Annotated in this window: 103 protein-coding genes, 1 tRNA gene, 1 other RNA gene and 1 pseudogene (2 of these 106 only partly in view); 48 read left to right on the forward strand and 58 right to left on the reverse strand. The window is 63.6% G+C overall.

All coding sequences use genetic code 11. The features are described 5' to 3' along the window. From BMI90_RS07240 to BMI90_RS18510, 5 genes are all read right to left on the reverse strand, one after another. Positions 1-1,545, reverse strand: partial view of a strawberry notch-like NTP hydrolase domain-containing protein gene (locus BMI90_RS07240; protein ID WP_078527678.1) — the start only. It extends 2,772 nt beyond the left edge of the window; only the first 1,545 of its 4,317 coding nucleotides appear in the window; its start codon is at positions 1,543-1,545; its stop codon lies beyond the left edge, outside the window. 157 nt (positions 1,546-1,702) lie between these two features. Beyond that, positions 1,703-2,347 carry an antitoxin of toxin-antitoxin stability system gene (locus tag BMI90_RS07245; protein ID WP_078527680.1) on the reverse strand — a complete coding sequence of 215 codons (645 nt, stop codon included), beginning with the start codon at positions 2,345-2,347 and terminating at the stop codon, positions 1,703-1,705. Then, complete coding sequence (locus tag BMI90_RS07250) at positions 2,340-2,756, reverse strand: hypothetical protein (RefSeq protein ID WP_078527682.1); 417 nt, start codon at positions 2,754-2,756, stop codon at positions 2,340-2,342. Before BMI90_RS07250 ends, BMI90_RS07245 begins: the two co-directional genes overlap by 8 nt. Positions 2,757-2,821: 65 nt before the next feature. Further along, positions 2,822-3,370, reverse strand: coding sequence for a hypothetical protein (locus BMI90_RS07255; RefSeq protein WP_078527684.1), 549 nt, complete (start codon positions 3,368-3,370; stop codon positions 2,822-2,824). Positions 3,371-3,567: 197 nt separating this feature from the next. After that, positions 3,568-3,732: a hypothetical protein gene (locus BMI90_RS18510; RefSeq protein WP_156876264.1), complete on the reverse strand. Its 165-nt coding sequence runs from the start codon at positions 3,730-3,732 to the stop codon at positions 3,568-3,570. A 564-nt stretch (positions 3,733-4,296) separates the two neighbouring features. Between BMI90_RS18510 and BMI90_RS07260 the strand changes: the two genes are divergently transcribed. Next, positions 4,297-5,394, forward strand: a complete 1,098-nt coding sequence (locus BMI90_RS07260; RefSeq protein WP_078527686.1) for an ATP-binding protein — start codon at positions 4,297-4,299, stop codon at positions 5,392-5,394. After that, a complete protein-coding gene (locus BMI90_RS07265) occupies positions 5,387-7,888 on the forward strand; it encodes a S8 family peptidase (protein ID WP_078527688.1) in 2,502 nt (833 codons plus the stop codon). Before BMI90_RS07260 ends, BMI90_RS07265 begins: the two co-directional genes overlap by 8 nt. Positions 7,889-8,158: 270 nt before the next feature. Here the strand turns inward: BMI90_RS07265 and BMI90_RS07270 are convergent, their stop codons facing one another. From BMI90_RS07270 to BMI90_RS07295, 6 genes and pseudogenes are all read right to left on the reverse strand, one after another. Then, entirely contained in the window at positions 8,159-9,133 is a 975-nt protein-coding gene (locus tag BMI90_RS07270; RefSeq protein WP_078527690.1) for a calcium/sodium antiporter, read from the reverse strand. Positions 9,134-9,276: 143 nt separating this feature from the next. Continuing rightward, positions 9,277-9,600 carry a YnfA family protein gene (locus BMI90_RS07275; RefSeq protein ID WP_078527693.1) on the reverse strand — a complete coding sequence of 108 codons (324 nt, stop codon included), beginning with the start codon at positions 9,598-9,600 and terminating at the stop codon, positions 9,277-9,279. Between the two features lie 196 nt (positions 9,601-9,796). Further along, on the reverse strand, positions 9,797-10,102 hold the full coding sequence (locus BMI90_RS07280) for a hypothetical protein (RefSeq protein WP_078527695.1): 306 nt from the start codon (positions 10,100-10,102) through the stop codon (positions 9,797-9,799). Between the two features lie 97 nt (positions 10,103-10,199). Next, positions 10,200-12,326 carry a ParB/RepB/Spo0J family partition protein gene (locus BMI90_RS07285; protein ID WP_078527697.1) on the reverse strand — a complete coding sequence of 709 codons (2,127 nt, stop codon included), beginning with the start codon at positions 12,324-12,326 and terminating at the stop codon, positions 10,200-10,202. Between the two features lie 126 nt (positions 12,327-12,452). Then, positions 12,453-12,846, reverse strand: a pseudogene (locus BMI90_RS07290) (DUF2958 domain-containing protein). After that, complete coding sequence (locus tag BMI90_RS07295) at positions 12,843-13,805, reverse strand: zincin-like metallopeptidase domain-containing protein (RefSeq protein WP_078527701.1); 963 nt, start codon at positions 13,803-13,805, stop codon at positions 12,843-12,845. The pseudogene BMI90_RS07290 and the gene BMI90_RS07295 overlap by 4 nt, the downstream one beginning before the upstream one ends. A 410-nt stretch (positions 13,806-14,215) precedes the next feature. On the opposite strand from BMI90_RS07295, the gene BMI90_RS07300 reads away from it, so the two are divergent. The 3 genes from BMI90_RS07300 to BMI90_RS07315 all read left to right on the forward strand — a co-directional run bounded on the left by BMI90_RS07300 (position 14,216) and on the right by BMI90_RS07315 (position 16,644). Beyond that, positions 14,216-15,475 carry a hypothetical protein gene (locus tag BMI90_RS07300; RefSeq protein ID WP_210401929.1) on the forward strand — a complete coding sequence of 420 codons (1,260 nt, stop codon included), beginning with the start codon at positions 14,216-14,218 and terminating at the stop codon, positions 15,473-15,475. Positions 15,476-15,712: 237 nt separating this feature from the next. After that, entirely contained in the window at positions 15,713-15,976 is a 264-nt protein-coding gene (locus tag BMI90_RS07305; protein WP_020043354.1) for a pyocin activator PrtN family protein, read from the forward strand. 419 nt (positions 15,977-16,395) lie between these two features. After that, the gene (locus BMI90_RS07315) at positions 16,396-16,644 is read left to right on the forward strand and encodes a hypothetical protein (protein WP_078527705.1); all 249 of its coding nucleotides are present in this window, start codon (positions 16,396-16,398) and stop codon (positions 16,642-16,644) included. Between the two features lie 142 nt (positions 16,645-16,786). Here the strand turns inward: BMI90_RS07315 and BMI90_RS07320 are convergent, their stop codons facing one another. Next, complete coding sequence (locus BMI90_RS07320) at positions 16,787-17,569, reverse strand: hypothetical protein (protein ID WP_078527707.1); 783 nt, start codon at positions 17,567-17,569, stop codon at positions 16,787-16,789. A gap of 504 nt (positions 17,570-18,073) precedes the next feature. On the opposite strand from BMI90_RS07320, the gene BMI90_RS07325 reads away from it, so the two are divergent. Further along, a complete protein-coding gene (locus BMI90_RS07325) occupies positions 18,074-18,607 on the forward strand; it encodes a helix-turn-helix domain-containing protein (protein WP_078527709.1) in 534 nt (177 codons plus the stop codon). 676 nt (positions 18,608-19,283) lie between these two features. On the opposite strand, the gene BMI90_RS07335 is transcribed toward BMI90_RS07325, so the two are convergent. The 4 genes from BMI90_RS07335 to BMI90_RS07350 all read right to left on the reverse strand — a co-directional run bounded on the left by BMI90_RS07335 (position 19,284) and on the right by BMI90_RS07350 (position 22,491). Then, positions 19,284-20,660, reverse strand: coding sequence for a hypothetical protein (locus tag BMI90_RS07335; RefSeq protein ID WP_210401930.1), 1,377 nt, complete (start codon positions 20,658-20,660; stop codon positions 19,284-19,286). 265 nt (positions 20,661-20,925) lie between these two features. Beyond that, positions 20,926-21,354, reverse strand: a complete 429-nt coding sequence (locus BMI90_RS07340; protein WP_078527715.1) for a hypothetical protein — start codon at positions 21,352-21,354, stop codon at positions 20,926-20,928. Positions 21,355-21,407: 53 nt separating this feature from the next. After that, positions 21,408-21,899 carry a cytochrome b/b6 domain-containing protein gene (locus tag BMI90_RS07345; protein WP_078528121.1) on the reverse strand — a complete coding sequence of 164 codons (492 nt, stop codon included), beginning with the start codon at positions 21,897-21,899 and terminating at the stop codon, positions 21,408-21,410. Between the two features lie 52 nt (positions 21,900-21,951). Then, positions 21,952-22,491: an EF-hand domain-containing protein gene (locus BMI90_RS07350; protein WP_078527717.1), complete on the reverse strand. Its 540-nt coding sequence runs from the start codon at positions 22,489-22,491 to the stop codon at positions 21,952-21,954. Between the two features lie 173 nt (positions 22,492-22,664). Between BMI90_RS07350 and BMI90_RS07355 the strand changes: the two genes are divergently transcribed. Together BMI90_RS07355 and BMI90_RS07360 are read left to right on the forward strand one after the other, a co-directional pair. After that, the gene (locus BMI90_RS07355; protein ID WP_078528123.1) at positions 22,665-23,390 is read left to right on the forward strand and encodes a response regulator; all 726 of its coding nucleotides are present in this window, start codon (positions 22,665-22,667) and stop codon (positions 23,388-23,390) included. Beyond that, positions 23,387-24,757 (forward strand): ATP-binding protein, encoded by a 1,371-nt coding sequence (locus tag BMI90_RS07360; RefSeq protein WP_078527719.1) that lies wholly within the window; start codon positions 23,387-23,389, stop codon positions 24,755-24,757. Before BMI90_RS07355 ends, BMI90_RS07360 begins: the two co-directional genes overlap by 4 nt. On the opposite strand, the gene BMI90_RS07365 is transcribed toward BMI90_RS07360, so the two are convergent. Both BMI90_RS07365 and BMI90_RS07370 read right to left on the reverse strand, forming a co-directional pair. Further along, entirely contained in the window at positions 24,754-26,064 is a 1,311-nt protein-coding gene (locus BMI90_RS07365) for an MFS transporter (protein ID WP_078527721.1), read from the reverse strand. The genes BMI90_RS07360 and BMI90_RS07365 overlap by 4 nt on opposite strands. Positions 26,065-26,072: 8 nt before the next feature. Then, positions 26,073-26,330 (reverse strand): metal-sensing transcriptional repressor, encoded by a 258-nt coding sequence (locus BMI90_RS07370; protein ID WP_078527723.1) that lies wholly within the window; start codon positions 26,328-26,330, stop codon positions 26,073-26,075. Positions 26,331-26,384: 54 nt separating this feature from the next. Between BMI90_RS07370 and BMI90_RS07375 the strand changes: the two genes are divergently transcribed. The 3 genes from BMI90_RS07375 to BMI90_RS07385 all read left to right on the forward strand — a co-directional run bounded on the left by BMI90_RS07375 (position 26,385) and on the right by BMI90_RS07385 (position 28,319). Further along, positions 26,385-26,726, forward strand: coding sequence for a hypothetical protein (locus BMI90_RS07375; protein WP_078527725.1), 342 nt, complete (start codon positions 26,385-26,387; stop codon positions 26,724-26,726). A gap of 114 nt (positions 26,727-26,840) precedes the next feature. Then, entirely contained in the window at positions 26,841-27,509 is a 669-nt protein-coding gene (locus BMI90_RS07380; RefSeq protein WP_246831520.1) for a HupE/UreJ family protein, read from the forward strand. 15 nt (positions 27,510-27,524) lie between these two features. Then, complete coding sequence (locus BMI90_RS07385; RefSeq protein ID WP_078527729.1) at positions 27,525-28,319, forward strand: hypothetical protein; 795 nt, start codon at positions 27,525-27,527, stop codon at positions 28,317-28,319. Positions 28,320-28,363: 44 nt separating this feature from the next. Here BMI90_RS07385 and chrA read toward each other — a convergent pair whose 3' ends face one another. From chrA to BMI90_RS07410, 5 genes are all read right to left on the reverse strand, one after another. Beyond that, positions 28,364-29,743 carry a chromate efflux transporter gene (chrA, locus tag BMI90_RS07390; protein WP_078527731.1) on the reverse strand — a complete coding sequence of 460 codons (1,380 nt, stop codon included), beginning with the start codon at positions 29,741-29,743 and terminating at the stop codon, positions 28,364-28,366. Next, the gene (locus tag BMI90_RS07395) at positions 29,740-30,576 is read right to left on the reverse strand and encodes a sulfurtransferase/chromate resistance protein (RefSeq protein WP_078527733.1); all 837 of its coding nucleotides are present in this window, start codon (positions 30,574-30,576) and stop codon (positions 29,740-29,742) included. Before BMI90_RS07395 ends, chrA begins: the two co-directional genes overlap by 4 nt. A 583-nt stretch (positions 30,577-31,159) precedes the next feature. Further along, a tRNA-Arg gene (locus BMI90_RS07400) sits at positions 31,160-31,236 on the reverse strand. A gap of 48 nt (positions 31,237-31,284) precedes the next feature. Beyond that, positions 31,285-32,394, reverse strand: coding sequence for a 3-dehydroquinate synthase (aroB, locus tag BMI90_RS07405; RefSeq protein ID WP_078527735.1), 1,110 nt, complete (start codon positions 32,392-32,394; stop codon positions 31,285-31,287). Further along, positions 32,387-32,998 (reverse strand): shikimate kinase, encoded by a 612-nt coding sequence (locus BMI90_RS07410; protein ID WP_078528125.1) that lies wholly within the window; start codon positions 32,996-32,998, stop codon positions 32,387-32,389. The genes aroB and BMI90_RS07410 overlap by 8 nt, the downstream gene beginning before the upstream one ends. Before the next feature lie 156 nt (positions 32,999-33,154). Between BMI90_RS07410 and BMI90_RS18715 the strand changes: the two genes are divergently transcribed. The 6 genes from BMI90_RS18715 (at position 33,155) to BMI90_RS07435 (ending at position 40,240) form a co-directional block, all read left to right on the forward strand. Continuing rightward, positions 33,155-33,322: a hypothetical protein gene (locus BMI90_RS18715; protein WP_096349013.1), complete on the forward strand. Its 168-nt coding sequence runs from the start codon at positions 33,155-33,157 to the stop codon at positions 33,320-33,322. Beyond that, complete coding sequence (locus BMI90_RS07415) at positions 33,291-34,874, forward strand: hypothetical protein (protein WP_146671239.1); 1,584 nt, start codon at positions 33,291-33,293, stop codon at positions 34,872-34,874. Before BMI90_RS18715 ends, BMI90_RS07415 begins: the two co-directional genes overlap by 32 nt. Beyond that, positions 34,871-35,836, forward strand: a complete 966-nt coding sequence (locus BMI90_RS07420; RefSeq protein ID WP_078527739.1) for a site-specific tyrosine recombinase XerD — start codon at positions 34,871-34,873, stop codon at positions 35,834-35,836. The genes BMI90_RS07415 and BMI90_RS07420 overlap by 4 nt, the downstream gene beginning before the upstream one ends. Before the next feature lie 33 nt (positions 35,837-35,869). Next, the gene (locus tag BMI90_RS07425) at positions 35,870-37,180 is read left to right on the forward strand and encodes an HlyC/CorC family transporter (RefSeq protein ID WP_078527741.1); all 1,311 of its coding nucleotides are present in this window, start codon (positions 35,870-35,872) and stop codon (positions 37,178-37,180) included. Between the two features lie 418 nt (positions 37,181-37,598). Further along, entirely contained in the window at positions 37,599-39,164 is a 1,566-nt protein-coding gene (gene guaA / locus BMI90_RS07430; RefSeq protein ID WP_078527743.1) for a glutamine-hydrolyzing GMP synthase, read from the forward strand. 800 nt (positions 39,165-39,964) lie between these two features. Further along, on the forward strand, positions 39,965-40,240 hold the full coding sequence (locus BMI90_RS07435; RefSeq protein ID WP_078527745.1) for an antibiotic biosynthesis monooxygenase: 276 nt from the start codon (positions 39,965-39,967) through the stop codon (positions 40,238-40,240). Here BMI90_RS07435 and aroQ read toward each other — a convergent pair whose 3' ends face one another. The 7 genes from aroQ to BMI90_RS07470 all read right to left on the reverse strand — a co-directional run bounded on the left by aroQ (position 40,241) and on the right by BMI90_RS07470 (position 48,704). Beyond that, positions 40,241-40,678, reverse strand: a complete 438-nt coding sequence (gene aroQ / locus BMI90_RS07440; RefSeq protein ID WP_078527747.1) for a type II 3-dehydroquinate dehydratase — start codon at positions 40,676-40,678, stop codon at positions 40,241-40,243. It lies immediately after the preceding gene. A gap of 96 nt (positions 40,679-40,774) precedes the next feature. Beyond that, entirely contained in the window at positions 40,775-42,331 is a 1,557-nt protein-coding gene (locus BMI90_RS07445; RefSeq protein ID WP_078527749.1) for a trimethylamine methyltransferase family protein, read from the reverse strand. A 71-nt stretch (positions 42,332-42,402) separates the two neighbouring features. Next, entirely contained in the window at positions 42,403-43,488 is a 1,086-nt protein-coding gene (gene ugpC, locus BMI90_RS07450; RefSeq protein WP_078527751.1) for a sn-glycerol-3-phosphate ABC transporter ATP-binding protein UgpC, read from the reverse strand. Between the two features lie 9 nt (positions 43,489-43,497). Continuing rightward, positions 43,498-45,138, reverse strand: a complete 1,641-nt coding sequence (locus tag BMI90_RS07455; RefSeq protein WP_078527753.1) for an alpha-glucosidase — start codon at positions 45,136-45,138, stop codon at positions 43,498-43,500. Next, on the reverse strand, positions 45,138-46,292 hold the full coding sequence (locus BMI90_RS07460) for a carbohydrate ABC transporter permease (protein WP_078527755.1): 1,155 nt from the start codon (positions 46,290-46,292) through the stop codon (positions 45,138-45,140). The genes BMI90_RS07455 and BMI90_RS07460 overlap by 1 nt, the downstream gene beginning before the upstream one ends. Continuing rightward, on the reverse strand, positions 46,292-47,269 hold the full coding sequence (locus tag BMI90_RS07465; RefSeq protein ID WP_078527758.1) for a sugar ABC transporter permease: 978 nt from the start codon (positions 47,267-47,269) through the stop codon (positions 46,292-46,294). The genes BMI90_RS07460 and BMI90_RS07465 overlap by 1 nt, the downstream gene beginning before the upstream one ends. 70 nt (positions 47,270-47,339) lie before the next feature. Continuing rightward, positions 47,340-48,704 (reverse strand): ABC transporter substrate-binding protein, encoded by a 1,365-nt coding sequence (locus tag BMI90_RS07470; RefSeq protein WP_078527760.1) that lies wholly within the window; start codon positions 48,702-48,704, stop codon positions 47,340-47,342. A gap of 257 nt (positions 48,705-48,961) precedes the next feature. On the opposite strand from BMI90_RS07470, the gene BMI90_RS07475 reads away from it, so the two are divergent. The 10 genes from BMI90_RS07475 (at position 48,962) to BMI90_RS07520 (ending at position 57,368) form a co-directional block, all read left to right on the forward strand. Beyond that, a complete protein-coding gene (locus tag BMI90_RS07475; RefSeq protein ID WP_078527762.1) occupies positions 48,962-49,993 on the forward strand; it encodes a substrate-binding domain-containing protein in 1,032 nt (343 codons plus the stop codon). A gap of 14 nt (positions 49,994-50,007) precedes the next feature. After that, positions 50,008-51,333 carry a GH1 family beta-glucosidase gene (locus BMI90_RS07480; protein ID WP_078527764.1) on the forward strand — a complete coding sequence of 442 codons (1,326 nt, stop codon included), beginning with the start codon at positions 50,008-50,010 and terminating at the stop codon, positions 51,331-51,333. Next, positions 51,333-52,292 carry a glucokinase gene (locus BMI90_RS07485; RefSeq protein ID WP_078527766.1) on the forward strand — a complete coding sequence of 320 codons (960 nt, stop codon included), beginning with the start codon at positions 51,333-51,335 and terminating at the stop codon, positions 52,290-52,292. Before BMI90_RS07480 ends, BMI90_RS07485 begins: the two co-directional genes overlap by 1 nt. 114 nt (positions 52,293-52,406) lie before the next feature. Then, positions 52,407-52,682: an STAS domain-containing protein gene (locus tag BMI90_RS07490; RefSeq protein WP_078527768.1), complete on the forward strand. Its 276-nt coding sequence runs from the start codon at positions 52,407-52,409 to the stop codon at positions 52,680-52,682. Beyond that, the gene (locus BMI90_RS07495; RefSeq protein ID WP_078527770.1) at positions 52,679-53,044 is read left to right on the forward strand and encodes a response regulator; all 366 of its coding nucleotides are present in this window, start codon (positions 52,679-52,681) and stop codon (positions 53,042-53,044) included. Before BMI90_RS07490 ends, BMI90_RS07495 begins: the two co-directional genes overlap by 4 nt. A 10-nt stretch (positions 53,045-53,054) precedes the next feature. After that, on the forward strand, positions 53,055-55,259 hold the full coding sequence (locus tag BMI90_RS07500; protein WP_078527772.1) for a chemotaxis protein CheA: 2,205 nt from the start codon (positions 53,055-53,057) through the stop codon (positions 55,257-55,259). 3 nt (positions 55,260-55,262) lie between these two features. Next, positions 55,263-55,733, forward strand: coding sequence for a chemotaxis protein CheW (locus BMI90_RS07505; protein ID WP_078527774.1), 471 nt, complete (start codon positions 55,263-55,265; stop codon positions 55,731-55,733). Next, positions 55,730-56,608, forward strand: coding sequence for a protein-glutamate O-methyltransferase (locus tag BMI90_RS07510; RefSeq protein ID WP_078527776.1), 879 nt, complete (start codon positions 55,730-55,732; stop codon positions 56,606-56,608). The genes BMI90_RS07505 and BMI90_RS07510 overlap by 4 nt, the downstream gene beginning before the upstream one ends. After that, a complete protein-coding gene (locus BMI90_RS07515; RefSeq protein ID WP_078527778.1) occupies positions 56,599-56,985 on the forward strand; it encodes a response regulator in 387 nt (128 codons plus the stop codon). The genes BMI90_RS07510 and BMI90_RS07515 overlap by 10 nt, the downstream gene beginning before the upstream one ends. After that, positions 56,982-57,368, forward strand: a complete 387-nt coding sequence (locus BMI90_RS07520) for a hypothetical protein (protein ID WP_078527780.1) — start codon at positions 56,982-56,984, stop codon at positions 57,366-57,368. The genes BMI90_RS07515 and BMI90_RS07520 overlap by 4 nt, the downstream gene beginning before the upstream one ends. A 210-nt stretch (positions 57,369-57,578) precedes the next feature. Here the strand turns inward: BMI90_RS07520 and BMI90_RS07525 are convergent, their stop codons facing one another. From BMI90_RS07525 to BMI90_RS18945, 11 genes are all read right to left on the reverse strand, one after another. After that, complete coding sequence (locus BMI90_RS07525; protein WP_078527782.1) at positions 57,579-58,103, reverse strand: chemotaxis protein CheD; 525 nt, start codon at positions 58,101-58,103, stop codon at positions 57,579-57,581. Then, on the reverse strand, positions 58,100-59,149 hold the full coding sequence (locus tag BMI90_RS07530) for a chemotaxis response regulator protein-glutamate methylesterase (protein ID WP_078527784.1): 1,050 nt from the start codon (positions 59,147-59,149) through the stop codon (positions 58,100-58,102). The genes BMI90_RS07525 and BMI90_RS07530 overlap by 4 nt, the downstream gene beginning before the upstream one ends. 43 nt (positions 59,150-59,192) lie before the next feature. Then, positions 59,193-62,294 (reverse strand): methyl-accepting chemotaxis protein, encoded by a 3,102-nt coding sequence (locus BMI90_RS07535; protein WP_078527786.1) that lies wholly within the window; start codon positions 62,292-62,294, stop codon positions 59,193-59,195. Between the two features lie 144 nt (positions 62,295-62,438). Next, positions 62,439-63,203, reverse strand: a complete 765-nt coding sequence (locus tag BMI90_RS07540; protein ID WP_246831506.1) for a squalene/phytoene synthase family protein — start codon at positions 63,201-63,203, stop codon at positions 62,439-62,441. Beyond that, positions 63,200-64,822, reverse strand: coding sequence for a citramalate synthase (gene cimA, locus BMI90_RS07545; protein ID WP_078527788.1), 1,623 nt, complete (start codon positions 64,820-64,822; stop codon positions 63,200-63,202). The genes BMI90_RS07540 and cimA overlap by 4 nt, the downstream gene beginning before the upstream one ends. Positions 64,823-64,985: 163 nt before the next feature. After that, positions 64,986-66,494, reverse strand: a complete 1,509-nt coding sequence (gene cysS, locus BMI90_RS07550) for a cysteine--tRNA ligase (protein WP_078527790.1) — start codon at positions 66,492-66,494, stop codon at positions 64,986-64,988. Positions 66,495-66,635: 141 nt separating this feature from the next. Beyond that, positions 66,636-67,466 carry a class II glutamine amidotransferase gene (locus BMI90_RS07555; protein ID WP_078527792.1) on the reverse strand — a complete coding sequence of 277 codons (831 nt, stop codon included), beginning with the start codon at positions 67,464-67,466 and terminating at the stop codon, positions 66,636-66,638. Between the two features lie 28 nt (positions 67,467-67,494). Beyond that, a complete protein-coding gene (locus tag BMI90_RS07560; RefSeq protein WP_078527794.1) occupies positions 67,495-67,800 on the reverse strand; it encodes a DUF1330 domain-containing protein in 306 nt (101 codons plus the stop codon). Next, positions 67,800-70,454, reverse strand: a complete 2,655-nt coding sequence (alaS, locus tag BMI90_RS07565) for an alanine--tRNA ligase (RefSeq protein WP_078527797.1) — start codon at positions 70,452-70,454, stop codon at positions 67,800-67,802. The genes BMI90_RS07560 and alaS overlap by 1 nt, the downstream gene beginning before the upstream one ends. Before the next feature lie 124 nt (positions 70,455-70,578). Next, positions 70,579-71,646 carry a recombinase RecA gene (gene recA / locus BMI90_RS07570; protein ID WP_078527799.1) on the reverse strand — a complete coding sequence of 356 codons (1,068 nt, stop codon included), beginning with the start codon at positions 71,644-71,646 and terminating at the stop codon, positions 70,579-70,581. A gap of 111 nt (positions 71,647-71,757) precedes the next feature. Beyond that, on the reverse strand, positions 71,758-72,015 hold the full coding sequence (locus tag BMI90_RS18945) for a hypothetical protein (protein ID WP_245794923.1): 258 nt from the start codon (positions 72,013-72,015) through the stop codon (positions 71,758-71,760). Between the two features lie 54 nt (positions 72,016-72,069). Between BMI90_RS18945 and BMI90_RS07575 the strand changes: the two genes are divergently transcribed. Beyond that, entirely contained in the window at positions 72,070-72,459 is a 390-nt protein-coding gene (locus tag BMI90_RS07575) for a hypothetical protein (protein ID WP_245794924.1), read from the forward strand. Between the two features lie 6 nt (positions 72,460-72,465). Here the strand turns inward: BMI90_RS07575 and BMI90_RS07580 are convergent, their stop codons facing one another. Both BMI90_RS07580 and BMI90_RS07585 read right to left on the reverse strand, forming a co-directional pair. Continuing rightward, positions 72,466-74,691 carry an ATP-binding protein gene (locus tag BMI90_RS07580; protein ID WP_210401932.1) on the reverse strand — a complete coding sequence of 742 codons (2,226 nt, stop codon included), beginning with the start codon at positions 74,689-74,691 and terminating at the stop codon, positions 72,466-72,468. Positions 74,692-74,982: 291 nt separating this feature from the next. Next, the gene (locus BMI90_RS07585; protein ID WP_078527803.1) at positions 74,983-76,149 is read right to left on the reverse strand and encodes an RsmB/NOP family class I SAM-dependent RNA methyltransferase; all 1,167 of its coding nucleotides are present in this window, start codon (positions 76,147-76,149) and stop codon (positions 74,983-74,985) included. A 197-nt stretch (positions 76,150-76,346) separates the two neighbouring features. Between BMI90_RS07585 and BMI90_RS07590 the strand changes: the two genes are divergently transcribed. The 5 genes from BMI90_RS07590 to BMI90_RS07610 all read left to right on the forward strand — a co-directional run bounded on the left by BMI90_RS07590 (position 76,347) and on the right by BMI90_RS07610 (position 80,551). Continuing rightward, the gene (locus BMI90_RS07590; protein WP_078527805.1) at positions 76,347-76,736 is read left to right on the forward strand and encodes a hypothetical protein; all 390 of its coding nucleotides are present in this window, start codon (positions 76,347-76,349) and stop codon (positions 76,734-76,736) included. Position 76,737: 1 nt separating this feature from the next. Continuing rightward, the gene (locus BMI90_RS07595; RefSeq protein WP_146642527.1) at positions 76,738-78,054 is read left to right on the forward strand and encodes a TadE/TadG family type IV pilus assembly protein; all 1,317 of its coding nucleotides are present in this window, start codon (positions 76,738-76,740) and stop codon (positions 78,052-78,054) included. A gap of 143 nt (positions 78,055-78,197) precedes the next feature. After that, positions 78,198-78,899, forward strand: a complete 702-nt coding sequence (locus BMI90_RS07600; RefSeq protein ID WP_078527808.1) for a sulfotransferase — start codon at positions 78,198-78,200, stop codon at positions 78,897-78,899. A 9-nt stretch (positions 78,900-78,908) separates the two neighbouring features. Continuing rightward, positions 78,909-79,673, forward strand: coding sequence for a sulfotransferase family 2 domain-containing protein (locus tag BMI90_RS07605; RefSeq protein WP_078527810.1), 765 nt, complete (start codon positions 78,909-78,911; stop codon positions 79,671-79,673). 65 nt (positions 79,674-79,738) lie between these two features. Then, positions 79,739-80,551: a glycosyl transferase gene (locus BMI90_RS07610; protein WP_078527812.1), complete on the forward strand. Its 813-nt coding sequence runs from the start codon at positions 79,739-79,741 to the stop codon at positions 80,549-80,551. Here the strand turns inward: BMI90_RS07610 and BMI90_RS07615 are convergent. The 3 genes from BMI90_RS07615 to BMI90_RS07625 form a co-directional block, all read right to left on the reverse strand. After that, positions 80,548-81,453 (reverse strand): glycosyltransferase family 92 protein, encoded by a 906-nt coding sequence (locus BMI90_RS07615; protein WP_078527814.1) that lies wholly within the window; start codon positions 81,451-81,453, stop codon positions 80,548-80,550. The genes BMI90_RS07610 and BMI90_RS07615 overlap by 4 nt on opposite strands. A gap of 108 nt (positions 81,454-81,561) precedes the next feature. Further along, positions 81,562-82,980 (reverse strand): mannose-1-phosphate guanylyltransferase/mannose-6-phosphate isomerase, encoded by a 1,419-nt coding sequence (locus BMI90_RS07620; protein ID WP_078527816.1) that lies wholly within the window; start codon positions 82,978-82,980, stop codon positions 81,562-81,564. 154 nt (positions 82,981-83,134) lie between these two features. Further along, the gene (locus BMI90_RS07625) at positions 83,135-84,547 is read right to left on the reverse strand and encodes a deoxyribodipyrimidine photo-lyase (RefSeq protein ID WP_078527818.1); all 1,413 of its coding nucleotides are present in this window, start codon (positions 84,545-84,547) and stop codon (positions 83,135-83,137) included. Positions 84,548-84,756: 209 nt separating this feature from the next. On the opposite strand from BMI90_RS07625, the gene BMI90_RS07630 reads away from it, so the two are divergent. Then, positions 84,757-85,809 (forward strand): ABC transporter substrate-binding protein, encoded by a 1,053-nt coding sequence (locus tag BMI90_RS07630; protein WP_093469857.1) that lies wholly within the window; start codon positions 84,757-84,759, stop codon positions 85,807-85,809. A 106-nt stretch (positions 85,810-85,915) separates the two neighbouring features. Further along, positions 85,916-87,097, forward strand: a complete 1,182-nt coding sequence (locus tag BMI90_RS07635; protein WP_078527822.1) for a hypothetical protein — start codon at positions 85,916-85,918, stop codon at positions 87,095-87,097. Here BMI90_RS07635 and BMI90_RS07640 read toward each other — a convergent pair. Genes BMI90_RS07640 through BMI90_RS07650 form a run of 3 tightly spaced genes read right to left on the reverse strand, consistent with a single transcriptional unit; the run spans position 87,094 to position 90,772 of the window. Then, positions 87,094-88,107 carry a sulfotransferase family 2 domain-containing protein gene (locus BMI90_RS07640; protein WP_078527824.1) on the reverse strand — a complete coding sequence of 338 codons (1,014 nt, stop codon included), beginning with the start codon at positions 88,105-88,107 and terminating at the stop codon, positions 87,094-87,096. The two genes, BMI90_RS07635 and BMI90_RS07640, sit on opposite strands and share 4 nt — an antisense overlap. Next, on the reverse strand, positions 88,104-89,255 hold the full coding sequence (locus BMI90_RS07645) for a glycosyltransferase (protein WP_078527826.1): 1,152 nt from the start codon (positions 89,253-89,255) through the stop codon (positions 88,104-88,106). Before BMI90_RS07645 ends, BMI90_RS07640 begins: the two co-directional genes overlap by 4 nt. Further along, positions 89,252-90,772 (reverse strand): glycosyltransferase, encoded by a 1,521-nt coding sequence (locus BMI90_RS07650; RefSeq protein ID WP_168172736.1) that lies wholly within the window; start codon positions 90,770-90,772, stop codon positions 89,252-89,254. The genes BMI90_RS07645 and BMI90_RS07650 overlap by 4 nt, the downstream gene beginning before the upstream one ends. Positions 90,773-90,852: 80 nt before the next feature. Between BMI90_RS07650 and ssrA the strand changes: the two genes are divergently transcribed. The 5 genes from ssrA to gyrA all read left to right on the forward strand — a co-directional run bounded on the left by ssrA (position 90,853) and on the right by gyrA (position 97,087). Next, positions 90,853-91,207: a transfer-messenger RNA gene (gene ssrA / locus BMI90_RS07655) on the forward strand. Between the two features lie 106 nt (positions 91,208-91,313). Further along, entirely contained in the window at positions 91,314-91,739 is a 426-nt protein-coding gene (locus tag BMI90_RS07660; protein ID WP_078527830.1) for a nuclear transport factor 2 family protein, read from the forward strand. Positions 91,740-92,005: 266 nt separating this feature from the next. Continuing rightward, on the forward strand, positions 92,006-92,467 hold the full coding sequence (locus tag BMI90_RS07665) for a ClpXP protease specificity-enhancing factor SspB (RefSeq protein WP_078527832.1): 462 nt from the start codon (positions 92,006-92,008) through the stop codon (positions 92,465-92,467). Between the two features lie 249 nt (positions 92,468-92,716). After that, a complete protein-coding gene (gene fumC, locus BMI90_RS07670; RefSeq protein WP_078527834.1) occupies positions 92,717-94,111 on the forward strand; it encodes a class II fumarate hydratase in 1,395 nt (464 codons plus the stop codon). A gap of 189 nt (positions 94,112-94,300) precedes the next feature. Further along, positions 94,301-97,087: a DNA gyrase subunit A gene (gyrA, locus tag BMI90_RS07675; protein WP_078527836.1), complete on the forward strand. Its 2,787-nt coding sequence runs from the start codon at positions 94,301-94,303 to the stop codon at positions 97,085-97,087. A 157-nt stretch (positions 97,088-97,244) separates the two neighbouring features. Here the strand turns inward: gyrA and BMI90_RS18515 are convergent, their stop codons facing one another. Further along, positions 97,245-97,598, reverse strand: coding sequence for a hypothetical protein (locus BMI90_RS18515; protein ID WP_146671240.1), 354 nt, complete (start codon positions 97,596-97,598; stop codon positions 97,245-97,247). A 408-nt stretch (positions 97,599-98,006) separates the two neighbouring features. On the opposite strand from BMI90_RS18515, the gene BMI90_RS07680 reads away from it, so the two are divergent. The 4 genes from BMI90_RS07680 (at position 98,007) to gluQRS (ending at position 101,512) form a co-directional block, all read left to right on the forward strand. Further along, positions 98,007-98,765 carry a hypothetical protein gene (locus BMI90_RS07680; protein WP_078527838.1) on the forward strand — a complete coding sequence of 253 codons (759 nt, stop codon included), beginning with the start codon at positions 98,007-98,009 and terminating at the stop codon, positions 98,763-98,765. A gap of 109 nt (positions 98,766-98,874) precedes the next feature. Continuing rightward, positions 98,875-99,279 carry a DoxX family protein gene (locus BMI90_RS07685; RefSeq protein ID WP_078527840.1) on the forward strand — a complete coding sequence of 135 codons (405 nt, stop codon included), beginning with the start codon at positions 98,875-98,877 and terminating at the stop codon, positions 99,277-99,279. Between the two features lie 39 nt (positions 99,280-99,318). Then, positions 99,319-100,659: a methylenetetrahydrofolate--tRNA-(uracil(54)-C(5))-methyltransferase (FADH(2)-oxidizing) TrmFO gene (trmFO, locus tag BMI90_RS07690; protein ID WP_078527842.1), complete on the forward strand. Its 1,341-nt coding sequence runs from the start codon at positions 99,319-99,321 to the stop codon at positions 100,657-100,659. Position 100,660: 1 nt separating this feature from the next. Further along, a complete protein-coding gene (gene gluQRS / locus BMI90_RS07695) occupies positions 100,661-101,512 on the forward strand; it encodes a tRNA glutamyl-Q(34) synthetase GluQRS (RefSeq protein WP_078528131.1) in 852 nt (283 codons plus the stop codon). Positions 101,513-101,538: 26 nt separating this feature from the next. On the opposite strand, the gene hisI is transcribed toward gluQRS, so the two are convergent. Beyond that, entirely contained in the window at positions 101,539-101,901 is a 363-nt protein-coding gene (gene hisI / locus BMI90_RS07700; protein ID WP_078527844.1) for a phosphoribosyl-AMP cyclohydrolase, read from the reverse strand. A 61-nt stretch (positions 101,902-101,962) separates the two neighbouring features. Here hisI and BMI90_RS07705 point away from each other — a divergent pair, with 61 nt between their 5' ends. Beyond that, on the forward strand, positions 101,963-102,391 hold the full coding sequence (locus tag BMI90_RS07705) for an iron-sulfur cluster assembly scaffold protein (protein ID WP_078527846.1): 429 nt from the start codon (positions 101,963-101,965) through the stop codon (positions 102,389-102,391). Between the two features lie 163 nt (positions 102,392-102,554). Here BMI90_RS07705 and BMI90_RS19065 read toward each other — a convergent pair whose 3' ends face one another. The 5 genes from BMI90_RS19065 to BMI90_RS07725 form a co-directional block, all read right to left on the reverse strand. Further along, positions 102,555-102,677, reverse strand: coding sequence for a hypothetical protein (locus BMI90_RS19065; protein WP_273067671.1), 123 nt, complete (start codon positions 102,675-102,677; stop codon positions 102,555-102,557). A gap of 112 nt (positions 102,678-102,789) precedes the next feature. Beyond that, positions 102,790-104,880, reverse strand: a complete 2,091-nt coding sequence (recG, locus tag BMI90_RS07710; protein WP_078527848.1) for an ATP-dependent DNA helicase RecG — start codon at positions 104,878-104,880, stop codon at positions 102,790-102,792. Then, on the reverse strand, positions 104,877-107,000 hold the full coding sequence (gene ligA / locus BMI90_RS07715; RefSeq protein WP_078527850.1) for an NAD-dependent DNA ligase LigA: 2,124 nt from the start codon (positions 106,998-107,000) through the stop codon (positions 104,877-104,879). Before ligA ends, recG begins: the two co-directional genes overlap by 4 nt. 92 nt (positions 107,001-107,092) lie before the next feature. Next, complete coding sequence (locus BMI90_RS07720) at positions 107,093-107,806, reverse strand: response regulator transcription factor CtrA (protein ID WP_078527852.1); 714 nt, start codon at positions 107,804-107,806, stop codon at positions 107,093-107,095. Between the two features lie 95 nt (positions 107,807-107,901). Next, positions 107,902-108,180, reverse strand: a complete 279-nt coding sequence (locus BMI90_RS07725) for a DUF1153 domain-containing protein (RefSeq protein WP_078527854.1) — start codon at positions 108,178-108,180, stop codon at positions 107,902-107,904. A gap of 130 nt (positions 108,181-108,310) precedes the next feature. On the opposite strand from BMI90_RS07725, the gene mnmA reads away from it, so the two are divergent. Further along, entirely contained in the window at positions 108,311-109,447 is a 1,137-nt protein-coding gene (gene mnmA / locus BMI90_RS07730) for a tRNA 2-thiouridine(34) synthase MnmA (RefSeq protein WP_078527856.1), read from the forward strand. Between the two features lie 504 nt (positions 109,448-109,951). Here the strand turns inward: mnmA and BMI90_RS07735 are convergent. Then, entirely contained in the window at positions 109,952-110,323 is a 372-nt protein-coding gene (locus BMI90_RS07735; RefSeq protein ID WP_146671241.1) for a hypothetical protein, read from the reverse strand. Positions 110,324-110,491: 168 nt separating this feature from the next. Here BMI90_RS07735 and BMI90_RS07740 point away from each other — a divergent pair, with 168 nt between their 5' ends. Further along, positions 110,492-111,493, forward strand: a complete 1,002-nt coding sequence (locus tag BMI90_RS07740) for a ligase-associated DNA damage response exonuclease (protein ID WP_078527860.1) — start codon at positions 110,492-110,494, stop codon at positions 111,491-111,493. Further along, a complete protein-coding gene (locus BMI90_RS07745; protein WP_078527862.1) occupies positions 111,490-113,058 on the forward strand; it encodes a cisplatin damage response ATP-dependent DNA ligase in 1,569 nt (522 codons plus the stop codon). The genes BMI90_RS07740 and BMI90_RS07745 overlap by 4 nt, the downstream gene beginning before the upstream one ends. Positions 113,059-113,168: 110 nt before the next feature. Here the strand turns inward: BMI90_RS07745 and BMI90_RS07750 are convergent, their stop codons facing one another. Continuing rightward, positions 113,169-113,662, reverse strand: the 3' end of a protein-coding gene (locus tag BMI90_RS07750) for an alpha/beta fold hydrolase (protein ID WP_246831507.1). Its footprint extends 1,294 nt past the window's final position; the window shows 494 of its 1,788 coding nt (coding positions 1,295-1,788); the start codon falls outside the window, past its right edge — the gene reads right to left on this strand; it ends in the stop codon at positions 113,169-113,171.

Raw genomic sequence — 113,662 nt, forward strand, 5'->3', positions numbered from 1 at the left:
CCGCAGCCAGTTGTCGAGGATGATCCCGGCCGACTGACGGCCCTTGCCGGCGCCGGTGCCGTCACCGAGCATGAAGCCGCGACGGAACCGGACAGCGCCGGCAGCATCCTCGGGCGCGGCGCTCACATTGTCGAAATGCTCGTCCACGGCCCAGGCACCGGCGAGGTGATCGGCATGGGCGTCCCCGGCATAGATCACCGTTTCAAGCTGGGCGTCCGACAGACGGGTGCGGATGTCGGACGGCAGCATGGGCCGGTAGGACGGTTTTGGCGGCGCAACCGAGGCCATAGCGGCGGATTGCACCAGCTTGGTCGGGTGCGGCGCGGCGCCGGGAATGCGCAGCGATTGCAGCGCATATTCCTCATAGATCGCGTCCGACAAGCGCGCGCCCTCGGGCGGCGCCCAGTCCACGGTCTCATACTCGAGCTCCACCCCCTCGGGATCAGACGCTGGTGCGGCGGCGGGTCGGGACGCTGTGGCGCGAGCGAGATAACCGCGCACGGTCTTCGGCGCAGCTGCCGGCACGGGAGAAGCGACCTTCGGCAGCGACACCGGCAAGCGCAGCGGAATCTGGCTTTCGATCCAGCCGAGCAGCGTGACAACGTCGGGTGCGGTTCCTGCCGAGGCCGGGAAGACTGACGGATCGTCGGCGGGCAGTTTGTCGATCACCGTCAGCCGCGTGTCGATGCGGGTGCCATGTCTGGCGAAGACCGCGCCATCGATCGCCGCGGTGAAGACCACGCGGCCGCGGTCCTGCAGGCGCACGAAGGCGTCGCGCCAGGCTGGTGCTTCCGGTCCGAAGTTCGCGCCGGAGATCGTGACCAGCCGTCCGCCAGGAGCCAGCCGGGCCAGCGCCGAGGCAACATGGCGAAGGGAAGCATCCGCCATCCGTCCCTCGACATTGGCCATGACCGAGAACGGCGGGTTCATCAGCACCACGGACGGCACAGCCGCCGGGGTCAGATGATCGTCGATCTGGGCGGCGTCGAACCGGGTGACGGGAAAGGCCGGAAAGAGGGACGAGAGAAGATCGGCGCGGGTCTCGGCAAGTTCGTTGAGGATCAGCGAACCGCCGGCAGCCTGCGCCAGGATCGCCATCAGGCCGGTGCCCGCCGAAGGTTCCAGCACCACATCGTCCGGCGTGATCGCGGCCGCCGCCAGCGCGGCAAGGCCGAGAGGCAGAGGCGTGCTGAACTGCTGGAAGCTCTGGCTTTCTTCGGAGCGGCGGGTCTGCGTCGGCAGCAACCCGGCGATCTTCGCCAGCGGATCGAGCCGGGAAAGCGGAGGACCGGCTTTGCGGAAAAGCGCCTTTCCGTATTTGCGCAGGAACAGCACCGTGGCGACCTCACCGGCCTCATAGGCGAGTTTCCAGTCCCAGGCACCACTGGTGTCGGACGCACCGAAAGCAGTTTCCATGGCACTGCGGAGGTCCGCAGTATCGACGCGTTGACCGCGTTCGAGATGGGGAAGAATGAGATGGGCGGCGGCCAGGATCACGGGGGCCGGCTGGGTAGCCGGACCGGTCACGGGAGATGAGATATTCATGTCGGGGAACCTCGGAGAGCAGGAACGGGAAGACCCGGACGGCTCTCTCTCACCCACCCGGACCTGCCCCTTTTCGGCCCACCTCTCACTCTCAAAGCACAGCATAAAAAAAGCGCCCCGACCGGACGGCGGGGCGCTTGTCGGTGTCTTCTCGGGATCATCCGAAGCGGCAACCGGCTTCAGTGAAGGTGTAACCGTTGGCGATGATGGTCTCATCGACGACGTCATCCGACGACAGATAATCGTATTCGCGTTCAAGCTGGCAGTAGAGCCATCGAGCCAGATCACGCAGCGCCTCGATGATCGTCTCCTCGGCATCGGCGGTCATGTCCTGCCCGGTCGGGCTGTCTCGCTCCACCGAGATCGCCATGCAGTATTCGTGATAATAATGGCCGCGATGGGTGGTTTCGGCGCGAAGCTGGTAGAAATTACGCCGCTGGATCGCCTGAAGGGCGTCGGCGATGCGGTGAAGCGCGGTGTCCTGGGGGGCGTATTCCCTGATCCGGCGCGGAGCGTGTTTCTGGTAGGAATACCACGATTCAAAGCAGGCACCGTCCCCCTGAGAGGAAAAGCCCCGGAACCAGATGCAGGGTTCCTGCCGTGTGCCACCGCCCATCAACCGGACGGTGCGGGTCTTGAGGTTCAGCCCGAGGATTTCGGCGACGCGCTGGAAATCCTCATAGACGGCATCGTACCAGTCATCGTCGAAGCCACCTTCGCGATACCAGGCGCGGGCTTTGTCCCTGGCTGCATCGGAAAGTTCTTCGAGGTGATAGACAGTGATCTCGATAACCTCACTCATAGGGATTGCCTCCCTCCAGAACGATGGAAAGCCAACCATCGGTATTGATCCAGTCCACCGTCTCGCCGGTAGCGAGATCAAGGACGTGCGCCCCGCCGCCGAACCCGTCCACACGCGGCTTCGAGCAGGTATTGGCGTATTGCATCCCCCAAAGGCCGGTCAGCCCGAACTCCTTCGCGCAGCGTTTGACGAATTGGATGACATGCTCAGGATCGCCGGTGCCATCATCGCGCATCCAGAGCTGGGTTCCGCCATGCTCGGGTTGAATGGAGAGCAGGAAGCCGTCCGAAGGCGGATCCCCAGCGGCATTCTCATCCGAGAGCGCATTGTAGAGATCGAGCGCGCGGGCGGCCTGCTCGGGGGTGCCCACATCGAGCAGGCAGGAGAAATGGGTGAAATAGTCGGCCATGATGGTCTCCGGGCATGACATGGCCCGGCGTGGAACCGAGCCAAATGGGATGGAAAGGGTGAAACTCAGGCGGCCTGCGGCAGGCGGAGCAGATCGGCCGCGATCTCGCGCCAGAAGGGATCGACCAACCGTGCCTCCAGCGCAGCGGCGCGGTAACGCAGCCGTCTCGCATCACCTGGCTCGGAGGCTCGGAATGCCATGCCGCGCAGTCGGCTGGCCTTGGTCACGATCCTGCGTGCCTCGGCATCGGATGCGACCGGCTGTTGCCAGAGGATAATGCCGCCGCGGATTGTGCCGGCGAGGACCAGGCGCTGATCGCGGTCCTGAATGAGCATGATGCGCGGCTGGAAATACGGAAAGCTATTCGGCCCCGTGCAAATATCACCGCGCGACACGCGCAAGGCTGCGGCCTCGATGGCCTCCTCCGGTGACGGGCATTCCCCAAGCGGGATCACGCGATCAAAGCTATTCGCCGCGTCACTGGCGTCATAGCTGGCGACGCCGAGGCAAGAGATGCGCAGCGGCAGCTTTTGCGACCGAAAAAGCGCGGGCAGAACATCGGCCGCCAGACTCTGGCCGATGGAGCGGAAGGTTTCGGAACGGGCAAAGGTCATCGGGATCACTCCATGACGGGCGCCGGTGAGCCTCTCTCTCCGGCCCTCAACCCGTCACGGCCGAAAGGCCCGCACTCTTCCTCTCTGACCGGGCTTGTTCCCGGTTCCGCTGCCGACGATGGGGATCATCGCAAGGCTGAAGGCCCGAAGCGCGGGCCACCGCGCTCGGGCCGTCGGGGATGAGGCGCTTTCGCGCCTCAGGCCCATGGATCCAGTTCCAGCTTCACCATGTCCTCATCGCCGTCAAACTCGTCGGCGGGCATGGCGCCGTGGGTTCCGTCCCCGGCCTGGAACACGACGATCACGACCATCAGAGTGGTGGCGAGGCTGGCGGCGAAAGCGGTGGCATCTGCATAGGACATCGGGATTGGCTCCTGTCTCTGGAGGCGGGGGACCATCCCCCGCGCGACAGGCGCCCGACGTGTCTGACCGGACCTGCACTCACCCTCGGGCGTTCGGACTGGCTCCGAATCCCCGAGGGCGGCACGCGCGCGTAAGCCGACCCTTCATGGGTTGATTGTCAAAGAGACGGATCAGACCAAGGTTAGCGAATGGAAGCGGGGGTGGTGTCTTGCATCCGACAGGCACCGGATACCCTTTGCAGATGTTTCGCCCGGCCAACCATTGCCGCCGCATCAACAGAGGAACCGCGTTACAAGCCCGAGACGGAACCGAACCCATGGCACGTGCCTTGATGGGATGATGGGGACATGATGAAGTTGAAACTGGAGCCGCCGCGTGACCCGCCGCCCCCTGTACACGGCCCCTTTACACGGCATGACGGCCATGCGACCTGACCGCTTGATGGGCGCGTGGTGCGACAGTGGTTCTGAAGGCCAGGTCACAGCGCTCGAATGATGTGAATACAGGGCGATCCGCCGGGCAAAGCCCTGCAACGCGCACCTCCTGGCAGAACAAATATGCCCATGTGCGACTTGTTTCGATCACGCCGATCTTTCCAAAACCGCGAGAGTCAATTAGGATTCGACGAAAAGACAGACGACTGGGGCGACGCGGTGTCAAATGCAAAACAGATACTGGCGATGCTCAGAAGCCAGGCGGAAGGCGATGAAGAACAGTTCTTCTCCATCGCGCTTCAGGTTGCGGCTGGTGAAGCCCGCCAGGGACACCGTGCGACCGCAGAGGATATCCGTGCGGCAGTAGATGCCGCACGTTCACAGCGCGGGACGCGGGCGTCTGTCCCGATCGCCTTTTCTCGGCCACGTGGAGACCTCGACAGCCTTCTCGATCTGCGGGACCCGCAGATCCATCTTGGCGATGTGGTGCTGAATGCAGACGTGAAAGGTCATCTCGAAGCGGTTGTGCTTCAGCAACAGCGTCGGGATTGGCTCCGGGAACATGGGAAGACACCGAACCGCCGGCTCCTCTTTGCCGGACCTCCAGGATCGGGGAAGACGATGACCGCCGAGGCACTCGCGGGCGAACTCCATCTTCCTCTGTTCGTGATCCGCCTCGAAACCCTGATCACGCGCTTTATGGGGGAAACGGCCGCCAAACTGCGTCTGGTTTTCGACGAAGCGCAGAAGCGCAGAGGTGTTTATCTCTTTGATGAATTCGATGCCGTAGGCAGCAACAGGTTGGCGACGAATGATGTCGCAGAAATGCGGCGGGTACTGAACAGCTTCCTGCAGTTCATGGAAGAGCCTTCTGCGACCGACAGTGTTCTGGTGGCTGCCACGAACCATCCCTCTCTTCTCGACCGCGCGCTATTACGGCGCTTCGATGAAGTTCTGCAGTTCGAGATGCCATCAGCAGATGAAGTGCGCGCCATTATCAAGGCCCATCTGTCACCGATGAAATATCCCAAGATCAATTGGAAAACCATTGTTGCCGCGGCCACCTGCCTCAGTCAGGCGGAGATTGTCCATGCGGCAGAAGAGGCTGTGAAAGCGGCAATCCTTTCAGAACGAAATCAGATTTCCACCGCCGATCTGACGCGCGAACTTCGCAAACGCCAGGCCATGAGAACGGTGTTCTCTGAAGAACAGGGACACATTGGCTGAGTACGAGCACCGACATATCGACCTGAGCGGTCTTTCGACTATCCGCGACTACAAGTCCCCAGGCAGTAACGCCCGCCAACGGCCGCTTCAGCGCATCCGCGAGGAACATGGCCAGCGCATTGTCGGCGAACTGGAAGCCGCCTTCGAGGCGTCTGATCTCGGACGAGAGGATTTGGGGGCACCCGAGGGAACTCCAGCATCCGACGGCGTCTACCTTGAGGTGGAACTCGCACCCTCTGTGGGGCCAACCACGCTGGAGAAGAAACGCGAGGGGACACGCCAGGGCGCCGTCACACTTTCCGAAACAGGCGCCCGTCGCATCGCCCTCTTCGTCCCTGACGAAACCAGAGATGTCTTTGAGGCGGTTTTCAGGGATTACGCCTTTACGGAAGTTGAAGAAGGTGCCGAGGCCCCGAAGAAGTCCCGCGTCGAGCCTGTCGAGCATATCCGCGCCGCGCGCTTGCGAACGTTCTGGCGCGACGATCCCCTGGCTCTGCCCGATGATCCGCAGGCGGAAATGTGGTGGGCCTTGTGGTGTTTTGCCGACCGCCTCGAACGTGTTGAGACCAGCGCTCAGCGGCTCGGCCTGACCGTCGGGGGAGAAGACAGCTGGCTGCACTTCCCCGAAGTCGTGGTTCTTCCGGTGCATGGGCGCAGAGCAGCGATCGAGATGCTGCTATTTTCAACGGGAGGCATTTCCGAAATCCGGCGGGCGAGCGATACGCCGACAGTATTCACGGATGAACTCGAGGAGATGGCGAACGCGTTCGTGGATGATCTGGCCGAAAGGATCACCTGGCCAGGCCGCGACGTGCCCGCGGTGTGCCTCCTTGATACGGGTGTGAACCGCGGCCATCCGCTGATTGAACCTGCCCTGGCTTCCGGTGACATGCACGCTGTGCATTCTGATTGGGGGGTGGATGATGATAGTCCCAGCGGGCATGGATCCGGAATGGCCGGGCTGGCACTCCACGGCGACCTGACAATGCCGTTGGGAGATGCGTCGCGTCCAGTTCTTGCGCATCGCCTCGAGTCCGTCAAAATCCTTCCGCCGGACGGCTTCGAGCAGAATGATCCCGGCTCCTATGGTGCGATTACAACCTCCGCCAGCTCGCTTCCGGAGATATCGGCTGCCGAGCGGCCGAGGGTCTTTTGCATGGCCGTGACGAATGAAAACCGGTCGGGAGCGGAGCCGACGGCCTGGAGCTCTGCTCTCGACCAGATCTCGGCGGGCGTGGACGCAATCGAGGAAGGCCCGGACCATATTCGGCGCCTCTTCGTCCAGGCGATCGGCAACATCGCGGACAGCTCGCGCGCCCAGGACATCGCCGATGGCGATGCGTTTCCGGGAGAAGATCCCGCACAGGCATGGAATGTCCTGACAGTCGGCGGCACAACTCTGAAATCAGAAATCGCAGAGGCCGGTTACCGAGACTGGCGCGGATGGTCACCTCCCGGGGACCGCAGCCCCTACAGTCGGACGAGCGCGCTATGGCGCGCGGGGCAGTCGCCGATCAAGCCGGAGATCGTCTTTGAAGCTGGAAACCGCGCGCTGAGCAGATCGGGACTCGAAGCACTGTCGGGCCTCCCTTCCCTCTCGGTGCTCACCACGGCGAAATCGGTCGCTCCGCATCCGGTGACACCGTTCTGGGCAACCAGCGCAGCGACAGCGCAAGCGGCACGGCTTACGACGCGGATCATGGCTGAGCACCCGGAGTATTGGCCTGAAACCATCCGCGCCCTGACCGTGCACAGCGCCCGGTGGACGCCGCATATGCTTGCGGAATTCAACGCGACCGCGTCAAAGTCGGACAGAAAGGCGCTCGCGAGAAAATACGGATACGGGGTACCGGATCTTCGGCGCGCCCTTGCTTCGGCCCGCGATGATCTTGCGTTGGTCGCCGAGCAATATATCCAACCGTTCCGGGTCGAGAATGGCAGCGTGCGCTTCTCGGATGCTCATGTCTACCGCCTGCCCTGGCCCCGACAAGTCCTTGAGGATTTGGGCGACCAGCCTGTGCGCCTCAAGGTGACGCTCTCATATTTTGTCGAGCCGAACCCAAGCTTTGCAAGCGCGATCGATCCTGCCCGATATCAGTCTTTTGGGTTGCGCTTCGACCTCAAGCGGGCACGCGAAACCGACGGGAATTTCCTGCGCCGGGTGAACAAGGATGACCGTGGCGAAAACGACCCTCGCCCGATCAACGAAGACAACGACGGCTGGTTCTTCGGGCCGAAGTCGATCTCTGCCGGCTCCATTCACATGGATATCTGGGAGGGCAGCGCCGTCGAGCTCGTGGAGCGCGATCTCCTCTATGTCTACCCGATCTCGGGCTGGTGGCGCGAAAGGCGAGCCCTGGGGCGAGCGAACAGCAAGGCCCGCTATGCGCTCGTTGTCGGCATCGCGACCCCGGAGGTCGACGTCGATCTGATGACGCCCATCGAGGCCGAAGTCGCGGCCTTGCTTCGGACCGGTATCGATATCGAAGTTTGATTCCTGTCCCGACTGAGACGACACACTGCCCGCTTCGTGCGGGAGTGAGTTTTGGCCGGCATTGGGAAGACCAAATTTTGTCTCCGTTTCCGGCTTCTGACCGCGTGCGACAAGGGGATGCCACCCTTCCTGCTTGAAGACGCGCATGAGGGCGCCGACCCCTCTTCGGAACTTCAGGTTTGCTCTAAGGCAGCCCCCAGCTTGAGCTGACGGAACTGCCATGCCATTGCTGAAACTCAGCCGAAATCTGACGGCGGAGCGGTACCTACGTCACGGCCAGAGCATCCAGAGGTAGGCGACATATCCGGCTACAAGAATCGCACCCTCACGCCGACCGATCCTCAGGCCGGTAGCTGCAAACAGCACCAACAGCAGTGACACCGCGACCATCACGGGCGCGTCGAACCCTGCGATTTCGGATGGGACCTGTGACGGGGCGATAAGGGCCGTCGTTCCCCCGATCCCGAGAATGTTGTAAATGTTCGACCCGACCACGTTGCCGAACGCCACATCCCCATGGCGTTTCAAGGCGGCGATGACCGACGTGACCAGCTCCGGCATGGAGGTACCGACCGCCACGATGGTCAATCCAATCACCGTCTCGGAGACCCCAAACCCGCGCGCCAGCGCCACAGCTCCGCTGACAAGGAAAGATCCGCCGGCGACCACAAGTATCAAGCCGGCAAGGGCAATAAGAATGGGGACGGCGAGACGCTTCACCGCATGAGGCGGGGCGAGTCCCGGGTCGGCCCCTGCCAACGCCAGGCTCTTGTCGTGCAGGGCTCCTCCATCAGCCGCGCCCCTTTCCTGATGGATCACGAACCAGATGTAACCGATCAGCATGACCACGAGCCCAGCACCCGCCATCCGCCCCATGGGCACGACCCAGGCGAGCACCGCAAAGCCTGCTGCGACCGCCAGCATCACGATGGCATCCCTGCGAAGTGCGGAGCGCGCAACAACGATCGGACAGATGAGGGCAGACACGCCTGCGATCAGAAGGATGTTCGCAATATTCGAGCCCACAATGTTGCCGTAAGCGATGCCCGGAGACCCATTCAACCCCGCCTGAACCGATGTCACCAGCTCTGGCATTGAGGTTCCGAAACCCACGAGCGTCAGGCCGATCACCAGTGGCGAGATCCCGATGCGCTCGGCCGCCTGTACGGCCCCGCGCACCAGAAGCTCTCCCCCGGCAACCAGCAAAATCAGACCGCCCAGCAGCGGCACCCAGGTTTCAATCATGATTGCCACTCCGCGGGGCTGACGTCGACACGATCCCGATTATCTGGAAGGTCGCCCCCATCGCCGCAAGGTGCTGCGCAACATATATTTTTCCCGACCGCCGACCTCGGTGTGGCGCAGCAGGACAGGACAGGCTCAGGGCATCATACTGCGCGGGGACCAAGCAGGATGACGAAGGCGCCAAGGAGGCACAGACTGCCCCCGGTCAGGTCCCACAGGGTCGGTCGCTGCCCCTCCATGCTCCACATCCAGAGCAGCGACGCGATGATGTAAACCCCACCATAAGCAGCAAAGGCGCGGCCCGCGGCCTCGGTATCGATCAAAGCGAGCAGCCCGCCGAAGAGGACCAAGCTCGTCACGCCCGGCACGAGCCACCAGGAAGAAGCGCCGCGCCACCACGACCAGAGCGCGAAACAGCCTGCGATCTCGGCCAAGGCAGCCAGCGGGTAGATAAGAAAGGTCGTCATGCGTCATTCCTCCGATGGAAAGCACGTCTTGTTGAGAGCGGAGAAGGCCCAGCTTGGGCAACAGTCCAAGTTGCCCTTAAGCGCGGATCGTCCGCAGCTCTGGAAAGAAATGCCGACGATCGGGCCGAGATTGCCAAACCCACCGCGCCGATAAGCCCCGGGAAACTCCTTGCAGGTTTTCAACGCGACGCAAGGCTCAATCCCAAAGACCATCAGCGATCTCGCGCGCAATCATCGCCCGCGCTCTCATCATCACCTCATCGCCGCTCGTGTCGATATGACCGTAGAACCGGGCATTACCGCCATTCGCGGCCCAATCGGTGTAGCGGCAGTATTCTCGCTTTTCGAGGCGAAAGACACGCATATCTTCGGCCCAATGCGGTTTAGGCTCCACAACCACGGTGATGCCGTCGCAGGTTTCCTCCCAGGGCAGCGTGCGCTCCGAAGGCGGGTTGGCGCTGTCCTCGCGGAAGATCTGATCAATATCGATATCTGCGGACATCGGATTTCTCCAAAGAAAAAGCCCGATCACGAAGACCGGGCGAGTTGCGGAAACGGAAGGGATGTGGCGGGGCAGCGAACGCCGCCCCACCTGAGGATCATTCGGCAGCGACCATTGGCTGCTCCTCGTCCTCCGTGGCGTCTTCATCCTCGCCATTGCCGGCAAGGAATTCAGGCAGATCATCCGCCTCCGTGTCGCCCCCGGCATCCATCGCGATATCGGCATCGCGATCCACCATGCGCAGCGGCTCCGGCAGCCAGCCGGTTTCGGCCAGCAGGCGCTCGGCCTCCGTGGCCATATCGCCTTTCTTCAGATGGTCGATGAGTTGCGCCGCCCGCTCGCCAGCGCCCTCGCGCACCGCCTCGATGATCCGCGGCTTGGTCACGCGGCCGAGATAGTTGCCGACGGTCGGGCGCCAGCCCACCGCCACCATGTCGAGGCCCGTCGCCCGCGCCAGCCGGTCGGCCTGGGTCAGGCGCACGTCGAGCCCGTGCTGGCTGACGCCCATGCCACCATAGGGGTTGGGCTTCTCGTGCAAGGCGTTGACGCCGAAGCTGACGCAATGGGCGAGCAACTCCATCCGGGTGTCGTCGTCCTGATCGACCAGCCAGTCCCAGAGCGCCGCATCGTCGGCCGGGATGTGATCGCCCCAGCGTTCGTGCCGCTCGGCGATGGCGCGCGCCGAGACGCTCTCCCCCAGGTCATCGGCCTGCGCCGGGAAATGAACCTCCCGGACATAGGCCTCGAGGCACCCCCTGGTGGAGTGCGGCAGGAAGCAATCGGTGACCAGGCGGTGCAGTAGCACCGTCATGGCAACATGCGGGTTGGACGCCACGGCATCCCGGAGTGCCAGGGTGCGATGTGCGGTCAACTCGCTGACGAGGCGATCGGGCAGCGGCCGGATGGTGTCGACCTCTTCGTCCTCCTCGGGTTCCGTCGCCGTGCCACCCGCCATGATGACCGCGCGCTGCACACCACCGGACTCGCCGCCCTCGGGAGAACACCCATCGGCCCCCTGCCCTTCCTGACCTTCCACCGTCTCGTCGTCGGCACGGACATAGCCGCGCTCGACGGCGAGCTGGCCGTCATGGCGGATGCTGACGAAGACACCGGCGCGAGCCATCTGGTCGGCGTCATAGCGCATCGGCCGGGCCTCGAAGGCCTCCAGCGCCTCTTCGATCTCGCCGAGGCGGGCATCAACCTCGTCGGGGAACTCGTCGGCCTGGGCATATTCCGCCTCCAGCGCGTCGAACTCGTCCCGCAGCTTTTCACGCTCGGCACGTTCCTCGTCGGTCAGGTCGATGGTGGTGCCGGCAAGACGGCGCAAGCCGCTGGTGTGGCCATAAGGGAAATCCACCGCGACCTCGATCCACTTCCAGCCCTCGGCGGCGATGGTTTCTGCCTCGGCCTTCAGCTTCTCGCCGACCAGCCGGTCGAGCAGCACCGGGTCCTGAAGCCAGCCGCCATCGTCCTGCTGGAAGAGATCGCGCAGCACATAGCCGCCCGCCGCCTCATAGGCCTCAATGCCGACGAAGAGAGCCCGCTTGTCGGAGGCCCGCACCGTGGTCTCGGTCAGCATGCGACGAATGGTATAGGGCTCCTTCTGCCAGCTATCCTTGATCGCCGCCCAGACCTGTTCCTGCCGCGCGTGATCCTCGGAGACGGTGAAGGCCATAAGCTGCTCCAGCGACATGCCGTCCTCGGCATAGGTCTCGAGCAGCGACGGCGAGACCGAGACCAGGCGCAGGCGCTGCTTCACCACCTTGGCGTCGACGAAAAAGGCGGCAGCGATTTCCTCTTCGCTCATGCCCTTCTCGCGAAGGATCTGGAAGGCGCGGAACTGGTCGAGCGGATGCAGCGGCGCGCGCTCGATATTCTCCGCCAGCGACACCTCGTCGATCAGGATGTCGTCCGCGGCTTCCGAGACGATGCAGGGCACCGGCGTGGTCTTGTTGAGGCGCTTCTGCTTGACCAGCAGTTCTAGCGCTCGGTAACGGCGCCCGCCAGCCGGCACCTCGAAGAGGCCGGTTTCCTGCCCTTCGGCGTCGAGTTCGGGCCGGACATGCAAGGACTGGATCAGCCCGCGGCGGGCGATGGACTCGGCCAGTTCTTCGACCGAGATGCCGGCCTTCACCCGCCGGACGTTGGATTGGCTGAGCACCAGCTTGTTGAAGGGGATGTCGCGCGAGGACGACAGGGTGATCTTTTGAGTGGCAGTGGCCATGTCAGGGTCTCCATGACGGACGCCGGGGAGCCTCTCTCTCCGGCTACAGGCCCGTCACGAAGCGAAGCGCCGCCCTCTTCCTCTGAAGAGAGCGACGCCGGATCCGTAAAGCCGCAAACCCGGAAATCAGGAATGCCGGATCTGCGTATCGGAGGTATCCCGGTCAACCGAGGCCAGAGCGATAAAGCACACGCTCGGCCTCCCGAATGCTGCCGGTTTCGCGGGCGGCCTCTCCCCAGACCGAGATCGGGAAGTCCCCCGTGAACAGCAGATCCCGCTCGATGCCAATGCCGAAGGGCAGCCGAATGGAGCGCAGTTCGTTGAGGCTCCAGGAGCCAAGCTCGGGGTAGCCAATGTCGGCCAGGCCGAACATGATGTCGCCGTCCTCGTCGAGCTCGGTCGCAAGCCAGACACCGGCGCCGAAGGGATTGAAGAACCTCACGACCGGAATGTGATCCTGATCGCGATCGCGGCCATTCGCCAGCAAACGGTCACGCTGTGTGTCGGTCAGGAGGATCATGCCGCAGCCCTCCCTTCCGTCGGGGTCTGCCGCTCAACATCGGTGCTGTCGTCGGGCAGATGGGCCAGCAGCCAGTCGGCCGCCTTGCTGGCCTGCGAGGCTGCACGGACGATCGCGCGGGCATCCTCGCGCATCACCTCCAGCCAGGAGCCGATGTAATCGGCGTGGCGCACAGTCGGGACGATCCCGAGCGAGGCGCAACAGAACGCACTCGAAATCTCGGCGATCAGTTCCTCGAAGGCGTATGTCTTCGTGCCGAAATCGCCCGAGAAGTCCCGCCCCAACCGTGAGGCATGTCCTGTCGCGTGCCCCATCTCGTGCAGGGCGGTCCGGTGCCAGTTGATCGGCTCGAAATAGGCCTGCGGAGGTGGCACCTGCACATAATCGAGCGCGGGGACATAGAAGGCGCGGTTGCCACCGATCCGGAAGTCGATACCAGTCGCGGCGATCAGTGCCTCGACCTGCGGCTCGATCAGCCCGGGCGGCGGTGGTGGTGCCTCGACGGCGATGTCGTCTGGCAGAGCCTCGCATTGCGCCGCGTTGAACACGGTAAAGCGCTTCAGGAACGGGATGCTGCTTGCGTCTTCCCCTGTCTCCCGGGCGCGGCGCTTCTCGTCTTCCGGCGTGAAACGGTCGGCATAGACGACGGTCGTGCCGCGCTCACCCTTGCGGACATTGCCACCAAGTGAAAGCGCCTGGCGGAACGTCAGCCAGTGCTGGGTCGGATAGCCCTGCTGGATGACCGCGCCCCAGAGTATCAGGACATTGATCCCGGAGTATTGCCGACCCGTGCTGGCGTTGCGCGGCATGGCGAGCGACGCCTGCGCCGCCGCCGTCCCCCAGGGCTGAACCCAGGGCAGTCGGCCCTCCTCCAGCTCTGCGATGATCTTGTCGGTGATGTCGTCATAAAGGTTCGTGCGCGGGCCGCCCTTGCGGGCCGCGCGATGCGCTCTGGTCATCGGGATGATCTCCGCGACGGGCGCCGGAGGCCTCTCCTCCAGCCCTCAACCCGTCACGGAAAACCCGCCCGCACTTTCACTCTCAGGGGGCGTTGCGGGGTCTCCCCGCTGATGGGGGTGCGTCGGCAACGCCAGTGCCGACCAGGGGGAAGGCTTTCCCCTCACGGCTATTCACCAGGGGTTTTGAAGACTAGAACTGGATATCTCTGGACGTCGTGGGAGCAGACTTGAAACGCTCGATCGGCGCCCCCCAATTGAATTGACGGAACGAAGTTTTGAGAGCGCTAGCGCAATGGGAATTCAGCATCTATACGCTGTCCCTCCCCAGGGGGCATGGGTTCGGAAATCGGCCCCCTGTCGGCGCCTGGCTCAGCGAAGACAGTCTTTCATGTGGCATCCTCAGGCACGATTTGAATGATCGATCCTATGGTTTTCTGGTCATGAGGCGGCGAACCGATCGCGTCTGGACGGTGACGACCGAGCGTGAAGGCTATGCCTCTGAAGAGGAAGCCCGGGCCCGCTTGCTGCCTCTCCTGAAGGACGGAGAACCTCCTGAGCCTGTTCCCCCGGGCGTCATGCAACGGCCCGCGCTCTATGATCTGGAAGGAAGGACAGCGAGCGAAGTGTTCGCAATGTTGAGGCTGCCCTCCCATGAACCCGCGGCATGGACGCTCAACCAGCTCTATCTCGCGCTTCCAAAGCCAGATCGAAACTGGGCAGGAGATTGCCAGACGAACAACTTTCACACGCGGTTGTGGGAGGCGCAGCTGCTGGCGACGTTTCGCGAGCAGGGATTGCTCGTAACCCAACCATATGAGTCCCCGGATTTCCGCATCGAGAACAGGCTTGGCGGTTCGGCATGGGTGGAAGCCGTGACGGCCAACCCGGCAGATCCTTACAACCATGTGAACGCGCCGCCGAGCGCCCTACCAGCCGACCGGGAAGAGGCGTTTTTCGGCGCCGGAGCTTTGCGCTTTGCCAAAACGATCGGCAACAAGCTTGCTCGCAATTACGATCAGTTGCCGCATGTAAAGGGTCAGCCCTTCGCCCTGGCGATTGCGGACTTTCAGGCACCGGCATCGATGATCTGGAGCCGGGAAGGACTGATCGGATATCTCTATGGCGAGGGCGCGGAAGAGGTTGAAATCGACGGGCGCATGTTTGCGCATCCGACGAAAGCATCCCACCTCAAGGGCAAGGCCAGATTTCCCGCCGGCCTGTTTGCCGATGCGGGCCATGCCGAGCTCTCCGCAGTTATCTTTTCGAATGCGTGTTCGATGGCCAAGCTCAACCGCGTTGCGGTATCGGGTCAGGGCGCACCGCGTGGACTGCGATACATGCGGATTGGCAACTTTTTTGACAGGACGCCGGGCGCTCTCAGGGGCATCCCTTTCTGCCTGGATGTGACCAGCGATGAATATCGCAACCTCTGGCCGATAGGGAGTGAGCCGTGGTCGGCTGAAATCGAGGTCTTTCACAATCCGTTCGCGCACCACCCCTTGCCATTTGAGCTTCTGCCGGAGGCAACACACTGGTTCGACCAGGACGGTGAGACCGTGTGTCGGAGTTTCTACGAGACCTCGATCCTTTGGTCCCAGACACTGATCCAAAACGACACGGATCCACCGCCGACCTTGGAGCAACTGATGTCGAAGGGTCCAAAGGCGTGAAAGGCATCATGCCGAATGCACCGAAGGTGCTCGCATTCGATCTCCCGAGGATGCTTGCGACCCGAGGTACGCCTTATGCATGACCACCCAGGCACGGGTTCCCTACCCCTTCAGACGCTTCAGATAGTCTCTCCGACCCAACGTACCCGTCCGATTTGCGCTCCATGCTATCCGCTTCCCCGCCAACCCGCTGCGGGCCCTTCTCCCAACCATGCCATCGTGCTTCACTCCGGGATCATGAACACGGCGTTTCTCTTGATAGCAATGTATTCCGGGCGACCGATCATTCCCGCTGAGGATGTCGCCAGGGATTTTTTCGGCCTGAGTACCGACAAGTTCATCCGCAAAGTCTCGGCCGGTTCCATCGCCCTCCCCCTCGTCCGCATGGAAGCGTCGCAGAAATGCGCCAAAGGCGTCCACATCGATGATCTGGCCGAGTACCTGGACAAGAGGCGGGCTGCAGCCGTCAAGGAATGCCTGCAACTGCAGGGACTGCGATAAGCCTGCCCCACAAGGAGCATCGCCAGAGGCCAGACTGATATTTGACCTCGGGCAGTAGCAGCACGCTCTCATTGGGCAAACAACTCGAGGAGCTGCTCCCCCCGCGGGCGGCTCGCTGTTGGGAAGCGTCCGGCAAGTAATGCAGTTCACGCCCCGGCGTGGTCCGGGCCGGAACAGTTAGAATCTGCGCGCTGATCGCTGAAGCAGAAACTGCTTGCAGCAGCCTTCGACGAATGAGTAACCGCTGCACCGCAGGTCCCGACCTGGCTTGCACGCGGTGTCGGAAAGGCGGCACATGAGCGGCGAAGCTTGTGCCCGAGTACGTCGGCAAAAATTTGTAGGGTGGACTTGCAGTTGCAGGAACTCAACCCCAGATATGGCATGTTGAAACCAATCGCATACCACATAGGGAGGACCTCATGGCGATTAATCGTAAAGGCACTTCGAGTAAGGTTGCCTCTCTGGCAGCCGACACACTGTTCAAACCAGGTTCTTCTCAGGTTGCCCGAAAGCTTGCCGGCTCGGCGCTGTCACAGTCCCGCACCGGTCGTCAAACGGGTGCCGAAATGGAAGATCTGGCTTCCAAGGTCCTTCGTAGCGATCGCTACTCCGACAAGACGAAAGCACTCGCAGGTTCGGTGCTGTCCCAATCGAACAAGAAGCGCTGACCTCTGGGTCGGCAGGCAGGGCGCGGCCGCTGGCATAGCCGATGTCCACAATTTGGTTGGTGAGCGCTTCGCGCTCACCAACGACTATTGCAGGCGCGGATCAGGGTAGTCACTCTCTCCCGGCTCGGGGGGCAGAGACGGTTTAGGCGGCGTCTTTGTCGCGGACGGAGTGTGGCTTCATCGCGACGACCGATTTCATTGAGTAATTGAACCGTGGGTTGAGCCTTTCGACCATCCGGTGCCGGCCATTCATCTGGAAGCCAAGATGCAACATGGCAATGATCATATCCGTATTCGATACGTAATTGTGTCCGATCACCACGTTTCCGAAGAGCCGGAAGGGCGTTTCTTCGGCTCGGTGCTTCAGGAAGTAGGCCCCTTTTTCTTGCGTCGTCTTGATCTTCTCGAGGCAGGACGCATAGGCCAGCGCATGAAGGAGGCTATCACGTTTCGCGATGTCCGTTACCTTGGCACGAGACTCGCTGATCCGCCTGCGCCAGATTTCTGACCGGACATTGCCCTGCATGTGGACAGGCACACCAGCCAGCTCGTCGCGGATGTGGCGGTTTTCCGGCCAGAGAAATCTGTTGCCGTACCCCATGTCGTTGATTTCCGGATCCCGTGAGGCTTCCTTCACCATAACGGTCGTCGCGAGGATATCGTAGATGTTCCGGGCCGACACGACGAGCGCGCGAGAGCGGGCGAAGTCTGCTGCCGCCTGGAAAGAGAGCTTGATTTCATGCTCGCCATCAGGCGCGGCCTGGAGCGTCCGCCTGAAGCCCGTGGCGGTGTGAAAGCCTAAGGCGCGCGCAACGAGCTCCGGGCGGAGGCTGGGTGCGATACTCGGCAGATGCAGTGCCTCGGCCTTTTTCAAGTTAGGCAAGTCGGTTGCAGACAGGTGAAACGGAATGGTTGCGTCGATCATGCTCATCTCCAAGGCCGTGATCGCCGGTTAGACACGACCATCGAGTGAGAGATCGAGGTCAAGTGCAGTATCAGGAGACGAAGGTTTCAGCCGGCGACAGCTACGGGATTCACCCTTAAAACTTAACGTAGTGGTGAGTCGTGCGTGTTGCAACACCATCTTTGATGAGGCCGCGGGTTCGGGCATTCGACGAACGCGCGCGGGCCACGGGTGTAGCGCTTGCCAAGAAGACGCGCTATCCTGGTGAGAGAAACCGGAAGTCTTCGGGGGTTGACGGGCATTTCGCGATGGCAAGTATTTGCCCCCACGGGTAGGTGTAGATCTCGGCCCACCTGCCCCAAGAACCTGAACAGCTAAGTACCGTGATCCAGTCACCGGGAAGCAGCAGCCATCGGGATACCGGAATACAGGTGGGCGTAGAAACTGCACACCGCCGACCCTTTGGAGCGCCTTGTTCCAAGGAAACGTGGCTCGTAGATCCAATGTCGAAAGGAGGCACGAGCCATGCCCCAGAAAAAGACCCCGCCACAAAAGGCAGCACCTGCCCCGGCAAAACGCCAGAAGTCTTCGACCGAAAGGATCTTCGGTCCTGCTGTTATGAGCCACGGATTTACCGGGGTTCCGAACATTCTCGTTCGGGGCCAGAAGCGTCTTGGGTTGAACACGGCCCAGTTCAATATTCTGGTTCAACTGCTGAGCTATTGGATGGACCCGGCGAAGCCCCCCTTCCCGTCGAAACGGAAGCTGCTTGAGCGTCTGGATATGTCTGAGACGACCTTGCAGAAGCATATTCGCGACCTGGAGGCACAGGGGTTTCTGAGGCGCGAGCAGCAAACGACAGCGGCAGGGGATTTCGGATCCAACATCTATCATCTCGACGGGTTGGTTCGGAAGTTGAAGAAGCTTGCCCCGGATTTTGACGACGAACGGGCCGAACGTGAAGCCGCGCGCCAGAAGACCGAGCGCCCGAATGCACGCGCAAACGCTCGGGCAGCGGCTGCCAGGCAGCGACCGACAGCGACAAAGACCGAGGACTGAGACCGATGTCGATGACCCCGATCCGGCATCCTTCGGGGGCCCTCGCCTTCGGACGGCTGCTTGAGATGCGCGCGCCTGGCATTATACTGCCGGCCGGTGAGATCCGCCTTTTTCGTGGTCGGCACACTGGTCCCAATCGCGGCTTTGGCGCCGAACACATCTGGGCTGAACACGAGCGCGAGATGATCGCGGCCGGTTTTCCCGATTTTGGGTCCGTGGCCGGGTATGTCGCGACGATTGTCCGAGAGGGCACTCCCGTATTCTTCGGGGATCACAGTTGGCGGTCTCTCAGGGCTATGGCTGTTCGCTCGCGGACCGGGACCGCGATTGTTGAACACCGTACGCCACGTGGAGAGGATGCGCATTGGTCGGTGATCACGGCCTACTCTGGAACGAAAACGCACGGCACCCGTGTGGGAACCGTGCGTTGATCGATGTGCTCGCAGTAGCAGCGCGTCCTTAGCTCAAGGGGTCGGACGCCACCCTTACGTGTCCTGCAAATGGCTCTCTTGGCAGAACCATCATCCAAGTGGGCGGAGCGATATCCAAGATAACCCGGCCCAAGATGCTCTTTATGGCACATCGCAAAGATAATGATTGAGCGCAGAGAGTCAAGGATTGTGCTGCGTACGCAGACCTAAGGGGACGCTTACAGTTGTTGCACCGGACCACTCCCCTACTCAGGTTTCCAGGCGCAATCCGTCCAGTGCTGCTCATGGCGCCGCACGAACTCGGTCATCGATGTGATGTTTGCCTCAGGGCTCCGGCACGCGCGAGCACAAGTGGCGACGACCTCCTGATAGAAGGATCGGTCGACCGAGAGAGGGCCAGCGAAGTTGAGGATCAGGTCGTCGAGCCGATCAGCGATCCGATCGCCACGGGGAACCATGACGAAGCTGGGTGGCGACCCGTAGGTATTGATCAGGATATATCGCCAGCTTGGATCGGCCGCACCGGTACTGGGAAGCAGTTCCCAAGGGTTTGCGTCTCCACCGCCAGAAATCTCGGTGTAGACGTCCTCCAGCGCCTGTGGTTTGCGCGCGATCAGCACATATGGGCCGAATGCGGTGAAGTAACCTGAGCGCTCATCCACGCCTATGCCAAGAAGCCTCTCGAGGCGGTGGCGGACGTTTTGGTCAAGATCCGCACGGCCGGAGATGAACCACTGGAGCTCTCGAAGTGAGATCCCGACTGCGGTCGCGATTTCGGCGGGAGGGTTTGGCCAGCACTCAACGAGGTTGCGGGCCAGAGCTGGGACTTCCTCACGACCGTTGTAGGGTGGATCATCGTCGACCTCATTTCGACCTGAGCCCCGCTCTTGCCCCGTGAGCAGCCAGATCCTTCCGTCAAGTTCGTCCTTATGGAAGTATCGAGGTTGCGTTGGTGGTATTGCGGTCTCTTGGGGGTAGAGCCAGGGTCCCGGTGTCCAATCCATCCCGTTGGCGGAGAACCGTTTGGTCTCACGAACTGGGAGCGCGAGCCATTGTTCAACTCGGTCGCGTGTCTCCCGGCTTTCGCTCGCACGAGCTCCGCGACTGCTTTCGTAACCATGGCTGTCCACAGCACTTTGACACAAGGCCAAAACCGAGTTTCCCTGCCCGGGACGTTCAGTGCGGCACCACCCCAACCAGCGCGCAGCATCCTGGGCTGATCGCAACGCTGCTGGATGGGTCCTATCGCCGGCCTCGGCAATCGTGAGGCGCACACCGATTTTTGCCAGGTCTGAAGCCAGACTCGGGCATGCGCTGGCCACGTGACGATTGACGCGCAGCGTGTCCGGCATCCCACGCAGGCCCTCGCCTTGCGACCATGCCTCCTGCAGAACGCTCAGAATGGGCTTCGGTTCAGCAACTGTTGAAAACGTCATCCAGCGTATGGGCAATCTTGCTACGCTGAGACCATAGATCAGCAGTGGGGAAAGATCGTGTCGTTCCGCGTCGGCTAGCTTGATGGGATCCCGTACGGAAACAACACCATGTTTCGGGTGCAGGAAAACGAAACGCGCCACCGCAACATAGAAGAAGTGCTCACGCGCCATTTTCTCTTCAGACACCGGGTATGCTCCAAAAGTTTCTTGTCGGACGCTTCAAGCCTAATGCCCGAAGCTGCAACGATGAAGATGAAATTGCGCTTCCCCGCCATCGAACGGTTCTGCACGTTTCTGCGGCGGCGTTTCTTGTGGGGACTATTCCGGGAACGAGCTGCGAAGGCATCGACACCAGGCTTGAACTTCAAGGGTTCCTACCTTGCCGGATCCATGAGCCTGTTTGCGGGGCGGTCGGTCAAGATGACCGACGTCCGAACCGCCCCCGCGCTTTTCACTTCGCCCCGAAATCCTCCAGGGTAACCCCGCCATCGGCGTTCTTGTCGAGGGCGGTGAACCACGGCTCCACGCCTTTCAGAAACTCCTCGCGGCTGACGCGGCCATCAGCGTCCAGATCGCTGGCAGCAAGGCTCATGCCATCGGCGACCTTCTGCATCTGCGCGCGCTGATCGTCCTGGTAATTCGCCACGTCGGCGGCGCGGGCCTCGTCGAACAGGACGTATTCTTCAGCATCGAGGACGCCATCGTCATTCGCGTCAAAGCTGGCGAAGACATTGCCGCGCATTTCCTGCAACTCGGCCAGTGTGGCGATGCCGTCGCCGTTCAGATCCCAGGCCTGCATGAACTGGTCGCCCGGCGTGGTCTGTGCCAGTGCGGCGCTGGCGGTCAGAACGAAAGCCGTGGCTGTGATCGAGAGTTTCATCGGTTATCCTCATGTTCGGGGAGGGACCCGCGCACGGGGCGCGGGCCGGGCGGTCATGCCTCGGGGCGGATCATCCGCACCATCACATTGTTCTTCAGCACCAGCCGGTGGAACGGCACGGCCAGAACATGCAGCGCGATCAACGCCAGAAGCGCGACCTTCAGCACGTTGTGGACCTGCGCGGCCAGCACGACATCGCCGAACCACGCCATCAGGCCCGTGACCGACATCGCCGCGATCAGCGCATAGAAGGCCCAGTGCGCCACATGCGAAAGCGTCTTGAGCGGCCCGGGTTCGTTTTCGGGCGGCGGCGGGGCGCCACGCTTGAGCCGCAGCACCAGCCGCCAGACAATCAGCGCCAGGATCAGCGCGCCGCCCGCGACATGGGCGAGGATCAACGGATCGAATGCATAGCTCTCGCCCGCGCGGATCGCGCGCCACGCGCCTGCGATGGCATCCTTGAAGATATATTGGCCGGCGATCAGCGCGGCCACGCCCCAATGGAGCGCGATCTGGGTGGCGGAATAGCCCTTGGGGGTGGTCATCATCTGTCCCTCAATAGTGGCGGGGCGGGCCAATTGACCCGCCCGGTCGGTTTCAGTTCGAGCTGGTCGGCGTGGGCGCCACAACTGCGTGCATCGCCCCCATCCGGGCCATCATCTGCGCCGGAAAGGTCAGCTCATCATTGCTGATCTGGCCGTTGCCATCGGCGTCGAGCATCGCGAAGGGCCGGTCGGCAAAACCGCGGGTCGCCTCGGCGAAGAGCGCCTGAAACTCGTCCTTCGACAGCGAGCCATCCGTGTTGGCATCGTATTTCGCCTGCAGCGCGGTGATGCCCGCCTTGGCCTCCTCAGCGCTGACCGCGCCATTGGCGTCAGTGTCGAAGGATTTGTAGAGCGCGCTGTCGGTCATCGGGTTGGCGCCCATCGGGCCATGGCCGCCGAACGGGCCACGCTGCATCATCATCGCCGGGCCGGGCATCGCACTGCCCTGGGCGCCATGCATCATCTGCATCATCTGCTGCGGGCCACAATTGCCGCCCGGTCCCCAGCCGCCAGCAATGGCGGGAATGGCCAGTGCGCCGATCACCGCGGCGGTAGCGGCGGCGCCAAGGGTCAGGATCGTCTTGCGTTTCATATCATCACCTCTTCGGGTTCATGTCTCGATGAGGTCAAGATGGCGCCGCTCTGTCGCAGAGATGTGCCAGCGCGCAGGGAGTTTTGTATCGGTTTGTCGCAAGGCCCCGCGGCTGCGACGATCTGCGACGCGAATTCTTCCCGGGGCGCCCCACGATGGGTTATGAACGGGCCATGAGCGATGCCCCCCATATCCTTGTCGTCGACGATCACCGCGAGATCCGTGATGCCGTCACGCGCTATCTCGAGAAGAACGGGATGCGCGCCCAATCCGCCAAGAACGCCGCCGAGATGGATGCCGCGCTGAAGCTCGGGCGCTTCGATCTGGTCATTCTCGATGTGATGATGCCGGGCGAGGACGGGCTTTCGGCGGCGCGGCGGCTGTCGGCCGCAGGTGGGCCGCCGATCCTGATGCTGAGCGCGCTGAGCGAGGAAACCGACCGGATCATCGGGCTCGAGATCGGGGCCGATGACTACCTGCCCAAGCCCTTCAACCCGCGTGAGCTCTTGGCGCGGGTCAAGGCCATCCTGCGGCGGGCCGAGCGGGCGCAGCCGCTGGCAGGCGCGCTTGGCGGGCGCAAGCTGGCCTTCGCGGGCTGGGTGCTTGATACCGACACGCGCGACCTGCTGCGCGAGGCAGATGGCGAGGCGGTCTCGCTGACCACGGCCGAGTTCAGGCTGTTGACGGCCTTTCTGGAGCGGCCGCGGTTCGTGCTGTCGCGCGAGCAGTTGCTCGATATCACCAGCGGGCGCACGGCGGATGTCTTTGATCGCACGATCGACAATCAGGTCAGCCGGTTGCGCCGCAAGATCGAGGCCGACCCCGCGCATCCGCAGATCATCATCACTGTGCGCGCGGGGGGCTACAGCCTCGCCGCCGATGTGCGCGAGGTGTCATGAAGCGGTTCATGCCTCACAGCCTGATGGGGCAGCTTGCGGCTCTGGTGCTGGTGGCTTTCGTGGCCGCGCAGGCGGTCAGTGCCTGGCTTTTGACGGATGAGCGCAGCACCGCCTTGCGGACCGCACAGGAGCAGGAGACCATCGCGCGCAGTGCCGCCGTGGTGCGCGCGATCGAGGGCGCGCGCCCCGAGACCCGCGCTAGCATCCTTGCGGCGGCGAATTCGCGGCTGGTGCATTTCGCGGTGGCCCCCGCGCCCGGCGTTGAGGCCGCCGCGCCCGAGGCGTTGGACACCCAGTTCGCCGAGATGCTGGGGGGCGCTCGCCCTCTGCGCGCCGAAGAATTTGTCGTGTCACCGCGCGATGGTCACCGCGCCGATCCGCCCGGGTTCCTGGCCTGGCTGCCCGAACGGATGAAGGCGGCGGGCATGGCGCCGGTGGAGTGGCGCCTTGCGGTGCCGCTCAGCGACGGGCAATGGCTCAACGTCAGTTCGTCCTTCGAGCGGCCCGGGTTCCGGCTGCCGCCAGCGATCCTGGGGCCAAGCCTGCTGTCGCTGGCGCTGGTGCTTGGCGCACTCTGGCTTGGGTTGCGGCGCATTACCGACCCGCTGCGCAGGCTTGCGCGCGCCGCCGACAGCTTTGGCCTGGATGCACCGCCGCCCGCGATGCCAGGCACTGGCCCGCGCGAGGTGCAGGCGCTGGCCGAGGCGCTGACCCGGATGCAGGCGCGTCTGTCGGGGATGCTCGCCGAGCGCACGCATATGCTGGCCGCCCTCGGGCATGATCTGCGCTCGCCGATCACCGCGCTGCGGCTGCGCGCCGAGATGGTCGATGACGACGAGACGCGCGAGCGGATGGTGGCCTCGCTCGACGAGATGCAGGAGATGGTGGAAACCACGCTGGCCTTCGCGCGCGGGGTCTCGCCCGATCAGCCGCTGGAACCGGTCGATCTGGGGGCAATGCTGTCCGAACTGGCGGCCGAGCTGTCGCGCAGCGGGGCGGCGGTTGCGGTTGTGGATGCGGAGCCTGCGGTCCTTGCGCTCAAACGCGTGCCGATCCGCCGGGCTTTGCGCAACCTTATGGAAAACGCGCAGCGCTATGGTGGCGGCGCGCGGGTCAGCCTGCGGCGCGGGCCCGAGGCGGTGGAGATCGTGGTCGAGGATGACGGCCCCGGCATCCCCGAGGCCGATCTGGAGCGGGTCTTCGCACCCTTCACGCGGCTGGAAACCTCGCGCTCGCGCGAGACGGGTGGAACCGGGCTGGGCCTGTCGATCGCCCGGGCGATCCTGCGCGCGCAGGGTGGCGAGGTGCGCCTGTCGAACCGGCCCGGCGGCGGGTTGCGGGCAACGGTCCGACTGCCCGCCGCTTAGGCGCGGAACCAGTGTGGGTGCAGGTCGTCGATGATGAACGGGTGGCTGTGGCCCGCGCCCTCGGCATGGGCGCGCAGGTGCGGGTGATCGGCGGGCAGGTCAGGGTGCTGATGCGGCACCTCCACCTCTTCTTTCTTGGGCCACAGGCGTAGCGCCGCGACCACGCCCACCAGCCCCACGACCGACATCAGCACGAAGGTCGCGGGCAGACCGAAGCCCGCGCCGAACCGCCCCGCCAGCGGATAACAGATCAGCCACATCGCATGTGACAATGCGAATTGCGCGGCGAAGAGCGCCGGCCGGTCCTCAGGGTGCGCGGACCGCCGCAGCAGCCGCCCCGAGGGCGTTTGCGCCGCGCTATAGCCAAAGCCGATCAGCGCCCAGAGTGCCATGAGCCAGCTAAAGGACGGCACCAGCGCCCCCACCGCCGTGCCGATCACCAACCCCGCTGCGCCACCGATCATCACCGGGCGGTCGGCCAACTTGTCGAGCAGACGCGGCAGCGCGAAGGCTGCGATCATCGAACCGCCCCCAAAGGCCGCGAGCGCCCAGGCAACCTCGGCCTGACCCAAACCAAAGCGCGCCTTCACGATAACCACGGTGTTGACGATCACCATCGCGCCCGCCGCCGCCACGGCGAGGTTGATCGCCAAGAGCCCGCGCAGCCGCGGCGTGGCCAGATAAAGCCGAACCCCGCGCGTGGTGCGGTCCCAGATGCCGCGCCGCGGGCCGGGGGTGGGCGTGGGCAGGCGCGTGCTGATCACCAGCGCGGCCGAGGCCAGAAACCCGACGACGGTGCCCGCGAAGAGGTTGTGGAAGTCGATCACCGTCAGCAGCGCCGCAGCCAGCATCGGCGAGAGCAGGCTTTCCAGATCATAGGCCAGACGCGAGAGCGACAGCGCGCGGGTATAGTCCTCTTCCTCGGGCAGGATGTCGGGGATCGTCGCCTGAAAGGTCGGCGTGAACCCGGCCGAGGCCGCCTGAAGCACGAAGATCAAGAGATAGATCTGCCAGATCTCGGTGACGAAGGGCAAAAACAGCGCCACGCTTGCGCGCACCAGATCCAGCGCCACCAGAACTGCCCGCCGCGGCAGCCGGTCGGAGAGCGCCTGCGCCACCGGGGCAAGGCCGACATAGGCGATCATCTTGATCGCCAGAGCCGTGCCCAGCACCGCGCCCGCATCGGCGCCCGCCAGATCATAGGCCAGCAAGCCAAGCGCCACGGTCATCAACCCGGTGCCCACAAGCGCGATCACCTGCGCGGAAAACAGATGCCGATAGGTGCGGTTCTTCAGAATGGCAAGCATTTGGCCCCTCAGAGCAATTTGGTCAGCGCCTTCATCTCGGCCAGCACCTCGCCCGCGTCATGATCGAGGCAGTGGTCGATATGATCATGGATCAGCACCCGCTTGGCCGAGGTGATCGCGCTTTCGACCGCCGTCAGCTGGCGCGCTATGTCGAGGCAGCCCTGTTCGGCCTCGATCATGCCGATGACATGGCGCAAATGCCCCTCGGCGCGTTTCAGCCGCTTGATCAGGTCGGGGTGGGTTGCATGGCGATGCGGTTCTGACATATGAACCACATATCCCCCCAGGGGGGATAAGGCAAGACAACCGGAGCAGGCAGAGTGCGGGCAGACCATCGGCATTATGCGAGGCGCATCACCCATGCGCTGTGCCTTTGGCTGGGCCTTGTCGCGCTGATCCTTGCGCCCCTTGTGCTCACCCAGACCCATGCCCCGGCCTCGGCGCTCGCGCTCGAAGTGACCGTGCAGCACGGACATTCGCACGCTGGGCAGACGGCTGCGCCCGCGCATGACACCGCCGACCACGAGCATCAGACGATCGCGATTCTGCCCGAGGCCGCGGGCATCGCCACGCCCGTGCAGATCAGCCTTGCGACGAATGTCGGGCTGGTCCGGCCCTCGCTGCCGCCGCAGGCTTTGCGCCGACCGCCACGCCAGATTTGAACGCTCCCGGATCCCGGGGGCCGCTCCCCCACCCGCGTTCAAACAAGGACCAAGACCATGATTTTCCGCAAGGCTTCCGGCACAAGCCGGAGCATCCCACTCCAATTCGCCCTGATGTCGGCGATCGTTCTTGCCCTGATCGGCACCGCCGATGCGGCGCTTGCCCATGCCGTCACGCTGGGCGACAAGGGCTATATCAAAGAGGTTTCGGGGGTGAACATCATTCCCTTCCTCTATCTCGGCGCCAAGCACATGGTAACCGGATATGACCATATCCTGTTTCTCTTCGGCGTGATCTTCTTTCTCTACGGGATGAAGGAGATCGGGCTTTACGTCACGCTCTTTGCCATTGGCCATTCCACGACCATGCTGGCCGGCGTCTGGTTCAACTTCGGTATCAACAGCTATGTCATCGACGCGATCATCGGGTTTTCAGTGGTCTACAAGGCGCTCGACAATCTGGGTGCCTTTCGCAAATGGTTCGGGGTGCAGCCCGATACGCGGCTGGCCACGCTGATCTTCGGCTTCCTGCACGGCTTTGGCCTGTCCTCGAAGATCCTCGATTACAACATCTCGCCCGACGGGCTGTTGCCGAACTTGCTCGCGTTCAACGTCGGCGTCGAGATCGGCCAGCTCACAGCGCTGGCCGCGATCCTGCTGGTGATGAACCGCTGGCGCGCGACGCCCTCCTTCGCGCGGCAGGCAATTGCCGCCAACACCCTCATGATGACCGCCGGTTTCGCCCTGATGGGCTTTCAGATCACCGGCCTGATCCTCAGCTAAGTTTCGGAGTTTCCCATGCAAAACCGTTTTGACATTGGCACCGCCCCCATGCCGCCCCTGCGCGCCGAGGCCCGCCCGACCGCGCGCGACGCCGAGGGCCATATCCGCGGCGTCACCATCGGCGCGCCCGGTCTGATCCGCGCCACGCTTGGCGCGGCGGTCGCCGGAACCGCGATCCTCGTGCTTGCCTGGCTGCCCGCCGAATATGGCATCGACCTGACCGGGCTCGGGCGGGTGACGGGCCTGACCGAGATGGGCGAGATCAAGCAACAGCTTTACGCCGAGGCTGCGGCAGAGGACGCCGCGAAACCCGCACCAGCGGCGGCCCCGGCGTCCACCGATCCGCAGGTTCTGGAGCGTCTGACCGCAATCGAGGCACAACTGAGCGCGATCGCGGCGCTCATCGGGGCTGCCCCGGCGGTGCCCGCCCCGGCAGCGGTCGTGCAACAGGCCGCGCCCGTGTCCGCAGCATCCGCTGTGGCCGAACCCGCCGCCCCGGTCTGGCGCGACAGTTGGAGCTACACGCTGCAACCCGGCGACGGGATCGAGGCCAAACTGAAGATGACCGAGGGTGCGCAGGCCGAATTCGACTGGACCGCCAGCGGCGGCGTACTGAACCACGACATGCACGGCGACGGCAGCGGCAAGGAGATCAGCTATGAACAGGGCCGCGGCGTGCCCGGTCAGGCGGGCGTGCTGACCGCCGCCTTCACCGGAAATCACGGCTGGTTCTGGCGCAACCGCACCGACGCCCCTGTGACCATGACGCTGCATGTGCGCGGCGAGTATGAGCGGCTGCTGACGCCGTAACGCCCGAACGACCGCGCCCGCCGTTCCGCGGGCGCGGTCTGCGCTCAGCCCGCCAGCCCGGCCAGATGCAGCACGATCCCCGCCATCGCCGCCCCGCCCAGCACGGTGGCCATGCCGAGCTTCAGCCGGAACACCGCGATCAGGGCAAGGACCGAGAGCGCCGCCGCCGCCCAGTCGATCGAGGCCATGACCGGCACATCGACCGAAACGGGGCCCGCCGCCAGATGCGTAACCTCGCGCCAGATCACATGCATCGCAAACCAGATCGCGAGGTTCAGGATCACCCCCACGACCGCCGCCGTCACCGCGCTCAGCGCGGCCGACAGGGCGGTGTTGCGGCGCAGCCGCTCCATCCAGGGCGCGCCAAGGAAGATCCAGGCAAAGCAGGGCGCGAAGGTCACCCAGGTGGCCAGAAGCCCGCCCAAGGTGCCTGCCAGCAGCGGCATTTCCCAGCCCGCCTCGCGGAAGGCGCCCATGAAGCCCACGAATTGCAGCACCATGATCAGCGGCCCGGGCGTGGTTTCGGCCATGCCGAGCCCGTCAAGCATTTCGCCCGGCGCGAGCCAGCCGTAATGGCCCACCGCCTCTTGCGCGACCCAGGCCAGCACCGCATAGGCGCCGCCGAAGGTCAGCACGGCGAGCTTCGAGAAAAACGTGGCGATATCGGCAAACACGCTGCCGGGCGCGATCAGCCACAGCGCCGCCACCGGCATCAGCCACAGCACCAGCGCGCCGAAGCCTGCGCGAAACGCCGCCCCATCTGCCGCGCCGCGCGTGTCGATATGCTCCTCGCCCAGCAGGGTCTGCGCGTCGGCCACATGGGTCTTGCCCACCGCGCCATGCCCGCCGCCGGGGCGAAAGGCCGCCAGCCCCGCCCGCGCGCCCGCCCAGCCGATCAGCGCGGCCGCCAGAACAATCGCCGGGAACGGCGCGCCGAACAGGAAGATCGCCACGAACGAAGCCAAGGCAATCGACTGCATCGCGCGGTTGCGCAGCGCGCGCTTGCCGACCCGCACCACCGCCTGCACGACGATGGCCAGCACCGCGGCCTTGAGCCCGAAGAACAGCCCCGCGACAAGCCCGACATCGCCCAAGGTCGCATAGACCCAGCTCAGCGCCAGGATCGCCAGAACCCCGGGCGCGATGAACAACAGCCCCGCCACCAGCGCCCCGCGCACGCCATGCATCAGCCAGCCGATATAGGTGGCGAGCTGCTGCGCCTCGGGGCCGGGCAAGAGCATGCAGAAGTTCAGCGCATGCAGGAAACGGTCATCGCCCAGCCAACGTTTCTCCTCGACCAGGATGCGGTGCATCACCGCGATCTGGCCGGCCGGGCCGCCGAACGACAGCGCCGCGATCCGCGCCCAGACACGGGTCGCCTCGGCCAGGCTGGGATAGGCCGGGGCCGTTTCGGGGCCGCTCATGCCGCACCGCCGGGCCGGTTCGTCGGCCAGTTATGGGTTTCGCCCGTCGCATCGCGGCACCAGCGATAGAAGGCATCATAAAGCGCCATCCCGGCCCCCAGCTGTTCCAGATCGTCGGCATACATCCGCGACAGCCCGAGCGAAGCCGCCAGCAACCCCGCCGCTTCGGGGGCCAGATCGGGGCGCGCGGTATCGGCGCCGCGCACGATCGTGGCCAGCCGCTCGAGCGCGGGCAGCGCCAGCCCGAATTCGGCCAGCATCACGTCGAAGGTGCACAGATCGCCCCGGTGGCTCCAGAACGTGTCCTCGATATCGAAGGGCATCCCGCCGTAAAGCGCCGCGACGGCGGTCACCTCGGCGGGCGCGACGTAAAGGAACACGGCACGCGGGTCGATGAAGCGGCGGATCAGCCAGGGACAGGCGATGCGGTCGACCTTGGGGCGGGATCGCGTGACCCAGACGCTGCGGCCCGCCGCGTCGCGCGCGGTGATTTTGGCCGGGTCGATCAGCGGCAGCCCCGCAGCGCTCCAGACGGCATAGCCACCCTCGAGATATTCTGCTGCGATCCCGTGACTGCGCAACAGCGCGGCCAGCCCCTGACTGCGGCCATGCCCCTCGGCGCAGGCTACGACGACCGGCCCTTGCAGCGTCGCGATCAGGGCGGGCAAGCGTTCCGGCGTCAGATCGCCCTCGGAGACCGCACGGGCGCCGGGAAGTATCAGGGGGGCTTCGGCGCGCAGCGCATCGCGCCGCGTGTCGAGAAGCGCGGGACAGCGTGGCGTGCCAAGCAGTTTGGCGAGTTTGTCGGGTGTAATGGCGTCGGGCGCAGGCATATGCGTTCCTCCCAAGGGCTCGGGGTGATGTGGAACGCGAGCTTCGGCTGTCGCCTCGTGGGGAGATCGCGGATCCCCATGGCCCAAGCGTCGCTTCTGACGGCGGGATTGTCAATCGCGAGGGTATTTCTGGTGCGCGGGGGAAGGTGATCGGCGAACAGACGCAGATACTCGCCGCCGTGACAGGGGCCATGTCGCACCTAAGGCTTACTGGATCGTCGGCATAAGCGACAGGCGAACCTGCAAGACAGACGCTGCTGATGGCACTTTTTCATATCAAGCTTTTGGCCCAATATGCGACTAGAAAGATTTCCACGACATGACATGACCGCCGGATCATCCCTTGAGGCGCAGCAGGCCCGTGTCCAGCGAGAATTTGGTACTTGGTACACCGTGGAAACATCTTACATATTGATTTCATATAATAGTTTATGATTAACCCGTCCAATCCATCATCGGCGCGACCGAGAGGCGCGCGGCGCGGGACAGGGCGTCGGATGTCGTCATGGCGGTTTGCCTCTTGGACCGTCTCTAATGCGTCGCCCTCGCCCCCGAGGCGTAAAGTCTACCGGTGAGAGGGAGGTGGCGCACCCGACAGGATTCGAACCTGTGGCCTCTGCCTTCGGAGGGCAGCGCTCTATCCAGCTGAGCTACGGGTGCCTGAGCGCGGATATAGAGAAGCCGTGCGCGCGCCGCAACTGCGAATTCTCAGCGCTTCGCGGCCAGAGCGTCGTCGAGAACGCCCGCGAGCACATCGCGCGGCACGTCAGAGGTGACGAAGGCCTGCCCGATGCCACGCGCGAGGATGAAGCGCAGCTTGCCGTCGAGCACTTTCTTGTCCTGCGCCATCAGCGCGATCAGCGCATCGGTGCCCGGCAGATCGCCGGGGATGTCCGCCAGATCGACCTTCATCCCCATCTCGCGCAGATGGGCGCGCACGCGACTGGGCGCCTCTTGCGAACACAGGCCGAGGCGCTGTGAAAGCTCAAAGGCCAGCGCACAGCCGATCGCGACGCCCTCGCCATGCAGCAGCCGGTCGGAAAACCCCGTCGCGGCCTCAAGCGCGTGGCAGAAGGTGTGACCGAGGTTCAGAAGCGCCCGGTCGCCCTCTTCGGTCTCGTCGCGCGCCACGACCTCGGCCTTCATCTCGACCGAGCGTTTCACCGCGTGCAGGCGCTTGTCCATGTCGCCCGCCGCCATCGCGGGTGCGTTCGCCTCGAGCCAGTCGAAGAAACCTGCATCGCCCAGCAGCCCGTATTTCACCACCTCGCCATAGCCCGCGAGGAAATCGCGCGGCTTGAGCGTGCCCAGCACGCCCAGATCGGCCAGCACCAGCGAGGGCTGATGGAAAGCGCCGATCAGGTTCTTGCCCTGCGGTGCGTTGATCCCGGTCTTGCCGCCGACCGAGCTGTCCACCTGCGCCAGAAGCGAGGTCGGGATCTGCACGAAACGCACACCCCGGCGCAGCACGGCGGCCGCGAATCCCACCAGATCGCCGATCACGCCGCCGCCAAGGGCGATGACGATATCCTTGCGCTCGACCTTCTGCTCCAGCAGCCATTCGACGGTGCGGGTGAACTGCGGCCAGCTTTTCGTGGCCTCGCCCGGAGGCAGGGTCAGCGCGACCATCTCGATCTCGCCCAGGCCCTTGCGCAGCGTCTCCAGATGCAGATCGGCCACCGTCTGATCGGCGACGACGGCGACGCGCGGGCGGCGCAGCAAGGGCGCGATCTCGGCGCCTGCGTTTTCCAGCAGCCCGGTGCCGATGCGCACCTCGTAGGAGCGTTCGCCCAGTTCGACCGGAACGATCTCACGCATCTTTCACCTCTTCGATCAAACCATCGACCTCGCGCAAATGCGCGATCACCTTGCGCGCCATGTCCGGCACCGAGAGCCCCGGCTCCGCCTCGACTGCGACCTGCGCTTTCGAATAATGCGGCAGGCGCTGCGCGAGCAGATCGGTCAGCGTCCGTTTGGGATCGGCGGTGCGCAGCAGAGGTCGCGTATTCTTGTGGCGCACACGTTGCCAAAGCAGCTCCAGATCGGCCTTGAGCCAGACCGAAACGCCAAGCCGCGCGATCATCTCGCGATTGGCTTCTGACAGGAACGCCCCGCCCCCCGTCGAGATCACGCCCGGCGGCCCGGATAGCAACCTTTCGAGCACTTCCGATTCGCGCGCCCGGAAGAACGGCTCGCCATCGCGGGCGAAAATCTCGGCCACGCTCATCTGGGCGGCGCGCTCGATCTCGTGGTCGCTGTCGAGAAAGGGGGCGTCGAGCATCCGCGCCAGCGCGGTGCCCACAGCCGTCTTGCCCGAGCCCATCATGCCCACAAGCACGATCGAACGCGTCAGATGCCCCAGCACCGGTTGATCCTGCTCTGCCCCGGCTCTCACCTTGTCAATCCCGTCTTCCGGTCCCATCTCACGCATCGGCGGACCCTTGCACAAACGTGAGGCAAGCCCCCTTGAATGGCGTGAACTTCCCTGAAATGCCATATATGATCAACGCGAAACCGCAACCAAGAACGGCCCGCCCGACCCGGAAGGGGCCGCGACAGACGGCAGAAAAGAGAGAAAATGGGGCGCATCTTCAAGCTCATCGTCATCCTTCTGATCCTTGGCACGATCGGCGTGATAGGCTTCGCCTATCTCGGAGACATGAGCCCGGACAGCCAGGAGCAACGTATCGAGGTCACCTTGCCCGGAGGGGTCGGTGCTGGCAGCGGGGGAACGGGTGGGAACTGAGCGCCGCGCGCTCGCGGCGAGCCTTGCCGGTTTGCTGATCCTCGCTCCAGCCAGCGTGCTGCGGGCCGAGGTCGATCAACCCATGTCGGCAATCGACTGGCTCTCGCATTCGGTGGCCAACGCGCCGCGCAATGAGACGCCTGCCCCGAAGGAGCGGATCACCGGCGCGGGCGGGATCGAGGATATCGCCGTGCTCTCGCTCGATGCGCCCTCGGCCGACACGCTGGGGTTGCTGCCGGCAGAGCGCACGGGCCTGCCTCGCACGCTCTGGGGGAAGACGCCCGAGCCGGAACTGGCCCGGGCATTGCGCGAGATGCCCCTCGACCAGCTCCCCGCGCTCCAAAGCCTGACGATGACGCTGCTGCTGACCGAGCTGAACCCGCCGGAGATTGCCGCGTCCGCGCAACGCAACCAGCTCTTTCTCGCCCGGGTCGATCGGCTGCTCGACATGGGCGCGCTCGATCAGGCCCATGCGCTGCTGTCGCAGGCGGCAACGAACGATCCCGAGATTTTCCGGCGCAGTTTCGACGTGGCGCTGCTGCTGGGGCAGGAGCGTCGCGCCTGCAAGATCATCGAACGCAGCCCCTCGATCGCGCCCTCCTACGCGGCGCGGATCTTCTGCCTTGCGCGCAACGGACAATGGGATCTCGCAGAGCTTACCTTCGGTACCGGCAAGGTTCTGGGTCAGATCCCGGCCTCCGAGGTGAGCTTGCTCGAGCAGTTCCTCGACCCGATGCTGGCCGAGGGCGCCGAGGATATGCCCCCGCCCGATCCGGTCACGCCGCTGAGCTACAAGATGATGGAGGCGATCGGCCAACCGCTGCCAACCTCGGTTCTGCCGCTGGCTTTCGCGCAAGCCGATCTGACCGAGAACAACGGCTGGAAATCCCAGCTTGAGGCGGCGGAACGGCTGGCGCGTGCGGGCGTGCTCGATCCCAATCGCCTTCTGGGCCTTTATACGGAACGCAAGGCGGCCGCGTCGGGGGCGCTGTGGGACCGGGTTTCGGCGGTGTCCGAACTCGACAAGGCGCTGGCCGCGGGCGACACGAAAGCCGTCTCGCGCGCCCTGCCCCGCGCTTACAAGGCGATGGCGGAAAACGAACTCGAGCCGGTCCTCGCCGCGCTTTTCGGCGATCAGCTTTCGGGCATGACGCTCTCGGGCAAGGCCGCGCGGCTGGCGTTCGAGCTGAGCCTGCTGACCCCGAACTATGAGGAGAACGCACGCATCGGCGCCGAGGCAGATCCCCGCGGAGATCTGCTCGCGGGGCTGGCACAGGGCGACACCTCTCAAATGCGTACACGCGAAAGTCTCGGCCGCACCCTCAAGGTGGTGTTCGACGCCCCCCCGACTGCGGCCGCGGATCGCTACGAGGGGCTTTTGCCAGACCAGCTCGGCCTCGCGATCATCGAGGCGATCGGCGACGTCACCGAAGGCGCGAAGGGCGATTACCCGCGGCTTCAGGACGGGCTGCGACTGCTGCGCCTCGTCGGGCTGGAATCGACCGCGCGGCGGACTGCAATCGAACTTATGGTGCTGGAGCGGCGCGGATGAACGACGCGCCGCCCGATTCACGCTGGCTGCCCGCCTTTCTCGAAGCGCAAGCCGCCGAAGCCGGGGCCGCGCGCAACACGATCCTCGGATATGGGCGTGACCTCAATGACTTCGCGGGCTTTCTTCAAGCGAAAGGCCTGAGCTACGCGACCCTTACTCGCGAGAATATCGAGACCTACCTGATCCGCTGTGAGGCCGACGGGCTCGCGAAATCGACCCGCGCGCGACGTCTGAGCGCGATCCGGCAGCTTTTCCGCTTTGCCTATGAAGAGGGCTGGCGCGCCGACAATCCCGCGATCCGCATCTCCGGCCCGGGCCGCGCGAAACGCTTGCCCAAGACGCTTTCGCTCGAAGAGGTCGAAGCCTTGCTGGAGGCCGCCCGCGATCAGGGACGTTCCGCCCGCGACCAGATCCGCAACCGCTGCCTGATGGAATTGCTCTACGCTACGGGGATGCGTGTCTCCGAGCTCGTCTCCCTACCCGTCTCTGCCGCGCGGGGCGATCCGCGGATGCTTCTGGTGCGCGGCAAGGGTGACAAGGAACGCATGGTGCCACTCTCACCGCCCGCGCGTGAGGCGCTGGCCGACTGGCTCAGAGCACGCGATGCCGCCGAGGAAGAGGCGCATGTCCGACACCGTGCCCCCTCCTCTCGGTTTCTCTTTCCCTCGCCGGGAAAGGAAGGCCACCTGACCCGGCAATCCTTTCACCGATTGCTCAAGGATATCGCGGTGAATGCGGGGATCAGCCCCGCCAAGGTCACGCCCCATGTGCTGCGCCACGCCTTCGCGACTCATCTTCTGCAAGGCGGGGCCGATCTGCGCGCGATCCAGATGCTGCTGGGCCATGCCGATCTCTCGACCACCGAGATCTATACCCATGTGCTCGACGAGCGGCTCAAGGAACTGGTGCTTCAGCATCACCCGCTAGCCAAACCGCGCGGCAATCGGCACGGCGACGCTTGAATGCGCCACGGCGCGGCCCCATAACCTAAGCCCATGGAAAACACTCTCGATATTGCCTTCTGGATCACCGCCGGCGCGATCGTTCTGCTTCTGGCGCTCTCGGCCTTCTTCTCGGGCTCTGAAACCGCGCTGACGGCCGCGAGCCGCGCCAAGCTGCGTGCGCAGGCCGACAAGGGCGAAACGGGCGCGAAGACCGCGCTGGAGGTCACCGAAGACAGCGAGCGGCTGATCGGTGCGATCCTGCTGGGCAATAACGTGGTCAACATCCTCTCGGCGGCGCTGGCCACCGCGCTTCTGACCCGGATCTTCGGGCAATCGGGCGTGGCCCTCGCGACGGTGGTGATGACGCTCCTTGTGCTGATCTTCTCCGAAGTCCTGCCGAAGACCTACGCGATCACCCTGCCCGAAAAAGTCGCCGCCAAGGTCGCCGGTCCGATCCGCGTCGTGACCTTCGTGCTCGCCCCCATCGTCGCTGTGGTGCGGATGATCGTGCGCGGCATCCTTTATGCCTTCGGCATGCGCACCGACAAGAACACCCATATGTTCTCGATCCACGAGGAGATCGCGGGCGCACTGGCGCTGGGTCAGTCCGAGGGAACGGTCGACAAGGAAGACCGAGACCGCCTGCTGGGCGCGCTCGATCTGGGCAATCGCACGGTCGAGGAGATCATGCTGCACCGCTCGCAGATCGAGATGCTCGATATCGAGCAGGACCCGGATTCGATCCTCACGGCGGTGCTTTCCTCGCCCCATACACGCCTGCCCCTCTATCGCGGCGAGCGCGAGAACGTGGTTGGCGTGATCCATTCGAAAGACCTGCTGCGCGCGGTGGAAAAAGTCATGCGCGGAGGCGACGGCACACTCGAGAGCATCTCCGATCTCGACCTCACCAAGGTGATGATGAAGCCCTATTTCGTGCCCGAGACGACGCCTCTCGACGAGCAGATGCAGGAATTCCTCAAGCGTCGCACCCATTTCGCACTGGTGGTGGACGAGTATGGCGACCTGCGCGGATTGCTGACGCTCGAGGACATCCTCGAGGAAATCGTGGGCGAGATCACCGATGAATTCGACCCCAAGGCCGAGCGCAACCTCAAGCCCACCGAAAGCGGCGATTACATAGTCGACGGTTCGATGACGATCCGCGATCTCAACCGCGAGACCGACTGGAGCCTGCCCGATGACGAGGCCAACACGATCGCGGGCCTGGTGATCCACGAGGCGCAGACGATCCCGACGGAAGGTCAGGTCTTCTCCTTCCATGGCTTCCGCTTCGAGGTGCTGACGCGCAAGGACAACCGGCTGACCCGCCTCAAGATCCGCCCGCTGATCCCCGGCGCGTGAGGGGGCGCTGCCCCCGGGAAATTTATGTCTAAGTCGAAGGGGCGCGATCAATCGCAGGCACAGCCCGGCCCCTTGTGACAGGCTTTCGATCGGCTGATACAACTGTCGCCGCAAGCCTTCCCCTTCGAGCAGTGCTTGCAGCATTTCGCATGGATCACGCCTGCCTGATGAGCGATCTGGAATAGCGCGTCCCTGGCCCCGACCGCGGAACGATCTCGTTCGGGAGCCGTTTGCGCAGCTCCCATGGACGCCGCCAGGACGAATGCGACGATACTTGCCGTGACTTTGGACATCTGTCCTCCCCCTTGACCGCTTCCCACGTTAACGATGGTTAATTATGGGCCGTATGGGGTCAAGTGCGCGCTCGGGGCCTGCTGCCCTCTTGCCAAGAAGCCGCGCCGGCCCTAATGGCAAAGCCATGACACAGCACCAGCGCCTCCTCATCATCGACTTCGGCTCCCAGGTCACGCAGCTGATCGCGCGTCGCCTTCGCGAGCTCAATGTCTATTGCGAAATCCATCCCTATCAGAACGTGACGGATGCCTTCCTCAAGGAGTTCGCCCCGAAGGCGATCATCTTCTCGGGCGGGCCCGACAGCGTGACGCGCGAGGGATCGCCGCGTCCGCCGCAAAGCGCCTATGAGATGGGCGTGCCGATCCTCGGGATCTGCTATGGCCAGCAGGTGATGATGCAGGATCTGGGCGGGTTGGTGGAGGCCGGCCAAAGCCACACCGCCGAGTTCGGCCGCGCCTATGTGACGCCGACCGAGACGCGGATCGATCTGCTCAATGGCTGGTTCATGGATAGCACGGGCCGCGAACAGGTCTGGATGAGCCATGGCGACCATGTCAGCAAGCTCGCACCGGGCTTCGAGGTCTTCGGGACCTCGCCGGGTGCGCCTTATGCGATCACCGCCGATCTGAGCCGCCGGTTCTACGCGGTGCAATTCCACCCGGAAGTGCATCACACGCCGAACGGAAAGACCCTCTACGAGAATTTCATCCGTGACGCGGGCTTCACCGGTGACTGGACGATGGCGGGCTATCGCCAGCAGGCGATCGACGCGATCCGCGAGCAGGTCGGCGACGCGCATGTGATCTGCGGGTTGTCGGGCGGCGTGGACAGCTCGGTCACCGCGATATTGCTGCATGAGGCGATCGGCGACCAGCTGACCTGCGTTTTCGTCGATCACGGCCTGCTGCGGATGAACGAGGCCGACGAAGTGGTCACGATGTTCCGCGACCATTACAACATCAAGCTGATCCATGCCGACGAGTCCGAGCTGTTCCTCGGCGAGCTGGAAGGCGTCACCGACCCCGAGGTCAAGCGCAAGACGATCGGTCGTCTCTTCATCGACGTGTTCCAGAAATACGCCAACCAGATCGAGGACGCTGAATTCCTCGCTCAGGGCACGCTCTACCCCGATGTCATTGAATCGGTGAGCTTCTCGGGCGGCCCTTCGGTCACGATCAAGTCGCACCACAATGTGGGCGGCCTGCCCGAGAAGATGGGTCTCAAGCTGGTCGAGCCGCTGCGCGAGCTGTTCAAGGACGAAGTGCGCGCGCTTGGTCATGAGCTGGGCCTGCCGGCCTCCTTCATCGGCCGCCACCCCTTCCCGGGGCCCGGCCTTGCCATTCGCTGCCCCGGAAAGATCACCCGCGACAAGCTCGAGATCCTGCGCAAGGCGGATGCGGTCTATATCGACCAGATCCGCAAGCACGGGCTCTATGACGAGATCTGGCAGGCCTTCGTCGCCATCCTTCCCGTCCGCACCGTCGGCGTGATGGGCGACGGGCGCACCTATGACTATGCCTGCGCGCTGCGCGCGGTAACCTCGGTCGATGGCATGACCGCCGATTACTACCCGTTCAGCCACGAGTTCCTCGGCGAGACCGCGACGCGGATCATCAACGAGGTGAAGGGCATCAACCGGGTGACCTATGACATCACCTCGAAGCCCCCGGGCACGATCGAGTGGGAATGACATGAGAGAGGGGGCGCTGCCCCCTCTTTTCCTTTCAGGAAAATTCACCCCCGGGATATTTTCGCCAATTCGAATGCGCGAAACGACGTCTTAACCGGAATGGGCATAGCGAGATCTGGCGGTACGGGCGGGGACACCGATGACCGCCCAAGGCGAGCTTGTCCGGCTCGCCGCCTCTTTGTGGATCGAGGCGTGAAAATCCTCCTCCCTTCTTCTTGAGATAAATATCTCGGGGGAGAGGCGCGGAACGCGCCGAGGGGGCAGCGCCCCCTGATCCCTGGACGAGAAACCTGCCGCTCGCGAAGCGCGATCGACATTCTGTGCACTGCTCTCGCGCAAGGCTGAGATGTTCGCGAGCACGAAGACGTATCTCGCCACGAGGTTTCATTGCGACTGACCCGCAGGGCTTCCCCTGGCGATCACGATGAAAGCCAAGTGATTTCGCTCGAGCGTCAGTCCTGCCCTCCCTTGGCCTCAATAGAACCAAAGCCGAACAAGCCGTTCACCATTTTGACGGTCGGCCTTCCGCAAACACGGCTTACGAAGGTGATGACGGCGCGCATGAAAAGCGCCGAAGCGCGGGTTTTGCGGGGGAGAAACGCCACCCGCGCGAGTATGACCTCTGACGCACGCGACGACACGGGCTCCGGGAGCGTTGCGGCGCGCGCTATGGGGGCGCGCTTTCCACTCTCCGCGCTCTGGACAGGACGAGGGCGCCACGCATAGGCTCACCCTGTTCCACGAAGCGCCGCACGGGGATGGCCTCCATCCCGGCGCTTCCATTTCCATGGAGATGGCACATGGCCCTTTCGCTCACCGGTCGGCTGATCTGTACCACTGAGGCTCAGGCCGAGATCGTGCGAGACTACCTGCCCGAGCATATCCGGCTCACGCGCGCGGAGCCCGGATGCGAGCTCTTCGAGGTCACGCAAGGCGATGATCCAATGGTCTGGGACCTGAACGAACGTTTCGCGAGCCGGGACGATTTCGAGGCGCATCAGGCGCGCACCAAGGCCTCGGCCTGGGGGCGCGCGACGCAAGGGATCACGCGCGATTTCCGGATTTCCGAAGGCTGATCAGCCCAGCAGCGAGCAGATCCGGCGCGTCGCCAGCGCATAGCCCTCGATTCCGAAGCCCGCGAGCACCCCGTCGGCACGCAGCGAGACATAGGAGTGATGGCGGAAGGCCTCGCGCTTGTGCACGTTCGAGATATGGCACTCGAAAACCGGCCCGTCGAAGGCGTTGAGCGCATCGAGGATCGCAACCGAAGTGTGGGTGTAGGCGCCCGGATTGATGACGATGGCGCAGGCCTTCTCGCGGGCCTCGTGGATCTGATCGACGATCGTGCCCTCGTGGTTCGACTGGAAAAGCGCGATCTCGAAGCCCTTCTGCGTGGCCACCGCCTTGCAGATACGCTCGACATCGTCGAGCGTGTCAGAGCCGTAGATCTCCGGCTGACGCTTGCCCAGCAGGTTCAGGTTGGGGCCGTTCAGGATGTAGATCAGGCGCGACATCGGGTCCTCGGGGTGATTTCCGCCCCAATTGGCCCCAAATGCCGCTTTGATACAAGCCTTGGCACGCAGATCGCGCGCAAGCGCGACCCGCAGGCCTCACATGAAGGCGTCGGGCTCGGCCGCTTTCTTGCGCGCGACATAGTCGGTGAGCGCCTCGGCGATGCCGGGATCGAGCGCGGGCGGCTGGTAATCGCCCAGCATCTTCGCCACGCGCTTCTCGGCCAGCGCCATCGTATCGAGCCCGCCCTGCTCTTCCCAGGTCTCGAAGGGCCGGTAATCGAGCAGGTTCGTGCGCCAGAAGGCGTCCTTGAAATTGGCCTGGGTATGGGCGCAGCCGAGATAATGGCCGCCCGGACCAACCTCGCGGATCGCATCCATCGCCTGCCCGTTCTCGGTCACATCGACGCCCTGGGCGAGCCGGTGAAGAACGCCGAGCTGGTCGGCATCCATCACGTATTTCTCGTAGGAAGAGACGAGGCCCCCTTCGAGCCAGCCGCAGGCATGGAGCATGAAGTTCACGCCCGCATAGAGCCCGTTATTGAGCGTGTTCGCACTCTCGTAGGCGGCTTGCGCGTCGGGCAGTTTCGAGCCCGTGAAGCCCCCCGCCGAGCGATAGGGCAGCCCGAGCCGCCGCGCGAGCTGGCCCGCGCCAAGTGTGATCAGCGAGGCTTCGGGCGTGCCGAAGGTGGGTGCGCCCGAATTCATGTCGATCGAGGTCACGAAGGCGCCGAAGATCACAGGCGCGCCGGGACGGATCAGCTGGCTATAGGCCACGCCTGCCAGCACCTCGGCCAGAACCTGCGTGAGCGTGCCCGCGACCGAGACCGGCGCCATTGCGCCGCCCACGATGAAGGGCGAGATGATGCAGGCCTGATTGGCGCGCGCATAGACCTCCAGCGCCCCCATCATCGTCGCATCGAATGTCAGCGGCGAGTTGATGTTGATGAGCGAGGTCATCACCGTGTTCTGGTCAACGAAATCGGAGCCGAAGAGGATCTTCGACATCTCGACACTGTCGGCGGCGCGCGAGGGCTCGGTGACCGAGCCCATATAGGGCTTGTCTGACAGCGTCATATGCGCGTGGAGCATGTCGAGATGGCGCTTGTTCACCGCCACGTCGGTCGGTTCGCAAACGGTCCCGCCCGAATGGTGAAGCCATTTCGACATCTGACCGAGTTTCACGAAGTTGCGGAAATCGGTGATCGTGGCGTAGCGGCGTCCGCCATGGTTGTCGCGCACGAAGGGCGGGCCATAGACCGGGGCGAGCACGAGGTTGCGCCCGCCGATCTCGACATTGCGCTCGGGGTTGCGGGCCGCCTGGGTGAATTGCGAGGGCGCGGTGGCGCAGAGCTTGCGGGCAAGGCCGCGCGGGATGCGCACGCGCTCCCCCTCGATATCGGCGCCGGCCTCGCGCCAAAGGTCGAGGGCCGCCGGGTTCTCTACGAAATTGACGCCGATCTCCTCGAGCACGGTTTCCGCGTTATGCTCGATGATCTGGAGCGCTTCCTCGTTCAGGATCTCCATGTCGGGGATGTTGCGCGTGATGTAGCGCGCGAATTCCACCCGCACCGCCGTGCGCTCGGCCCTGCGGGCTGCCCCGCCACCACCACGGGCGCGACGGCCCACACGTTCTGCCTGTTCCGAATCGGCCATGACATCCTCCGCCCGTAATTCCGACCCCAAACTAACGGCGGGAGGGATGCACGATGTCTTGTTTGCGTCCGTCAGCGGTAGAGAAGCGACCGCCCGTCCGCAAAGAGATGCACCTTCGCCGGATCCGCACTGAGCGAGAGCTGCGAATGGCGGCGGTCGTGATGGATGCCCGGCAGCTTCGCGATCACCGGCGCGGCATCGCCCTCGGGCTGGAAATAGAGCAGCGTGACCTCCCCCAGAGCCTCGACGATATCGACATGACCGGTATAGATCGCCTCGCCTTCGGCGGGCACGAAATCCTCGGGACGCACGCCGATATTGACCTTCAGCCCCATATCCTCGGGGCGCGTGGGCACCGTGGATCTGGCAACACCGCCGCGCGCGAGCTTCACCGTGGTCACCTCGCCCGTCTCCACCACCTCGCCCGGCAGCAGGTTCATTGAGGGGCTGCCGATGAATTGCGCGACGAACTCGTTTTCGGGGCGTTCGTAGAGGTCAAGCGGCGTGCCGACCTGCGCGATCCCCTTGTTGGCGAGCACCACGATGCGGCTTGCGAGCGTCATCGCCTCGACCTGATCGTGGGTCACGTAGATCATCGTGCGGTCGGGCATCGCCTCTTTGAGCTGGGCGATCTCGATCCTTGTCGCCACACGCAGCGCCGCGTCGAGGTTCGAGAGCGGTTCGTCGAACAGGTAGACCTTGGGGTCGCGCACGATGGCGCGCCCGATCGCGACCCGCTGACGCTGTCCGCCCGAGAGCGCCTTGGGCAGACGATCCAGATAGGGTTCGAGCTGCAGCATCTTCGCGGCCTTCTCGACGGCGGCGTCGATCTCTTCCTTGCTCATCTTCGCGATCTTGAGCGCGAAGGCCATGTTGTCGCGCACGGTCATGTGCGGATAAAGCGCATAGGACTGGAACACCATCGCGATCCCGCGGTTCGCGGGGGGCACGTCGTTCATCCGCACCCCGTCGATCTCGAGCGTGCCGCCCGAGATCTTCTCGAGCCCCGCGATCATCCGCAAAAGCGTCGATTTCCCGCAGCCCGAAGGGCCGACGAAGACGATCAGCTCGCCTGCCTTGATGTCGAGGTTGATGTCCTTGAGGACAGAGACCTCGCCATAGCTCTTCGCGATGTTTTCCAGTTTCAGATCGGCCATCTTCCCCCCTCAGGCCCCGTGATCGTCGAGGCGCAAAATGCTTGGCTGCCACGGGCCCAGATGCAGCGTGTGATCGGGCATCGGACGGATCGAGCCCAGCTCACCCGCGATCGTCACCCAGTTGCCCGGCGGCACGGTCGCATTCACCGGCTGGTCGGACAGGTTGAAATAGCAAAGGATCGTCTCGTCCTCGTTCTTGCGGGTGAAGACGAAGAGATCCCCCGAACAATACATGTCCTCCATCGCCCCCTTGCGCAGCACCTCGTGGTTGCGCCGGAACGCGATGGCGCGACGGTAGTGATGCAAAAGCGAGGCGGGGTCATGTTCGGCCACGTCGGCGGCGATGTTGTGATGAACCGAGGGCACCGGAAGCCAGGGCCGCGCCTGCGAGAAGCCGCCATAGGCCGCGTCGCGCTCCCAGACCATCGGCGTCCGGCACCCGTCGCGGCCCTTGAACTCGGGCCAGAATTCGATGCCATAGGGGTCTTGCAGATCCTCGAAGGCCAGTTCGGCCTCGGGCAGGCCCAGCTCCTCGCCCTGATAGAGGCAGAGCGAGCCGCGCAGGCACATCATCAGCGTCGTATAAAGCCGCGCGGCCGCAGGTGTCAGGTGCCAGCGCGAGATATGGCGCTCGACATCGTGGTTCGAATAGGCCCAGCAAACCCAACCATCCTTCGCCACCTCATCGACCTTCTCGAACACCGCCTTGAAATAGCGTGCATCGAGCGGCGCGTGCCCGGACAGAAGCTCGAAGGCGTAGGACATCTGCATCTTGTCGCTGCCCGAAGTGTATTCGCCGAGGATCTCCAGCCCGCGTTGGCTGTCGCCCACCTCACCCACGGCGGCTGCGTTGTAATTGTTCATCAACGTGCGCAGCTTGCGCAGGAAACGCAGGTTCTCGGGGTTGTTCTTGTCGTAGATATGGCGCTGGTGATTGTAGGGGTTCACCTTGGGGGCGGTCTGGTCGTTGCGCTCCTCGGGCGGCAGCGGAGGATTGTCACGCAACTCCTTGTCGTGCATGTAGAAATTGATCGTGTCGAGGCGGAACCCATCGACGCCTCGCTCCAGCCAGAACTTCGCGACGTTCAACAGCTCCTGCTGCACTTCGGGGTTGTGGAAGTTCAGGTCGGGCTGCGAGACAAGGAAGTTGTGCATGTAATATTGCTCGCGCCGGCCATCCCAGTGCCAGCCCGGACCGCCGAAGATCGACAGCCAGTTGTTGGGCGGCGTGCCGTCGGGTTTGGGGTCGGCCCAGACATACCAGTCGGCCTTGGGGTTGTCGCGGCTCGACCGGCTCTCCTGGAACCAGGGGTGCTGGTCCGAGGTATGCGACAGCACGAGGTCGATCATCACTTTCAGCCCCAGCGCATGGGCCGTCGCGATCACCTGGTCGAAATCGGCGAGATTGCCGAAAAGCGGGTCGACATCGCAGTAATCGGCCACGTCATAGCCAAAATCCTTCATCGGAGAGGTGAAGAACGGCGAGATCCAGACCGCATCCGCGCCCAGCGAGGCCACATGCGGCAGCCGCCGGACGATCCCCAGCAGATCGCCCACCCCATCATTGTTGCTGTCTTGGAAACTACGCGGATAGATCTGGTAGATCACCGCTCCGCGCCACCATTCTTCTGTCTTCGTGAGAGAATTCATCAACCACCTTTAACCGAACCCGCCAGCAGACCGCGGACGAGATATTTCTGCATTGCAAAGAAGACCCCGAGCGGAACCGCGATCGACACGAAGGCGGCGCCAGCCAGAATGCCCCAGTCCCCTCCGCGAGACCCCAGCAGGTCGTCGGCGATCTTCACTGTCATCACCTTGGTCTGATCGTTGGCCGGCAGGAACACCTTGGCGACAAGAAGATCGTTCCAGACCCACAGGAATTGGAAGATTGCAAAAGAAGCGAGCGCCGGGAATGACAAAGGCAGCACGATCTTCATGAAAATCTGGAAATCCGTGGCCCCGTCGACCTTTGCGCTCTCGATGATGTCGCGCGGCAGACCCACCATGTAATTGCGCAACAGATAGATCGCGAGCGGAAGGCCGAACCCGGTGTGGGCAAGCCAGATGCCCACGAAACTCTGCCCGATTCCCACATCCTGATGGAGCCGCAAAAGCGGCACGAGCGCCAGCTGCAGCGGCACCACCAGCAGCCCCACGACCGCCGCGATCAAAAGCCCGCGCCCGGGAAATTCCATCCAGGCCAGCGCATAGGCCGCGAAGGCTGCAACGAGGATCGGGATGATCGTGGCCGGGATCGTCACCGTGAGCGTATTGAGAAAGGCCTGCCCCATCCCGTCCGAGGACAGAACCTGCCTGTAATTGGAAAGGGTGAAGGCCGGCGGCATGTCGGCCACGAAATAGACGCGCGGACCGGAGCCCTCGAAGCTCGTGCTCGACGTCACCTCATAGGCGCCATCGGCGTTCACCGTCATCGTGCCCGCCTCGGTCTGCGCCGTCTCTCCCGCCTTGTAGGCGCCCGGCTTGATGCCCGAGGTCCCGAAGGCCACGATTTTCGCCCCCGGCTTCAGATCCCTTGCATTCTGGCCATCCGTCAGCAGGTTGCCGCTGAGAACGTAGGCCCCGTCCGCCTGAGCCTCGCCCTCGCCCGGGATCCGGTCGCGGAAGGCCTTTTCGACCGGGAAGGCCGACTCCCACCAGCCCGACTGGCTGATCTGATCGGTGGTGCGAAAGGAGCTCACCAGCAGACCCACCGTCGGGATCAGCCAGAGCACGACCATGAGAGCGACCGAGATATGAACCGCCCAGGTCAGGCGCGATTTCTGTCCCGCGATGGAAGCCATCAGCGCATCTCCTTTCGGGCCTGAATGATGTTCCAGATCATCACCGGCAGCACGATGATCATGATCACGAAGGCCACCGCCGTGGCCCGCCCGTCATCGCGGAACATGTAGCTCATCATGTAGCTCGGCAGGATCTGCGTGCCGAAATTCCCGCCCGTCGTCGCGTAGACGATATCGAAGACCTTCAGCACGAGAATGGTGATCGTCGTCCAGACAACCACGATCGTCGGCATGATCTGCGGCACCTTGATCTTGAAGAACAGCTGGAACGGGTTCGCCCCGTCCAGCACCGCCGCCTCGACCGTTTCCTCGGGAATGCCGCGCAACGCTGCAGAGAGGATCACCATCGCAAACCCGGTCTGGATCCAGATCAGGATCACCATCAGGAAGAAGTTATTCCAAAACGGGATCTGCAAGGGATCGAGCGGCTGGAGATGGAAGGCGTCACGGATCGCGTTGATCAAACCGATCTGGGGATTGTTCGCATAGACGAATTTCCAGATCAGCGAGGCGCCCACGAAGGAAATCGCCATCGGCATGAAGATAAGCGATTTCGCGATATTGCCCCATTTGATCCGGTCGGTGAGCTGGGCCGCCATCAGCCCGAAGAAGGTGGCCAGCGCCGGTACCACCAGCACCCACAGGAAGTTGTTGAAGACCGCCTGCCGGAACGTGTCATCAGCGGCGAGCTTCTGGTAATTGCCCAGCCCGATGAACTCCGTCCCGTTGCGATTGAAGAGCGAGCGCCAGAACGAGCCGACCACCGGATAGGCGAGATAGAGCCCCAGCGCCGCGATCGCGGGAAACAGGAACAACCAGGGGCGCACCATATTCGCACGGTTGATGTTGCGGCCCGGATCGGCTCCGCGCGGCGGGAAGATGACTTTGTCGAGCACGAGGTTGGAGGCGTAGAAATAGGCGATGCAGCCGCCAACCCCGAGCGCGATCGTGATGATCCCTTGCAAGATCGGTGACATCTGGCCCCTCCCCGAACCGTTTACGCAAGAGCGCGCCCCCGGGACATGGCGTCCGGGGGCGCGACCTGTCTTACTTCTCGATGCTGTCCCAGCGCTTCTGGACCGCGTCGGCCGCTTCCTGCGCGGTCTCGTCGCCGGTGGTGTAGGCCACCATAGCCTTCCAGAACGCATCCGTTCCGATCTCGCCCGGCATCTGGTCGGAACCGTCGAAGCGGAAGGTGGTCGCATCCAGCAGGATCTTGTTCATGTTACGCTGAACGTCATTGGCGAAGGCCGCGAGGTTGACGTTCTTGTTCGGCGTAAGGAAGCCCGACTGTGCCATCCAGATCTCGGATGCGATCGGGGTCTCGAGGAACTTGATGAAGGCCTCTGCGGCCTTGCTGTCCTTGGTGATGCCGAACATCGTGCCCGCGCCGAGCACCGGCTTGCCGAGATCCTTGCCCTCATAGGCCGGGAAATAGAAGAAATTCACGTCCGAGCCCACCTTGGTGCCTTCGGGGAAGAAGGTCGGGATGAAGCTCGCCTGCTTGTGCATGTAGCATTTCGGCGGGAAGTCGAAGAGCCCCTTTGGGCTATCGCGGAAATCGGTCGTGGCCACCGCCTGCTCGCCCCCTTCGGCGAAACCCGGGGTCTTGGCGAACCAGCCGTAGTCCTTGATCGCATCGACGACTCTGGGATCGTTGAACTTGAGCGTGTTCGAGACCCAGTCGTCATAGGTCTGCGGCGACTGGGTGCGCAGCATGATATCTTCGACCCAGTCGGTCGCGGGCCAGCCGGTCGCCGCCCCCGAGCCAAGCCCGATGCACCAGGGCGTACCGCCATCGGCCTTGATCTGCTCGGTCAGCGCCTTGAGCTCCTCCATGGTCTCAGGCACCTTGTAGCCCGCTTCCTTGAAGTTCTCGGGCACATACCAGACCAGCGATTTCAGGTCCGCCTTGAAGGGAAAGGTGAAGGTCTGTTTCATGCCATCCTTGCCGGCATAGGTCGAGAGATCCTCCCAGCTCTGACCCGCGGCGTAATTGTCCTTGATCCAGGCGCCCGTGCCTTCGGGCATCGGGGTCAGGTAGCCCTGCTTGGCCAGATCGGAGGCGAGACCGGGCTGCGGGAAGACCGCGATATTCGGGGGCGTGCCGCCTTTTGCCGCGATCACGATATCCTGCTCGAAGCTTTCCGAGCCCGAATAGTCGACCTTCGCGCCGGTCGCGGCCTCGAAATAGGCCAGAACGCTTTCGAACAGCTTCTTGTCGCCACCCGTCCACGGGCCCGTGATGGTGAGCGTCTTGCCGCTCAGGTCGTTGTCCTTGGCGAATTGATCATAACTGGCCCAGTCGAAGCGATCGGGCTCGCTCCCCGGTTTGAACGTGAGCTCCTGCGCCGAGGCGAGCCCCGCCGACAGCGCCAGCGCCGCGATGCCAAGCATCAGATGTTTGGTCATGAATTCCTCCCGGTATATGGCGCTTCGGACCGACACGACTCACCATGCCCAAAGCGCTTTGGACTTGAGTGACCGTCTCAGAGCACTCACCGGATGTCAATTGTCGCGCCTCGCGCGCAAATCAATTTCCCTTTATTTCCATAATCTTTTTCGAGACATCGTCGCCGCAACGCAGCATCCTCGTTGCCGCGCATGCAGCATTGACGGGCAAAATCCGCGCGACTAACCTCGCCTCTGATCCAAAGCGGTTTGGGGCGATGAATCTCAAGACACTGGCACAAGAACTCGGGTTGTCGCCCACGACGGTGAGTCGCGCACTCAACGGCTATCCGGAAGTCTCCGAGGCCACCCGGATGCGCGTCATGAAGGCCGCCGAAGCCGCGAATTACCGCCCCAACACCCAGGCGAAACGGCTCGCCACCGGCCGCGCAATGGCGATCGGCCACATCATCCCGATCTCGACCCGCCACGAGATCGTGAACCCGGTCTTTGCCGACTTCATCGCGGGCGCAGGCGAGGTCTATGCGCGGCGCGGCTATGACATGGTGATCACAATCGTGCCCGACGATCAGGAAGCGCGCGCCTATGCCGAACTGCGCTCGAAAGGGAATGTCGACGGGGTGCTCGTCCACGCACCTAAGGTCGAGGATCATCGCATCGCCATGCTCGACCATCTCGGGATGCCCTTCGTGCTGCACGGGCGGGTCAGCGGGATCGAAAGCTCTTACAGCTGGGTCGATGTGAACAATGTTCGCGCCTTCACCCGCGCTACCGATTTCCTGCTCGATCTCGGGCATCGCCGGATCGCGCTGATCAACGGTATCGGCAACATGGATTTTGCCCGCAGACGGCGGCGCGGCTATGAACAGGCCCTGATGGCACGGGGGATCTCGCCCGATCCGGCGCTCATCACCGAGGGCGAGATGACCGAGGCACAGGGCCACGATGCGGCCCGCGCGATGCTGCGATTGTCGAACCCGCCCACAGCTTTCCTCACCGCCTCGCTGCTTTCGGCGATGGGTGCGCGGCGCGGGATCGAGGAGGCGGGCCTCAAGATGGGGCGCGACATCTCGATCCTGACCCATGACGACGAGCTGGGCTATCTCAGGAACGGCACCGCCGAAGAGCCGATCTTCACCGCCACCCGCTCCTCCGTACGCGAGGCGGGGCGGCGCTGCGCGGCGCTTCTCATCGACCAGATCGAGAGCGGCGACCGCACGCCCCGTCACGAACTGATGGAGGCGGTTCTGGTGCTCGGGCAATCCACGGGCCCTGCCCCCACACGCTGAAAAACAGGATGAAGATGTTTCCGAAACGCACTGACTTTCCGAATGATTTCCTCTTCGGCACGGCAACCTCCGCCTATCAGATCGAAGGTCATGCCTTTGGCGGTGCGGGCCCCTCGCACTGGGACACCTTCGCGGCCACGCCGGGCAATGTCGTGCGCGCCGAAAACGGTGCGACGGCTTGCGATCACTATCATCGGTGGGAAGAAGATCTCGACCTGATCGCGGCGGCCGGGTTCGATTGCTATCGCTTCTCGACCTCCTGGGCGCGGGTCATGCCCGAGGGGCGCGGGGCGGTGAACGCGGAGGGCCTCGATTTCTACGACCGGCTCGTTGACGGGATGCTGGAGCGCGGGCTCAAACCCGCCCTCACCCTCTATCACTGGGAACTGCCCGCAGCACTTTCCGACAAGGGCGGCTGGCGCAATCGCGATATCGCCTTCTGGTTTGCCGATTTCGCGCAGGTCATCGCGGACCGGCTCGGCGACCGGATCTGGTCGGCCGCCCCGATCAACGAGCCCTGGTGCGTCAGCTGGCTGAGCCATTTCGAGGGCCATCACGCGCCCGGCCTGCGCGACATCCGCGCGACCGCCCATGCGATGCATCATGTGCTGCTCGCGCATGGGCAGGCGATCCGGGTGATGCGCGATCACGGCATGAAGAACCTCGGCGCAGTGTGCAATTTCGAGGCCTCCCTTCCCGCCGATGACAGCCCCGAGGCGCAAGCCGCCACCGCCCGCCACGACGCATATTACAACCGCTTCTTCGTCGAGGGGATGTTCAAGCGCCGCTATCCCGAAGAGGTCTTGGCCGCCTTCGTCCCCCACATGCCCGCCAATTGGGAGGATGATTTCGCGGTGATCGGCGAGCGGCTCGACTGGTTCGGCCTCAATTACTACACCTGCAAGCGCATCGCGCCCGCAGAGGATCCCTGGCCCGCGCTGCGCGAGATCGAGGGTCCGCTGCCCAAGACCGCGATGGGCTGGGAGGTCTATCCCGAAGGCCTCCATCACTTCCTCACCCGCCTCGCGCGAGACTATACCGGCGATCTGCCGCTCTACGTGACCGAGAACGGCATGGCCTCGCCCGATGTGATCGCAGGCGGCAAGGTCGAGGATCCGCAGCGCATCGCCTACTACCGCGAGCACCTCGCGGCGATGCGGCGGGCGATGGCCGAGGGCGTGCCGGTGAAGGGTTATTTCTGCTGGTCGCTGATGGACAATTACGAATGGGCGCTGGGTTACGAGAAACGCTTCGGCCTCGTGCATGTCGATTTCGAAACCTTGCAGCGCACCCCGAAAGCGTCCTATTTGGCATGGCAGGACGCATTGGGGAGCCGCTGATGAGCGAACAGATCACGTTGCTGGCCGATATCGGCGGCACCAATACACGTGTCGCCATCGCCCGCGACGGCGTGCTTTGCCCCGAGACGATCCGCCGATATGCCAACAAGGGGCGACCGTCTCTCGAGGCGATCCTCGCCGATTACCTGCAAGAGGAAGACTGCGGTCAGCCGCTGGCGGGCGCCTGTGTCGCCGCTGCAGGCCCGGTGCGAGACAATCGCGCCGAGATGACGAACCTCTCCTGGGTGATCGAGGCCGAAAATATCGCGGCACTCACACGGGCCGGTCAGGTTTTCGTGCTCAACGACCTTCAGGCGCAGGGTCATGCGCTGGGGTATCTCGCCCCCGGGGCGATCCTCCCGATACTGCCCGGCGAACCCGCGCGCGAGGGCTCGGCCCGGCTCGTCGTCGGTATCGGGACCGGTTTCAACGCAGCGCCCGTGCATGAGGGCCCCGGTGGCCGCGTCGTGCCGCCCTCGGAAGCGGGTCACACCACGATGCCCTGCACCACCGAGGCCGATTTCGCCCTCAAGACCTATCTCGAGGCGAAACACGCCTTCGCCAGCGTCGAGCACGTCGTCGCAGGGCGCGGGTTGGAGCGGATCTATGCCTACCTCAAGGGCGAGGAGGACGCGACCACGCCCGGCGAGCAGATCCTGTCTCTGATCGAGGCGGGGGACGAAACCGCCGTCGCCGCGGGCCGCACCTTCGTGCAGATGCTGGGTAAAGTGGTGGGGGATCTGGCGCTGACCCACCTGCCCTTTGGCGGGATCTACCTGATCGGCGGCGCCGCGCGCGGGGTGGTGCCGTGGCTCGAGCCCTTCGGTTTCGCCCAGGCTATGCAGGCCAAGGGCCGCTTCTCCGAGTTCCTGCGGGCCTTCCCGGTTTCGGTGATCGAGGATGACTATGCCGCGCTTCACGGCTGCGCCGCCTTCCTCAAGGCGCGGCTGTCGCAATAAGCCCGCCCGCGTCAAACCTATTTTAACGGCTCGGCTCTAAGCCTCTTTCTCGACAGTTGTTGAAAAGAGGTTTGCGATGCGTCCGTACCCCCTTCCGCAGCGGGCGGCCCGTGCATGACGGTGCTCGCCCTGCCCGACCGTATCGATCTCGGCGCGGTCTCCGCATTGCATGCGGCGCTCGACCCCGTGACTACCGGGCCGACCGTGATCGACGCCTCGACGGTCAGCCATCTCGGCGCGCTCGGGGTGCAGTTGCTCGTCTCGGCCGCGCTGAGCGCACGCGCCTGCGGTCACAGCCTGACGATCACCCCCCGCTCCGACGCTTTCGACGAGGCGCTGGCCCGCTTCGGCATTTCTATCGACGATCTGCAAAATACGGAGGCTGCATGAGCCTGAAAGTTCTCGCGGTAGATGACAGCCGCACGATCCGCGACATGCTCAGGTTGACCCTCGCCGATGCGGGGATCGAACTCTACCTTGCCGAGGACGGGGTGCACGGCCTCGAGGTTCTCGGCGGGATCGACCCCGATGCGATCATCTCAGACATCAACATGCCACGCCTCGACGGGTTCGGATTCATCGAGGCGGTTCGGGGGCAGGATCGGCATCGGGCGACACCGATCCTCGTGCTGACCACGGAATCCGCGCCCGAACTCAAGGCCCGTGCCCGCGCCGCCGGGGCCACCGGCTGGATCGTCAAACCCTTCGATCCGGTCAAGCTGGTCAAGGCGCTCAACATGGTCGCTGGCTGAGGAGAGCGAAATGCCCAACGACCCGATGGCCGAAATCAAGGCCTCCTTCTTCATCGAATGCGATGAGCTGCTCGAAAGCCTGCAAGATGCGCTGACCGAGATCGAAGAGGGTGCGCATGACGGCGAGACGATCAATATCGTCTTTCGGGCGGTCCATTCGATCAAGGGCGGCGCCGGGGCGTTCGGGCTCGAAGCGCTGGTGGCGTTCGCCCATCGCTACGAAACGGTGATGGACGAGGTCCGCTCGGGCCGGTTTGAGGTCAGCGTCGAGGCAGTGAAGCTTTTCTTTCAGGCGGCCGACCTGCTGGCCGACGAGGTTCACGCCGCGCGCGACAGCCAACCCGAACCAGAGGGCGCCGAAGCCTGCCTCAAGGCGCTCGAGGCACTTCTGGGCACGGACCGTTTGGCCGAGGCCGAGACCGATGACGCCCCCCCTGATTTCCAACCGATGGGTCTCTCTCTCGATCTCGCCGCCGATTTCGACATTGACCAGACCCCGCCGGATGCCCATGTCCTGCACTTCAAACCCCATGCCGATCTCTACGCCTCGGGAAACGAACCGCTCTATCTCCTGCGCGCGCTGGCCGACCTTGGTCCGCTCGAGACCGAGGTCGACTTCTCCGCGATCCCGCCGCTCGACGCGATCGACCCCGAAGCGGCCTACCTCTCATGGACCCTGCGCCTCGACCGCACGCTCGACGAGGCCGCAATTCGCGATGTGTTCGATTTCGTCGAGGATGTCTGCGATCTCGAATTTGGCTCGCGGGAAAACCCGCTCGATAGCTTCGGTGACGTGACTTCGCTGCTTCAATTCGACGCCGGCACGTCTGGAAACGACGAAAACGCTCCGGCCGGTTTCGGAGCCCCGCTCGCCGCCCCACCACCCGAGCCCACACCCGATCCGGACCCGCCGTCTCCTCCGTCCCGCGCGGGAGAAGCGAACGAGCCGGATCGCGCGGGGATGCCTCCGATGACACCGCCAACGCCCGCGACAGGAACGCCCGCGGCAGACCCCGGCGCGACGGTTCGCGTCGACCTCGAACGGATCGACCGCCTCGTCAATCTCGTGGGCGAGCTGGTGATCAACCAGGCCATGCTCGCCCAATCGGTGACAGAGGCCGGACTGCCGCCCAACTCGCCGGTCATGACCGGGCTCGAGGCCTTCATGATGCTCACCCGCGACATTCAGGACAGCGTGATGATGATCCGCGCGCAGCCTGTCAAACCGCTCTTTCAGCGCATGGCCCGGATCGTGCGCGAAGCCTCCTCGGCAGTCGGCAAGGAGGTCAAGCTACGCACCGAGGGCGAGGCGACAGAGGTCGACAAGACCGTCATCGAACGCCTCGCCGACCCGTTGACCCACATGATCCGCAACGCCGTCGATCATGGGCTGGAGCCCACCGAAACCCGCGTCGCGGCCGGAAAACCGCGCGAGGGTGTGATTACGCTTTGCGCGCAACATCGCTCTGGCCGCGTCGTGATCGAAGTGACGGACGACGGAGGCGGTATCAATCGCAAGAAGGTCTTTGCCAAAGCGGTCGAGAAAGGCCTCGTGCCCGCAGACTCCCACCTGAGCGACAGCGAGATCGACAATCTTCTCTTCCTGCCCGGGTTCTCCACCGCCGATCAGGTTTCCGCATTGTCAGGGCGCGGCGTCGGGATGGATGTCGTCAAGAGCTCGATCCAGGCGCTTGGAGGACGGATCGCGATCACCTCCGAACCCGGCAAGGGCACATGTTTCTCGATTTCGCTTCCGCTGACGCTGGCCGTTCTCGACGGTATGGTCGTCAACGTCGCCAATGAGACGCTCGTCGTGCCTCTTTCCTCGATTCTCGAGACAGCGACTCTGACAAGCGAAGACATCCGCGTGCTCGGGCCGGAAACCCATGTCATCCACCTCCGGGGCGCCTTCGTGCCGCTCTATGATCTGGGGGCCGAACTCGGCTATCGCGCTCCCAAGTCGAATTACGAAGGCGGGATCGTGCTGCTCACCGCCCAGGAAAACGGAGACCGATCGGCCCTCGTCGTCGACGCGATCCTTGAACAGCGCCAGGTCGTGATCAAGGGGCTGCAACAGTCCTACGGCCACATCCCCGGCGTCGCCGCCGCCACAATTCTCGGCGACGGTCAGATCGCGCTGATCCTCGACCCCGCCGACCTCGTCGATAATGCTTCGGGCCGCACAGGCAGCCGCGACCTCACGCTCGCAGGATGAACCATGACAGAACCAACCAACACCCAGACAAACTCCAACGAAGTCGAACTTCTTTCCTTTCGCCTGGGCGACGAGGAATACAGCGTCGACATCATGTCCGTCCGAGAAATCCGTGGCTGGACACGCGCGACACCCCTGCCCCACGCGCCAGCCTATGTGCGCGGCGTGATCAACCTGCGCGGCACCGTGCTGCCGGTCGTGGATCTCTCGGTCCGTCTCGGCATGAGACCCGTCGCCGGCGACGCCCGCAACGTGATCGTCGTGGTCCAGATCGGCACTCAGACAGCCGGCCTTCTCGTTGATGCTGTCTCCGACATCCTGGCCCTTCCGCGCAGTGCGTTGCAGCCACCCCCGGATCTCGCGGCGGACACGGCACAACGCTGCATTTCGGCACTCACGATCGTTGAAGGCCGTATGATCCGCGTCCTCGACCTGACGGCGGTTCTTCCCCAAGACGATGCCGAGGCCGCATGAGCACGACCGAGCAACTCACACCAAACCAACTTTCGCCTGCCCCGCACGAGCTCGAAGCGATCGCACGCATTCTCCACGACGCGACCGGCATCGTCATCACCCAGGGCAAGAGCTCGATGGTTCAAAGCCGCCTCAGCAAGCGTCTTCGCGAACTCGGGTTGAGCGATTACGCGACCTACATCGCCCATGTGACCTCCGAAAGCGGTGTCGAGGAACGACGCGCGATGATTTCGGCGCTCACCACCAACGTCACGCGTTTCTTTCGCGAAAACCATCATTTCGAGACGCTGAGCACCGCCGCTTTGCCGCCCCTGATCGCACGGGCGCGCGCAGGCGAACGTATCAGGCTCTGGTCGGCGGGCTCATCAAATGGCCAAGAGGCCTATTCGATTGCCATGATGATCGCCGAGGCGGCTCCGGATTACGCAAAACTCGACCTGCGCATCCTCGCCAGCGACATCGATCCGCACATGATCGCGGCGGGCCAAGCCGGTCTCTATGACAGTTCGGCCCTCGCGAGCGTTCCGACCGACATGCAACGCAAGTATTTCTCCCGCAAAGGTGAAAAAGTTCAGATCGCCACGCCGCTCCGGGAACTTATCAGCTTCCGCGAACTCAACTTGCATGAGCAATGGCCGATGCGCGGACGCTTCGACATCATTTTCTGCCGAAACGTCGTGATCTATTTCGACCCTGATGCCCAGGCGAGGCTGTGGCAACGGTTCGAGGCACAGCTCGCGCCCGAGGGTTGGCTCTTTGTGGGTCATTCCGAGCGTATCGCAGATCTAAGCCAGTCCAATCTCGTGACCGCAGGCGTGACGACCTATCGCCTTCGTGCAGAAACGACCACCAGGGAAACTCGCAAATGGCATTGAGAGACCAACTGCGCATCCTCGTCGTCGACGACATGTCGACCAGTCGCGGCCTGATCATGCAGGCACTAGATGCGATGGGCATTCGCCAGGTCGGCTATGCGATCGATGGCCCGGGCGCGCTTGAAGTCCTCGGCAAAACGCCGATCCACCTCGTGATATCGGATTACAACATGCCGGGAATGGACGGGCTCCAGCTCCTGCGGGCAATGCGCACCAATGCGCGCACGAAAGGCCTCGGGTTCATCTTGATTACCGGTCGCGCCGATCGCGACGTCATCGAAACCGGCAAGCGCTTGGGGATGAACAACTTCATTAAGAAACCATTCGAGCCGCAAGAGCTGAAGGCGTGCATCGAAGCCGTGGTAGGTCGACTGTGAGCGTGGATACGCCGCGATCTTACACGCAACCCGAGAGTCGTCTCGAAGCGGCCGAACTCCTGCGGCGTATCGGTCTCGAACTCGAAGCTCTCGCGCGGCTTTCCCTCAGGATCGAGCGAAGCTTGTCGGAAATTGAACTTCCCGAACATCTTCCGGTCGGCATTGTCAGGGAACTTCAAGGGATTGATCGGATCAGCCAATCGCTCGGCGAGCTCGCCATCCTTTTGTGCACCGTGAGCGCGGAAACTCCGTCAGAGGCCACATTTTCTCGCTCTGAACTATTTTCGCGACTTCGGCTCAAGGAGCTCATCAACAATCTCGACCCTGCCCATCGCGACGCGCTCGCAAAACGTGACAGCGATGGTGAAATCCAATGGCTTTAGCTGCCACGGCGCACCATCGTCCAATGGGCCTTTTCGTTTCATCGCCAAGGTTCGTTTGTTGAAGCCCGAACCGATAGCGGCAGACCGCCAGTCAGAGCCTCGCGGATGTCGAAATGGTTCCCTCAAGAAGGGCGTCGGCCCCCCTCCCCGCCGACCCGTCCCAACGTCAAACTCAGCTCAGTGCATCTCCCGCCTGATCGTAGAGCTTCGTCAAAACAACTCAACGTCGCCCCCCCGAAGCTCCGGCACGGGAACTGGATCAATCCGGAACGCCTCACCAAGCAGGCGCTGCCGCGCACGTCCGGAATCGGGCCAAAACTCGATCCGTCGCGCCTGTGTCCCCCCAAGACTTTGGCTCACACACGGTATTTCTTGCTGCTGGAGAAATGCGAGCGCGAAATCGCAGTTCTTTCTCCCGGCATCCGAAAGGCCGGCAATCATTCTGGCACCCCCGAAGAGTTTGGCTCTGAGCCCAGAGCGATGCGCCCCGAGCTTCATCAAATCATTGATCAGCAACTCCATCGCATTGACGCCGAAACTTGCCGCCGCGATTGCCGATCCAGATCGTTCCGGCAAGAGAAAATGGTTCATCCCACCAACTTGCGCAGATGCATCATACAGGCAGCACGCCACGCAGGATCCGAGAATGGTCGTGATCGACCGCGAGCCGGCAGCACAGGCGAGAAACTCGCCCTGCGAAATATGCTGGGGGCGCAGTTCTTGCCCATGGATCATTGCTGACCCCTTCGATTTCCAGATGCCGGTCGGGTTTCTTGGCAAAGAGCGAGAATTTCGCCCGCGATCATCTCAAGTGGGATCGCGCGTTCGGCACCACCATTTTCAAGCGCCGCGCGCGGCATTCCGAAAACGACCGACGTCGCTTCGTCCTGCGCCAGGCAACGTGCCCCCGCCCGGCGCAGCCTGAGCATGCCCTCGGCTCCATCATGGCCCATTCCTGTCAACATCAGCGCGACACAGCGCTCGGCATTCCGCAGAGCAGAATCGAACAGAACGTCTACCGATGGACGGTGCCCATTGCGCTTTTCCGCCTCCACGAGGCGGCACCAAAGCGCTCCGCATCCTTCCAGTGCGAGATGGAAACGGCCGCCGGGGGCGAGGTAAATGTGTCCTTGGGAAACATCCGCTCCATCAGAGGCAAGCTGGACCTTCGGCGCGATCTGACGATCTAGGCGCCTCGCAAAATTGGCGAGAAAACCCTCCGGCATGTGTTGGGTGATAAGCGTCGGCGGGGAATTTTCCGGGAATGATTTGAGAAGCGTCTCCAAAGCGCCCACGCCCCCCGTCGAGGATCCAATCAAGATGAACTTTCCATTCCAGGAAAACCCTTTCTGGATGACCATGGGCGAGCGGCTCGCCTGGGGCCTCAGACGGGCCGACGCCGCAGCGACCAACAATTCGGGCAGCGCTGCAAACGGTTGATCGAGGCCATCGAAACGCGGTTTGCCGATACATTCGACGGCACCAAGGGAAAGCGCCTCAAGAGCGGCAAGTGAGCCTTGTTGCGTTTCCGTCGATACCATCACGACGGGCATCGGCCGCAAACGCATGAGTTTTTCGAGAAATTCGAGCCCATTCATGCGTGGCATTTCGACATCGAGCGTCAGCACGTCCGGGTTGAGCAATTTGATCAACTCGCGGGCCTCGTAAGGGTCACGGGCCTCACCCACCACTTCGAGCCTAGGATCGGAAACCAGCCGGCTCCGGATCAGTTGACGGATGGTTGTCGAATCGTCGACGAGAAGTACGCGTATGGGATTCATGATATCGTCGTCTCAAAATGCGGAATCCGTGGATCCCGAGCGCTCAAAAGTCTTCCCAGTCATCCTCGCGCCGATCGGAAGCTTTAACGACATTTCCAACGATCTCGACGCTGGTGAAGCTCGCCTCGGGCGAAGGCACATGAACCTCTTCGAAAACGTGCGCCTCCACTCTACCGACCTGCCTATCTTCATCGGCCCGCCGCAATTTTTCCGGCCGCAGATCCTCGCCTACGCCAGTCTCTCCCAACGGGACGCGGAATTGCGACGTCGTGTCGCGCAGGGCCATCGCACTTGCATTCAGTGCGTGGCTTGCCGCCGTCGTTTCCTCGAACATCGCGGCATTCTGTTGCGTTACCTGATCAAGCTGGTTCATTGCCTCATTGATTTCGTTCAATCCCTGCGCCTGTTCCTGAGCCCCTGAGGCGATCTCGGAGACACGGGCCGCAATATCGACGACCGACGCCAGAATGCCTTCGAGCGCGCGACCGGTCTCACCCACAAGCCCAACCCCCCGCGAAACCTGTTCGGAGGAGGCAGTGATCAAGGTCGCGATTTCGCGCGCCGCATCGGACGATCTTTGCGCAAGCGCACGGACTTCGGACGCGACGACCGCGAACCCGCGGCCCGCTTCGCCCGCACGCGCGGCCTCGACGCCGGCATTGAGCGCCAGCAGGTTCGTCTGAAAAGCGATCTCGTCGATGACACCGATGATCTTGGAGATCTGCTGAGAACTCGTCTCGATTTCGCTCATGGCGAGAATGGCCTGCTGAACGACCGCACCCGAATTCTCGGCACTGCTGCGCGCCTGAGACACGACCGTATCGGCCTCGGAAACGCCTTTTGCAGAGGCGCTGACGGATGAGGAAAGCTCATCAAGGGCGGCAGCGGTCTCTTCGAGTGTCGCGGCCTGTTGTTCGGTGCGCTTGCTCAGATCGTCAGAGGCGGAGGAAATTTCGCGCACCTCGGAATCGATCGCGGCAGCGTTCTCGATCACGGCCCGCATGGCCTCGGCAAGGTTGTCGACCGCAGCGTTGAAATCGGCGCGCAGAGCTTCGTAATCGGGCGAGAAAGCAGCATCGATCGTCGTCGACAGATCCCCTTTCGAAAGCGCGTTCAACCCGTCCCGCAATGCGTCGACGACCGATTGCTGCGCCGCCATCATCCGCTCATTCTCTTCCTGAGCGGTAGCGAGAGCGTGAACCGCTTCTGTGACGTCATTGCCAATGAACACGATTTTCATCATCCGGTTGGCGCGATCCGCCACCGGGTTCAGCGTACCCTCGAGGATATATTCGGGGCCTGCAGACAAACGCAGCAAGAAACGCCCGCTTACCGGATTTCCCCGATGAACCTCTGGCCAGGGATCATTGCCGTCCTCGAAATGAAGCCGCTCCGTGATCTGGGTGCCGATGACCCCCTCGGCACTGGCGCCGAGAAGGGTGCGCAGGCGATCATTGAGGCGCGTGACCGTACCATCGGGAAGCAACTCGCAGACCAGCTGGTTGGAATCGATCGCATCGATCAGGGCTCGTTGCATGCGCAGTTGGGTCACGTCACGCCACTCCACCACGAGACCGAGCGTGCGCCCCTCATCGTCGGTGATCTCGGAAACGTCGACACCGAAACGACCGTCACCAATCTTGATATCGACATTCAGCGGGAGGCGGTCACGGTCGGTCAGAAGACGGCGCGCGGTTTCGGGAACCGCGTGAAATTCATCCATGCACCGCCCGATCAGTCGGTCCGCCGAGAGATCGGGGATCACCTTGTGAAACTCCTCAATCTGGCTTTCGATGAGCCTCTCGACGGCCGGATTGACATGGATGATCCTGAAATCCGCATCCACAAGCATGAGCGCGGCGGAGGCGGTGTCGAAAGCGGTTCCTTGCAGGCGCGCCTCGCGTTGGATCTCTTCGACCGCGGCGAGATCGTGGCGCAGCCCATCGAGCGCCTTGGCGATCACGCCGACCTCATCGCCGCGGGCACGGCCGTCCACCGGGTTGCAATAATCGCCATCGGCGATCGCACCAATGGCCGAACCCAAACGTTGCAACGGACGCGCGACCGAGCGCGCCATCCATCCGGAAAGCCCTGCAAGCAAGAGGACCAGCCAGCTCGCGTGAAACAACATCGATCCAGCGAGCGCCTGAGCCGGCGCGAACAGCTCGTCACGGTCCTGTTCGACGACGGCGGCGTAATCTCTGCCGAAAAGCCTCAGCGGCGTGAACACCTCGATTGCCGGCAGACCGCCAAGTGAAGTTCCCTCAACCCGACCGGATTCGGTGAAATTTCCATCGGACAGGGCGGGATCATCGACAATTGCGCCGGGCACGAGACCATCGACCGGATGACGCAGCGCGCCGAGAAGCCGTCCCGCAGGGTCGGTCACATAGCCCTGCCCGGTTTCTCCGAGGCCGCGCGACGCGCTCATGACCTGACCGATTTCGGTCGCGGGCAGCCACAGGACGAGCGCGCCGAGTTTCAAGCCATTCGCACTTATGACGGGCACTGCGGAGAAGAGATGCGGCGCCCCGGATCCGGTAAGGATTTCCGAGAAAACGACGCCACCGCCTGCGTCGGCTTCATCGAGCGCCGCTTGGGCCACCTTTGCGAACGCAGCTGGCGCTTCCTCGATCGGGCGGGTGAATTCGCCGCCCTTTCGCACCGAATAGACCACCCGCCCGTCACGCGCGACGAGATAGAGATCGGCGTAGCCACCCTCATCAAGCGCTTGCTGAAACGCCGGGTGGTAACGGCGATGCTGGATGGCGTAATCGAGGACACCCTCAACCTCCTCGCTGATTTCGCGGGCGCCGGCGGGATCGCTGCCATACAACTCCACGAGGCGGGCGCTCGCCTCTTCACCCAGGCGCGACAATCCCTTGTCGAAGTCATAGAGCGCCCGCGCCGTCGTGGGATTGCCCGCCAGTTGCCGTGTTTCGGACTCGGCATGGAGCGACCAGGCCTCAAGCTGACTCACGCGGGCCTCGAGCGTCCGGCTGAGCCGTCCTTCGCCCTCGCTCTCGAGCAGCGCATAAGCCTCCCGATAGGCGGAAGCGCCCATGATCGTCAGCGCGATCATCGCGATCGCCACCAGCATCAAGGGCAGTTTGATCCCGAGTTTCAGATTATCGAGAAAGCGCATCGCAGTCCTCCGGCGCGAAGGGGTCGTCACAACGAACCACCCCGGGCGGGGCAGTTCGGCTTAACCATCGCGGCAAGGGCTGAAGATTTGCTAAATCAGATCCGGGAAAGTGAAAGCGCGTTGGATAAAATGCGCAAGGCCTTGTCAGAGGCCGAAAAATGCCGCGCGAAGCAGGCCGGTGCGGCGAGAAAATTCCGACAGATCGAGGGCCCCAGGGGCGAAGGGATCGGACGAGATACGGGCGCGCTCGAGTTGCGCGCGCGCCTGCCAACCGGGCAAAAGCGCCGCGCGGGCATCCCCTTTGAGCACACGTCGGCCAGCGTTCAGACGCGCCAGCCCCTCTTGGGCCAAAGCGCGCACCCCGTCGGGCGCGAGCCCCACCAGTGGCGGACGATTGCGCGCGGTCAATTCGGGCCAGGCCTTGAGCAAGGCCGCAAGCCCCGCACCGGCCCCGAAACTCCGCACGCCTGTTTCGGCCTCGGGTGCAGCCCCGAGTGCCTCGGCCGCCGCCCAGTAAAGCGCGCCAGCCGTCTGGTCGAGATAGGCCCAAAGCGCGGACGTGTCGGCAAAGGGGTCCGGCCAGCAATCGGCGCGGCGGGCCTCGGCCACAGCGATCAAATGGCGCGTATGGGGGGCGACGGGACGCAGCCCAGCCCCGATCTCATGCGGGGGCTCGCGCCCTTCCGACAGTCCTTCGAGCGCGTCGATCCACCATTGCAGACGCATCTCGGCCACCATCGGCTCGGCCGAGGCCCAGGGCGCGCGCGCGATCTCGAGATTGGCGGCGTAGAGTGGCCAAAGACGGTCGCGCAGCGGCGCGGCCGTGGCCATGGTCGCGGCGAACCGGTCGGGATCGCCACGGCGCACGGCCTCTGCCGCCGCATGAAGACTGGCAGCCAGATCGCTCACGCGGGCACCGCCCCGTCGCGCAGCAGTTTCCAGATCATCGCGTCGAGCAGCGCCTCGAACGACGCATCGACTATGTTCGGCGAGACGCCCACGGTCGACCAGCGCTGCCCCGCCCCGTCCTCGCTGTCGATGATGACGCGGGTGACGGCCTCGGTGCCGCCCTGGGTGATACGCACGCGGAAATCGACCAGTTTCATGTCGTCGATGAAGCGCTGATAGGGGCCGAGATCCTTCGTGAGCGCCTTCGACAGAGCGTTCACGGGGCCCCGGTCATGGCCCTGCTCGTCCATGCTCTCGCTGACCGAGAGCATCTTCTCGCCGCCGACCTTCACCACCACGACCGCCTCGGAGATCGACACCATCTTGTCATAGCGGTTCTTGCGCCGCTCGACCGTGACCTTGTAGCGCTTCACCTCGAAGAACTTGGGCAGCTGACCCAGTTCCGCCCGCGCCAGCAGCTCGAAACTCGCCTGCGCGCCGTCATAGGCATAGCCCTGATCCTCGCGCTCCTTGATGATCTCGAGGATGCGGGCGAGGCGCGGGTCGTCTTTCGCCACCTCGATCCCCATGCCTTTCAGGCGCGCGCGCAGGTTCGACTGCCCCGCCTGATTGGACATCGGGATGAGCCGCGTGTTCCCCACCAATGCGGGGTCGATATGCTCATACGTGTCGGGGTTCTTGAGGATCGCGCTCGCGTGCAGCCCCGCCTTATGAGTGAAGGCCGAAGCGCCGACGTAAGGGGCGCTTCGCAGCGGCACCCGGTTCAGGATGTCGTCGAGCTTGCGCGAGAGCTTGGTAATGTCGCGCAGCCTTTCATGGCTGATGCCGGTGTCGAGCGTCGAGGCATAGGGCTCCTTGAGCAAGAGCGTCGGGATCAGCGTGATCAGGTTCGCATTGCCGCAGCGCTCGCCCAAGCCGTTGAGCGTGCCCTGCACCTGACGCGCGCCCGCCTCGACCGCCGCGAGGCTGCCCGCGACCGCGTTGCCGGTGTCGTCATGGCAATGGATGCCGATCTTGTCACCGGGGATGCCCGCCGCGATCACGTCCCGAACGATCCGCCCGATCTCGCCCGGCAGCGTGCCGCCATTGGTGTCGCAAAGCACAATCCAGCGCGCACCGGCCTCATGCGCGGCGCGGCAGCACTCGAGCGCGTAATCCGGGTTCGCCTTGTAGCCGTCGAAGAAATGCTCGGCATCGAACAGCGCCTCGCGGCCCTGCGCCACCATATGCGAGACCGAGGCGCGGATATTCTCGAGGTTTTCCTCCAGCGTGATCCCGAGCGCGGTGCTCACATGGTAATCATGCGTCTTGCCGACGAGGCAGACGGCGGGCGTATTCGCGTTCATCACGCCGGCCAGCACATCGTCATTCTCGGCCGAGCGCCCTGCCCGCTTCGTCATCCCGAAAGCGGCAAAGGTCGCCCGCGTCTGCGGCCGCGCGTCGAAGAAATCGCTGTCGGTCGGGTTCGCCCCGGGCCAGCCGCCCTCGATATAGTCGATGCCGATGCCGTCAAGCGCCTTGGCGATTTCGATCTTCTCGGGGACCGAGAACTGCACGCCTGCCGACTGTTGGCCATCGCGCAACGTGGTATCGTAGAGATAGAGGCGGGATTTGGTCATTGGGTGCCTCCATCGTCCTTGTGTCCCACCCGTTCAGGCGGTCCTGCGTTCAGAGCTCCCGCCCGGCGGCACGCCGGGCCGCGCCCGACCCGCCCCCCAGGGCGGGCGCGATTGCGCCCCCCCTCGGGTCCGGCGCGTCCCTTCTCTCTGGATGCGCTCTCCATCACAGCCCCTCCAGCTTGGCGGGGTCGAAATCCGGACCGGGCAGCAATTCCACCCCGGCCTTGGACATGCGGACCTCAACGCCTGCTTCGGTCAGCGAGACTTTAAGTGCATCAACCAAACCAAAATCCTTTGTCGCCATCGCCACTTTGCGAATTTCGGAAAAGCGTTTGCCCAACTCGTTCAATCGATTTGCGTAGCCTTGTGCCTCGTCTCCATGAGTCGACAGTTGATAACCTGATGAGAATTCGTTGTCGGCTGCTTCGAAATGGAACTGGGAAAACTTTTGAACCAAGATTTGGTCATTGAACCCCAATAGCCGAAGCGCTGCAACGAGCTTGAACTCGTCTTGCTCTTTCAAATACTTGTGCACCAGAGATAGAGCCAAAGCCGTATTCAAATCATTCGCAAGCGCGTCAACAAATTCTTGGGGCGGCTTCGCATATCGAGTGTCAATCCAGGGCTTCGTAAGAGGATCTGCACCCAAAAACTCTGCAATCCGTCGCAACGTTTTCTCGGCCTGACGCGCCTTCTCCGCCGTCCAGTCCATCGGCTTGGTGTAATGCGTCTGCAGGAACACGAAGCGGATCACCTCGCCCGGAATGCCCTTCTCGCCATCGTGCCCATCCAACAGATCGCGCACGGTGAAGAAATTGCCTAGGGACTTGGACATTTTCTTGCCCTCGACCTGCAGCATCTCGTTGTGCAGCCAATAGCGCGCGAACGAGCCCTCGGGATGGGCGCAGCAGCTTTGCGCGATCTCGTTCTCGTGGTGCGGGAATTGCAGGTCGATGCCGCCGCCGTGGATGTCGAAACTCGCACCCAGCAGCTCGTATGACATGGCCGAGCACTCGATATGCCACCCCGGACGGCCGCGTCCCCAAGGGCTCTCCCAGCCCGGCAGCTCGTCATCGGACGGCTTCCAGAGGACGAAATCCATCGGGTCTTCCTTGAAGGGCGCCACCTCGACCCGCGCGCCCGCGATCATGTCATCGACCGTGCGCCCCGACAGCGCGCCGTATTCCTTATACGAGCGCACCCGGAACAGCACATGGCCCTCGGCGGCATAGGCGTGACCGTCGGCGATCAGCGTCTCGATCATCGCGATCATCGCGCCAATATAATCCGTCGCGCGGGGCTCGTGATCGGGACGCAGCGCGCCGAGCGCATCCATATCCGCGTGATACCAGCCGATGGTTTCCTCGGTCCGAGCGCGGATCAGATCCTCGAGCGAGCCCTCGGCCCCGGCCGCTTTGCGGGCCAAGGCCGTCGCGTTGATCTTATCATCCACATCCGTGAAATTGCGTACATAGGTCACATGCTCGGACCCGTAGACATGGCGCAGCAGCCGGTAGAGCACGTCGAACACCACCACCGGCCGCGCATTTCCCAGATGCGCGCGGTCGTAGACCGTCGGGCCGCAGAGATACATGCGCACATTCTTGGGGTCGATGGGTTGGAAATCCTCGACTTTCCGGGTCAGGGAATTGCGCAAACGGATCTGGGTCATGTGTCCTCGCAAAGGTCGGCGGCACCTGCCGGCGGGCTTACAAGGTCATGTGGTTTTTGGAAAGAGAAGACCGGCCCGCGTGAGAGATGTCAGCGGATAATGCAGCAAATGGTGAGGGTCTTCGTCGTCATGGGCAAAGTGTTACGCCCTTCGCGCAAGCCCGTCCAGAGCATTCTCGGGCGTGCGCGCGGCACAGCGGAAAGGCTCGAAGGGCGTAATCTCGACGCGCTTGCCCTCGAAGATACAGAAGGACCCGGGCGGGACCTCTTCCCAATCGCATTCCTCCACTTCGAGCGGTTCGGACACCAGAGCCCGCCCCCGCCGGGTCTCGGACCAGCGATGATAGAGCGAGGGCGCGTGTTCATCACTCGCATAGCGCGCCGCATAAAGCCGCACGCCATCTGAAAAGGCGACCGTCAGGCGCATGTAAGGCGCGCTCCCGCGTTCGCGCGAGAGCGTCTCGAACCGCGCCACCGCCCGCTCCAGCGCGGCTTTCGGATCCGCCTCCAGCCCCTCGGACAGCGCGATCAAGAACAGCGCCTCGCTATCGGTCGCACCCTTGCGCTGACAATAGAGGCTGTCGGGGATCATCATCTCACCCGCGCGGCGGAAATCATCGTAACCGCCGATCTGGCCGTTATGCATGAATGACCAGCGACCAACGACGAAGGGATGGCAGTTGTTGCGGCTCGTCGCCGTGCCGGTCGAGGCGCGCACATGGGCAAGGAACAGCGGCGATTTCACCGTCGCGGTAAGCGAGCGCAGGTTCGGATCGGACCAGGCGGGCATCACGTCGCGATAGAGCCCCGGCTCGGGCTTCTCACCATACCAGGCCACCCCGAACCCGTCCGCATTGATCGCGGTATGGCCCAGCGTGGCGGACTGGCTTTGGTGAATGAGCGAGTGGCTGGGCCGCGCGACGATCTCTTCGAGAAAGATCGGATCCCCGATATAAGCGGCCCAGCGACACATTTCAGTTCAATACCTTACAGGGCAAAGCTCAACCGAAAGACACGTCTTCCATCGCCTCGACGATGACCAGATCGCGCTCGGAAGCGCCCTTCGCATGGGCGAGCGCGGCCTGATAATCGTTGGAGTGATAGCAGGTCTCGGCGGCCTCCAGCGAGGGGAACCAGGCGACCACGTTGCGCGCCCGGTCATTGCCTTCGAGCTGCACGTAACGCGCGCCGCGCGCCAGGAAGCGCCCGCCATGTTTTGCAATCGCCGGCCCCGCACCTTCGGCATATTTGCCGTACGCCTCGGCATCGAGAACCTTCACATGTGCAATCCAGAACGCACCCGCCATCACAGCCCCTCCAGAACAGATTTCACAGCCGCCACAGCCTCATCGGCCTTCGACGGATCGGCCCCACCGGCCTGCGCCATGTCGGGTCGGCCACCGCCACCCTTGCCGCCAAGCGCCTGCGCGGCAGCCTTCACGAGATCGACGGCGCTGACCTTGTCGGTCAGGTCCTTGGTGACGCCAGCCGCCACGGCGGCCTTGCCGCCCGCATCCGCGACCACGAGGATCACGCCCGAGCCGACCTTCTCCTTCAGTTCGTCCAAGATGCCGGGAAGATCCTTGCCCGTGACGCCCGAAACCACTTGAGGAACGAACTTCATCCCATTGATTTCTATCACTTTAGGTCCACTCGAGGACCCGCCGCCCATCGCCAGTTCACGGCGCAGCTGTGCCACTTCATTGGCGAGCGTCTTGCGCTCGTCGAGGATCGCCTGAAGACGCGCGAGCACGTCCTGCTCGGAGGTCTTCATCAACCCCTCGATCTCGCCCAGAAGCGCATCACGGCGGCGCAACTCGGCCATCGCAACATCGCCGGTAAGCGCTTCGATCCGGCGCACACCGGCCGAGGACGCGCTCTCGCTGGTCAGAACGAAGGTGCCGATATCGCCGGTGCGCTTCACATGGGTGCCGCCGCAGAGTTCGAGCGAATAGACATTGCCGCTCGTGCCCTTGCCGGAATTGCTCAGCTCACCCATCGAGACGACACGGACCTCATCGCCGTATTTCTCGCCGAACAGCGCCTGCGCGCCAAGATCGCGCGCATCGTCGGGCGTCATGATCCGCGTTTCCACAGGCGTGTTTTGGCGAATGAAATCATTCACTTCACGCTCGATCTTCGCAATCTCGTCGGGCGAGAGCGCCTTGTTATGCGAGAAGTCAAACCGCAGACGATCCTCGGCGTTGAGCGAGCCGCGCTGAGCGACATGCTCGCCCAGCGTCCGGCGCAGCGCCTCGTGCAGAAGGTGCGTCGCCGAGTGGTTCGCCCGGATCGAGCTACGGCGGGCATGATCCACCTCCAGTTTCGCACCCTGCCCCTTGGCGATCTCGCCCTCGGTTACCTTCGCGAAATGGATGAAGACGCCCGCGACCTTTTTCGTGTCGGTCACTTCGGCCTTGCCGGTCTCGGTCACGATCCAGCCGCGATCGCCGACCTGGCCACCGCTTTCGGCATAGAACGGGGTCTGGTTGACCACGATCTGCACTTCCCCATTGCTCTTGGCGATCTCGGCCCCGTCCGCCACCAGCGCGGTGATCTGACCCTCGGCCGTTTCGGTGTCGTAGCCCAGGAACTCGGTCGCCCCGAGCTTTTCGGCAATGTCGAACCAGATCGCGGCATTCGCCGCCTCGCCCGAACCCGACCAACTGGCGCGCGCCTTGGCCTTCTGCTCTTCCATCGCGGCGTCGAAGCCTTCGGTATCGACCTCACGATCTCGCTCACGCAGCGCATCCTGCGTCAGATCGAGCGGGAAGCCGTAGGTATCATAGAGCTTGAACGCGGTTTCGCCCGGCAGCTTGTCGCCCTCGGGCAGATCCACGAGCGCCTCGTCGAGCAGCTTCAGCCCGCGATCGAGCGTGGTCTTGAAGCGCGTTTCTTCCGAATGCAGCGTTTCCTCGATCAACGCCTGCGCGCGACCAAGCTCGGGATACGCCGCGCCCATCTCGCGCACCAGCGCCGGCACCAGGCGGTGCATGACTGGATCCTTCGCGCCCAGCAGATGCGCGTGGCGCATCGCGCGGCGCATGATGCGGCGCAGCACATAGCCGCGCCCGTCGGCCGAGGGCATCACCCCATCCGCGATCAGGAACGAAGTCGAGCGCAGGTGATCCGCGATCACGCGGTGATGCACGTTGCCCGGCCCGTCCGGCGCACCATCGGTCACATTGGCCGAGGCTTCGATCAGGTGGCGCATCAGGTCGGTGTCATAGTTGTCGTGCTTGCCCTGCAAGAGCGCGCCGATCCGCTCGAGCCCCATGCCCGTGTCGATAGATTGCATGTCGAGCGCGCGCATCGAGCCATCCTCGAACTGCTCGTTCTGCATGAAGACGAGGTTCCAGATCTCGATGAAGCGATCGCCATCTTCTTCGGGCGACCCGGGCGGACCGCCCCAGATCTTGTCGCCATGATCGAAGAAGATCTCGGTGCAGGGGCCGCAAGGCCCGGTCGGGCCCATCTGCCAGAAATTGTCCGAGGTCGGGATGCGGATGATCCGCTCGTCGGGAAGGCCCGCAACCTTCTTCCAGATCTCGGCCGCCTCGTCATCGGTATGGTAGACAGTGACCAGCAGGCGATCCTTCGGGATGTCGAAATCCTTGGTCAGAAGTTCCCAGGCGAAGGGGATCGCGCCTTCCTTGAAATAATCGCCGAAGGAGAAATTCCCCAGCATTTCAAAAAAGGTATGGTGGCGCGCGGTGTAGCCCACATTGTCGAGGTCATTGTGCTTGCCGCCCGCGCGAACGCATTTCTGCGCGGTCGTGGCGCGGTTGTAGTCGCGCTTCTCCACCCCGGTGAAGCAGTTCTTGAACTGCACCATGCCGGAATTGGTGAACATCAGCGTCGGGTCGTTGCGCGGAACGAGGGGCGAGCTGTCGACGACCCGGTGGCCGTTGCGTTCGAAGAAATTGAGGAAAGTGGAGCGGATTTCGTTAAGGCTGGGCATATCGTCCTGTCTCGCCTGATCGGGCTGGTTCGAACCCGTTTAACGCCGCCCCCGCGCCCTGTCCAGCAATCGAAAAAGGCCGGGACGTCGCGGTCCCGGCCTTTGCAATCCCTGTATGCGCCGATCAGTCTTCGGTCAGCGCATCATCTTCCGACATATTGTCGAATTCGAGCCCGTGGCTGGCGCGGATCTTGTCCTCGATCTCATAGGCGATATCGGGATGCTCGCGCAGGAACGTCTTCGCGTTTTCGCGGCCCTGACCAATGCGCTCGTCACCGTAGGAATACCAGGCGCCCGATTTCTCGACGACCCCGGCTTTCACGCCCAGATCGACAAGCTCGCCCATCTTCGAGATGCCCTCGCCATACATGATGTCGAACTCGACCTGCTTGAAGGGCGGTGCGACCTTGTTCTTCACCACTTTCACGCGGGTCTGGTTGCCCACGACCTCGTCACGATCCTTGATCGCACCGATGCGGCGAATGTCGAGGCGCACGGAGGCGTAGAATTTCAGCGCATTCCCGCCCGAGGTGGTTTCCGGCGAGCCGAACATCACGCCGATCTTCATGCGGATCTGGTTAATGAAGATCACCATGCAGTTCGAGCGCCCGATCGAGGCGGTCAGCTTGCGCATCGCCTGGCTCATCAGGCGAGCCTGGGCGCCGACGGTGTGATCGCCCATATCGCCTTCGATCTCGGATTTCGGCGTCAGTGCCGCGACGGAGTCGACCACGACGAGGCTCACCGCGCCCGAACGCACCAGCGTATCGACGATTTCCAGCGCCTGCTCGCCCGTGTCGGGCTGCGAAATCAGCAACTCGTCGAGATCGACGCCGAGCTTGCGCGCATAATGCGGATCGAGCGCATGTTCGGCATCGACAAAGGCGCAAACGCCGCCCTTCTTCTGCTCTTCCGCGATCGCATGCAGCGTCAGCGTCGTCTTGCCCGAGCTCTCCGGCCCATAGATCTCGATGATCCGCCCCTTGGGCAGACCGCCGATCCCGAGCGCGATATCGAGGCCCAGCGAGCCGGTCGAGGTCGCCTCGATCTCGCGCGCGGGCGTGTCGCCGCCGAGCTTCATGATCGAGCCCTTGCCGAATTGCCGCTCGATCTGCGCAAGCGCCGAGTCGAGCGCCTTTTGCTTGTCTGCCTTGGAGTTCTTGTCCATCTCGAAAAGCTTCGCTACTGCCATTGTCCGCTTCCTTATTCCATAACCGAGGCGTGTCGGCAATGCAGCCCGGTCGCCCGCTTGTTTCTATAATGTTCTCTTTTGCACTATGCGCACGAAACAAGAACATTTCAATCAATTTCTTCGGAGTTCATCCTGCGCGTGCATGGTTAAAGAACGGTTTACGCCGAACGGGCCGGCAATTATGACGGGAACAAATTTTCGACCAATGCGGGACAGATGCTGATTTTCTGGAAACAAAGGCTGGCTTTTCTTGCGACGCCCAAAGCGGGATCTTCCGCAATCGAGGCTGCGCTGGAGCCACTCGCCGAACTTGCCGTGACGCGCCCGCCCGAACTCAAACATGTCAGCGCCCGCGATTTTCGCACCCATTTCGCCCCCTTTCTGAGCGCACAGGCGGGGGCTCCGTTCACAACGATCGCCTTGATGCGCGAACCGATCGACTGGTTGCGGTCGTGGTATCGCTTCCGTCTCTTCGATGGCGGCGCGAGCGACCCGGCCCTAGCGTCCGCCTACAGTTTCGAGCAATTCGCGCGCGATTTCATGGCGGGCCCGAAACCGGGATCTATCGACATCCCGACCCAAGCGGAGTTTCTTTGCGACGCATCCGGGACGCCGCTGGTGGATCGCATTTTCCCCTATGAGCGCATCGGGGATTTCGTGCATTTCCTCGAAGACAATCTCGATTTCGCCATCACGCTGCCGCGCGTGAACGTGCCGCCCGCCGCAGATGTCGGGCTGAGCGCTGAAACCGAAGTCGCCTTGCGTGAAACGATGGCCCGCGATCTCGCGCTCTACGCGCAGATTTGCCAGTGACTGCGGTCATCCCAATTGCTCTTGCACCGTCGCGGTCAACTCGCTGAGCGAGAAGGGTTTCGGAAGGAAAACGGAGTTCTCGACCGGTGAGGTGCCGTTCTGGAACGCATCCTCGGCATAGCCGGACATGAAAACGGTGCGCGTACCGGGACGTGCCTTGAGCGCCTCGCGCACCCAGCTTGGTCCGTCGCGCCCGGGCATGATCACGTCCGTGACGAAAATATCGACGGCCAGCCCCGGATCTTCGAGCAATTCAAGCGCCTCTTCCGCGCTGTCGGCCTCGAGCACCGTGTAGCCGCGCAACTTGAGCGCACGCGACGCGAAGGCGCGCACGGGCGCCTCATCCTCGACAAGGAGCACCGTCGCATCTGCGCGCATCGCGGGGGCGGGCCGGGCCTCTCCCCCAGCCTGCTCCGCTTCGGTCTCGCCCCGCCGCGACGCAAAGGCGGGCCCCGCGGCTTGCGCATTGACCGCAAGCCGATCGGACGTAAGACCGAGGGGCAGATCCTTCGGCTCGGAATCATCCGCCTCGGCGAGCTGGTCGAAGGCGGGCAGCAGGATCGTGAAGCTCGTCCCCGTCCCCACCACTGAATCGCAAAAGATGTAACCGCCGGTCTGCTTGACGATCCCGTAAGCCGTCGACAGCCCGAGCCCGGTCCCCTCGCCCGTCCGTTTCGTGGTGAAGAATGGCTCGAAGATTTTGCTGCGTTTATCGGTCGGAATGCCGATCCCCTCGTCATCAACCTTGATCACGACATAATCGCCCTGGGGCACCGTGACGCGATCGCGCAACTCGTCGCCGTCAACCCGGCGCATCCCCGTCTCTACCCTTATCTGCCCGCCTCCCGGCATCGCGTCCCGGGCATTCACGACAAGGTTCATGATCACCTGCTCGAGTTGACGCTTGTCGGCCCGAACGGGTAACAACTCGGGCGCATGAGAGATGCTGAGCGAGACCTTTTCTCCCACAAGACGATTGAGCAGATGGGTCAATTCAGAGAGCGTATCGCGCAGGTCCAGGATCTGCGGCTTGAGTGTCTGCTTGCGAGAGAATGCGAGCAACTGCCCGACCAGAGCCGCGGCGCGGTTCGCATTCTGGCTGATCTGGTCGAGATCGGCATAATCGGGATCGCCCTTGTCGTGGCGAAGCATCAAGAGGTCGCAATGGCCTGAAATCGCGGTCAGCAAGTTGTTGAAATCATGTGCGACACCACCAGCAAGCTGGCCGATGGCCTGCATTTTCTGGCTTTGCACGAATTGCGCCTCGAGCGTCTTGAGCTGGGTCGCGTCCGAGAGCACCGCAAGCAGCCCTGCGCGCCCGTTTTCGAGGATACGCGACAAGGTCACCTGAAGGAAAACTTCCCGATCGCCACGCCGGACGCGCAAGACCTCGGGGCGTCCGTCCGCGCGCCCCGCGAGAGCCTCGTTCACCCAATCCGAGACCGGCCGCCCCAGCCCTTCGAGCAGATCCGAGAGCCGCAGCTGCGGCTCGACCCGCCCAAGCAGCCCGCGCGCCGCGCGGTTCGCCGCGCGCACTTTCCCGTGCGCGCTGAGTTTCAAGAGCGCCACGGGCAGCGCTTCGAAATTCGCGCCCTCTGCGCCGCGCCGCGGCCCCGCGATGGGCAGCAGATAGACCTCGGACCGTCCCGCCGCCCCCTCAATCTGCGCCACGACGGCGCTCACCGCTCCCTCTTCGGTGCGGATCTCATGCTCTTCGCCCGAGCGCAGCGGTAAATCCGCGAAGATCCGGTCGAGCGATCGCACCCGCTCCCCCACGAGGCGACGCAACGCCTCGTTCATGAACAGGATGGTTCCGCCCTTGGAAACCGTCAGCATCGGCAGGCTGATCGTCTCGGCGCCGCGCCCGCCGATCACCCGCTCCGCCATATCCTCCAGTCGCCAGAGAAAGCCAGCCTCACCGATGCGATGAACCGAGAGACGCAGATGCCCGCGCCGGGTAACGAGATCCTCCCGGGCTGCCCCCATCGCAGCGGCCTTGTTCTGCAAGCGCCGCAGCACCGCCGCGGGATCGGCGAACAGCTCCGCCAGCGTGCGCGCCAGCGCCTGCCCGCCCCGCGAGCCAAACCGCTCGAGCGCCGCGCGGTTCTGATAGCCGATCTCACCCGCCTCATCGGTGGAGAAACTGGGCGACGCGTCATGCGAGATGAATTGCGCCAACGCATCTTGCAGTTTCGACTGGCGTGCGCGCTGCGCCACGAATGCCAGCCGCATCACCAGCGAGGTCACCAGCAGCGTTCCCGCCACCGAAAGCAACAGCCAAGTCGTCAACCGGTCGGGCACAACCACCGCCGCACCCGCCGCAACCAGAGCCGCGAGCGCAAGATAGACCGCCCCCGGGGCGAGCGTCGCCAAGGTTTTCGACAGGGGTTGCAGCGCCAGCTCGTTTCGCGCCACGCGAACCTCCTTGGATGAATCGTCTCGCCCCAATAGCGCGTCAAAAGCGTTAAGGCCGCATTAACAAGAGCAGACATTCCACCTGGAGGCGAGTCTTTAAGGGCGCGTTTACGCTTTGCGTTCAAATTGAGCGACGAAGAATCCGTCACCGCCTGTCGCGGGGCTGTAGGACTGTTGCGAGACCAGATCCCAGCCTGCGCGCCCGGCGAATGCCGCAGCCTGCGCGTCGTTTTCATCCGCAAGGAGCGAACATGTCATGTAGACCAGCCGCCCGCCCGGCGCGACCAGCGCCGACGCCTCATCGAGGATGCGCGCCTGAAGCGCGACGAGATCACCAAGCCGTTCCGGTGTCAGGCGCCATTTCGCCTCGGGCGTGCGTCGCCAGGTCCCCGACCCCGAACACGGCGCATCGACAAGAACGAGGTCGTAGCCCGCCCCCGGCTTACCCGGTGCACAGATCGAGACCCGGGCCCCCGCCCGGTCCGCGCGCAGTGGCAGATCGCGCATGCGACCGGCATCGATGTCATGCGCGCAGATCTCGCAATCTGGGCACGCCGCGGCCAGAGCAAGCGCCTTGCCCCCACCTCCGGCGCAATAGTCGAGGATCCGCATCCCCGGCGCGAGTGGGATTTGCCCGACAGCCGCCTGTGACGAGACATCCTGCAATTCGACGAACCCCTCCTGATAGGCCCGCGACTGCTGGATCCGGCGTGCGCCTTCGCCAAGTTGCAGGGCGCTCGGGCTCAGGGGATGCGCCTCCGCCTGGATCCCGTCCTCGGCCAGAACGGCGATCGCCGCGTCGGGCGTGGTGCGCGCGATGTTCACCCGGACGAAAACCGGCGCGCGGGCGCGCATCGCCTCGGTCACGGTGTCGAACTCAGATCCCAGCCGCTGGGTCAGCGGCGCGAGCAACCACTCCGGCCAGTCGCGCCGCGCAAGATCGGGCGGCGCGGGTTTATCGAGGGCGGCGCGCTCGTCGGGGCCAAGCGGCTCGGGGGCAAAACGCTCGCCAGTGAAGATCGTCTCGGGATCGACGCCTTGAGCGCGCAACAAGCCCAATATCAGCGCCCGGCCGCCCTGCCCGCCCCCCAGGGCGGCAAAGCTTCCCCTGCAACGCAGGACATCGAAGACATGATCGCGGATCGCGGCGCGATCCTTCGATCCGGCAAAACGATGGGCACGCGCCCAGTTGGTCAACGCCTTCTCGGAGGGCTCTCCGGTCGTGATCCGGTCGAGAATTTCGATCGCGGCGGCAATGCGTGCGGCTGGGGTCATGACGATGTTCCTGATGGCCTCGCCCGTCTCTAGCCCTCGCGATCCTTCAGCGCAACGCATCGGACCGACGCGGCCATGCCCTGGCCTTGATCGACTGGTCGAAACAATTCTCAGTTTTGCCATATTTCAGACCCGATCTCGCTCTTATTCGCCCGCAACTTGGCGAGAGCGAAATGTAAGTGAGTCAGGGGTGAGCCATGCGTATCCTGCGACGCCTAATCAGAGATGAAGAGGGATCGGCGACGATCGAAGGCCTGCTTTGGCTGCCTCTTTTCGTCGGCCTGATGGGGATCACCGTCGACGTCTCGATGGTCTTCAACGCGCATGCGCGGATCAAGGGTGTGCTGGAAGACGTCGACCGCGCCTATTCGGTAGGTCGGCTCGAATCGACAGCGCAAGTCGAAGAGCGGGTCGCCGCCCTTCTGGCGCATTACGGCGACACCGTCACCGTCTCTACGACCGAGGTTGATGGCATCATCGGCACCACCGTCACCGTGCCGATGTCCAAACTCGTTGCGACGAAATTTCTTCCCAAAATTCTCGACATGACCCTGACGGTTCAGGATTACCGGTACAAGGAGGCGTAACGTGTCCAGCGGCGATATCAAACATTTCGCGCGATCCGAAGAAGGCGCGCTCACTCAATTCTCCCTGCTCTGGCTCGTCCTGACGCTCGCCGTCGGCGGTCTCGCCGTGGACGTGTCGAACGGCTATCGCGAGCGGGCCCGGATGCAGGACGCGGCGGACTCGGCCGCACTCGGTGCGATCTACCTCGCCTCCGATCCGACCACGACGCTCGAGGTTGCGACCGACAAGGCGATCGCGCTGGCCCAGCAGAATCTCGGGAATGGATCGGACCAGGTCGTGACCAACAGCGACGTTGTCTTCGGTTATTTCAACGAGGACACCGGCAGCTTCCAGACGAATTACAGCGACGACGAAAACCTCAATCGCGCCGTCAAGGTGACTGCGAGCCGCAGCTCGGACCGCCAGAACGAAACCCCGACCTTCCTGACGCGCTTTGCGGGACATGACGGTTGGGAAATCAACACTTCCGCCGTGGCCGAGGCCTATCTTCCGGCCTGCCTTGTGGAGGGTCTGAGCGCGAACGGCGTGATCGACCTGCAGTCGGGCAACACCTTCGCCTCGGGCTTCTGCCTCTACGCGAAGGATTACGTGTCGCTCAACCAAAACAACGTGTTCGAGCCCGGCGCGATCGTTTCGATGCCCGATGTCAGCAAGCTCGACATTCCGGCTTCGGGCTTCACCAAGAACGACGGTCTGAAAGACTCGCTGCGCACCGCTTTCTACAAGTTGCGCATCATCGATCGCATCAACGAGATCATCAACTCGCTGGAGGCCGGAAGCTCCTTCCTGCCCGATTACATCACCGACAAGACGATCTACACGCTCACGCCCAAGGCTGGCAAAGTCCTGACCACCAGCTTTGAGTCCGGCAAGATGTACCGCCTCAGCTGTCCGGGCAACTCGGTCACGATCGACGGCGATCTGCTGCGCGACACCGTGGTCTTCGCGAGTTGCCCGATCAAGTTCGCTCAGGCGGCGGGGCTGGAAAACGTGATCTTCACCAACACCTCGACCGACGCCAAGAGCTTCTCCGCCCCGAGTGGCCTGCGTCTGGGCGAAAATGACAACTGCGCCGAAGGCGGTGGGGCCCAGCTCATCACCATGGGCGGCGTATCGAACGCAGCCAAGATGGAATTCTATGGCGGCCAGATCATCGCAGCGGGCGACGTCTCCTTCTCCGCCCAGTCGAACGGGATCGACGGGATCGCCATCGTCTCCGGCGGCGGTATCGACGGCACCTCCAATTCGACCTTTGGCCATTGCGGCTCGGGCATGGAAGACAATATCGCGCTGAGCTACTTCCGCCTGCGCCTCTGATCTCCAAGATCGCAGCCAGATCCCGAAAGGCCCGCCTCATCGGCGGGCCTTTTGTCATGGCCTGCCCGCAGCGCTTGCGCGATTGCGTCACCGGGCCAAGAATGAGATAGCTTCCCGCGCCGCCCGCAAGACGAAAGACCCGCATGACCGATCCAGCCCAAAGCCAAACCCTGCCCCGCCAAGCCTTGCCTCGCGTCGTGGCGATCGGCTTCAACAAATGCGGCACGCGATCGCTGGCGGAGCTGTTTCGCGCGGCCGGTCACCGGGTCATCCACCACAAGATCCGCGACCGATGGCCCGTGCCGCGCCGGATCGGCAAGGTGATGCGCGACAACCTCGACGCCGGGCGAAAGGTCTTCGACAGTGCCGAGGACTATACTTTCTATTGCGACCTGATCGTGAATGACGGACGCTCCACCTGGGATGGTGCAGGCGCCTTTCGTGAAATCCTGCGCGACTATCCCGATACGATCTTGCTGCTGAACCTGCGCGACCGCGAACAGTGGATCGCCTCACGCCTCAAGCATGGCCACGGCGAATTCGCCAAGCGCGAGATGGCCGCGCGGGGCCTGAGCGATCTCGAGGCGCTGAAGGATGAATGGCGCGCCGAATGGGATCGCCATCTGTCGGACGTGCGCGCCTTCATGGTCGACAAGCCCGCGCATTACATCGAATTCAATTTCGACAACGACGACCCGGCCGAGCTTTCCGCTAAGCTGCCCGCCTACCACCTCGAACCGGAATCGCTGCGCGATATCGGTCGAAGCCGGGGCAAGAAAATGAGCCCGCTCAAGCGCGCCGCGAAAAAACTCAACGCGCATCTGCGCCCGCGGTTCTTCCGCTAGGAGGTCACAATGATCCTCAGCCACGCCCATCGCTTCATCTTCCTTCACAACCGCAAGACCGCCGGCAGTTCGATCTCCGTCGCCCTCGCGCGCTATCTCGGTCCCGAGGATCTCCAGCTCAGCGCAATCGTCGAGACCCTGCGCGAGGGCATCCCACTGACTGCGCGAGTCAAGCGCGAAGCAAACCGCCAGATGAACGGAACGCTGCCGCTCTTTCGGCTGCTCGGGCCAAAACTCTACGGGCGGGTCGTGACGCGCGCGATCGACCATAGCTACCGCCCGTTGCTTGGCCGAAAACCGCCCCACAGCCCGGCCGCGACGATCGAGCGGGCCTTCCCGCAGGAATGGCGCGGCTACACCAAATTCTGTGTGGTGCGAAATCCCTGGGACAAAACAGTTTCCGACTATTTCTGGCGTATCAAGGGCAAGGACAGCCCCCCGAGTTTTTCCGATTACGTCCACGCGCTTGCCAAAGGGGATACGCTCGGTGGCATCGTCCCTCTGGAGTTCCATGACAACTGGCCCCTGTATTCGATCAACAACCAGATCGCCGCCGACCGCATCATCCGCTACGAGACACTCGCGGAGGGCTTGAAGGATACGCTCGCCGCGATCGGGATCGACTGGGATGGCTGGCTGCCCCACGCAAAGAGCGGCACACGCAAGAGCGCCGCGCGAAAGGGCGATTACCGAAGCCATTACGATGACGAGACCTCCGCCCTCGTCGCCGAACTTTACGCCCCCGAAATTGCCGCGCACGGATATGCCTTCTGAGCTCGACCCATTGCCTCCGCCCACCCTGCAAGGGTAAGCAGGGCCCGACAAAGGCGAGGCGCGACATGAAAAAACAAGTCATCTGCATCCGTTGGGGCGAGAAATACGGCGTGGATTACGTCAACCGCCTTTACGCGATGGTCGCCCGCAACATCACGCCGCCCTTCGATTTCTACTGTTTCACCGACACGTTCGAAGGGCTCGATCCGGGCATCACAGCTATGGAGCTGCCCGATCTCGGCTGCGACATGCCGAAGGTGCGCCAGGGGATCTGGGGCAAGTCCCGGCTCTGGCGCGCGGATCTCGGCGGGCTGTCGGGGCCGGTCCTGTTTCTCGATCTCGATGTCGTCGTGACGGGCAATCTCGACGCGATGTTCGAACATGGATCGCCCGATGACGTGATCCTCACCCGCAACCCCAACACCCCGTTCGAGCGGCTGGGCCAAACCTCGCTCTATCGCTTTCCGATCGGAAAACTGGCGCCGCTGCGCGAAGAGTTTCTCGCCGATCCGCAGGGCACGGCCGAGAAATATGTCTTCGAGCAACGCTTCGTCACGCGCCGCACTCCGGGCGGGGTCAAATTCTGGCCGAGAGGCTGGATCGCCACCTTCAAGTGGCACTGCATTCGACTGTTTCCGATCAATTTCTTCGCGCCACCCAAACTGCCCGAGGGCACCAAAGTCGTGATCTTCCCCGGGGCGCTCAATCCGCCCGACGCGATCGCGGGACGCTGGAACAAGCGCACAAGCCACATGAGCCCTTGGGAGCATCTCAAGGCGGGCCTGCGCGGCGAACGCGAGGGCAGCCTGTTCCGGCACCTGCGCCACTTCCTTTGGCCCACCAAATGGGTCGAGGACGCCTGGCGCAAGAAGCCCTAATCGATCAGCCCGAGCCGGCGCGCCAGATCGCGGGCGCGCAGATCCTCGACCGTCTCGGCCTCGATGCTGTTGACCGTGCGCATGACCTTGCGCCGATATTGATCGGTCTTTGCGACGAGGTTCGGCCCACGCGCGATCTTCGCCTCGAGATCGGCCTTCGAGCGCGTGTAATAATGATTGAGCTGCACGGCCTGCGTCGAATAGAACCCCGGCTTTTCACGCGCCTCGAGCGTGGCCTTCACCCCCGCGTCATTCCAGGTCTCGCTGCTTGCGTCACTTTCCATCGAGTGCACCCGAACTGCGGTCAGCCGACAGGGATCGACGAGCATCTTGAAGGCACGGATCCCGGGGGCGTCGCTCATCGGATCGCGCACGCGCATCAGGTAATTCGCGAGCACCCCGCCGTCGGGGGCGGTCTCATGGCCGGAAAAGCCGAACATATGCCAGGGGAGCGAGACATTCGGGATGTCGCCGAGCGGCTCGAGTGACTGCACAAGGCTGTCCGAGGCGGTGGGCACGAGGAACTCGTCGACATCGACAAAGGCCATCCAGCGGAATTCAGACCCGAAATTTCCGGCCGCATGGGCATAGGCGAGCACCTGGTTATGAATTTCCCGGCCCAGACGGATGTCGCTCAGCCGCTGCGCCCAAGGGATGATCGTGAGCGCTTCGGGCGCAAGCACATCGCGCAGGATGTCCCGCGTGGCATCGGTGCTCGCGTCGTCATAGATCACGAAATGACGCACACCGACCGCGTGATGAAACCGCGCCCATTCCTCGATGAAGCGCGCCTCGTTGCGCACGATCGCTGCGATGGCAACGCCATGACGGCCGGGTGCAGGCTGCGGCGTGCGCAAGCCGAGTTTCGAGATCTTCGCCCGGCTGAGCAGTTTTCGCAGCATCGCGCGCCCCTTCCTTCGCGGGCCCGCATCGGCCCGACGGATATCCCTCGGGCCTTCCTATAGCGCGGCGCGGCGCGTGCCGCCATAAGCGGGCGGAGATTTTGCCACTCAGGCGCGCGCGTAGACATCCTCGTAGCGGATGATGTCATCCTCACCGAGATAGATGCCGGTCTGCACCTCGATCAATGTCAGAGGAACCTTGCCGGGATTTTCCATGCGGTGGACAGCCCCGAGCGGAATGTAGATGGACTCGTTCTCGGTCACCAGATTCACATGATCATCCACCGTCACCTTCGCGGTTCCCTGCACGACGATCCAGTGCTCGGCCCGATGATGGTGGCTTTGCAGCGACAGGGCGGCGCCCGGATTCACCACGATCCGCTTCACCTGAAAGCGATCCCCCGTGACGAGGCTTTCGAACCAGCCCCAGGGACGGTGATCGCGCGGGAAGGTCGTCGCCTGTCCGGCATTGCGCGCCTTGAGCGCGCTGACCGCCTGTTTCACATCCTGGCTGCGCGAGCGATCGGCGACGAGCACCGCATCGGGCATGGCGATCGCGATGATGCCTTCGAGCCCTATCCCGACGATCTCGAGCCCGCTATCTTCCGAGCGCAGAAGGCTGTCACGGCAGTCGATCGCCGTGGCCGCCCCCGAAAGCGCAACCCCGTCACGTCCGCCCGGAAGGCTGCGCCGAACCGCCTCCCAATCGCCAAGATCGGACCAGCCACCGGCGAAAGGCACGACGACCAGATCGGGTGACTTTTCCATCACTGCGTAATCGATCGAAATCTCCTCGGCCTCCGCCCAGGCGGTGGGATCGAGGCGCAGGAAACCCAGATCGGCGCGTGCCCGCGCCACCGCATCCGTTAGCGGCGCCAGCAGTTGGGGCGCAAACTGTTCGAAGGCCGCGACGATCGCTTTCGCGCTGAACAGAAAAACCCCAGCATTCCAAAGGTGTCGGCCGCTTTCACACATGCGTTGCGCGCTGACCGCATCGGGTTTTTCAACGAAGCGCCGCAACGGGATCGGGCCGTCTTGCGCCCGTGCCTCCTCGACAAGTTCGAGATAGCCATATCCTGTCTCGGGCCGATCGGGCGTGACGCCGAAGGTCACGAGCTTGCCGTTCCGCGCTGCGGGAACGCCGGATGCAACTGCCTTATGGAAGGCTTCCGCGTCGGGGATGACATGATCGGACGGCGAAACCAGCATCAGAGCATCGGGATCATCTTGCGCCAGCCAGAGCGTGGCCGCGAGGATCGCGGGCGCGGTGTTGCGCCCCGCGGGTTCGAGTAGAACCGCCCCCGGCTCCTGCCCGATCGCCGAAAGTTGTTCCGTCACGATGAAACGGAATTCGGCATTGGTCAGTATGACGGGATCCGCGAACCCGGCGCCGGAGAGCCTGCGCGCACTGGCCTGAAACAGTGTCTCCTCCCCGATCATCGGCGTAAATTGTTTGGGGTAGGAGCGTCGCGAGAGCGGCCAGAGCCGGGTTCCGGACCCACCCGCCAAGAGAATCGGTGTGATCAAAAGCGCCTCCCGTCATCGCGCGAGCGCCTTCTGCGCCCGTTTCGAAGACTGGCACACGCATCCCTAACGCAACGTTAACGCGTTTTGCCGACACGCTATTTCCGCCCCGATTGCACGGAAAGAAGCGCGCTGCCGCACGAGATGAACGGCGCGCTTACCCCTTGTGACGCTGATAGGCCTCGAGCGCGCGCTCGCGGCCTTCCTTCAGATCGACGATCGGATCGGGATAGGGCGCATTCGGTGACAGCGCCCAGCTTTCTGGCACCGCGTCGAAATAGGACAGCGCGGTTTTCGTCGGATGGGCGCGGCCTTCGGCGATGAAATCGCGGCGATAGCGCTGATCGGGGTCGAATTTCTCTGCCTGCGTCGCGGGATTGAAGACGCGGAAATAGGGCGCGGCATCTGGGCCCGGCCCTGCCACCCATTGCCAGCCCATAGCGTTCGAAGCCGGATCCCAGTCGGTCAGGCACTCTTCGAACCAGCGCAGCCCGACCCGCCAATCGGTCATCAGGTGCTTGGCGAGATACGAGGCCACGATCATGCGCGCGCGGTTATGCATCGTCCCGGTCACATACATCTCGCGCATTGCGGCATCGACGAAAGGCTCGCCCGTCATCCCGCGCCGCCACGCCTCGGCTTCGCTGTTGTCGGGCCTCCAGTCGAAACCGTTCCATTCCTCCCGCCAGTTCCGGGAGGCCATGTCCGGCCAGTGGTAAAAGAGATGCCAGGCGAATTCGCGCCAGACGAGTTCCTTGAGGAAATGCTCGGCGCCCTGCGCGCCTTCTTCCATGTGCCGATAACCCGCATGCCAGATCGTGCGCGGGGAAATCTCGCCATAGGTGAGGTTTTCGGACAGGCCCGAAGTCGCCCCGGACGCAGGGAAATCACGCTCGGATTTGTAATGTCCGATATGGTCGCGCAGGAATGCCGAAAGCCGCGCCCGGGCGGTTTTCTCTCCGACATGGACATGCTCGGCCACCACCGCCGCGCCTCGGCGCATGGCTGCCCCCATCCTCCAATCCCCGAGCTTTTCACTTATGGGCCAACTGCTTGGCGCGCGAAGCTCAGACACCGTCCCAATCTCGGGCGCAATCTCGCGCCCCTTCACCGCGCGCCAATACGGGGAATAGACCTTGTAGGGCTCGCCCTGCCCCGTCTCGACCGTCCAGGGCTCGAAAAGCAGATGGCCCGGATGGCTCTCGACCTCGATCCCGTCCGCCTTGAGGGCCGATTTCACCTCCGTGTCGCGATCGCGTCCGGGCTTGTCGTAGAGGCGCGACCAGTGCACCGCTCCTGCCCCCGTCTCCTCGATCAGCGCGCGCAGCACCGTGAGAGGTTCACCCTGACGCAAGACCAGCCGCGAGCCCTTCTCTTCGAGCGCCCTCGCAAAACTCTCGATCGCAAGCCCGAGCCGCCATTTCGCCGCCGCTCCCAGCGTTTCGACCTGCGCGTCATGGATGAAGACGGGGATCACCGGCCCGCCCGCCTTCGCCGCCGCCGCCATCGCCGCGTTGTCGTGGAACCGAAAATCGCGTCGTAGCCACAGCAGGACCTGTGTTTCGCGCATGCATGCCTCCAAAATCTTTCCACAAACTACGCGCGCATCCCGCTCCGGTTCACTCGCGCCCAAAATTTCACCAGCGCACACCGAAGCGGCATCACACGTGAGCGATACGCGATCAATTCTGCCTAGCGATCACGCAAATGCCTCTTGCGAGGGCGAAACTACCGCTCTAGCGTTCTCACAAAACAATGACATCCAACAGGGAATACGTGATGAAAAAATCTGCACTTCTTCTGGCCGGTATCGCCGTCGCCGCGCTGAGCACACCGGTACGCGCCGCCGATCCTGACCTGACCGTGTTCGACTGGGCGGGCTTCGAGGTTCCGGGCCTGTTCCAGCCCTATATCGACAAATACGGCGACAGCCCGACCTATGCCTTCTTCGGCGACGATGACGAGGCCTATCAGAAGCTCGCTTCGGGTTTCAAAGCCGACACGGCGCATCCGTGCTCGCAAATGATCTCGAAATACAAGGATGCCGGCCTGATCGAGCCCTGGGACGTCTCGAAGATCCCGCAATACAAGAATATCGACCCCAAGTTCCTGAATTCGAAGATCTTTGTCGATGACGACAAGAACGTCTGGTACATCCCCACCGACTGGGGCGCGACTGCGATCGCCTATAACCCCGAAAAGGTTCCGGCCGAAGACGTGGCCAGCCTCGACGTGTTCGTGAACCCGAAATATGCCGGGCGCACCTCGCTGCCCGACAGCTCGGATGACGTCTGGGCGCTGGCCTATCTCGCGACCGGCGTGACCGACTGGACCGAGGTGACCGACGAGCAATTCCAGGCCGCCGCCGCCTGGCTGCGCGAGGCCAACAAGAACGTGCAAAGCTACTGGACCGATCCCTCGCAGCAGGCGCAGCTGATGGCCTCGGGCGAGGTTCTGGTGGCCTGGTCGTGGAATGACGGCGTGGCCTATCTGCAGGACGACAACTACCCGGTCGCCTTCCAGCGCGAAGCGAAAGAGGGCTCCTCGACCTGGTTCTGCGGCTTCGTGAACCTCAAGGACGGCCCCGGCTCGGAAGACAAGCTCTATGACTTCATCAACGCCTGGACCCGCCCCGAGGCAGGCCCGGTCCTCGTCGACGAGATCGGCTATGGCCACACCAATGTCGAAGCGATGAAGCTCGTGCCGGAAGAAGAACTCGTGACTGCGGGCCTGACCCCGATCAACGCGCCGATCCTCGCCCAGACGCCGAACGCGCCCGAACTGCGCGAGAAGCAACTGGCGGAGTTCGAGAAAATCAAGGCCGGCTTCTGATCGGCGCCTGATTTCAGCCATTCAAAGGGCCGCGGCAGACCGCGGCCCTTTTTTCCGGGACCAACAGTGGTAAGTGTCGCAAATTCCTCCTGCGACTCCCGAACCGATGCTCCTTGATCTTGCGATTTTTCTTTCGGCCCTTCTCGTGCTTGGCGCGATGTTCCTGCCCCAGCTGCGCAACCGTCCCCGCTGGCGCGCGATGGTTACGCCCCTCGCCTCGATCATCGGCTCGGGCTTTCTGGTTCTCGGCCCCATTCTCGAGGCCCGGTTCGGAGCGATGGCGCCTGTCGCGATGGCGGGCCTGTGTCTCGCGGGCTGGCTTTTCGGTTCGGCAGTGCGCGCCAATATCGCAACCGAGCAACAGCCCGACACGCGGATAATCGCCCGTCTCGAAGACTTCGCCCAGCTCTCCCTCGCCTTCGCCTATGTGATCTCTGTCGCCTATTACCTCAATCTTTTCGGGGCGTTCGCGGTCTCGCTCACGCCGTGGAACTCGCCAGTGGCGGCGAAGAGCGTCACGACGGTCATGCTTGCCGTCGTCGCGGTTGCAGGCTTTGCGGGCGGCTTTCGCGCGCTCGAGCGGATGGAATACGGCTCCGTCGCGATCAAGCTTGCGATCATCGCGGGGTTGCTTCTGGGGCTTGCGGTCTATTTCTCCCAGAAAGCCGTCGCCGGTGCGCTGATCATCGATCCGCCGACGCTGCCGCCCTGGGATGCGCTGCGCCTGATGTTCGGGCTGATCGTCACGGTTCAGGGCTTTGAGACAGCGCGCTATCTGGGCAAAAGTTATGACGCGCCCACGCGGATAGCCGCGATGAAATGGGCACAAATGCTCTCCACCGCGATCTACATGGTTTACATCGCGCTGCTCGCCTACCTCTTCACCCCCGATGCGCACAAGCTGACCGAGACCTCGATCATCGACATGATGCGCGTCGTCGCGCCGATCCTGCCCGCCATGCTGGTTGCCGCGGCGCTGGCGGCGCAATTCTCGGCAGCGGTTGCCGATACCGGGGGCGCAGGCGGGCTGATCTCGGAATTCTCCCGGGGCAAGATTGCGCCCAAGGCAGCCTATCTCGTGCTTACCAGCGCCGGGATCGCCCTGACGTGGTCGGCCGACCTGTTTTCCATCATTGCCTATGCCTCGCGTGCCTTCGCCGCGTATTACGCGCTTCAGGCGGCCCTTGCCGCCCTGCGGAGCGAGGGAGCGCGAAGCTACGGCTTCTGGGCGCTTGCGGCTCTGGGAGTGGCGATCACCCTCCTCGGCACCCCCGCCGAAGGGGATTAACTTTCAGCCTGCGCCTTCTGGTGAAGCTGGAAATCGAGCGCGTAATAATCGCCGATGAAGCCGCGAATGTCCTCGGTCAGAAAGCCCGCATAGGGTGGGTTGCGCTCGCCCAGCCATTCCCCGGGCAAGGCCTCGGAGAGGTCGCGGACGGGCGGCTTCGTCGTCTTTTCCACCGCATTGGTCATCCCCAGCCCGATCTCGCGCAGCGCGGGCGGCAGACGGTCGCGCAGGAACGCCTCGAAACTCTCGATCTTCTCGAGCGCGAAGAGCCGGTCCCAGCGGCGGTTCTGAAGATAGCTCCACTGCGCTGCCCAATGTGAATCCTGCACCTCGCGGGCGGTGGCGTTGATGTAGAAACAGAACTGCCGGAAACTGAGGCCGCGCGCGACCGTCTCCGCATCCGGCTCCTTTCCTCCGTTGAAGAAAGCATAGACCGCGCGGGTGTGATGGAGCACCGAATCCTGCGCGCGATTGCGGCCGAACTTGTCGCAATAGCAGCTCACCAACCGGTCGACCGGATCGCGCAGCAGCGCCACCGAGACCCAATCGGGATCGCGCGCCACCCGGTCGCGCAGCGCGAAAGCCCAATGGCGCGCCTGCATCTTGTTCTGCCCGGAATCGAGCCAGTAATGCGACATGCCCGGATTGGGCCGCCCGTCCCCCGAGAGCCGAAGCGCCCAGTCCTTCACCGAAGTGTTCGCCACTTTCGCGATCGGGCAAAACATCACCCGCGCGGGCGCGATATAGAGCATCGCCCCGTCATATTGCGTGCGATCCTGATCGCGCAGGAGCCGCGCCTTGCCCTGATATTCCCGCGATCCGCGCAACTCGCGCTCGACCTGGGCAACAGTCGCATTGCGGTCTTTCAAAGCCGCTTGCGCCCCTTCTTTCGCAGGCCGTCCAAGCCAGGCCCGAAACAGCGCGTCGATCACTTCAGGGCTCGCTGGCGCGCGCGCCTCGAAACCCGGATCGGCGAAATCGCCCCGGGGCATCTGGGGAAGGTCTTTCATGTCAGGACACTCTCGTAACCGGTGATCAGGGGGGCGAGTTGCGCAGGCCAGCCATAGCGCGCGGTCTCGGCGACAGTGCGCCGCGAGACGAGCGTTCCGGTCATCGCATCGCGCAGCAGGGTGCGGAATTGCTTCGGGTCATCGGCGACATAGACGCCGCTCATCGCTTCGGCCTCTTCGTAACCGCGCAGCGCCGGACGCATCGCAACCACCGGCTTGCGCCACATCAGCGCCTCGGCGGTCTTGAGATTTGTGCCACCCCCTTCGGTGATCGGCAGACAGATGACTTTCGCGTGGTGCAGCAAGGCACTCAAAACCTCTTCATCCACGGTCCCGAGCGTGGCAACGAATTCCGCGTTCATTCGCTGGTAGCGCTGGAAGCGGCCATCGCCGGTGATCAGGTCGTTCATGCCCCCCGCGATCGCGAGGCGCGAACCCGGTGGAAGGAAGCCGGGGATCTCACCAAAGCTTTCCCAATAGCCGGTCGCATTGGGTGGATGGGCAGAGCCGACGACAAGCGCGAAAGCCCCCTCGAGGGGCGCAACTGGCGCGGCGGACAGATCGGGCGGCCAGCAGCCGTTCGGAGCGACGATGCAGGGCCGTTTCCCGCGATTGCGCCAGCCGTCGAAGACCCGCGCATCCTCGGTGCTGACCGCGATCACCAGATCGGCGCGGATGACAAGGTCGCGTTCGAGCGCCAGCGCCTCCGCACGCCAGCGCGGGTCGATCAGATCGGCCTCGACGTTATGGGCGGAATAGATCAGCTTCGCGCCGCGCAACGCGGGATCACATGCCAGCGCCTCGGCGAAAAGCGGACAGAGCCACGGGTGTTCGAACTGAACCGCATCGGGAGCAAAGCGGCGCAAGTCATCGAGGAGGCGTTCGACCAGCGGATCACCGGCAAGCGTTTGCGCCAGATGCAGATCCTCGCGCCGCTGCGGATCATGCATCCGGGCAAGCAAGGCCTCGGACACGGCGGTCTTGCGCTCGTCCGGCGAGCCGTCGGGATAACCGCGCGTGGAATAGACCGGCACATATCGAAAGACATGGTCCGCGGCGCGCGCCTGAGCCGCAATCGCGGCAACCCGGCGCTGCCCGCCATGCAGGGGGCGGTGGATCGGGTAATGACCGAAGGCTGCGATCTTCATGCGGCATCCTCCGTCAAAAGACCCCCGGCCTCGCTTTCGGACGCCTCGAAACTGGCAGTGAGATCGTTGCGAAACGCCGTCCAGCTGCGCGCCCGAAACCGTGCTGCGCGTGCCAGCGCACCAGCATAGGCGGCCTCATCTGTCATCAGGGCGTGGCAGCGCGCCAGCCAGCGCTCTCCCTCGAAAAGCCCGATCGGCTCGGACGCGCCGCCGCCCGCTTCGATCAGCGCGGGCGCATCCGAGCTCAGGCAGGGTTTGCCATGCGAGAGCGCCTCGACCACCGGCAGCCCCCACCCTTCGTAATGCGAGGCATAGATCGTGAAGCGGCAGGCGCGGTAAAGCTCGGCCAGTTCGGCATCTTCGACATCCGAGAGGATCCGGATCGCCCCATGGGGCAGCCCTGTATCGTTGCGCACCATCTCGAGCAGCGGCCCGATCGACCAGCCGGGCTGACCGACCCAGACCAGCGGCATCACCTCGCCCGGATGGCGCTCGTTCAGCGCGCGCCACAGCCTGTAGACGAAATCGTAATTCTTGCGCGGCTCCTGCGTGCCGACCATCAGCACGAACCGTCCCGGCTCCAGCTGACGATGGGCGAAGATCCCGGCACGGGTCGTATCCTCGCCCGCCCCGCGTGCGGCATCCTCCCCGAGAAGGACCGGTGCGACCAGCGCGGGATCAAGCGCGGGATATCCATGCGCCTGCGCGTGGTCGAGCAGGTCGCGCCGGGTCGTCTCGGAATTCGTCCAGACCTGATCGACGCCCCAGAGCATCCAGTGCAGCGCGGGCGGATAGGTCTTGCGCGTCGTCGGCTCGGCCAGATGTCCCCAGAGCACCGGAATGAGATCGTGGACATAGTAGCGCAACCGCCAGCGATGAGTGGCGCGCATCCGGTAGGCGCAACGATAGCGATCATCCGACCAGAACCCGCCCGCCGAGACATAATCGCCAACGTTGCGGGGATCGATCCGGTTCTCGTCGGTGCAGATTTCTTCGTGGACGGTGCGGATAAGCCCGTAATGGGCCCTATGGTTGAGCGCATCGAGCTGCTGGATCCGGGCGGAAAGCGCCGGGTGGATCCGTTCCAGCGCGACCAGAGCGCGGCGCATCCGTGCGTATTCCTCCGCGCTCAGCCGCAGCAACTCGCCAGCAATCGCCCCTTCACGCGCAGACCGCGCCGTCTCGTCAGTGCCGCGAAACCGTTTGCGACTGCGTTGAGCGCGCCATAGAAACCGCCCGATCCGCGCCCAGCTGCCCAAGCGGGTGCGCGCGCTTTCGGCGCGCGCGGGTGCGACCGGATGGCAGCCGTTGCGAAAGATCAGCTCGTCGAAGATCTCTTGCGGAATGCGATAGAACCCGTCGCGTGAGGCGTCATAAATCACGCCGCAGACGCGCGCCCCGAAGCGCATGCGAAAGGCGCGCCAGACCTCATGCTCGACGCGCAGAATGCCCATCGGTTTCCAGTGCCGGAACGCGTAGCTCGTCGTCAGGTCGATCAGGATCGTCTTTTCGGTCATCATCCATCCTCGCCGGTCATTCCTTGACCTCGACTCGGTGATAGACCCGCATTGGTTAACAAAGCGCTCAACGCGATCGATACCTTGAAGCCCGCCCGCACCCCGCCTATATTCGCCTTGTTCCCGATCTCGGGGACTATGGACATAAACGCGCTCGTAATAAGCGGATCGGACCCGGGGGCGGTACCCGGCGGCTCCACCAAAACTCCCTCGTTGGGGGCACATGGGGCCGAAACAGGATCGACGAACGTCTAAAGGGGTTTGCTTTGTCCCGGTGAGCTACCACCGTTATCGGTGCAAAACGTACAGTTGCCAACGACAACCGTGCTCCGGTCGCTCTGGCTGCGTAAGCAGCTCGGGTAACCGAAACCTAACTCCTTGCGCTTAGCAGCGTAAGGCGGGGCCCGCAGGAGCCTTGCAACAGAATCCTGCACCTTCCCCACTCTGTTTCCCGAATAATTCGCGAAATGCGATCGGCGTTAACCGATCTGCAAGCTTGCGTTGCGACGATCCTGCGAGCCGTGCAGGAAAGGAGTGGCGCATGTCCCGACGCGAGAGGATCGAAACCTGGTTGAATGCCGTCTGGGGCAAGGGAGAACTCGACCGGATTGATGCGTTGTTCGAAGACAGCGCGCAGGCCAACGGGTTGATGCCCGGGCTCGAATTGCGCCCGGAGGAATTTCACGAACTCGTGCCCGCGCTGCGCGCGCATCTCAAAGACATCGAGATCACCATTCTGCGCCAGTTCGAGACCTCGGACTGGCTCTGGCTCTTGCTGCGGATCGAAGGGCGTTCCTCCCAGACCGGGCAGTCTGCCTGTTTTACCGGGCAGCTCTCGATGCGTTTCGCGGGCGAAAAGATCGTGGAAGCCTATAACAATTTCGACGTGGTGGCGCTGTTCGAAGCTCTGGGCGTGATGCCCCGAGACACGGTCGCATTGTGCTTGTCGGGCGAAAGTTTCGTGTAGGTCGCGACCACTGAGGTGTCGGCCGTCAGCCCCGGGATTACACGGGCGCGGGCCCGAATGCAGGGCCGTTCGGGGCCCTCGGAACGCGGTATGACCGAACCTGCGCGGCCCCGACGCCAAAGTCCGCCTCTGCGCTGAGGACCAAACCGGTCACGGAATTCGCCTTGAAGGTTTTTCGCGTCGAGGCGCGCCCCGGACCGCCGCTCACCCCCCTTTTCTCTTCCGGCGAATCCCCTATGCTGACCGGAAGACGAGAGGGATGGGCCATGACGCGATCGATCGATTACGGGAACCTGATGCACGACGCGATGCGCGGGCTCATTCAGACCGTGCTGCGCGACATCGCGGCAAACGGTCTACCGGGCGAGCACCACTTCTTCATCACCTTCGACACCCGCCATCCCGATGCCGAACTCGCTGACTGGCTGCGTGAGCGTTATCCCGAAGAGATGACCATCGTGATCCAGCACTGGTACGACAATCTCGAGGTCGGCGAGGATGAATTCTCGATCACCCTCAATTTCGGCAATTCGCCCGAACCGCTGGTCGTGCCCTTCGATGCGATCACCACCTTCGTCGACCCTTCCGTCGAGTTCGGCCTGCGTTTCGAGACGCAGGATTACGAAGACGACGAAGAAGAGGACGACTTCGAGGATGAGGACGAACCCGAGGAGACCGCGCCGCGTGGCGAGGCCGAAGTGGTCAGCCTCGACAAGTTCCGCAAATAACTGATCGATCAAGGCGCCGACGTCCCTCTTGGGTGTCGCGCTCGGCGCGATCCTGCTGCGCCATTCAAGCGCAGGCCAGCGTGCGACCGCGCCCCCGCCCCGCACAAGGATCACCCTGCGGCTGCCCTCGCTTACAGCCCATGCGGAGATCGGCCCGCATAGCTCCCGTATACCTTCGCATACCGATTGCAGAATCCCCGCCATCGTCCTATGACCTGCGCGACCATGTTGCTTATTGGAGGCCCACCGATGACCGCGACCCGCACCGAGACTGACAGCTTCGGCCCGCTCGAAGTTCCCGCCGACAAATATTGGGGCGCGCAGACGCAGCGCTCGATCCTGAACTTCCCGATCGGCTGGGAGCGCCAGCCCGTCCCGATCATCCGCGCGCTCGGTGTGATCAAGAAAGCCTGCGCGATGGCCAACAAGGCTCAGGGCAAACTCGACGCGAAGATCGCCGATGCGATCATCGAGGCCGCCGGCGAAGTGATCGAGGGCAAGTTCGACGACAACTTCCCGCTCGTCGTCTGGCAGACCGGCTCGGGCACCCAGTCGAACATGAACGCCAACGAGGTGATCGGCAACCGCGCGATCGAGATCCTGGGCGGCGTGATGGGCACGAAAGACCCGGTCCACCCCAACGATCACTGCAACATGGGCCAGTCCTCGAACGACACCTTCCCGACCGCGATGCATGTCGGCATCGCGATGCAGGCGCGCGACGTTCTTCTGCCCGGTCTGCGCAAGCTGCACGCCGCGCTCGAGGCTAAATCCGAGGCCTTCAAGGATATCATCAAGATCGGCCGCACCCATACGCAGGATGCGACGCCCCTGACGCTGGGCCAGGAATTCTCGGGCTACGCGCATCAGGTCAAGAAAGGTATCGAGCGCATCGAAGCCTGCCTTGGCGACATCTACGAGCTGGCCCAGGGCGGCACCGCCGTCGGCACCGGTCTGAACACCCAAGTCGGCTGGGCCGAGACGGTCGCGGCGAACATGGCTGAGATCACCGGCCTGCCCTTCGTCACCGCGCCGAACAAGTTCGAAGCGCTCGCCGCCCATGACGCGATGGTGATGTTCTCGGGCGCGCTGAAGACCGTGGCCGCTTCGCTCTTCAAGATCGCCAATGACATCCGCCTGCTCGGCTCGGGCCCGCGCTGCGGTCTGGGCGAGCTGATCCTGCCGGAAAACGAGCCGGGCTCGTCGATCATGCCGGGCAAGGTGAACCCGACCCAGGCCGAGGCGCTGACGATGGTCTGCGCCCATGTCATGGGCAACGATGCCGCCGTCGGCTTCGCGGGCTCGCAGGGCCATTTCGAGCTCAACGTCTACAACCCGATGATGAGCTACAACGTGCTGCAATCCATGCAGCTTCTGGGCGACAGCGCCTCGGCCTTCACCGACAACATGGTGGTGGGCATCGAGGCCAACGAGCCGCGGATCGAAAAGCTGCTGCACGAGTCGCTGATGCTGGTCACCGCGCTCGCGCCGACCATCGGCTATGACAACGCCACCAAGGTCGCCAAGACCGCGCACAAGAACGGGACGACGCTGAAGGAAGAGGCGATCAAGCTCGGCTTCGTGGACGCGGAAACCTTCGACAAGGTGGTGCGCCCCGAGCAGATGATCGGCCCGAAGGCCTGATCTTCTCTTGAAATCATGCGAAGGGCGGTCCTGCGGGGCCGCCCTTTTCGTTTCGCGCCGCCCCGATTTGACTGCCGCGCAACCTTCCTGACGCGACGCGCGTCCACCTTCTGCCCTATCGACGATTGCACCAGCCGCTTGCGGCCTTTATAAAGTGCGACAACAATATCTAGAGAATTCGAGGCGCGCGTGACCGACACCCCTGAAACGCCGGAAACCGAAGAAAACGGCCCGGAGACGCCTCAGCGTCCGACCTATCTCGGCCCCACCGTTTCCATCGCCGACGAGATGAAAACCGCCTATCTCGATTACGCGATGAGCGTGATCGTGAGCCGCGCGATTCCCGATCTGCGCGACGGTCTGAAACCCGTTCACCGGCGCATCCTTTTCGCGATGCACGAGACCGGGAACACCTTCGACAAGCCCTACCGCAAATCGGCGCGCCCGGTCGGCGACGTAATGGGTCAATATCACCCGCATGGCGATGCCGCGATCTATGACGCCTTGGTGCGCATGGCGCAGCCCTTCTCGATGTCGCTGCCGCTGCTCGATGGTCAGGGCAACTTCGGCTCGATGGATGGCGATAACGCGGCGGCGATGCGCTACACCGAAGTGCGCATGGCGAAACCGGCCAATTACATTCTCGCCGATATCGAGAAGGATACGGTCGATTTTCAGGACAACTACGACGGCAAGCAGCAGGAGCCGACGGTTCTTCCCGCGCGCTTCCCGAACATGCTCGTCAATGGCGCGGGCGGTATCGCGGTCGGCATGGCCACGAACATCCCCCCGCATAACCTTGGCGAGGTGGTCGACGCCACGCTCGCGCTGATCGAAAACCCGGACATGTCGGACGAGGCGATCATGGAGATCGTCCCCGCCCCCGACTTCCCCACGGGCGGTCAGATCATGGGCCGGGGCGGCGCGCGCAAGGCTTACCTCGAAGGGCGCGGCTCGGTCATCATCCGCGCCAAGACCCGGATCGAGGAAATCCGCAAGGACCGCTACGCGATCGTCGTCGACGAGATCCCCTATCAGGTGAACAAGGCCGCGATGATCGAGAAGATCGCCGATCTCGTGCGCGAAAAGAAACTCGAAGGCATCTCCAACATCGCCGACGAGTCGGACCGTGTGGGCGTGCGCGTGGTGATCGAGCTCAAGCGCGACGCGACGCCGGATGTGGTCCTCAACCAGCTCTATCGCTTCACCCAGCTGCAGACCTCCTTCGGCTGCAACATGCTGGCGCTCAACGGTGGCCGGCCCGAGCAGCTGACGCTTCGCCAGTTCCTGAGCTATTTCATTACCTTCCGCGAGGAAGTCGTTGCTCGTCGCACCGCCTTCGAGCTGCGCAAGGCACGCGAGCGCAGCCACATCCTCTGCGGTCTCGCGGTTGCGGTGTCGAATGTCGATGAGGTCGTGGCCACGATCCGCAGCTCGGCCGATGCCGCTGAGGCGCGCGCCCGGCTGATGGAGCGGCGCTGGCCCGCCCATGAGATCGTCGAATATCTGCGCCTGATCGACGACCCGCTGCATCCCGTGAACGACGATGGCACCTATAACCTGTCGGAAACGCAGGCCCGCGCGATCCTCGATCTGCGCCTGCAGCGCCTGACCCAGATCGGCGTCAAGGAAGTCACGGATGAACTGGCCGAACTGGCCGAGAAGATCCGCGACTACCTCGCCATCCTCGCCTCGCGCGAGCGCATCATGGCGATCATCTCGGACGAGCTGCGCGAGGTGCGCGAGCTTTTCGCCGTGCGGCGCCGCACCGAGATCATCGACTGGGCGGGCGACCTCGACGACGAAGACCTGATCGAGCGCGAGGACATGGTCGTGACGATCACCCAGGGCGGCTATATCAAGCGCACGCCGCTGGCCGATTTCCGTGCCCAGAAGCGTGGCGGCAAGGGGCTCTCGGGTGGCGCGTTGAAGGATGACGACACGGTCACCACCCTGTTCGTCGCCAACACCCATACGCAGCTTCTGTTCTTCACCACCGACGGGATGGTCTATTCACTCAAGTGCTGGCGCCTGCCGCTCGGCTCGCGCCAGTCCAAGGGCAAGGCGATCGTGAATATCCTGCCGATCCCGACCGGGGTCTCCATCGCCGCGATCATGCCGGTCGATGCGCCCGAGGAGGAATGGGAAAACACCCAGGTCTTCTTCGCGACCTCGGACGGGTCCGTGCGCCGCAATGCGCTCTCGGACTTCACCAATATCAAGCGCAACGGCAAGATCGCGATGAAGCTGCCCGAGGGCGTGAGCCTCGTGAACGTGCGTCCGTGCACCGAGGAAGACGACGTGATGCTGGTGACCGCAAAGGGTCGCGCGATCCGCTTCCCGGTGCCGGAGGTTCGCATCTTCAAGGGCCGCGACTCGACGGGCGTGCGCGGTATTCGCTTGGCCGATGACGATATCGTCGTCTCGATGTCGGTGATCCGCCACTTCGAGGCCGCGTCCGAAGAACGCGCCGCCTATCTCAAGCAGCGCCGCCTGATGGCCGGCGTGACCGAGGACGAGGTCGACGAGGACGAAGAACCTGTAACCGAAGGCCAACTCAGCCCCGAGCGCTATGCCGAAATGTCGGCCGCCGAGGATCTGATCCTCACGATCACGGCGGGCGGCTCGGGCAAGATCAGCTCGTCGCATGACTACCCGACCCGCGGCCGTGGCGGCCAAGGCGTCACCGCGATCGACAAGGCGATGCGCGGCGGGGCGCTGGTGGCCTCCTTCCCGGTTGAGATGGGCGATCAGATCATGCTCGCCACCTCGACGGGCCAGTCGATCCGTTGCCCGGTGGAGGATATCTCCTTCCGGTCGCGCTCGGCCGGGGGCGTGCGCGTCTTCAACACCGCGAAGGGCGAGCATGTCGTCTCGGTCGCACGGATCGCCGATCAGGGCGACGAGGAAGACGAGCTGGACGTCACGGAAGCGCCGGAAACCGGCGACGAGAGCCCGCCTGCGACCGAGGAATAAAACCTGCCGGGAAACGGAATTTCGGTTTCCCGAAGGCAACAACCCGAGATCGTTTCCAATGCTCGAGCCCCCGTTCCTGCCGAACGGGGGCTTTTTCATTCGATCTGAAGACATCCATTGAGGATGCAGTGCGCGAATGGGGACGAACTCGCGTCTGTCAAAGATCAAAGGGCACACAATGATCAAGAAACTGATCGCGGCGGCGTTGCTTTGCCCGACGGCCAGCGGCGCGCATGCCTTCGAGTTCGAAGGCGCCGAAGCCGGCATGTCCTACAGCAAGCTGGAATTCACCGACTATCCGGACGGGTAGAAATACAAGGAAGGCTACGTCACCGCCGCAGGCTGGTTCACGCCAAAACTTGGCGTTCAGATCGGCAACAATCACGGCTTCATCAAGGGCGATTACGACAGTTACGATTTCGACAGCGTGCAAATCCACGGCTTGTGGCAGCAGAGCGAGCAACTGGGCCTTGGCGTGATGGGCGCCCATGAAAAATATGATGGCTGGCATTACAACCATCTCGGGCTTGAAGCGCTCTACACGCCCGGCCGCTGGAAGATCGAGTGCAGATCTATGCCGGCCGTGGCGAAACCGACAGCTATGGCAAAAGCTGGGGCTATGACGGATTCGACATGGGAATGTCGTGCTGCGGATTGGCCTCGGCAAGGGCGACGCGGGCAAGCTCTTCCATTACTGCCCCATTTTCTGAGATTTCATGATCTCGCGAAAGGCCCGGCCCGCGCCGGGCCTTTTGCTTACGCGCCCCACGCGCACGGCATTAACCCTCTGTAAAGTTTAAGCCTTCTTTAACGCCCCGCGATCTGGGAGAAAGCCTCCAGACAGTCGCGCACCGCTCCTGCAGAGGTGGCCGCGCAGCCGGCGGAGACCGGCCTTGCCACATTTGCCGAGGTGCCCTCCATGTTCAAAGCCGCTCTTCCCGCCGCGCTCCTTCTCTCTGCCCTGCCCCAGATCGCTGCGGCACATAGTGCGCTCGGTTTCACCGGGGCGCGTTTCTCGCTCGAGAAAGGCACCGGCGATTTCGGCGTCACGCGCGCCGATCTGAACGCCGATTTCGCGATTACCGAAGCGCATGGGCTGCAAATCGATCTGGGCGCCTCGGATGCGGGGCCGCGCTGGCGCGGCGATCTCGCGGCGCATCTTTACATGGCGCCGACCGAGCGCGCCAAATACGGGGTCTTCGCGGCCCTGGGCGATACCAGCCACGAAAGCCAGACGTCATGGGCGATCGGCGCCGAGGCGATCTGGGCGGTGGGCGCGCGTAGCTCCATTTCCGCGCGCGCGGGGCTTGGCAGCGTCAGCCCGGGCAGCAATGATTTTGTCTTTGCCCGCCTCTCGACGCGCTATGGCTTGAGCGAGCGCACCGCGCTCACCGCGAGCCTCGCGGTCACGGATATCGACGAGTTCAGCTTTTCCGCGCGCGAAACCACCGCGAGCCTCGGGTTGGCCCACCGCATTGGCCACGGGCCGGTGACCGTCTCGGCGCGGATCGAGAACTCGGCCCTCTCCGGCAGCTTCGCCTCAAAAGACGAAACCCGCATAGTGATCGGGCTGACCACGCGCTTCGGTGCCACGGGCCACGGCATCCGCAATCAACCCTTCGCGCCTGTGCGCCCTCTCGACACTCTCTTCGCGCGCGGAACCTTCGCGCTCGACTGACCCATACTCTGCGCGCCTGCGTCACATGGCCGGGCGCGCGCCACCGCGTTAACACAGGGCACCGCCACCGGGACGCAACCTCGGCGGGACCAACTGCAAAGGTGTTCTGATGGAGCATTTTCTCCAGCGTCTCGACCCGTTCCTGTCACTTCTCGCCCGGATCCTCATGGCCACGCTCTTCGTGATGGCCGGCATGGATGTGGCGATGGATTTCGCGAAATTCTCCGCCCGGCTCGAGGCCGACGGACTCTCGGGCTATCTCACCGGCCCGGTCTTCTGGTTCCTGATCGGCACGGGCTTGCTGCTCCTCGTCGGCGCCTGGACGCGGCTTGTGGCTCTCGCGATGGCGGGTTTCGCCCTCGCCTCCGGCATCATCGATTACGGAGATTTCGCACATGCGACCGACATGGTGATGCTGCTCAAGAATATCGCGCTTACCGGCGGTTACCTCTATGTCGCGCTGCACGGGCCGGGGCGCTGGTCGGTCGATGCGCTTTTCGGGCGTGCAGGCTGACGCTTCCCTTTTCCCGCGCGGGCCACTAAATGAGCGGCCATGACACAGGAACTCCATATCGTCGGCGGTGGCATGGCAGGCTCGGAAGCGGCCTGGCAAGCCGCCAATGCCGGCATCCGCGTGGTGCTGCACGAGATGCGGCCCAAGGTCGAGACCTTCGCGCACCAGACCGGCAATTTCGCCGAGATGGTCTGCTCGAACTCTTTCCGCTCAGACGATGACGAGCGCAACGCCGTGGGCCAGCTCCATTGGGAGATGGGCGCGGCGAACGGTCTGATCATGGAGATGGCGCGCAAACATCGCCTTCCGGCGGGTGGCGCGTTGGCCGTGGATCGTGAGGCCTTCGCACAGGCCGTGACCGAAGCGTTGCGCGCACATGATAACATTTCCTTTGTCGAAGAAGAAGTTACGGGGCTTCCTTCAACCGGCCACTGGATTTTTGCCACCGGTCCTCTGACCTCCGAAACCTTGGGCAAAGCGATCCGCGAAGCCAGTGGCGAAGAACGCCTCGCCTTCTTCGACGCCATCGCCCCCATCGTCTATGCCGAGACGATCGACATGAACGTCGCCTGGCGTCAGTCGCGCTACGACAAGGGCGAGACGGAAGAAGAACGCACCGCCTATATCAACTGTCCGATGACGAAGGATGAATACGAGGCCTTCATCGACACGCTTCTCGAAGCCGACAAGACCGAGTTCCACGAGGGAGAGACGGCGGGATATTTCGACGGTTGCCTCCCGATCGAGGTGATGGCCGAACGCGGACGCGAGACGCTGCGCCACGGCCCAATGAAGCCGGTCGGTCTGACGAACGCGCATGATCCGCAAACCAAGGCCTATGCCGTGGTGCAGCTGCGTCGCGACAACGCGCTCGGCACGCTCTACAATATCGTCGGCTTTCAAACCAAGATGAGGTATGGCGCGCAAGCTTCTGTTTTCCGGATGATTCCCGGGCTGAAGCAGGCAAAATTCGCGCGTCTCGGCGGCATCCACCGCAACACGTTCATCAACTCGCCGACACTTCTCGATGCGCAGATGCGGCTGAAATCGCATCCCAATCTGCGCTTTGCGGGCCAGATCACCGGGGTCGAGGGCTATGTGGAAAGCGCCGCGATGGGGCTCCTCGCAGGCCGTATGGCGGCCGCCGAGCTGCAAGGCAGCGATCTCCCGCCGCCCGGCCCCGATACGGCCATGGGCGCGCTTGTCACGCACATCACCGGCGGCGCCGAGGCCAAGACCTTCCAGCCGATGAACGTCAATTTCGGCCTCTTCCCGCCGATCGACGCCAAAGGCGGGCGGCGCGGCCGCAAGGATCGCTACAAGGCCTATACGGATCGCGCAAAATCCTCGTTTACCCAATGGCTTGAAGGTCAAAGCTGAGGTGATCACCCGGTTCGCGCCATCGCCCACCGGGCCCCTTCATCTCGGCCACGCCTATGCCGCGATCCTCGCCCATGACATGGCGCGCAAGGCGGGCGGCCGGTATCTGCTGCGCATCGAAGATATCGATCAAAGCCGCGCCCGTCCGCATTGGGAAGACCAGATCTATGACGATCTGCGCTGGCTCGGGCTCAGCTGGGACGGCCCCGTTTTGCGCCAGTCCGAACGTCTCAACATCTACCGCGAAGTCCTTGATATCCTGTGGCAACGAGATCTCCTCTTTGCCTGCAACTGCACGCGCCGCGACATCGAAGCCGCCATATCCGCCCCGCAGGAAGGCGTGAGCTACGGCCCGGACGGACTTATCTACCCCGGCACCTGCCGCGAAAGCGGCGCGCGCAAACCCGGCCAAATCCTCCCTGACGCCGCCCTACGCCTGAACATGGCCCGCGCGGCTCAAGATATCGCGTTCGAAGAGATTTGCGAACTCCACCGCGGTACGCATCGCATCAGCCGGACCGATCTGATCGCAAAGGTCGGCGACGTGGTTCTCGCCCGACGCGATATGGGCACGTCCTACCACCTCGCCGTGGTGCTCGACGACGCGGCCCAGGGGATCACCCATGTCACCCGAGGCGCGGATCTTTTCGAGGCCACACAGATCCATGTCCTGCTTCAGAAGACACTTGAACTCCCGACGCCAGCCTATTGCCATCATGACCTTATTCGCGATGGCAATGGCAAGCGCCTGGCCAAACGCGACGACGCTCGCGCGATCGCGAAATACCGTGCAGACGGGGCCAGCCCAGACGATATCCGCCGAATGGTCGGTCTACACCCTTCCTCTTGGTGACAAATATCCTCCCCGAAGGGCCGCTCTCAGCCCTCCATCGGCCTGAGGATCTCGACTTCCTCGCCCTCGCGGATCGCGGTGTAGAAGCACGAGCGCCGGTTCGTGTGGCAGGCCGGACCTTCCTGCTCGACCAGCACCAGCAGGCAATCGCGGTCGCAATCGACGCGCATCTCGCGCAGCACCTGCACATGGCCCGAGGTTTCACCCTTCACCCAGAATGAGTTTCGCGATCGCGACCAATAGGTTACACGACCCGTTTCAAGCGTCCGCGCGACGCTTTCGGCGTTCATCCAGGCCATCATCAGGACATCTCCCGAGAGCGCATCCTGCGCAATCGCGGGGATCAAACCGTTGGCGTCATATCTCAGGCTGGCGGGGTCGAATGGCATCGGCTCTTTCCTTCCTTGGGCACACGTCCTATCTACGCCGGACGGGCCGAAGGGAAAAGCCATGAGCGACGCCGATCTGATCAAGCTCTATTCGCAGCGCATCCTCGCGCTGGCAGCCGACATGCCCGCGACCGATCCGCTGCCCGCTCCCGATGCGACCGTGCGCAAACGCGCGCCGTTGTGCGGCTCGACGGTCGAGGTGTCGATCACCTGCAAGGACGGGCGCGTGACCGGCTATAGCCAGAACGTGCACGCCTGTGCGCTCGGGCAAGCTTCGGCCGCGATCTTCGGGGCGAATGTGATCGGGCGCACGAAAGACGAAGTTCGGACCCTGCGCGATCAGCTTGCCACGATGCTCAAGGGCGGGCCGGTGCCGGATGCGCCCTTTGGCGAGTATGAGGTTCTGACCGCCGCGCGCGAGTATCCGAACCGCCACGGCTCGATCCTGCTGGCCCCCGAGGCCACACTCGAAGCGCTTGAGAGCTGTTAAGCCTCTCGTAACCCTCTGCATGATAAAAAAAGCCGCCACTCGTAAGAGCGGCGGCTAAGGAAGCGCTTCCGGACAGGCGGGCCTTGGAACAGGCGGTGCCGCAGGTTTGGGACAGGTGCGGCGGCCAAAAAGCGCGAGGCAGAAGGTAAAAATCAGGTCGGGATCAGAACATCCCCGGCAGCCAGAGCGCGATGACGAAGCTCGCGCAGATCGTGATGCCACCGATCGCGTCGATCAGAAGCGTGCCGTGATTACGGTCGAGAATATCTTTGATTTCCTTGGCCATCTGGCACCTCCTTCACCCGTGTTGCTTATTTGTTCTCATATTTCGCCATCCCTGTAAAGAACTTTTTAAGAACATTTGAGAACACGGGGGCGGAACGCCGGGAAACCAGGGGTCAGCCAACCCCGATCAGTTTGATCGCGCGGTCCTGTTCCATCAGCCACAACAGCACCCTTGCGGCCTGCCCGCGCGGGCTGTTCAGCTCCGGATCTTCCCCCAGCAACTTGCGCGCATCCGATTGCGCGACGGCCATCAGCCCCGCCTGACGTTCCAGATCGGCCACGCGAAACCGCGGCAGGCCCGATTGCGCGGTACCGATCACATCGCCCGCACCGCGCATCGCGAGGTCTTCCTCGGCGATGCGGAACCCGTCTTCGCTTTCGCGCAGGATCGCGAGGCGCCGCTCTGCCGTCTCGCTCAGCGGGGACTGGTAGATCATCAGGCAGGTCGAGGAGGCCGCGCCGCGCCCGACCCGACCACGCAGCTGATGAAGCTGGGCAAGACCGAAGCTCTCGGCGCGCTCGATCACCATGATCGAGGCATTGGGCACGTTCACCCCCACCTCGATCACCGTGGTCGCGACCAGCACCCGGGTCTCACCTTTCACGAAGGCGGCCATCGCGGCATCCTTCTCGGCGGGCGGCATCTGGCCATGGACGAGCCCCACGATCCCCTCGCCCAAGGCCGCCCGCAGCGCCACGAACCGATCGGTCGCCGAACTCAGATCGACGCGCTCGCTTTCCTCGACCAGCGGGCAGACCCAATAGGCCTGGCGCCCCTCGCCCACCGCCTTGCGCAGATGCTCGACCACCTCGCCCATCCGCTCCATCGCGACGAGCGCGGTCTTGACCGGCGTGCGACCGGGCGGCTTCTCGTCGAGAAGGCTCACATCCATGTCGCCATATTGCGCGAGTGCGAGTGAGCGCGGGATCGGCGTCGCGGTCATCACCAGGATATCGACCGCCTCGCCCTTTGCCCCAAGCTCCATCCGCTGCGCCACGCCGAAGCGATGCTGCTCGTCGATCACGGAAAGCCGGAGATCCTGAAATTCCACATCTTTCTGAAAAACCGCATGGGTGCCGACGAGGATGCCGATCGCGCCCGAGGCCAGATCGGCGAGCTTCTTCGCGCGCTCCGCCCCCTTGTCGCGACCGGTCAGGATTTCCAGCCGAACACCGGCGGCAGCGGCCAGCGGCGCGAGCCCTTCGAGATGCTGACGCGCGAGGATCTCGGTCGGCGCCATCATCACGCCCTGCCCACCCGCCTCGACCGCCGTCAGCAGCGCCATGAAAGCCACAAGCGTCTTGCCCGCGCCGACATCGCCCTGCAGCAGTCGGTTCATCCGCCGGTCCGAGCCCATATCCGCCGCGATCTCGGCAATTGCGCGGGTCTGCGCGCCTGTCGGTTTGTACGGCAGGCTCTCCAACACCTGCGACGACAGCGCGCCCGTGCCGCGCGTCACGCGCCCCTTCTTGCGCCGCGCCTGACGCCGCGCCAGCGCGAGCGTCATCTGATGGGCAAACAGCTCGTCATAGGCGAGCCGCGCGCGGGCGGGGGCAGTTGCGGCAAGATCCGAGAGACCCTCGGGGTGATGCGCTTTGGTAATCGCAGCGTGCCAGTCGGGCCAGCCCTCGCGGCGCTTCAGCTCTGCGTCGATCCATTCGGGGAGTTCTGGCGCGCGCGCCAGCGCCCCTTCCGCCGCCTTCGCCATCAGCTTCTGCGTCACACCCGCGGTTAGCGGATAGACCGGCTCGAAACGCGGCATCTCGCCAGCGTCCTCGGGCGGCAGGATGTAATCGGGATGAACGATCTGCGCCATGCCATCATAGAGTTCGAGCTTGCCCGAGATGATCCGCCGCGCCCCGTTCGGCATCTGTTTCGCCAGCCAGTCGCCGCGCGCGTGAAAGAAAACCAACGTGATATCGGTCTGCGCGTCATGGCACAAAACCCGATCCGGCGCGCCGCGTTTGCGCGCGGGGCTATGGGCGCCGATCGTGACCTCGACGGTGACCGTAGTGCCGGCCGACACGCCCTGCACGGTCTCCACGGGGCGGCGGTCGATCACCGAATAGGGCAACGTGAACAGCGCGTCGCGCGGCCGTTCGATCGCGAGACCGTCGAAGGATTTGGCCGTTTTCGGACCAATGCCGGGCAGGCTGTCGAGGGCCGCGAACAGCCCGAACAACTCCTGCGGCCGCGTGCTCATGCGCCCCCCGCGAGGTCGATCCACTCATCCTCGTCGATGACGCGAATGTTCAGCTCGGCCGCTTTCTTGGCCTTCGAGCCCGCGCCCGGCCCCGCCACGACAAGATCGGTCTTGGCGCTGACCGAGCCCGAGACCTTCGCACCAAGCGCCTCGGCCCGCGCCTTCGCCTCGGCCCGCGTCATCTTTTCGAGCGTGCCGGTAAAAACGACGGTCAGACCGGAGACGGGGCTGTCCGATTTCGGTTTCTCGGCCGCTTCGACCGTCAGATAGGCGGTGAGCCGGTCGATCGAAGCGCGCTCGGCCTCTTGATGGAAGGTCGTGACGACCGAGGTCGCGAGCGTCTCGCCAACGCCATCAATCGAGAGAAGTTCCTCCCAATCCGGCCCCTGCCCGATCTCGGCGCGTGTCATCGCGGCCTCGAAATTTTCCCAAGTGCCGTAATGGGTTGCGAGCAGGCCCGCGCTACTTTCTCCGACATGGCGGATCCCAAGCGCGAAGATCAGCCGGTGCAACGCGATCGTCCGACGCTCGGTGATTGCGTCAAAGAGGTTGCGCGCGGATTTCTCGCCCCAGCCTTCGCGGTTCTTGAGCTGTTGCAGCCCCTGCCCGAAACGTTCCTCGAGCGCGAAGATATCGGCGGGCTCCTGGATCCAGCCATCCGCGTAGAGTTGCTCGACCTGCTTGGCGCCCAAACCATCGATGTCGAAAGCGGCGCGGGAGACGAAATGCTTCAGTTTCTCAACGGCTTGCGCGGGGCAGATCAGCCCGCCGGTGCAACGGCGCACCGCATCGCCTTCCTCGCGGATCGCCTCGGAGCCGCAGCGGGGGCAATGGGTCGGGAACTCGTAAGGCTTCGCATCGGCAGGGCGGCGCGCGAGGTCGACATCGGCGACTTTCGGAATCACGTCGCCCGCGCGATAGACCTGCACCCAGTCGCCGACGCGGATATCCTTGCCGCCCCGGATTGCCTCCCCCCTGGAATCGCGCCCGGCGATGTAATCCTCGTTATGGAGCGTCGCGTTCGAGACGACGACGCCACCCACGGTCACCGGTGTCAGGCGCGCGACCGGAGAGAGCGCCCCGGTGCGACCGACCTGAATGTCGATGCCCTCAAGCTGGGTCCAGGCGAGTTCGGCGGGGAATTTATGCGCGATCGCCCAACGCGGCGTGGTCGAGCGGTAGCCGAGCCGGCGCTGGAGCGCGAGGTCGTTCACCTTGTAGACGACGCCATCGATATCGTAACCGAGCGTGGCGCGTCGCGCTTCGATGTCGCGATAATGGGCGATCATTTCGCCGGGGCCATCGCAAAGGCGGGTCAGCGGGTTGGTCTTGAAGCCAAGCGTCTCAAGCCGCGCGATCGCGTCGATCTGGGTGTCCGCGAGCGGCTCGGAATGCTCACCCCAGGCATAGGCGAAGAATTTGAGCGGGCGCGCCGCGGTAACTTTCGGATCGAGCTGACGCAGCGAGCCAGCCGCAGCGTTGCGGGGATTGGCGAAGCGCTTGTCGCCCGCCTTTTCGGCCCGGGCGTTGAGCGCTTCGAAATCGGCGTGGCTCATGTAAACCTCGCCGCGTATCTCTATGATTTCCGGTGCGTTATCCAGGGTCTGCGGAATATCCGAGATGGTCCGCGCGTTTTCGGTGACATTCTCACCGACCTCACCGTCGCCACGGGTCGCTGCGTGAATCATCCGGCCATTCTCATAGCGGATCGACAACGACAGCCCGTCGATCTTGGGCTCGGCGGTATAGGTGAGCGGGCCGTCAGCCTTGAGCCCGAGAAAGTTGCGTACCGACTCGTCGAATTCGGAGATGTCCTCGTCGGAAAACGCATTGGCGAGGCTCATCATGCGCACGGCATGCGTAATCTTGCCGAAGCCTTCAGCGAGCTGACCGCCCACCTGTTCGGTGGGAGAGCTTTCGGATTTCAGCGACGGGAATTTCGCCTCGATCGCGGCAAGGCGATGCTTGAGCGCATCATAGTCCGCATCGGAAATCTCGGGCGCATCATGGGTGTGATAGGCGGTGTTCGCCGCTTCGATCCGCGCGATCAGGCCGGGCAGTTCGGCGCGGGCCTCGGCCTCGCTCAGCGCATCGATATCGGTGCCGGACAACTCTGACATAAAAGAACCCCCTCGTGCTGCCCTTGGTTTAGGCAAGCGCCGAGGGGGCGTAAAGAGCCGTAACAACGGAGATCATCGGCCGGAGGGAAGGTTCATGCGCCCATCGCGACGCGGCGTTCCATCTCGGACGGATCGGGATCGCGCAGGACATAGCCGCGCCCCCAGACCGTTTCGATATAGTTCTCGCCTTCTGTCGCGTCGGCGAGTTTCTTGCGCAATTTGCAGATGAAGACATCGATGATCTTCAATTCGGGCTCGTCCATCCCGCCATAGAGATGGTTGAGGAACATTTCCTTGGTCAGCGTCGTGCCCTTGCGCAGGCTGAGCAGCTCGAGCATCTGGTATTCCTTGCCGGTCAGATGCACGGGTTTGCTGTCGACATCGACGGTTTTCGCATCGAGATTGACCGCGATCTTGCCGGTGCGGATGATCGACTGGGCATGCCCTTTCGAGCGGCGGATGATCGCGTGGATGCGGGCGACGAGCTCCTCACGGTGGAAGGGTTTCGTCATGTAATCATCTGCGCCGAAACCGAAGCCCTTGATCTTGTTCTCCGTATCGTCGGCGCCGGTGAGGATCAGGATCGGCGTGTCGACCTTGGCCAGACGGAGCTGACGCAGAACCTCGTGCCCGTTCATGTCGGGCAGGTTCAGGTCCAGCAGGATCAAATCGTAATCATAGAGCTTGGCGAGATCGATGCCCTCTTCGCCCAGATCCGTACAATAAACATTCAAATTGGCATGGGTGAGCATCAATTCGATGCTGCGCGACGTGGTCGGGTCATCCTCCACCAGCAAAATCCGCATCCTGGGTACTCCGCGTTAATCCCTCGATTAAAACCGAGATATACATCAATTGGTTAATACCCCCTTACCTTGGCAGGTTTTTGCCGGGTTTCAACTCAAAGTTGTTTGTTTTTCTGAATTGCCGTCACCTTCAACCCCTGCATTCCATGTCGGGCGATTCCCTCGATCCACAGATCGAGCTCTTCATCCGACAACGCGTAGCGATCAATTACCTCACCGCGCGAGATCAACCCGTGAGCGACCGCCTGGACGATCGTCGCCTTGCGGCTGGCGACCCAGCGACGGGTCTCTTTCGGAGGCAGGTCCGCCCGGGTCAGGATGGTGCCATCGGCGAGCGTCACCGCCCGCGGACCATCGACTTTCTTGAGATACATGGGCTCACCCCCTCGTCGTCTTCACCTGGCAAGATTGGCCGCAGCGGGCTTAACAGCGGGTGAAACGCGGGGTTGTGAGTAGCTCGCATTTTCCTATATTCCTGCGGATCTCGTTAAAGGACGCTTCACCATGCCCAAGGATCAGCCGCTCAACTCGCTGGGCTTTGCCAAACCGCCCGCACAAACCCGCGTCGTCGTCGCCATGTCAGGTGGTGTCGACAGTTCGGTCGTGGCCGCGCAACTGGCCGAGGAAGGCTATGACGTGGTGGGAGTGACGCTTCAGCTTTACGATCACGGCGCGGCGCTGGCGAAAAAGGGCGCGTGCTGCGCGGGTCAGGACATTCATGACGCGCGCCGGGTGGCCGAGGAAATGGGCTTTCCCCATTACGTACTCGATTACGAAAACACCTTCCGCGAGGCGGTGATCGAGGAATTTGCCGACGCTTATCTGGGCGGGGCGACCCCGGTGCCCTGCATTCGCTGCAACGAACGGGTGAAGTTCAAGGATCTGCTCGAGACCGCGAAGGATCTCGATGCCGATTGCATGGCGACGGGCCATTACATCCAGCGCAAGATGGGCGCGAGCGGGCCGGAGCTGCATTGCGCGGCCGATCCGAACCGCGACCAGAGCTATTTCCTGTTCTCGACCACGCCCGAGCAGCTCGACTACCTGCGCTTCCCGCTGGGCCACCTGCCCTCGAAGGATGCGACGCGGGAACTCGCGGCGAAATACGGGCTGGCGGTGGCCGACAAGCCCGACAGTCAGGATATCTGCTTCGTGCCGAACGGGAATTACGCGAGCGTCATCGAGAAGCTGCGCCCCGGCGCGGCCGATCCGGGCGATATCGTGGATATGGAGGGCAATGTGCTCGGCCAGCATCGCGGCGTGATCCATTACACGATCGGCCAGCGGCGCGGGCTTGGCATCGGCGGGCTCGAAGATCCGCTCTATGTGGTCAAGCTCGATCCCGACACCCGCCACGTGGTCGTGGGCCCGAAAGAGGCGCTCTCCACCCGCACGATCCCGGTGCGCGAGATCAACTGGCTGGGCGACGAGCCCTTCACTTCGCGCCCCGAATGGCATCTGCGGGTCAAGGTCCGCTCGACCCGTCCGCCGCGTGACGCGATCCTCCGTCCGATCTCGGAAACGGAAGCCGAGGTCGAGCTGATCGAAGCGGAGGAAGGCGTCAGCCCCGGTCAGGCCTGCGTCTTCTACGCACCCGAGGGCAGCCGCATCTTCGGCGGCGGCTGGATCTACAAAAAATAGCGCCCGGCGGATTGCGTTCTTCGAAACGGCCCATGTATTTTGGGCCGATCCTGGCTTTTGGCTCGCGCCGCGCATGTCAGCTTGGAAACGCATCGCGATCGGGTCGTTTCCCGCTCTCGCGCCTGTGCCGAACGCCTTGCCCCTGCGCGGCTCCAGAAGACGGAAGCGATGGCCGGTTTCGACGCCGAGGCGATGACAGGGCGGATGATGATGCGGCTAATACGGATTGCGTCCGACAACGGACCCCGCTCCACGAGGATCAAGACGACCAGATCGACACGCGTCTTTTCGGAAGACGTTTGTTGCGCCATCGAAGCAAACCATGGCGGCGCAGGGCCAGACCCTCGCGTGAATGTCCCCCATGAGGCATTCATCGCGCGGGCCAGCGCGAAACGAACACGCGCGGCGCACCCGGACCGGGGCGCGCCGCGCTCTCGTGGCTGGATCCGTTTCCTCAGACCGGCACGTCACCGAGGCTCACCTCGTGGCGACCGGTCCGAGTTGCTACTTTCCCGAGGTCGCCTTCGCGATCGCCTCCCCTTCCTCGGTGGCCGTACGTACGGCGCGTTCAGCGATGCTGGTCATGGAGGTCGCGAGCTTCGACATCTCGGTCGCGTAATCGCTTGCGGTGCGCTGCCAGAACTCGCCCCACAGTCCCATCGCCTTGAGCGGGTCGGCCTCGTCTGCAAGCCGGCCCACCATCTCCTGATCACGTTCGAAGCGCGCTTTGAGGAAATCGAGCACTTCGATATTTTGCGAGATCAGCGCCTCCATCATTTTCAACTGAGGCGCCATTACCAAACTCACTCCCCCCATATCGGGGACCGGCATGCAGCCGGCCATATTCATCCCCGGAGGGCTCTTCTTCGTTGCCATCACAGCCTCCCTTGCAAGATTGAAAGACCTTACCACGCTTTTCGCGCGACTCCTTTGATTTGGAACAACCTATCGCGCGAAAAAATTACCTAGCGTAAGGTGCTGCGAAAATGAGCTAAATCGCGTCGGCTGCGTTTACTTCCCAAGCAATGCACTAAGTGAATCCCGATGCCCGAGCCGCTTTTGATCCCGCGTCCCGAGGGGCTGTATTGCCCTGCGGGCGATTTCTTCATCGACCCGAGTCGCCCGGTGACGCGCGCGCTGATCACGCATGGTCATGCCGATCATGCACGCGCAGGGCACGGCGCGGTTCTGGCCACGCGCCAGACGCTCGAGATCATGGCGATCCGTTATGGCGAGGATTTCGCAGGCCGGCGGCAGGCCTATGAAGGGCCGCTATCGCTGGGCGGCGTCGAGGTCAGCTTTCACCCGGCAGGCCACATTCTGGGATCTGCGCAGATCGCAGTCACTGCGGGAGGGCAGCGGGTCGTGGCGTCCGGCGATTACGCGCGCGTCGCAAATCCCTCCTGTGCGCCGTTTGAACCCGTACCCTGCGACACGTTCATCACCGAGGCCACTTTCGCGCTGCCGGTTTTCAAACACCCCGACCCGTCAGATGAAATCGCAAAGCTCCTCGCCTCGATGCACGCCGCCCCCGAGCGCGCCCATCTGATCGGCGCCTATGCTCTGGGCAAGGCACAGCGCGTCATCATGTTGGCGCGCGAGGCAGGCTATGATGCACCGATCTACATCCACGGCGCGTTGCAGAAGCTGTGCGACTATCACATCGAGCAGGGCATCCCACTTGGCGATCTGCGCCCCGCCACGATGGATAAGGCGCAAACAGCCGACCTGCGCGAGGCGCTTGTGATTGCGCCGCCTTCGGCCTTCGCCTCGCCATGGGTGCAGCGTTTCGCGGATCCGGTGATCGGTTTCGCCTCGGGCTGGATGCAGATCCGGGCGCGGGCGCGTCAGAGGGGCGTGGAACTGCCGCTGGTGATCTCGGACCATGTGGACTGGACCGATCTGACCCGCACCGTGACCGAGATCGACCCGGGCGAACTCTGGATCACCCATGGCCGCGAAGAGGCGCTGATGCGTTGGGCCGAGTTGGAGGGACGTAGCGCGCGACCGCTCCATCTCGTGGGCTACGAGGAGGAGCCGGAATGAAGGCCTTCGCCCGCCTTCTCGAGCGGCTCGCCTTCACGCCGGGGCGCAATGCCAAGCTTGACGCGCTGGCTGATTACCTCCGCCATGCGCCCGATCCCGAGCGCGGCTATGCGCTCGCCGCACTGACCGGAGAGCTGGAGCTGGGGCGCGCACAACCCGCCGTTCTTCGTGCAATGGTGGGCGAGCGGGTCGATCCCGAGCTGTTCGCACTGAGCTACGACTATGTGGGCGATCTGGCGGAGACCATCGCGCTGATCTGGCCTGCTGAGGCAACGCCGGAAGACCTTGATCTGCCGCTGATCGTCGAGACCTTGCAGGACACGCCCAAGACCCGCACAGGGCCGCTGATCGCGGAATGGCTCGACCGGCTGGCGCCGTCGGAACGCTACGCACTTCTGAAACTCGCAACCGGTGGGCTGCGCGTGGGAGTCTCGGCGCGGCTTGCCCGGGTGGCGCTGGCGCGGCTCGGCACACCGAGGCTGGAAGAGATCGAGGAGATCTGGCACGGGCTCACCCCACCCTATCGGCCGCTGTTCGACTGGATCGAGGGAGGGGAGAAGCCCGAACGCGCGGGGCTTGCACCCTTCCGCCCGGTGATGCTCTCCACCCCGATCGACCGCGCGGGGCTCGAAGCGCTCGATCCCTCCGCCTTCACCGCCGAATGGAAATGGGACGGCATCCGCGTGCAGGCCGTGGCCGAGGGCGGCGAGCGACGGCTCTATTCGCGCACCGGCGAGGATATCTCCGCTGCTTTCCCCGATATCGTCGCGCATATGGGCTTCGAGGGCGCGCTCGATGGTGAGCTGATCGTGCGGCGCGGCGCCGAGGTCGCGCCCTTCGGCGATCTGCAAAAGCGGCTCGGGCGGAAATCGCCGGGCAAGGCGCTTCTGGCTTCGCACCCGGCGGCGCTGCGGCTCTACGATGTGCTGCATTGGCAGGGCGAGGATCTGCGCGCCCTGCCCTTCGATGCGCGCCGCGCACGGCTCGAGGCCGCCGTCGCGGGGCTCCCGCCCGAACGCTTCGACGCCTCGGAAATCCTGCCCTTCGACGACTGGGACGCGCTCGCCGCGCTCCGCGAGGCCCCGCCGCAAGCGGTGATCGAGGGCGTCATGCTCAAGCGCCGCGACACGCCCTACATGGCGGGCCGCCCCAAGGGCCCGTGGTTCAAATGGAAACGCGACCCGTTCATCATCGACGCGGTGCTGCTCTATGCCCAACGCGGGCATGGCAAGCGCTCGGGCTTCTATTCCGACTTCACCTTTGGCGTCTGGGAGGGCGAGACCCTCGTGCCCGTCGGCAAGGCCTATTCCGGCTTCACCGACGAGGAACTGCGCCGCCTCGACCGCTTCGTGCGCAACAACACCCGCGAGCGCTTCGGCCCGGTGCGTTCGCTCGCGCCCGAACTGGTGGTGGAGGTGGCGTTCGAAGGGCTCAACCGCTCCACCCGGCACAAATCGGGCGTCGCGATGCGCTTCCCGCGGATCTCGCGCATCCGCTGGGACAAGCCCGCGCCCGAGGCCGACCGGATCGAGACCTTGCGCGAGATGCTGGCAACACAGCGTTGAGGCCGGAAAGGCGGTCTCTGTGCGAAGGTCTGAGCGATGCGCCTTCCAGCGCAAAGGGTCAGGCGCGGCGTCGGTAAGACGCCCGCGCCAAGGTCACGAAAATCGCCCGCTCACCGCCCCAGCACATAGTCGCCGGGCGCATCCGCCAACGCGCGATATTTCCGCCCCTTGCCCATCGGCGGCGGAGCGATCAGCGCCCCGCCATCCTTCTCGGCAAGCCATTTCGCCCAAGGCTCCCACCACGAGCCGGGAATTGTCTCGCTCGTCTCCGCCCACTCCCCCGGTCCCGGATGGGTCGCGCCCGCGTGATGCTCCATCAGGCGGTAGCGTGCCCGGTTCGAGCCCGGCGGCGCGACGATGCCGGTGTTATGGCCACCCGAAACCAGCGCGAAATTCACCTCTCCGGGCAGCGCCCAGGTCAGCTTGTAGACCGATTGCCAGGGCGCGATATGGTCGGCTTCGGTGGCCACCGCAAAGACCGGCGTCGAGATGTCCTGCAAGAAGACCGGCTGCCCGCCCGCCTGCATCCGCCCCTCGGCCAGATCATTGTCGAGGAAGAGCTTGCGCAGATATTCCGAATGCATCTTGTAGGGCATTCGCGTCG

Origin of the sequence: Thioclava sp. L04-15, from assembly GCF_002020275.1 — a bacterium.
GTDB classification, from domain to species: domain Bacteria; phylum Pseudomonadota; class Alphaproteobacteria; order Rhodobacterales; family Rhodobacteraceae; genus Thioclava; species Thioclava marina.

What these genes read in the sequence shown, in the direction of transcription:
- BMI90_RS07245 (WP_078527680.1), bottom strand. Translation starts at nt 2,347, where the DNA reads ATGAGTGAGGTTATCGAGATCACTGTCTATCACCTCGAAGAACTTTCC.
- BMI90_RS07250 (WP_078527682.1), bottom strand. Translation starts at nt 2,756, where the DNA reads ATGGCCGACTATTTCACCCATTTCTCCTGCCTGCTCGATGTGGGCACC.
- BMI90_RS07255 (WP_078527684.1), bottom strand. Translation starts at nt 3,370, where the DNA reads ATGACCTTTGCCCGTTCCGAAACCTTCCGCTCCATCGGCCAGAGTCTG.
- BMI90_RS18510 (WP_156876264.1), bottom strand. Translation starts at nt 3,732, where the DNA reads ATGTCCTATGCAGATGCCACCGCTTTCGCCGCCAGCCTCGCCACCACT.
- BMI90_RS07260 (WP_078527686.1), top strand. Translation starts at nt 4,297, where the DNA reads ATGTGCGACTTGTTTCGATCACGCCGATCTTTCCAAAACCGCGAGAGT.
- BMI90_RS07270 (WP_078527690.1), bottom strand. Translation starts at nt 9,133, where the DNA reads ATGATTGAAACCTGGGTGCCGCTGCTGGGCGGTCTGATTTTGCTGGTT.
- BMI90_RS07275 (WP_078527693.1), bottom strand. Translation starts at nt 9,600, where the DNA reads ATGACGACCTTTCTTATCTACCCGCTGGCTGCCTTGGCCGAGATCGCA.
- BMI90_RS07280 (WP_078527695.1), bottom strand. Translation starts at nt 10,102, where the DNA reads ATGTCCGCAGATATCGATATTGATCAGATCTTCCGCGAGGACAGCGCC.
- BMI90_RS07285 (WP_078527697.1), bottom strand. Translation starts at nt 12,326, where the DNA reads ATGGCCACTGCCACTCAAAAGATCACCCTGTCGTCCTCGCGCGACATC.
- BMI90_RS07295 (WP_078527701.1), bottom strand. Translation starts at nt 13,805, where the DNA reads ATGACCAGAGCGCATCGCGCGGCCCGCAAGGGCGGCCCGCGCACGAAC.
- BMI90_RS07305 (WP_020043354.1), top strand. Translation starts at nt 15,713, where the DNA reads ATGAACACGGCGTTTCTCTTGATAGCAATGTATTCCGGGCGACCGATC.
- BMI90_RS07315 (WP_078527705.1), top strand. Translation starts at nt 16,396, where the DNA reads ATGGCGATTAATCGTAAAGGCACTTCGAGTAAGGTTGCCTCTCTGGCA.
- BMI90_RS07320 (WP_078527707.1), bottom strand. Translation starts at nt 17,569, where the DNA reads ATGATCGACGCAACCATTCCGTTTCACCTGTCTGCAACCGACTTGCCT.
- BMI90_RS07325 (WP_078527709.1), top strand. Translation starts at nt 18,074, where the DNA reads ATGCCCCAGAAAAAGACCCCGCCACAAAAGGCAGCACCTGCCCCGGCA.
- BMI90_RS07340 (WP_078527715.1), bottom strand. Translation starts at nt 21,354, where the DNA reads ATGAAACTCTCGATCACAGCCACGGCTTTCGTTCTGACCGCCAGCGCC.
- BMI90_RS07345 (WP_078528121.1), bottom strand. Translation starts at nt 21,899, where the DNA reads ATGACCACCCCCAAGGGCTATTCCGCCACCCAGATCGCGCTCCATTGG.
- BMI90_RS07350 (WP_078527717.1), bottom strand. Translation starts at nt 22,491, where the DNA reads ATGAAACGCAAGACGATCCTGACCCTTGGCGCCGCCGCTACCGCCGCG.
- BMI90_RS07355 (WP_078528123.1), top strand. Translation starts at nt 22,665, where the DNA reads ATGAGCGATGCCCCCCATATCCTTGTCGTCGACGATCACCGCGAGATC.
- BMI90_RS07360 (WP_078527719.1), top strand. Translation starts at nt 23,387, where the DNA reads ATGAAGCGGTTCATGCCTCACAGCCTGATGGGGCAGCTTGCGGCTCTG.
- BMI90_RS07365 (WP_078527721.1), bottom strand. Translation starts at nt 26,064, where the DNA reads ATGCTTGCCATTCTGAAGAACCGCACCTATCGGCATCTGTTTTCCGCG.
- BMI90_RS07370 (WP_078527723.1), bottom strand. Translation starts at nt 26,330, where the DNA reads ATGTCAGAACCGCATCGCCATGCAACCCACCCCGACCTGATCAAGCGG.
- BMI90_RS07380 (WP_246831520.1), top strand. Translation starts at nt 26,841, where the DNA reads ATGTCGGCGATCGTTCTTGCCCTGATCGGCACCGCCGATGCGGCGCTT.
- BMI90_RS07385 (WP_078527729.1), top strand. Translation starts at nt 27,525, where the DNA reads ATGCAAAACCGTTTTGACATTGGCACCGCCCCCATGCCGCCCCTGCGC.
- chrA (WP_078527731.1), bottom strand. Translation starts at nt 29,743, where the DNA reads ATGAGCGGCCCCGAAACGGCCCCGGCCTATCCCAGCCTGGCCGAGGCG.
- BMI90_RS07395 (WP_078527733.1), bottom strand. Translation starts at nt 30,576, where the DNA reads ATGCCTGCGCCCGACGCCATTACACCCGACAAACTCGCCAAACTGCTT.
- aroB (WP_078527735.1), bottom strand. Translation starts at nt 32,394, where the DNA reads ATGCGTGAGATCGTTCCGGTCGAACTGGGCGAACGCTCCTACGAGGTG.
- BMI90_RS07410 (WP_078528125.1), bottom strand. Translation starts at nt 32,998, where the DNA reads ATGGGACCGGAAGACGGGATTGACAAGGTGAGAGCCGGGGCAGAGCAG.
- BMI90_RS18715 (WP_096349013.1), top strand. Translation starts at nt 33,155, where the DNA reads ATGGGGCGCATCTTCAAGCTCATCGTCATCCTTCTGATCCTTGGCACG.
- BMI90_RS07420 (WP_078527739.1), top strand. Translation starts at nt 34,871, where the DNA reads ATGAACGACGCGCCGCCCGATTCACGCTGGCTGCCCGCCTTTCTCGAA.
- BMI90_RS07425 (WP_078527741.1), top strand. Translation starts at nt 35,870, where the DNA reads ATGGAAAACACTCTCGATATTGCCTTCTGGATCACCGCCGGCGCGATC.
- guaA (WP_078527743.1), top strand. Translation starts at nt 37,599, where the DNA reads ATGACACAGCACCAGCGCCTCCTCATCATCGACTTCGGCTCCCAGGTC.
- BMI90_RS07435 (WP_078527745.1), top strand. Translation starts at nt 39,965, where the DNA reads ATGGCCCTTTCGCTCACCGGTCGGCTGATCTGTACCACTGAGGCTCAG.
- aroQ (WP_078527747.1), bottom strand. Translation starts at nt 40,678, where the DNA reads ATGTCGCGCCTGATCTACATCCTGAACGGCCCCAACCTGAACCTGCTG.
- BMI90_RS07445 (WP_078527749.1), bottom strand. Translation starts at nt 42,331, where the DNA reads ATGGCCGATTCGGAACAGGCAGAACGTGTGGGCCGTCGCGCCCGTGGT.
- ugpC (WP_078527751.1), bottom strand. Translation starts at nt 43,488, where the DNA reads ATGGCCGATCTGAAACTGGAAAACATCGCGAAGAGCTATGGCGAGGTC.
- BMI90_RS07455 (WP_078527753.1), bottom strand. Translation starts at nt 45,138, where the DNA reads ATGAATTCTCTCACGAAGACAGAAGAATGGTGGCGCGGAGCGGTGATC.
- BMI90_RS07460 (WP_078527755.1), bottom strand. Translation starts at nt 46,292, where the DNA reads ATGGCTTCCATCGCGGGACAGAAATCGCGCCTGACCTGGGCGGTTCAT.
- BMI90_RS07465 (WP_078527758.1), bottom strand. Translation starts at nt 47,269, where the DNA reads ATGTCACCGATCTTGCAAGGGATCATCACGATCGCGCTCGGGGTTGGC.
- BMI90_RS07470 (WP_078527760.1), bottom strand. Translation starts at nt 48,704, where the DNA reads ATGACCAAACATCTGATGCTTGGCATCGCGGCGCTGGCGCTGTCGGCG.
- BMI90_RS07475 (WP_078527762.1), top strand. Translation starts at nt 48,962, where the DNA reads ATGAATCTCAAGACACTGGCACAAGAACTCGGGTTGTCGCCCACGACG.
- BMI90_RS07480 (WP_078527764.1), top strand. Translation starts at nt 50,008, where the DNA reads ATGTTTCCGAAACGCACTGACTTTCCGAATGATTTCCTCTTCGGCACG.
- BMI90_RS07485 (WP_078527766.1), top strand. Translation starts at nt 51,333, where the DNA reads ATGAGCGAACAGATCACGTTGCTGGCCGATATCGGCGGCACCAATACA.
- BMI90_RS07490 (WP_078527768.1), top strand. Translation starts at nt 52,407, where the DNA reads ATGACGGTGCTCGCCCTGCCCGACCGTATCGATCTCGGCGCGGTCTCC.
- BMI90_RS07495 (WP_078527770.1), top strand. Translation starts at nt 52,679, where the DNA reads ATGAGCCTGAAAGTTCTCGCGGTAGATGACAGCCGCACGATCCGCGAC.
- BMI90_RS07500 (WP_078527772.1), top strand. Translation starts at nt 53,055, where the DNA reads ATGCCCAACGACCCGATGGCCGAAATCAAGGCCTCCTTCTTCATCGAA.
- BMI90_RS07505 (WP_078527774.1), top strand. Translation starts at nt 55,263, where the DNA reads ATGACAGAACCAACCAACACCCAGACAAACTCCAACGAAGTCGAACTT.
- BMI90_RS07510 (WP_078527776.1), top strand. Translation starts at nt 55,730, where the DNA reads ATGAGCACGACCGAGCAACTCACACCAAACCAACTTTCGCCTGCCCCG.
- BMI90_RS07515 (WP_078527778.1), top strand. Translation starts at nt 56,599, where the DNA reads ATGGCATTGAGAGACCAACTGCGCATCCTCGTCGTCGACGACATGTCG.
- BMI90_RS07525 (WP_078527782.1), bottom strand. Translation starts at nt 58,103, where the DNA reads ATGATCCATGGGCAAGAACTGCGCCCCCAGCATATTTCGCAGGGCGAG.
- BMI90_RS07530 (WP_078527784.1), bottom strand. Translation starts at nt 59,149, where the DNA reads ATGAATCCCATACGCGTACTTCTCGTCGACGATTCGACAACCATCCGT.
- BMI90_RS07535 (WP_078527786.1), bottom strand. Translation starts at nt 62,294, where the DNA reads ATGCGCTTTCTCGATAATCTGAAACTCGGGATCAAACTGCCCTTGATG.
- cimA (WP_078527788.1), bottom strand. Translation starts at nt 64,822, where the DNA reads ATGACCAAATCCCGCCTCTATCTCTACGATACCACGTTGCGCGATGGC.
- cysS (WP_078527790.1), bottom strand. Translation starts at nt 66,494, where the DNA reads ATGACCCAGATCCGTTTGCGCAATTCCCTGACCCGGAAAGTCGAGGAT.
- BMI90_RS07555 (WP_078527792.1), bottom strand. Translation starts at nt 67,466, where the DNA reads ATGTGTCGCTGGGCCGCTTATATCGGGGATCCGATCTTTCTCGAAGAG.
- BMI90_RS07560 (WP_078527794.1), bottom strand. Translation starts at nt 67,800, where the DNA reads ATGGCGGGTGCGTTCTGGATTGCACATGTGAAGGTTCTCGATGCCGAG.
- alaS (WP_078527797.1), bottom strand. Translation starts at nt 70,454, where the DNA reads ATGCCCAGCCTTAACGAAATCCGCTCCACTTTCCTCAATTTCTTCGAA.
- recA (WP_078527799.1), bottom strand. Translation starts at nt 71,646, where the DNA reads ATGGCAGTAGCGAAGCTTTTCGAGATGGACAAGAACTCCAAGGCAGAC.
- BMI90_RS18945 (WP_245794923.1), bottom strand. Translation starts at nt 72,015, where the DNA reads ATGGGTGCGAAAATCGCGGGCGCTGACATGTTTGAGTTCGGGCGGGCG.
- BMI90_RS07575 (WP_245794924.1), top strand. Translation starts at nt 72,070, where the DNA reads ATGCGCGAACCGATCGACTGGTTGCGGTCGTGGTATCGCTTCCGTCTC.
- BMI90_RS07580 (WP_210401932.1), bottom strand. Translation starts at nt 74,691, where the DNA reads ATGCGGCTGGCATTCGTGGCGCAGCGCGCACGCCAGTCGAAACTGCAA.
- BMI90_RS07585 (WP_078527803.1), bottom strand. Translation starts at nt 76,149, where the DNA reads ATGACCCCAGCCGCACGCATTGCCGCCGCGATCGAAATTCTCGACCGG.
- BMI90_RS07590 (WP_078527805.1), top strand. Translation starts at nt 76,347, where the DNA reads ATGCGTATCCTGCGACGCCTAATCAGAGATGAAGAGGGATCGGCGACG.
- BMI90_RS07600 (WP_078527808.1), top strand. Translation starts at nt 78,198, where the DNA reads ATGACCGATCCAGCCCAAAGCCAAACCCTGCCCCGCCAAGCCTTGCCT.
- BMI90_RS07605 (WP_078527810.1), top strand. Translation starts at nt 78,909, where the DNA reads ATGATCCTCAGCCACGCCCATCGCTTCATCTTCCTTCACAACCGCAAG.
- BMI90_RS07610 (WP_078527812.1), top strand. Translation starts at nt 79,739, where the DNA reads ATGAAAAAACAAGTCATCTGCATCCGTTGGGGCGAGAAATACGGCGTG.
- BMI90_RS07615 (WP_078527814.1), bottom strand. Translation starts at nt 81,453, where the DNA reads ATGCTGCGAAAACTGCTCAGCCGGGCGAAGATCTCGAAACTCGGCTTG.
- BMI90_RS07625 (WP_078527818.1), bottom strand. Translation starts at nt 84,547, where the DNA reads ATGCGCGAAACACAGGTCCTGCTGTGGCTACGACGCGATTTTCGGTTC.
- BMI90_RS07630 (WP_093469857.1), top strand. Translation starts at nt 84,757, where the DNA reads ATGAAAAAATCTGCACTTCTTCTGGCCGGTATCGCCGTCGCCGCGCTG.
- BMI90_RS07635 (WP_078527822.1), top strand. Translation starts at nt 85,916, where the DNA reads ATGCTCCTTGATCTTGCGATTTTTCTTTCGGCCCTTCTCGTGCTTGGC.
- BMI90_RS07640 (WP_078527824.1), bottom strand. Translation starts at nt 88,107, where the DNA reads ATGAAAGACCTTCCCCAGATGCCCCGGGGCGATTTCGCCGATCCGGGT.
- BMI90_RS07645 (WP_078527826.1), bottom strand. Translation starts at nt 89,255, where the DNA reads ATGAAGATCGCAGCCTTCGGTCATTACCCGATCCACCGCCCCCTGCAT.
- BMI90_RS07650 (WP_168172736.1), bottom strand. Translation starts at nt 90,772, where the DNA reads ATGACCGAAAAGACGATCCTGATCGACCTGACGACGAGCTACGCGTTC.
- BMI90_RS07660 (WP_078527830.1), top strand. Translation starts at nt 91,314, where the DNA reads ATGTCCCGACGCGAGAGGATCGAAACCTGGTTGAATGCCGTCTGGGGC.
- BMI90_RS07665 (WP_078527832.1), top strand. Translation starts at nt 92,006, where the DNA reads ATGACGCGATCGATCGATTACGGGAACCTGATGCACGACGCGATGCGC.
- fumC (WP_078527834.1), top strand. Translation starts at nt 92,717, where the DNA reads ATGACCGCGACCCGCACCGAGACTGACAGCTTCGGCCCGCTCGAAGTT.
- BMI90_RS18515 (WP_146671240.1), bottom strand. Translation starts at nt 97,598, where the DNA reads ATGCCAGCCATCATATTTTTCATGGGCGCCCATCACGCCAAGGCCCAG.
- BMI90_RS07680 (WP_078527838.1), top strand. Translation starts at nt 98,007, where the DNA reads ATGTTCAAAGCCGCTCTTCCCGCCGCGCTCCTTCTCTCTGCCCTGCCC.
- BMI90_RS07685 (WP_078527840.1), top strand. Translation starts at nt 98,875, where the DNA reads ATGGAGCATTTTCTCCAGCGTCTCGACCCGTTCCTGTCACTTCTCGCC.
- trmFO (WP_078527842.1), top strand. Translation starts at nt 99,319, where the DNA reads ATGACACAGGAACTCCATATCGTCGGCGGTGGCATGGCAGGCTCGGAA.
- hisI (WP_078527844.1), bottom strand. Translation starts at nt 101,901, where the DNA reads ATGCCATTCGACCCCGCCAGCCTGAGATATGACGCCAACGGTTTGATC.
- BMI90_RS07705 (WP_078527846.1), top strand. Translation starts at nt 101,963, where the DNA reads ATGAGCGACGCCGATCTGATCAAGCTCTATTCGCAGCGCATCCTCGCG.
- BMI90_RS19065 (WP_273067671.1), bottom strand. Translation starts at nt 102,677, where the DNA reads ATGGCCAAGGAAATCAAAGATATTCTCGACCGTAATCACGGCACGCTT.
- recG (WP_078527848.1), bottom strand. Translation starts at nt 104,880, where the DNA reads ATGAGCACGCGGCCGCAGGAGTTGTTCGGGCTGTTCGCGGCCCTCGAC.
- ligA (WP_078527850.1), bottom strand. Translation starts at nt 107,000, where the DNA reads ATGTCAGAGTTGTCCGGCACCGATATCGATGCGCTGAGCGAGGCCGAG.
- BMI90_RS07720 (WP_078527852.1), bottom strand. Translation starts at nt 107,806, where the DNA reads ATGCGGATTTTGCTGGTGGAGGATGACCCGACCACGTCGCGCAGCATC.
- BMI90_RS07725 (WP_078527854.1), bottom strand. Translation starts at nt 108,180, where the DNA reads ATGTATCTCAAGAAAGTCGATGGTCCGCGGGCGGTGACGCTCGCCGAT.
- mnmA (WP_078527856.1), top strand. Translation starts at nt 108,311, where the DNA reads ATGCCCAAGGATCAGCCGCTCAACTCGCTGGGCTTTGCCAAACCGCCC.
- BMI90_RS07735 (WP_146671241.1), bottom strand. Translation starts at nt 110,323, where the DNA reads ATGGCAACGAAGAAGAGCCCTCCGGGGATGAATATGGCCGGCTGCATG.
- BMI90_RS07740 (WP_078527860.1), top strand. Translation starts at nt 110,492, where the DNA reads ATGCCCGAGCCGCTTTTGATCCCGCGTCCCGAGGGGCTGTATTGCCCT.
- BMI90_RS07745 (WP_078527862.1), top strand. Translation starts at nt 111,490, where the DNA reads ATGAAGGCCTTCGCCCGCCTTCTCGAGCGGCTCGCCTTCACGCCGGGG.